General features: G+C 63.3%; 96 protein-coding genes and 4 pseudogenes (2 of these 100 only partly in view). 43 read left to right on the forward strand and 57 right to left on the reverse strand.

Translation table 11 applies throughout. The features are described from left to right. Positions 1–199: the 3' portion of a DUF2889 domain-containing protein gene (locus tag PcP3B5_RS20565; RefSeq protein ID WP_058490395.1), read on the forward strand. 542 nt of this gene lie to the left of the window's left edge; 199 of the gene's 741 nt are visible here — the last part of the coding sequence; its start codon lies beyond the left edge, outside the window; the stop codon is at positions 197–199. Positions 200–453: 254 nt separating this feature from the next. On the opposite strand, the gene PcP3B5_RS20570 is transcribed toward PcP3B5_RS20565, so the two are convergent. The 4 genes from PcP3B5_RS20570 to PcP3B5_RS20585 all read right to left on the reverse strand — a co-directional run bounded on the left by PcP3B5_RS20570 (position 454) and on the right by PcP3B5_RS20585 (position 4,360). Next, positions 454–1,029, reverse strand: a complete 576-nt coding sequence (locus tag PcP3B5_RS20570) for an aromatic-ring-hydroxylating dioxygenase subunit beta (RefSeq protein WP_058490396.1) — start codon at positions 1,027–1,029, stop codon at positions 454–456. Positions 1,030–1,074: 45 nt separating this feature from the next. Further along, complete coding sequence (locus tag PcP3B5_RS20575; RefSeq protein WP_058490397.1) at positions 1,075–2,475, reverse strand: aromatic ring-hydroxylating dioxygenase subunit alpha; 1,401 nt, start codon at positions 2,473–2,475, stop codon at positions 1,075–1,077. Between the two features lie 138 nt (positions 2,476–2,613). After that, complete coding sequence (locus tag PcP3B5_RS20580; RefSeq protein WP_061562287.1) at positions 2,614–3,615, reverse strand: fumarylacetoacetate hydrolase family protein; 1,002 nt, start codon at positions 3,613–3,615, stop codon at positions 2,614–2,616. A 43-nt stretch (positions 3,616–3,658) separates the two neighbouring features. Continuing rightward, positions 3,659–4,360, reverse strand: a complete 702-nt coding sequence (locus PcP3B5_RS20585; protein WP_058490403.1) for an SDR family NAD(P)-dependent oxidoreductase — start codon at positions 4,358–4,360, stop codon at positions 3,659–3,661. Positions 4,361–4,497: 137 nt separating this feature from the next. Between PcP3B5_RS20585 and PcP3B5_RS20590 the strand changes: the two genes are divergently transcribed. Both PcP3B5_RS20590 and PcP3B5_RS20595 read left to right on the forward strand, forming a co-directional pair. Continuing rightward, a complete protein-coding gene (locus PcP3B5_RS20590) occupies positions 4,498–4,896 on the forward strand; it encodes a Zn-ribbon domain-containing OB-fold protein (protein ID WP_058490405.1) in 399 nt (132 codons plus the stop codon). Then, positions 4,893–6,086 (forward strand): thiolase family protein, encoded by a 1,194-nt coding sequence (locus PcP3B5_RS20595; protein ID WP_370686639.1) that lies wholly within the window; start codon positions 4,893–4,895, stop codon positions 6,084–6,086. The genes PcP3B5_RS20590 and PcP3B5_RS20595 overlap by 4 nt, the downstream gene beginning before the upstream one ends. Positions 6,087–6,106: 20 nt before the next feature. On the opposite strand, the gene PcP3B5_RS20600 is transcribed toward PcP3B5_RS20595, so the two are convergent. The 8 genes and pseudogenes from PcP3B5_RS20600 to PcP3B5_RS32655 all read right to left on the reverse strand — a co-directional run. Next, positions 6,107–6,898 carry an IclR family transcriptional regulator gene (locus PcP3B5_RS20600; RefSeq protein ID WP_058490410.1) on the reverse strand — a complete coding sequence of 264 codons (792 nt, stop codon included), beginning with the start codon at positions 6,896–6,898 and terminating at the stop codon, positions 6,107–6,109. A gap of 79 nt (positions 6,899–6,977) precedes the next feature. Then, complete coding sequence (locus tag PcP3B5_RS20605) at positions 6,978–8,600, reverse strand: MFS transporter (RefSeq protein ID WP_058490412.1); 1,623 nt, start codon at positions 8,598–8,600, stop codon at positions 6,978–6,980. Next, positions 8,597–9,481, reverse strand: coding sequence for a fumarylacetoacetate hydrolase family protein (locus tag PcP3B5_RS20610; protein ID WP_058490414.1), 885 nt, complete (start codon positions 9,479–9,481; stop codon positions 8,597–8,599). Before PcP3B5_RS20610 ends, PcP3B5_RS20605 begins: the two co-directional genes overlap by 4 nt. Positions 9,482–9,483: 2 nt before the next feature. Further along, a complete protein-coding gene (locus PcP3B5_RS20615; RefSeq protein WP_058490415.1) occupies positions 9,484–10,428 on the reverse strand; it encodes a VOC family protein in 945 nt (314 codons plus the stop codon). Between the two features lie 48 nt (positions 10,429–10,476). Beyond that, a complete protein-coding gene (locus PcP3B5_RS20620; protein WP_058490417.1) occupies positions 10,477–11,238 on the reverse strand; it encodes an SDR family NAD(P)-dependent oxidoreductase in 762 nt (253 codons plus the stop codon). A gap of 44 nt (positions 11,239–11,282) precedes the next feature. Then, the gene (locus PcP3B5_RS20625) at positions 11,283–11,513 is read right to left on the reverse strand and encodes a ferredoxin (protein WP_058490419.1); all 231 of its coding nucleotides are present in this window, start codon (positions 11,511–11,513) and stop codon (positions 11,283–11,285) included. Positions 11,514–11,716: 203 nt separating this feature from the next. Next, a pseudogene (locus tag PcP3B5_RS32650) lies at positions 11,717–12,232 on the reverse strand (methyl-accepting chemotaxis protein); the annotation flags it as partial. 426 nt (positions 12,233–12,658) lie between these two features. Beyond that, positions 12,659–13,489, reverse strand: a pseudogene (locus PcP3B5_RS32655) (methyl-accepting chemotaxis protein); the annotation flags it as partial. A gap of 68 nt (positions 13,490–13,557) precedes the next feature. On the opposite strand from PcP3B5_RS32655, the gene PcP3B5_RS20635 reads away from it, so the two are divergent. From PcP3B5_RS20635 to PcP3B5_RS20680, 10 genes are all read left to right on the forward strand, one after another. Beyond that, positions 13,558–14,826 (forward strand): MFS transporter, encoded by a 1,269-nt coding sequence (locus tag PcP3B5_RS20635; RefSeq protein WP_058490422.1) that lies wholly within the window; start codon positions 13,558–13,560, stop codon positions 14,824–14,826. Between the two features lie 22 nt (positions 14,827–14,848). Next, a complete protein-coding gene (locus PcP3B5_RS20640; protein WP_058490423.1) occupies positions 14,849–15,169 on the forward strand; it encodes a 2Fe-2S iron-sulfur cluster-binding protein in 321 nt (106 codons plus the stop codon). Between the two features lie 13 nt (positions 15,170–15,182). After that, positions 15,183–16,418: an NAD(P)/FAD-dependent oxidoreductase gene (locus PcP3B5_RS20645; protein ID WP_058490424.1), complete on the forward strand. Its 1,236-nt coding sequence runs from the start codon at positions 15,183–15,185 to the stop codon at positions 16,416–16,418. 111 nt (positions 16,419–16,529) lie between these two features. Further along, the gene (locus PcP3B5_RS20650) at positions 16,530–17,705 is read left to right on the forward strand and encodes an MFS transporter (protein ID WP_058490425.1); all 1,176 of its coding nucleotides are present in this window, start codon (positions 16,530–16,532) and stop codon (positions 17,703–17,705) included. Between the two features lie 312 nt (positions 17,706–18,017). Continuing rightward, positions 18,018–19,415 carry an aromatic ring-hydroxylating dioxygenase subunit alpha gene (locus PcP3B5_RS20655; RefSeq protein WP_058490427.1) on the forward strand — a complete coding sequence of 466 codons (1,398 nt, stop codon included), beginning with the start codon at positions 18,018–18,020 and terminating at the stop codon, positions 19,413–19,415. A gap of 72 nt (positions 19,416–19,487) precedes the next feature. Then, positions 19,488–20,063: an aromatic-ring-hydroxylating dioxygenase subunit beta gene (locus tag PcP3B5_RS20660; protein WP_058490429.1), complete on the forward strand. Its 576-nt coding sequence runs from the start codon at positions 19,488–19,490 to the stop codon at positions 20,061–20,063. A gap of 55 nt (positions 20,064–20,118) precedes the next feature. Next, positions 20,119–21,426, forward strand: coding sequence for an amidohydrolase family protein (locus tag PcP3B5_RS20665; protein WP_058490431.1), 1,308 nt, complete (start codon positions 20,119–20,121; stop codon positions 21,424–21,426). Positions 21,427–21,496: 70 nt separating this feature from the next. Then, on the forward strand, positions 21,497–22,417 hold the full coding sequence (locus PcP3B5_RS20670) for a VOC family protein (protein ID WP_058490433.1): 921 nt from the start codon (positions 21,497–21,499) through the stop codon (positions 22,415–22,417). A 44-nt stretch (positions 22,418–22,461) separates the two neighbouring features. Beyond that, entirely contained in the window at positions 22,462–24,045 is a 1,584-nt protein-coding gene (locus PcP3B5_RS20675) for a phytoene desaturase family protein (RefSeq protein WP_058490435.1), read from the forward strand. Between the two features lie 24 nt (positions 24,046–24,069). Then, entirely contained in the window at positions 24,070–24,312 is a 243-nt protein-coding gene (locus PcP3B5_RS20680) for a hypothetical protein (RefSeq protein ID WP_058490436.1), read from the forward strand. 38 nt (positions 24,313–24,350) lie between these two features. Here the strand turns inward: PcP3B5_RS20680 and PcP3B5_RS20685 are convergent, their stop codons facing one another. The 5 genes from PcP3B5_RS20685 to PcP3B5_RS20705 all read right to left on the reverse strand — a co-directional run bounded on the left by PcP3B5_RS20685 (position 24,351) and on the right by PcP3B5_RS20705 (position 29,311). Beyond that, positions 24,351–24,701 (reverse strand): nuclear transport factor 2-like protein, encoded by a 351-nt coding sequence (locus tag PcP3B5_RS20685; RefSeq protein WP_058490438.1) that lies wholly within the window; start codon positions 24,699–24,701, stop codon positions 24,351–24,353. Further along, the gene (locus PcP3B5_RS20690; RefSeq protein WP_058490441.1) at positions 24,698–26,032 is read right to left on the reverse strand and encodes an MFS transporter; all 1,335 of its coding nucleotides are present in this window, start codon (positions 26,030–26,032) and stop codon (positions 24,698–24,700) included. The genes PcP3B5_RS20685 and PcP3B5_RS20690 overlap by 4 nt, the downstream gene beginning before the upstream one ends. A gap of 49 nt (positions 26,033–26,081) precedes the next feature. Next, a complete protein-coding gene (locus PcP3B5_RS20695; RefSeq protein ID WP_058490443.1) occupies positions 26,082–26,870 on the reverse strand; it encodes an SDR family NAD(P)-dependent oxidoreductase in 789 nt (262 codons plus the stop codon). A 71-nt stretch (positions 26,871–26,941) separates the two neighbouring features. Beyond that, the gene (locus PcP3B5_RS20700) at positions 26,942–27,973 is read right to left on the reverse strand and encodes a hypothetical protein (protein ID WP_058490445.1); all 1,032 of its coding nucleotides are present in this window, start codon (positions 27,971–27,973) and stop codon (positions 26,942–26,944) included. A gap of 57 nt (positions 27,974–28,030) precedes the next feature. Then, a complete protein-coding gene (locus tag PcP3B5_RS20705) occupies positions 28,031–29,311 on the reverse strand; it encodes a cytochrome P450 (RefSeq protein ID WP_058490447.1) in 1,281 nt (426 codons plus the stop codon). A gap of 261 nt (positions 29,312–29,572) precedes the next feature. Here PcP3B5_RS20705 and PcP3B5_RS20710 point away from each other — a divergent pair, with 261 nt between their 5' ends. Then, entirely contained in the window at positions 29,573–30,208 is a 636-nt protein-coding gene (locus tag PcP3B5_RS20710; RefSeq protein ID WP_058490449.1) for a TetR/AcrR family transcriptional regulator, read from the forward strand. A gap of 36 nt (positions 30,209–30,244) precedes the next feature. Here PcP3B5_RS20710 and PcP3B5_RS20715 read toward each other — a convergent pair whose 3' ends face one another. The 8 genes from PcP3B5_RS20715 to PcP3B5_RS20750 form a co-directional block, all read right to left on the reverse strand. Then, complete coding sequence (locus PcP3B5_RS20715) at positions 30,245–31,861, reverse strand: phytoene desaturase family protein (protein WP_058490451.1); 1,617 nt, start codon at positions 31,859–31,861, stop codon at positions 30,245–30,247. A 466-nt stretch (positions 31,862–32,327) separates the two neighbouring features. After that, positions 32,328–33,149 carry an SDR family NAD(P)-dependent oxidoreductase gene (locus PcP3B5_RS20720; protein ID WP_061562288.1) on the reverse strand — a complete coding sequence of 274 codons (822 nt, stop codon included), beginning with the start codon at positions 33,147–33,149 and terminating at the stop codon, positions 32,328–32,330. A gap of 36 nt (positions 33,150–33,185) precedes the next feature. Continuing rightward, positions 33,186–34,004, reverse strand: a complete 819-nt coding sequence (locus PcP3B5_RS20725; protein ID WP_058490455.1) for an enoyl-CoA hydratase/isomerase family protein — start codon at positions 34,002–34,004, stop codon at positions 33,186–33,188. Then, entirely contained in the window at positions 34,001–34,972 is a 972-nt protein-coding gene (locus PcP3B5_RS20730; RefSeq protein ID WP_058490457.1) for a VOC family protein, read from the reverse strand. Before PcP3B5_RS20730 ends, PcP3B5_RS20725 begins: the two co-directional genes overlap by 4 nt. Positions 34,973–35,044: 72 nt before the next feature. Next, positions 35,045–37,540, reverse strand: a complete 2,496-nt coding sequence (locus tag PcP3B5_RS20735) for an efflux RND transporter permease subunit (protein WP_058490463.1) — start codon at positions 37,538–37,540, stop codon at positions 35,045–35,047. Between the two features lie 32 nt (positions 37,541–37,572). After that, positions 37,573–38,730 carry a WD40/YVTN/BNR-like repeat-containing protein gene (locus tag PcP3B5_RS20740; RefSeq protein WP_082816377.1) on the reverse strand — a complete coding sequence of 386 codons (1,158 nt, stop codon included), beginning with the start codon at positions 38,728–38,730 and terminating at the stop codon, positions 37,573–37,575. 103 nt (positions 38,731–38,833) lie between these two features. After that, entirely contained in the window at positions 38,834–40,201 is a 1,368-nt protein-coding gene (locus PcP3B5_RS20745; RefSeq protein WP_058490465.1) for a DUF1329 domain-containing protein, read from the reverse strand. Positions 40,202–40,225: 24 nt separating this feature from the next. After that, on the reverse strand, positions 40,226–41,890 hold the full coding sequence (locus tag PcP3B5_RS20750) for a DUF1302 domain-containing protein (RefSeq protein ID WP_370686640.1): 1,665 nt from the start codon (positions 41,888–41,890) through the stop codon (positions 40,226–40,228). Between the two features lie 435 nt (positions 41,891–42,325). On the opposite strand from PcP3B5_RS20750, the gene PcP3B5_RS20755 reads away from it, so the two are divergent. Then, complete coding sequence (locus PcP3B5_RS20755; RefSeq protein WP_058490467.1) at positions 42,326–43,168, forward strand: SDR family oxidoreductase; 843 nt, start codon at positions 42,326–42,328, stop codon at positions 43,166–43,168. Positions 43,169–43,209: 41 nt separating this feature from the next. Beyond that, positions 43,210–43,758: a glutathione peroxidase gene (locus PcP3B5_RS20760; RefSeq protein WP_058490469.1), complete on the forward strand. Its 549-nt coding sequence runs from the start codon at positions 43,210–43,212 to the stop codon at positions 43,756–43,758. Between the two features lie 70 nt (positions 43,759–43,828). Here PcP3B5_RS20760 and PcP3B5_RS20765 read toward each other — a convergent pair whose 3' ends face one another. Then, positions 43,829–44,740, reverse strand: a complete 912-nt coding sequence (locus tag PcP3B5_RS20765) for a LysR family transcriptional regulator (RefSeq protein ID WP_058490471.1) — start codon at positions 44,738–44,740, stop codon at positions 43,829–43,831. Between the two features lie 161 nt (positions 44,741–44,901). On the opposite strand from PcP3B5_RS20765, the gene PcP3B5_RS20770 reads away from it, so the two are divergent. Further along, a complete protein-coding gene (locus PcP3B5_RS20770; protein ID WP_061562289.1) occupies positions 44,902–45,819 on the forward strand; it encodes a helix-turn-helix domain-containing protein in 918 nt (305 codons plus the stop codon). Between the two features lie 86 nt (positions 45,820–45,905). Here the strand turns inward: PcP3B5_RS20770 and PcP3B5_RS20775 are convergent, their stop codons facing one another. From PcP3B5_RS20775 to PcP3B5_RS32455, 5 genes and pseudogenes are all read right to left on the reverse strand, one after another. Continuing rightward, entirely contained in the window at positions 45,906–46,832 is a 927-nt protein-coding gene (locus tag PcP3B5_RS20775) for a quinone oxidoreductase family protein (RefSeq protein WP_061562290.1), read from the reverse strand. Positions 46,833–47,007: 175 nt separating this feature from the next. Continuing rightward, a pseudogene (locus PcP3B5_RS20780) lies at positions 47,008–47,478 on the reverse strand (MFS transporter); the annotation flags it as partial. Positions 47,479–47,511: 33 nt separating this feature from the next. After that, entirely contained in the window at positions 47,512–47,688 is a 177-nt protein-coding gene (locus tag PcP3B5_RS31855; RefSeq protein WP_158546392.1) for a hypothetical protein, read from the reverse strand. Positions 47,689–47,819: 131 nt separating this feature from the next. Next, positions 47,820–48,215: a DUF1302 family protein gene (locus PcP3B5_RS32450; protein WP_338052379.1), complete on the reverse strand. Its 396-nt coding sequence runs from the start codon at positions 48,213–48,215 to the stop codon at positions 47,820–47,822. A gap of 44 nt (positions 48,216–48,259) precedes the next feature. Beyond that, positions 48,260–48,868: pseudogene (locus PcP3B5_RS32455) on the reverse strand (DUF1302 domain-containing protein); the annotation flags it as partial. A 293-nt stretch (positions 48,869–49,161) separates the two neighbouring features. On the opposite strand from PcP3B5_RS32455, the gene PcP3B5_RS20795 reads away from it, so the two are divergent. Genes PcP3B5_RS20795 through PcP3B5_RS20805 form a run of 3 tightly spaced genes read left to right on the forward strand, consistent with a single transcriptional unit; the run spans position 49,162 to position 54,073 of the window. Beyond that, positions 49,162–52,728, forward strand: a complete 3,567-nt coding sequence (locus PcP3B5_RS20795; protein WP_058490477.1) for an indolepyruvate ferredoxin oxidoreductase family protein — start codon at positions 49,162–49,164, stop codon at positions 52,726–52,728. A gap of 47 nt (positions 52,729–52,775) precedes the next feature. Beyond that, positions 52,776–53,399, forward strand: coding sequence for a thiolase family protein (locus PcP3B5_RS20800; RefSeq protein WP_058490479.1), 624 nt, complete (start codon positions 52,776–52,778; stop codon positions 53,397–53,399). Positions 53,400–53,401: 2 nt separating this feature from the next. Continuing rightward, positions 53,402–54,073: a TetR/AcrR family transcriptional regulator gene (locus PcP3B5_RS20805; RefSeq protein WP_082816378.1), complete on the forward strand. Its 672-nt coding sequence runs from the start codon at positions 53,402–53,404 to the stop codon at positions 54,071–54,073. A 183-nt stretch (positions 54,074–54,256) separates the two neighbouring features. Here PcP3B5_RS20805 and PcP3B5_RS32660 read toward each other — a convergent pair whose 3' ends face one another. Beyond that, on the reverse strand, positions 54,257–54,694 hold the full coding sequence (locus tag PcP3B5_RS32660; RefSeq protein WP_061562292.1) for a MarR family winged helix-turn-helix transcriptional regulator: 438 nt from the start codon (positions 54,692–54,694) through the stop codon (positions 54,257–54,259). 868 nt (positions 54,695–55,562) lie between these two features. Next, entirely contained in the window at positions 55,563–55,934 is a 372-nt protein-coding gene (locus PcP3B5_RS30970; RefSeq protein ID WP_082816379.1) for a histone-like nucleoid-structuring protein, MvaT/MvaU family, read from the reverse strand. Positions 55,935–56,329: 395 nt separating this feature from the next. On the opposite strand from PcP3B5_RS30970, the gene PcP3B5_RS31860 reads away from it, so the two are divergent. Next, positions 56,330–57,256, forward strand: a complete 927-nt coding sequence (locus PcP3B5_RS31860) for a hypothetical protein (protein ID WP_064987638.1) — start codon at positions 56,330–56,332, stop codon at positions 57,254–57,256. Between the two features lie 716 nt (positions 57,257–57,972). Here the strand turns inward: PcP3B5_RS31860 and PcP3B5_RS20820 are convergent. Next, a complete protein-coding gene (locus tag PcP3B5_RS20820) occupies positions 57,973–58,359 on the reverse strand; it encodes a hypothetical protein (protein ID WP_058490487.1) in 387 nt (128 codons plus the stop codon). A 216-nt stretch (positions 58,360–58,575) separates the two neighbouring features. Beyond that, on the reverse strand, positions 58,576–59,502 hold the full coding sequence (locus PcP3B5_RS20825; RefSeq protein ID WP_058490489.1) for a site-specific integrase: 927 nt from the start codon (positions 59,500–59,502) through the stop codon (positions 58,576–58,578). 172 nt (positions 59,503–59,674) lie between these two features. Between PcP3B5_RS20825 and PcP3B5_RS20830 the strand changes: the two genes are divergently transcribed. Next, positions 59,675–60,691 (forward strand): DNA-binding protein, encoded by a 1,017-nt coding sequence (locus PcP3B5_RS20830; RefSeq protein ID WP_061562293.1) that lies wholly within the window; start codon positions 59,675–59,677, stop codon positions 60,689–60,691. A gap of 22 nt (positions 60,692–60,713) precedes the next feature. Here PcP3B5_RS20830 and PcP3B5_RS31570 read toward each other — a convergent pair whose 3' ends face one another. Then, entirely contained in the window at positions 60,714–61,436 is a 723-nt protein-coding gene (locus PcP3B5_RS31570) for a type 2 periplasmic-binding domain-containing protein (protein WP_145923931.1), read from the reverse strand. 405 nt (positions 61,437–61,841) lie between these two features. Between PcP3B5_RS31570 and PcP3B5_RS30980 the strand changes: the two genes are divergently transcribed. From PcP3B5_RS30980 to PcP3B5_RS20855, 6 genes are all read left to right on the forward strand, one after another. Then, positions 61,842–62,471 carry a TnsA endonuclease N-terminal domain-containing protein gene (locus tag PcP3B5_RS30980; RefSeq protein ID WP_082816380.1) on the forward strand — a complete coding sequence of 210 codons (630 nt, stop codon included), beginning with the start codon at positions 61,842–61,844 and terminating at the stop codon, positions 62,469–62,471. After that, on the forward strand, positions 62,468–64,387 hold the full coding sequence (locus PcP3B5_RS20835) for a DDE-type integrase/transposase/recombinase (protein WP_082816381.1): 1,920 nt from the start codon (positions 62,468–62,470) through the stop codon (positions 64,385–64,387). The genes PcP3B5_RS30980 and PcP3B5_RS20835 overlap by 4 nt, the downstream gene beginning before the upstream one ends. Beyond that, positions 64,374–65,315: a TniB family NTP-binding protein gene (locus PcP3B5_RS20840; protein ID WP_082816382.1), complete on the forward strand. Its 942-nt coding sequence runs from the start codon at positions 64,374–64,376 to the stop codon at positions 65,313–65,315. Before PcP3B5_RS20835 ends, PcP3B5_RS20840 begins: the two co-directional genes overlap by 14 nt. A 65-nt stretch (positions 65,316–65,380) precedes the next feature. Continuing rightward, positions 65,381–67,258, forward strand: a complete 1,878-nt coding sequence (locus tag PcP3B5_RS30985; RefSeq protein WP_237143112.1) for a hypothetical protein — start codon at positions 65,381–65,383, stop codon at positions 67,256–67,258. A 623-nt stretch (positions 67,259–67,881) separates the two neighbouring features. Further along, complete coding sequence (locus tag PcP3B5_RS20845; protein WP_061562295.1) at positions 67,882–68,103, forward strand: DUF2188 domain-containing protein; 222 nt, start codon at positions 67,882–67,884, stop codon at positions 68,101–68,103. Positions 68,104–68,729: 626 nt separating this feature from the next. Then, entirely contained in the window at positions 68,730–69,194 is a 465-nt protein-coding gene (locus tag PcP3B5_RS20855; RefSeq protein WP_061562296.1) for a BRO family protein, read from the forward strand. Positions 69,195–69,903: 709 nt separating this feature from the next. Here PcP3B5_RS20855 and PcP3B5_RS20860 read toward each other — a convergent pair. From PcP3B5_RS20860 to PcP3B5_RS20885, 6 genes are read right to left on the reverse strand one after another with little or no spacing between them, the layout of a single operon-like run. Next, positions 69,904–70,725 carry a peptidylprolyl isomerase gene (locus tag PcP3B5_RS20860; protein ID WP_061562297.1) on the reverse strand — a complete coding sequence of 274 codons (822 nt, stop codon included), beginning with the start codon at positions 70,723–70,725 and terminating at the stop codon, positions 69,904–69,906. A gap of 11 nt (positions 70,726–70,736) precedes the next feature. Beyond that, entirely contained in the window at positions 70,737–71,420 is a 684-nt protein-coding gene (gene narI / locus PcP3B5_RS20865; protein ID WP_043270724.1) for a respiratory nitrate reductase subunit gamma, read from the reverse strand. 13 nt (positions 71,421–71,433) lie between these two features. Beyond that, a complete protein-coding gene (gene narJ, locus PcP3B5_RS20870; protein WP_043300132.1) occupies positions 71,434–72,195 on the reverse strand; it encodes a nitrate reductase molybdenum cofactor assembly chaperone in 762 nt (253 codons plus the stop codon). Next, complete coding sequence (gene narH, locus PcP3B5_RS20875) at positions 72,188–73,744, reverse strand: nitrate reductase subunit beta (RefSeq protein ID WP_009621752.1); 1,557 nt, start codon at positions 73,742–73,744, stop codon at positions 72,188–72,190. The genes narJ and narH overlap by 8 nt, the downstream gene beginning before the upstream one ends. Continuing rightward, positions 73,741–77,505, reverse strand: a complete 3,765-nt coding sequence (locus tag PcP3B5_RS20880) for a nitrate reductase subunit alpha (protein ID WP_061562298.1) — start codon at positions 77,503–77,505, stop codon at positions 73,741–73,743. The genes narH and PcP3B5_RS20880 overlap by 4 nt, the downstream gene beginning before the upstream one ends. A 29-nt stretch (positions 77,506–77,534) precedes the next feature. Further along, positions 77,535–80,183 (reverse strand): nitrate/nitrite transporter, encoded by a 2,649-nt coding sequence (locus PcP3B5_RS20885; protein ID WP_061562299.1) that lies wholly within the window; start codon positions 80,181–80,183, stop codon positions 77,535–77,537. Positions 80,184–80,521: 338 nt separating this feature from the next. On the opposite strand from PcP3B5_RS20885, the gene PcP3B5_RS20890 reads away from it, so the two are divergent. The 4 genes from PcP3B5_RS20890 to PcP3B5_RS20905 all read left to right on the forward strand — a co-directional run bounded on the left by PcP3B5_RS20890 (position 80,522) and on the right by PcP3B5_RS20905 (position 84,872). Continuing rightward, a complete protein-coding gene (locus tag PcP3B5_RS20890) occupies positions 80,522–82,216 on the forward strand; it encodes an FAD-dependent monooxygenase (RefSeq protein ID WP_061562300.1) in 1,695 nt (564 codons plus the stop codon). Positions 82,217–82,226: 10 nt separating this feature from the next. Further along, positions 82,227–82,409 carry a hypothetical protein gene (locus PcP3B5_RS20895; protein ID WP_009621747.1) on the forward strand — a complete coding sequence of 61 codons (183 nt, stop codon included), beginning with the start codon at positions 82,227–82,229 and terminating at the stop codon, positions 82,407–82,409. Between the two features lie 90 nt (positions 82,410–82,499). Continuing rightward, on the forward strand, positions 82,500–83,306 hold the full coding sequence (locus PcP3B5_RS20900; protein ID WP_061562301.1) for a helix-turn-helix transcriptional regulator: 807 nt from the start codon (positions 82,500–82,502) through the stop codon (positions 83,304–83,306). 1,032 nt (positions 83,307–84,338) lie between these two features. After that, positions 84,339–84,872: an REP-associated tyrosine transposase gene (locus PcP3B5_RS20905; RefSeq protein ID WP_043270736.1), complete on the forward strand. Its 534-nt coding sequence runs from the start codon at positions 84,339–84,341 to the stop codon at positions 84,870–84,872. Positions 84,873–85,107: 235 nt separating this feature from the next. On the opposite strand, the gene PcP3B5_RS20910 is transcribed toward PcP3B5_RS20905, so the two are convergent. The 4 genes from PcP3B5_RS20910 to PcP3B5_RS20925 form a co-directional block, all read right to left on the reverse strand. Next, positions 85,108–87,519, reverse strand: a complete 2,412-nt coding sequence (locus PcP3B5_RS20910; RefSeq protein WP_061562302.1) for a glucose/quinate/shikimate family membrane-bound PQQ-dependent dehydrogenase — start codon at positions 87,517–87,519, stop codon at positions 85,108–85,110. Between the two features lie 44 nt (positions 87,520–87,563). Next, the gene (locus tag PcP3B5_RS20915; protein ID WP_061562303.1) at positions 87,564–89,690 is read right to left on the reverse strand and encodes a TonB-dependent receptor family protein; all 2,127 of its coding nucleotides are present in this window, start codon (positions 89,688–89,690) and stop codon (positions 87,564–87,566) included. A 59-nt stretch (positions 89,691–89,749) separates the two neighbouring features. Continuing rightward, positions 89,750–91,084 (reverse strand): carbohydrate porin, encoded by a 1,335-nt coding sequence (locus PcP3B5_RS20920; protein ID WP_061562304.1) that lies wholly within the window; start codon positions 91,082–91,084, stop codon positions 89,750–89,752. A gap of 471 nt (positions 91,085–91,555) precedes the next feature. Then, positions 91,556–92,401: a CAP domain-containing protein gene (locus PcP3B5_RS20925; RefSeq protein ID WP_061562305.1), complete on the reverse strand. Its 846-nt coding sequence runs from the start codon at positions 92,399–92,401 to the stop codon at positions 91,556–91,558. Positions 92,402–92,639: 238 nt separating this feature from the next. Here PcP3B5_RS20925 and mdaB point away from each other — a divergent pair, with 238 nt between their 5' ends. After that, positions 92,640–93,227 (forward strand): NADPH:quinone oxidoreductase MdaB, encoded by a 588-nt coding sequence (mdaB, locus tag PcP3B5_RS20930; protein ID WP_061562306.1) that lies wholly within the window; start codon positions 92,640–92,642, stop codon positions 93,225–93,227. A 579-nt stretch (positions 93,228–93,806) separates the two neighbouring features. Further along, on the forward strand, positions 93,807–94,088 hold the full coding sequence (locus PcP3B5_RS20935; RefSeq protein ID WP_009621739.1) for a peptidylprolyl isomerase: 282 nt from the start codon (positions 93,807–93,809) through the stop codon (positions 94,086–94,088). Between the two features lie 45 nt (positions 94,089–94,133). Here the strand turns inward: PcP3B5_RS20935 and PcP3B5_RS31865 are convergent, their stop codons facing one another. The 5 genes from PcP3B5_RS31865 to PcP3B5_RS20960 form a co-directional block, all read right to left on the reverse strand. Next, entirely contained in the window at positions 94,134–95,417 is a 1,284-nt protein-coding gene (locus PcP3B5_RS31865; protein ID WP_043270747.1) for an SLC5/6 family protein, read from the reverse strand. Beyond that, positions 95,414–96,526 (reverse strand): DUF917 domain-containing protein, encoded by a 1,113-nt coding sequence (locus PcP3B5_RS20945; protein WP_043270749.1) that lies wholly within the window; start codon positions 96,524–96,526, stop codon positions 95,414–95,416. The genes PcP3B5_RS31865 and PcP3B5_RS20945 overlap by 4 nt, the downstream gene beginning before the upstream one ends. Before the next feature lie 23 nt (positions 96,527–96,549). Beyond that, positions 96,550–98,136, reverse strand: a complete 1,587-nt coding sequence (locus PcP3B5_RS20950) for a hydantoinase/oxoprolinase N-terminal domain-containing protein (protein WP_061562307.1) — start codon at positions 98,134–98,136, stop codon at positions 96,550–96,552. Positions 98,137–98,147: 11 nt separating this feature from the next. Continuing rightward, positions 98,148–99,092 carry a SphA family protein gene (locus tag PcP3B5_RS20955; protein WP_043270753.1) on the reverse strand — a complete coding sequence of 315 codons (945 nt, stop codon included), beginning with the start codon at positions 99,090–99,092 and terminating at the stop codon, positions 98,148–98,150. 381 nt (positions 99,093–99,473) lie between these two features. After that, the gene (locus PcP3B5_RS20960) at positions 99,474–102,116 is read right to left on the reverse strand and encodes a winged helix-turn-helix domain-containing protein (RefSeq protein ID WP_160336940.1); all 2,643 of its coding nucleotides are present in this window, start codon (positions 102,114–102,116) and stop codon (positions 99,474–99,476) included. Positions 102,117–102,710: 594 nt separating this feature from the next. Between PcP3B5_RS20960 and PcP3B5_RS20965 the strand changes: the two genes are divergently transcribed. After that, entirely contained in the window at positions 102,711–103,835 is a 1,125-nt protein-coding gene (locus PcP3B5_RS20965) for a PilT/PilU family type 4a pilus ATPase (protein ID WP_009621730.1), read from the forward strand. 915 nt (positions 103,836–104,750) lie between these two features. Further along, a complete protein-coding gene (locus tag PcP3B5_RS20970) occupies positions 104,751–105,245 on the forward strand; it encodes a hypothetical protein (RefSeq protein WP_009621720.1) in 495 nt (164 codons plus the stop codon). A 3-nt stretch (positions 105,246–105,248) separates the two neighbouring features. Here PcP3B5_RS20970 and PcP3B5_RS20975 read toward each other — a convergent pair whose 3' ends face one another. Next, positions 105,249–106,157, reverse strand: coding sequence for a YihY/virulence factor BrkB family protein (locus PcP3B5_RS20975; protein WP_009621718.1), 909 nt, complete (start codon positions 106,155–106,157; stop codon positions 105,249–105,251). 194 nt (positions 106,158–106,351) lie between these two features. Here PcP3B5_RS20975 and PcP3B5_RS20980 point away from each other — a divergent pair, with 194 nt between their 5' ends. The 3 genes from PcP3B5_RS20980 to PcP3B5_RS32340 all read left to right on the forward strand — a co-directional run bounded on the left by PcP3B5_RS20980 (position 106,352) and on the right by PcP3B5_RS32340 (position 107,235). After that, the gene (locus PcP3B5_RS20980) at positions 106,352–106,810 is read left to right on the forward strand and encodes a hypothetical protein (RefSeq protein WP_043314753.1); all 459 of its coding nucleotides are present in this window, start codon (positions 106,352–106,354) and stop codon (positions 106,808–106,810) included. Continuing rightward, positions 106,807–106,998, forward strand: coding sequence for a hypothetical protein (locus PcP3B5_RS20985; RefSeq protein WP_061562309.1), 192 nt, complete (start codon positions 106,807–106,809; stop codon positions 106,996–106,998). Before PcP3B5_RS20980 ends, PcP3B5_RS20985 begins: the two co-directional genes overlap by 4 nt. Before the next feature lie 105 nt (positions 106,999–107,103). Continuing rightward, entirely contained in the window at positions 107,104–107,235 is a 132-nt protein-coding gene (locus PcP3B5_RS32340) for a hypothetical protein (protein ID WP_009621712.1), read from the forward strand. Between the two features lie 377 nt (positions 107,236–107,612). On the opposite strand, the gene def is transcribed toward PcP3B5_RS32340, so the two are convergent. Then, the gene (gene def / locus PcP3B5_RS20990; RefSeq protein WP_061562310.1) at positions 107,613–108,152 is read right to left on the reverse strand and encodes a peptide deformylase; all 540 of its coding nucleotides are present in this window, start codon (positions 108,150–108,152) and stop codon (positions 107,613–107,615) included. Positions 108,153–108,366: 214 nt separating this feature from the next. On the opposite strand from def, the gene PcP3B5_RS20995 reads away from it, so the two are divergent. After that, positions 108,367–108,921, forward strand: a complete 555-nt coding sequence (locus PcP3B5_RS20995; RefSeq protein ID WP_061562311.1) for a hypothetical protein — start codon at positions 108,367–108,369, stop codon at positions 108,919–108,921. Positions 108,922–109,005: 84 nt separating this feature from the next. On the opposite strand, the gene PcP3B5_RS21000 is transcribed toward PcP3B5_RS20995, so the two are convergent. Next, positions 109,006–109,842 (reverse strand): CvfB family protein, encoded by an 837-nt coding sequence (locus PcP3B5_RS21000; protein ID WP_009621700.1) that lies wholly within the window; start codon positions 109,840–109,842, stop codon positions 109,006–109,008. 30 nt (positions 109,843–109,872) lie between these two features. After that, positions 109,873–111,642, reverse strand: a complete 1,770-nt coding sequence (locus PcP3B5_RS21005) for an ABC transporter transmembrane domain-containing protein (protein ID WP_043314755.1) — start codon at positions 111,640–111,642, stop codon at positions 109,873–109,875. 157 nt (positions 111,643–111,799) lie between these two features. Between PcP3B5_RS21005 and PcP3B5_RS21010 the strand changes: the two genes are divergently transcribed. The 3 genes from PcP3B5_RS21010 to PcP3B5_RS21020 all read left to right on the forward strand — a co-directional run bounded on the left by PcP3B5_RS21010 (position 111,800) and on the right by PcP3B5_RS21020 (position 114,017). Beyond that, entirely contained in the window at positions 111,800–111,991 is a 192-nt protein-coding gene (locus tag PcP3B5_RS21010; RefSeq protein WP_009621696.1) for a hypothetical protein, read from the forward strand. A gap of 204 nt (positions 111,992–112,195) precedes the next feature. Then, complete coding sequence (locus PcP3B5_RS21015) at positions 112,196–113,254, forward strand: AI-2E family transporter (protein WP_061562312.1); 1,059 nt, start codon at positions 112,196–112,198, stop codon at positions 113,252–113,254. A 52-nt stretch (positions 113,255–113,306) separates the two neighbouring features. Next, on the forward strand, positions 113,307–114,017 hold the full coding sequence (locus PcP3B5_RS21020) for an rRNA pseudouridine synthase (RefSeq protein ID WP_061562313.1): 711 nt from the start codon (positions 113,307–113,309) through the stop codon (positions 114,015–114,017). A gap of 6 nt (positions 114,018–114,023) precedes the next feature. Here PcP3B5_RS21020 and PcP3B5_RS21025 read toward each other — a convergent pair whose 3' ends face one another. Further along, the gene (locus PcP3B5_RS21025) at positions 114,024–114,959 is read right to left on the reverse strand and encodes a p-hydroxyphenylacetate 3-hydroxylase reductase component (RefSeq protein ID WP_061562314.1); all 936 of its coding nucleotides are present in this window, start codon (positions 114,957–114,959) and stop codon (positions 114,024–114,026) included. A gap of 165 nt (positions 114,960–115,124) precedes the next feature. Then, positions 115,125–115,343, reverse strand: the 3' end of a protein-coding gene (locus PcP3B5_RS21030) for a p-hydroxyphenylacetate 3-hydroxylase oxygenase component (protein ID WP_009621689.1). 951 nt of this gene lie beyond the right edge of the window; only the last 219 of its 1,170 coding nucleotides appear in the window; its start codon lies off the right edge, out of view — the gene reads right to left on this strand; it ends in the stop codon at positions 115,125–115,127.

A 115,343-nucleotide genomic window follows, 5' to 3' on the forward strand; every position in this document is an offset into this window, starting at 1 on the left:
ACGCAGGTGCACCCAGATTTCACTGGGCCGCCAGCATCCACTGGACTCCCAGGTCCATGCATCCAGCACCAGTCTCTGCTATAGCCAGCAACCGGCACGGGCTGCGCAAGCCCTACGGATCAAGGGTTCAACTTGGGATTTCAGCGACACGGCAGCACATCTATGCTCGGGCGACCAAGACTGGCTGGCCGGAGAATAACCAGCCAGCCACTGATGCCAACTCACCAGCCCCCTTCCCCTTAGGGGAAGGGGGTGAGCCAAACCGGATGAAACAAAACTCCGACACAACATGACGCTGGCTTCGGCAGATAACGTGCGCTCCGAAAACGTCAGCACGCCCACCAAGAGAGGGCCAACATGAAAAAAACCTGTACCGGTATAACTCGCCCCGGCACCGAGGCCCACAACGGAATTAGGCCTCCCTTCAAAGAAGGGAGCGCCATGGTAGGGTCGTCAGAGGAACACGGCGAGGTTCGGCGTGCCCAACACGGCCTGATCAAGAATGACCTCGCGGCACGCCAGCTTGAAGCCCTCATCAGTCAAACGCAACACATCCCGGCGCTCACCACTTATGATGTCGACATGGTGGTCCTTGAAGCGATTGCGGGTCAACAGCAAGTAACTGGTCACCACGAACTCGTTGGACTTTTCGGTCTCCTCGACGAAGACGTTGGTCACCAGGCGCCGGGTGCGCGAGGGCGGATCCTCCGCCCACGCGCTCTTGCCGGACAGCCGCAGAATTCGCCCCATGATCGAACGGTAGTCGTCATGGTAATGCTGCACGGTACGCACGATGGTGGTGGACAATTCCGACTGCAGGCGGGTGTGGCGAAGCGGTACGGTATAGACGAGGTCTGGAGCCAAGCGTGCACCCCATTCCTGCAGACGGATCTGATCCAACAGGGTCGCCTCCTCATAGAGGAAGGTCACCACCTGGTTGTAGATATCCGAACCTACCGGGACGCGCTTGATACCGACGGGCGACCCCGGCTGGATCTGATCGACGCCGCGCTCTTGTACTTGGGCCATGTGTAACTCCTGAAATGTGTGGTTTTGCCTGGAACGACGCGACGATCAGCTCTCCGCCGTCATCAGTTCATGCCAGTACAACCACCAATGCCACTGGGTGTCGTCCTTGGTGAAGCCCTCGTTGACGATGCCCGGCCCTGGCCAGCCCGCAGGCGCGCCGGTCTCATAGCAGGCTTGGTACTTGAGGGTCATCTGGCGGCCCATCGCCCCCTTGGCAGCCAGGGTCATGTGCGGCCAGGTATCGGAGTCATCCTGCTCGACCATCCCGGAGGTACCGAATAGCTGGATAGTCTGCCTGAGCATCTTCTCGCGCAGTTCTGCTGGTGCGTCCTTCTCGGCGAAGATCCAGTTGACGAACTCGAGCTTGTCGGGCCCCTGAGGCACGTATGCGTGCATGGTCATGGAGCCAACCACCGATCCATCCGGCTGCGGGATATAGACGAACCCGAACAGTATGTTCGGGAACATCCCACCAACCTGCGGTGGCATGCTAGTCAGTACCTCAAGCTGCTCCTCACTGAGATTGCGCGCCAACTGCTCAACCATTTCACGCGTCATCCCGGCCGGCGGCAAGGCGTTCAGCTTCTCCTGCACCGACAGTTCCGCAGGGTCGAGACCGGTAAGGCGTTTGATTTTGCGGGCTAGGTCAATGCAGCGAAGAGCATGGCCGTGCGGCGAACTGACCTCCACACCGATCATCTCCGGACTGAGGTCGGCGCCTTCACCTTCACCGTCGCCTTTCTTCGCATAGTTACCGACCTCGCCCAGCCAGCGGTGCAGTGTCAAGGTATGGAAGCCATCGGCGGCGGACTGCTCACCAGCAGTCTTCCAGTTGGCATTGACAATGAAACGCTGCGGCGGACCGAGCACTTCCATGCCCTTGTCAGAACGGCAGAACAGCATGTCATAGTACCACTTGGCATCGCCGAGGAACTCATCGAAGGAGGGACCATCGACGTTCCAGGTGGCGAAGATCAACCCGCCATAGAGCGTGACCCGAGCCTTCTTCAGGCCAAGCGCCTCCTTGGGTAACATCTTGCCATGCATACATTCGCGCTCCACCGGCGAGCCGATGAAGTCACCGTTGGGACGGAACGCCCAGCCGTGGTAGATGCACTTGTGGATTTGCGTATTGCCGCAGTCGGCGGTGCTGATGCGCATGCCGCGGTGGGGGCAGACGTTGAGGTTTACATAAACCTCGCCATCCTTTCCACGGGCGACGATCACTGAGTCGGAGCCCATGTCGCGCACAACGAAGTCGCCGGAGTTGGGAATCTCGGACTCATGGCCGAGGAACACCCAGATCTTGCCGAAGATCTTCTCCATCTCCAGCTCGTAGATCTCGCGGTCCGACAGCACGCGCATCTGTACTTCGCGGGTATCGGGGAAGATAAGGTCGGAAACCTTGGTTCCGTCGGACAATACAGGGCTTGTTCTTGTTAGCATGATTGCCTCCTGATCAGGGCACTACGGCGAATGAAAGCCTCGGCAGAATATAAGACACTTTTAACCAAAATGTACACATAAAGCGCAAAGCAACGCTCTGGGATATCACGTGCCAACAGAACTGCGGCTTGAGACATATCAGCCCCCCCCTTGCTCCGCGCGCCCCACCCGGGTGCGCAGCACACCAATACCCTCCACCGCCAGTTCGACCAAATCGCCAGACTTCAGATAGCGCAACTGCTCCAGGCCACAGCCGTTGCCGACCGTGCCGGAGCCGAGGAACTCCCCGGGATAGAGCGTTTCCGAACGCGACACATGGGCGATGACGTCCTCGAAGGACCAGCGCATCTCACGAGTGTTGCCACGCCCCCACTCCTCGCCGTTCACCTTCGCGACCATCTCCAGATCGTAGGGGTCGCCCAACTCATCAGCCGTCACCAGGCATGGCCCCATGATGTTCGCCGTGTCGAAGTCCTTGCTCTTGGCAGGGCCGAGCATGCCGGGCATCTCCGCAGCCTGGGCGTCGCGGGCGCTCATGTCGTTGAAGATGGTGTAACCGACGATGTGCGAGCGGGCCGCATCGCGACTGATGTCCTTACCACGCTTGCCGATGTAGCAACCGAACTCCAGCTCGAAGTCCAGCGCCTTGCTGAAGCTCGGCCACTGGAATTCGTCGTCAATACCGATGACCGCGAAGCGGTTGCATTTGTAGTAGATGGGTTGGCGGTTGAAGGTTTCGATGACGCGCTCGTCGGCACGCGTATTCATCGCCTTGAGCGTAGCCTCCGGGTCTGGCGTTCGCAGTGCACGGGCCCGGCGTGCTGCGGCAAAGCTCTGCCGCAGGTGTAGCTCGAAACAGGAGCAATCGCGCATCTGCGGCGGTGGCTGAATCGGTGCGTGCAGCTTCACCGCCGCCCGGGCACGCACGGCTATTGCAGGAACCTGCTCCACCATCGAACGGGCAAGAGCCAAGCCCTCCTCCCCGGCCTCGACCAGCGCCAGCACGCTGACCAACTCGGGACGCTCGCTTCCGTATCGGGCCTGGCAGGCGGCCTGTAGGTCCAGGACGATCTGGTCGTTCTCCAGCAAGGCCCCGGCACGCGCAAACCCGTTGCCGTCGGTAAAGGTTACCAATCTCATGACTTTTGTACTCCAGTCGAAGAGCAGCAGAAGGCCACGGGCGTCATACCCGACCAGCCACGGGCAGGCAGGCTCCCGTAATGGGTGTGGCATCGTCCGAGAGCAGGAATGCAATTACTCTGGCCAAAGCCTCCGGCGTTACCCAGCGACTGGCATCGGAGTCCGGCATGTCTGCGCGATTCGCTGGAGTGTCGATGATGCTTGGCAGTACCGCATTGACGGTGACCCCACGATCTTTGAGCTCTTCAGCCAGTGTTTCAGTGAGGCGTGCCACCCCGGATTTGGAGGCGGCATACGCGCCCATGCCCAGGCCCGCCTTCAGGGACGCCAGAGCGCCAATGTTCACGATGCGTCCGGACTCGGCAGCAAGCAAATAGGGCAGCGCAGCCTGGCTGCTCACCAGAGCCGTACGAAGGTTGATCTGATACAGGCGATCCCACGTATCCAGAGCGCCATCCTCGAAGGATTCCCAGGCGAACCCACCAGCGACGTTGATTAGGCCGTCGAGGTGTCCGAAGCGCTCCACCACCCGGGCCACGGCAAGCCGCGCCGACTCGGTAGAGGTCAGGTCGACGCCGCCCAAGGGCAGAACCCCAGAAACATCGCCCAGACTAGCTGGAATTTCGGCGCGATCGAGCAGAGCAACCTGCGCACCGCGCTCCAGCAGCAGGCGACCAACGGCCCCGCCGAGAGCACCGAACCCGCCGGTGACGATGATTGTCTTGTCTTGCAAAGGCCGGGACATGGCAAAAGGATCCTCTTGTTGTTAGATAGCGAGCTATGTGGTTAGCGTATAACCCGGCATAAATATATGACACTTCTAGAAAATATGTGCAATTATTAGAGCACATACATCCAAGCCAGTGCTCGCAGGTTCCGCGAATGACCAGAAAACTGCCCGCCCTCAACGCCGACAACCGCGCCTTCTGGCAGGGTGGCGAGCACGACCAGCTGTTGATCCACCATTGTCAGGGCTGCGCACACTATTTCCACCCGCCCGGGCCAATCTGCCCCCGCTGCGCGAGCCGGGAGGTCGCACCTCGCGCGGTGTCAGGAAGAGGCAAGGTGCTGAGCTACACCCTCAACTACCAGCCTTGGGTCGCCGACCTGGAAGTACCCTACGTCGTCGCCATTATCGAGCTGGTCGAGCAGCAGGGCCTGCGTTTCGTCAGCAATGTAATTGGGATGGACCCGCTCCAAGTGCGGATCGACATGCTGGTACGGGTCAGCTTCCTCCACATCGAGGATGTCTGGCTCCCTCTGTTTGAGAAGGATCAATGATGCCCCCTCATCGCTACGAAAAAGAGGTCGCCATCACCGGCATCGGCCAGTCCGAGGTGGCCCGGCCGTCTAGCAAGTCAGCTATGCACCTGACCCTCGATGCCTGCCTGGAAGCAATTGCCGATGCAGGCCTTGAGCGCCATGACATCGATGGCGTCGCCTGCTGGCCGGGCGACAACAACAATGGCGATCCCTTCTCGCCAGTCGGCCCCAGCGCCCTGAAAAGCGCCCTAGGGTTGAACGTCAACTGGTTTGGCGCCGGCTACGAGGGGCCTGGCCCTCTGGCCGGGGTGATCAACGGGGCAATGGCCATCGCCGCCGGTCTTTGCCGCCACGTCCTGGTATTCCGAACCATCACCGAGGCCACGGCGCGCCTGCACAACAGGCAGGCAGGAGCGCTGACCAACAAGACCCAAGGGCGCGATAGTAGCTACGCTTGGCAATGGCTGACGCCCTTCAATGTCATGTCCGGCATCAACCTGATGGCACTTTATGCGCAGCGCCATTTCCACGAATACGGCACCCGCCCCGAACAACTCGCGCAGATCGCATTGACCTGCCGACGCAATGCTGCACGTAATCCCAAGGCCATCTACCGCACGCCGATGACGATGGACGATTACCTGCACTCGCGGATGATTTCCACCCCCCTGCGCATGTACGACTGTGATGTGCACTGCGATGCATCCACCGCCATCGTCCTATCGCGCCGCGATGCTGCGCGGGACACGCGCAATGCTCCTATTCGTATAGAGGCCATCGGGGCCGCGCTGAACCAACCGTGGTCCTGGGATCAGATCTCGCTGACTGAGATGGCAGCCTTCGACGTTGCCCGGATGATGTGGGCGCGCACCGACTACACGCCAGCTGATGTCGGCTCGGCTCAACTCTACGACGGCTTTTCGATCCTCACCATGATCTGGCTGGAAGCCCTGGGTCTGTGCCCGGTGGGACAAAGCGGCGCCTTTGTTGAAGGCGGTGCGAGGATCGCCCTGGACGGCGGGCTGCCACTCAATACCAACGGTGGCCAACTGTCCGGTGGACGCACCCACGGCCTGGGCTATGTCCACGAAGCCTGTCTGCAGTTATGGGGACGCGCGGAAGGACGCCAGACTGCACCACATTCCCTCTCTGTGGTGGCCGCCGGCGGCGGCCCATTGGGCGGCAGCCTGCTGCTGGCCTGCGACTGACGCGGTCACCAGCCAAGAGATCAGAACAGAATACCCGCCAGTGAGGTACAGAACTCGATGAGCTCGGCGGCCAGTTCACCAACCCCCTCGTCGTCTCGCTGGCCGCGGAACATCACGGCGGAGACAGTGAAATCGATTGCGCCCTCAGGGGAATACACCGGCGCAGCGACCGCCTGGATGCCAACCGAGAAATACCCATCGTCCACCGCCCAACCCCGTTCCGCGGCTAGGTGAACTTCCTCGCGATAGGTCTCGATTGGCAAGTGGCGCGCCCAGCGTATCCGATGGTAGATATCCTCGAATGCCGGCGTGTCCAGGTCCAGCTGGGTCGAGAACAGCCGACCGCTGGCCCCCATCAGCATCGGAAAGCGCTGCCCCTCAGCCATGTCAATGCGCACATCGGCAGGACTGGCCGCCGAGCTAACGATGACGATGCGATCCTCCCCCATGCGCCGCCAAAGGGTGATAGTTACCTGCATGCGCGCGGCGAACTCCTGCAGCAGCGGCTTAACCAATTGCACACGCTGCCCTTGGGTAACCAGTTGCCCAACTAGGCGGGCCAATCCCAGGCCGGCCGAATAGCGCTTGGACATCGGGTTGAAATCGATCACATCCTCCATGGCCAAGGTACGCAGGATGTTGAAGCAGGTGCTGGGGTTGATCGACAGGCGCCGAGCGATGTCCACCGAACGCTCCGGCGCCCCGCTCTGGCTCAAATGACGGAGTATGCGAATCGCGTTGGCGACCGGTTTCACCGTGACGCTGGAGCCCTTGCGACTATTGCCAACCTCCGTGAGCTCTGGGCTTTCCATAGGCGTGCTCTCTATTATTTTCTATCGATCAATTCTATAACGAGAACACTATTGACTAGCAAATTTAATATAGAGATTTCTAGAAGCCCTCTACCGGTGCTTGATTGACATAGCGCCGGGTCGATCGGCCCTCGCGAAAAGGCGAAAGTGGTACTGCCTGCGCTTCGTCCCCCTGGGTCATGCGTCCGCACTGGCGCAGGTAATCCAGCCACGACTCGACGATGAAGCGCTCGACGTAGCGGTTGGACTCCTCCAGATCACGGTACAGGCACCAATTCCGCGCACCATTACGCCGTCGCGTCTGGCCGACGGCATAGACCACACGCAGAAACGCCTCACGCCCGGCAGCATCCACCCGGTAGCCGACTTCGATGCACACCGGCCCGTCGCCGTGGGCGACGCCCTCAGTGACCAGCATCGGCTTGTCCGTTTGCTGGGCATCGGCGAAGTCAGCTTCGCGGCCCATCTCGATCGCCCCACCACGAGTCAGGAACAAGCCCAGGAAGATGCTCGACGCCGATAGCAGCAGACTTTGCTGCAACCCCAGATATTGCGCGAGAGCCCCCCACAGGGCGCCACCAAGGGCCATTGAGCCCATCAGCACCAGGAGGTAAACCGAGGCGACACGGGCTCGCACCCAGTTCGCAGCATAAGTCTGTACCACGGTGGAAATGGTCGCGTTCACCGCCATCCAGCCCATGCCGGCCAGCAGGAGCGTGGCACAGATCACCACCTGGCTGCGCGACAGCGCCGCCGCCAGGGTCGCCACAGCAAAGGCGAGCGCCCCGGCGTCGATCAACCGCCGCAGGGCAAAACGGCGATAGATGCTGGTCAGACCGAGCGCAGCGAGGACCGCCCCAGCCCCCATAAACGCCATCAGCAGCCCATAGCCACCGGCGTCCATGCGCAGCTCCTCCTTGGCTACCAGCGGCATCAGTGCCCATAACGCGCTGGCGCAACTGGTGAACACGAATACCCGCTTGAGCGCGCTAGACAGAACCGTCGAGTGGCGGATGTAGCGCAGGCCGCTGCGCATGCCGCCGACTAAGGTTTCAGGTGGCAAGCCGTCGGCATGGACGCGAGCCGGCAGACGGAAGATGAATACGAGCACTGCAGCCATGCATAGTGCGATGACCAGGAATACTGCGGCGCTGGTCCACCAGACGATCAGTGCGCCGGCCAGAGCCGGCCCCAGGGCCCGAGTGGCATTAACGGAAATACCATTGAGAGAGACCGCCGCCGGCACCTGCTCACGTGGAATGACTCCGACCACCGTCACCATCCAGGCCGCCATACCCAAGGCGCTACCGACCCCCAGCAGGAACGTGAACAGCAGCAGCGACCAGGCCTCCAGCAGTTCCCCCCAATCCAGCAGGCAGAGCGCTGCGGCCGCCACCAAGATGACCGCCTGGGTGAGAAGCAACAAACGGCGTGGATCCATGCGGTCAGCGAGCACCCCGCCCGGCAAAGCGAACAGGAAGACAGGCAGGGTAATGGCCGTCTGTACCAGGGAAACCATCAGGGGTGATGCTGATAGCTGGGTCATGATCCAGGCTGCCCCCACGGTCTGCATCCAGATCGCCAGGTTGACGACCGCACAGGCCAGCCAAAGGCCGACGAACAGGCCATGACGCAACGGCGCCCAAAACGAGGAGTGTTCCGCCACTGCCAAAGCAGAGTTGGCCTGCCTGTCCATACTCATTCGCCGTCAGGCCTGCCCAGCCGCCCGGCACTTCGCGCAGCAGACAGTATACGCCGGGGACCAACACGGTTGCGCAGCTCGCCGATCCCGTCGATGCGCGCCTCGACCAAATCACCCGGCGCAAGGAAGCGACCATCCTCCATGCCCACACCGTGAGTCGAGCCGGTGAACACCAGGTCGCCCGGCCGCAAGCTAATACGCGCATCAAGATAATCGAGCAATTCGTCCACCGGGAAGATCATCTGCCGAGTATTGTCCCGCTGACGCGGTTCACCGTTGACCTCTAGGCCCATCTCCAACTCAGGCTGTCCGGTGCCGCCCAATTCGTCGAGAGTGACGATCCAGGGACCGATCGGTGTAGTGCGATCCATGGCTTTCTGAGTTAGCAGGTCGAGGCGACCGATACGCCTCCCCGCGTCCCGCGCACTGACGTCATTGCCGACCGTGTAGCCGAGTAGACAAGCACTGGCCAGCGCTTCCTCGCCTAGCGGCCGGGCAACCACAGCGACCAACTCGACCTCATAGTCGAGCTGTCCGGTCAGGGCCGGATAGGCTATTTCGTCGTACGCGCCAACCAGCGCGGAATCCGGCTTCAAGTAGGCCAGCGGATGAGCCGGAGGCGAACTGCCAAGACGCTCAAGATGGCTGCGATAGTTCAAGCCCACGCCAAAAACACGCGCCCCCGGCTCCAAGGGCGGCAGCAAGCGGCACGCCGACAGCGCAAGGCAGTCATCATCGAGTCCCAGGTTGATCATCCCCCCCTGCCCGATCACCTGCGCCCAGGCAGCGAATGGCTCGCGAATGCGGCGAAGGCGCTGCAGATCCGAATCGAGCAATGCCCAGAATACCTCACCGGCTACCTCAACCCTCGCCAGGCGCATGCTCAGCGCTTCTTGCCGGCTAGGTACTCGGCGTCCAGCACTTCCTCGGGGGTACGCACGCTCGGTCCAAGGATCGGACCAACCATCTCATGGCCCCATAAACTCAGGGTCTCGGGGTTGAGCTCATAGGGATCGCCCTGCCACGGCTCAATCTCAGCTATGGTCTCGAAGGCAAAGCCGGACGGTGTGAAGTGGTAGAAGGACAGATGCGGATCCTGGCTGTGCTGGCCAAGGGTCATCATCATCGGCAGTTCGCGCTTGCGCACGATATCGTAGGTTTCACCCACATCACGCACATTGCGCACGAACAGGCCGACATGCTGCACCCCCATGCGCCCTGGACCGTGGCCGTAGGCGATGTCGTGGCTGGTATGGTTGTTCAGCTTGGCGCGGAAGAAGCCGGTTCGGCCCTTGCCGGCGCCGGCTCCGTACCAGTGGAAACCCATCACATCGAGCAGGAAATGCTCCAACTCCGGAGTGTATTCCGGAGTGATCACCACTACGTGCCCAGCACCACGTTCATCGGCCAGGAAGCCGGTATGCGGACGACCGGGAATGAAAGAGCGTGGCGTCCACTTCTGTCCGTAGAACAGTTCGTACTGGTAGCCCACCGGGTCGCGGAAACGTACTACTTCACGCACCCCACGTAGCTCGCAGAACGCCGTATCGCCTCTCACGAACTCCACTCCCGCAGCCTCGAGCTTCCTCAGACCAGCCTCGAAAGCCATACGTCCGACCGCCTCCCAACCGATATAGGCAAGGCGATCCACCTTGCCAGGGTGAAAGGCAAAGCGGTGCCGCCGGTCGTCGATCCTGAAATACAACGACGCCAGATCGCTGTCCGGCGACTTGCCAATGCCGAAACCCATGACCTGCGGGCCATATTCGCGCCAGGCGTCAAGGCTCGCGGTCTCGAACCCCATGTAGCCGATGCCGATGATATCCATGCCTTCACCTTCTTGTTCGAATGTCTTGGGAGGAACGGCTATGCCTAGCTAGATAGCCAGCAGACCGCCATCGATGACGAAATCAGATCCGGTCACGAAGGAGGCCTCGCCGGATGCCAGGAATAGGGCCAGGGCGACCACTTCCTCGGGTTCGCCAGGGCGGTCCATCAGGACACCATCGAGAAGCGCCGCTCGCGCCACCGGATTTTCCAGAAACTCCAAGGTCCCTGGGGTAGCGACGAAGCCAGGGCTGAGACTAACGGCGCGAATCCCCAGGGGAGCCCCTTCGACAGCCAGTTGCCGAGTAAAGGACACAACCGCCCCCTTCGCTGCGGCATGTGCGGAAATTCCCGCGACCTTGGAGCCACCCCAGGCTGCCGTGGAAGAAACATTGATAATGACTCCACGCCGCGCAGCCAGATGGCCCCAGGCGTACTTAGTGGTATAAAACAGCAGGTCGATCTCGTTGCGAATGGTGTAATGCCAATCCTCGACAGACAGTTCATTGACCTTGCCGAAGCGTGCCGCCGATGCGTTGTTGTACAGGATATCAATGCCACCATGCTCAACCACAGCCGCCTCGACCCAGGCCCTGGCCTGCTCATAGTCACCGAGGTCGACGGGCGCTCGACCATGCAGACGAAGTCCCTGGGCGCTCAGCAGAGCGGCGGTTTCCTCGTGTGCTGCACCATTGAGGTCGCAGCCCACGACGATAGCGCCCTCACGGGCGAAGCGCAGCGCCGCCGCCCTACCCTGGCCACCGCCAGTTCCGGTGATCAGCGCGACCTTACCTTCAAGACGCCCAGTCATTGCATTCTCCATTTCTTGTTCTGATTTTCTCAGATCGGATACCGCTATTGCCCCTCAGGCTTGATCTCTTCGAGCCAGATGGCTTCGGCCGGGCAAGCTTCGGCGCCCTCTCGTGCCTCGTCTTCCAGTTCGACGGGAACAGCCTTGTTATCGACGTAAACCAAACCATCGGCATCCAGCTTGTAGATGCTGGGACAGATCGCAGCACAAAGACCGTAGCCACAGCAGCGGCTGCGCTCGACCACAACCTCGAATCGGGCCTTGTCGGAACTCATCTTATTCTCCTTATCCAAGCAGGCGCAAAAATAATGAACACTTTTCTTAAATTTGTAAACAAAAGCCCAGTACGCTTCCAAAAACCAAAGTCATCTCGCCTCGAATAGCTGCGACCTATCCCCCCAGACCGCTCAAAACCGGCTAACTACCGCCGATCCGCCGGTAACAGAAAGGCAAACGCAATCGATGCTCCCGCACAGGATCAGACCAAGGTGCAGTCGGCCGCCTCCGACTCTCCCTGAAAGCGGAAGCGACCTACCGCCAGGGTCAACTCCTCGGAGAGCCCTCGCAACGAAATAACGGCACTGGAGACACTATGAGCAATCGCATCCCCCTCTCCAGCCATGCGCGCAATGCGCTCGACATTCAGAGCCACGTCCCGTCCACCGACATTCTGCACGCGGACCGCATCGGCAATCTGTTCCACGCCACGAGTGGAATCCCCCACCAATTCCGCCGCCTGCTGTAACGTGGACTCCAGGTCAGCCAGCAGCCTGCTGCTGTCCTCCAGCGCCACAGTGCCAGCACGCAAGGCTTCGTCCACCACCTCAGACTGCCCTTCCAACTTCGAGGTCAGCTCGTTGATCGAGTTGGCCGCTAGGGCGGAACGCTGCGCCAGACTGCGCACCTCGTCCGCCACCACGCTGAATCCACGCCCACTTTCGCCGGCGCGCGCGGCTTCGATAGCCGCATTGAGGGCCAGCAGGTTTGTTTGGGCCGACAGGTCCTTGACCTGAGTAATGCTCGCAGTGATGGCCGTGGTGCTTTCCACGAAGTCGCTTACCGATCCCCGTATTTCTGAGAACGCGTGACGCACGCTGTCGATATTCTCGAGCAAGCGTGACAGCGCCAGATGACCATTCTCCGCCCCGTGCAGGCTCGCCTCCGCCGAACTGCGCAAGCTTTCCGCATGACTGGAAATAGTCGCTATACCGTCGCTCATCTGCCCGATAATGAGCGATACCGAGGCCACAGCATCGACCTGCGCAGTGGAGCTCTCAGCCACCTGTGCGGAGGCCTCCACCAACTGTTCCGCTGAAGTGCCAACCGAAATTGCCACATTGGTGACCTGCCACATTGCCTGCTGGAAACTGTCAATCAGCTCGTTGAAAGCCTGCGCAGTATGGGCTATCTCGTCACGCCCCATTACCCGCACACGGAGGGTCAGGTCGCCATCGCGCAACCTAACGGAAGCTTGCTCAATTTCCCGAATGGCTCGAACAATCTGTCGACGCAGCAGCAGACTGACAAACAGAGCTAGAGCGCTAGCCGCAACGAGGACAACAATCAGCATCCTGGACAACTGCCGCTGCAGATCGCCAGCCTCGATGAAGGCATTGGAGGTCAACTCCGCCTGCAACCCCAGCAACCGGTTGAACTGCCCCTGCAAACCGTTGTATTCGGCACGCATTCGCCCCAGCAACGCCGCCGCCTGCAACTGATCGTCAACGGCCGTGCGTTTGAAGTCAGACAAGCCTTCACCGACCACCCCAGCCTGCTCTTCCACGGCTCGATAGAGGGTTTTCTCCTCGCCGCCCAGGCGGGTCTCCTGAGCCAGCTTGCCCATCCCTGTATGCATGTCATCGATACTGTCCTGCATATCCTCGAGATAGGACTCGAGCTCCTCCCTGGAGGCCGAGCCATTCGACTCGAGGATTCGCACTACCACAGCATAGGCGCCCACCATCGCCGCTTGCGAAGCCGAGGAGGTTTCGAGCACCTGGCGATACTGATGGAAACGCAGGTGGTCGATTTCCTCAATCACTGCCTGCTGCTTGAGCAGCCCCCTATAGGCCATCCCCGACACGATCAGTAGTGACAGCACGAACAACCCTGGCAGCACGAGAAGCTTGGCGCCGATCGAAAGCCCTCTCAGAAACATCATGGCACTCACCGTTCTTGTTGTTATGGAAGATAGCTGGACAGGCACGCTGCCCCGCCATACTATTTGCACAGTATTCACGTTTATGTACATAACATCAAATAAGACGCCTTGCCTGCTCGAGACCCCGGCCCTACAAAACCAATAAAGGACGCCAAACCATGCCTACCGCCCGAAACGAAGCGGCTATTGACTTCACCGAGTTCAAACGGGGATGGCGCATCCTGCTACTGTCCGTGGTTGGGGTTGCTGTCAGCATCAATGCTGCCCTGCTCTACGGGTTCGGTACCCTGGTAGTGCCGCTGGAAGCGGCATTCGGGTGGAACAAGAGCGAACTTCAGGCGGCGATCACTTTCCTCTTCGGTGGCGCAGTAATCTCGCTGCAGCTGGTTGGCTGGTTCAACTTGCGCTACGGCATGAAGCAGGTGACAGTCATCTCGCTGATCCTGCTGTCTCTGGGCTACCTAGGCACCACTCAGCTGAACGGGTCGATCTGGTCGCTATACCTAGCTTTCGCTGTCCTGCCTTTGATCGGCATGGGAGCGCTGGCGGTAACCTGGACCCAGTTACTCAGCCTCTGGTACGACCGCAATCGCGGGCTGGCCCTGGCTATCGGCCTGTCCGGTACCGGCTTGACCGCGGCGGTCGTCCCGCGCCTGATGTCCTGGAGCATCGAGCAATGGGACTGGCGCGCAGCCTTCGTTCTTCTCGCCCTGCTCAACTTGCTGCTGCTATTACCGCTGACCCTGCTTTGGTTCAAGCTTTCCGACAGAGCCGGCCAACGCGCGCAGGGCGACACCAGTACCCTGCTAGAACTGCCCGGCCTGAGCTTCCGTGAAGGCATGTACTCGACCAAGTTCTGGACCTGCAACCTGGCCCTGGCGCTTGTGATTTCCTCTATCGTCGGCATGGTCACCAGCACCGTCCCCATGTTGCAGACCAAAGGCCTGCCAGCCGCAGAGGCAAACCTGATCTTCAGTGGCTTCGGCATTGCCCTGATCTTTGGCCGCATGCTCATCGGCTACCTGCTCGACCGCCTCTGGCCACCAATGGTGGCCGCCATCAGCCTGGCGTTGCCGGCCATCGGCTGCCTGGTCTACCTCGGCGGCACCACAGAGTTCGCTCCGCTACTGCTGGCCGCCGTGCTGGTGGGTTTCGGCGCCGGTGCCGAGTTCGACATCGCCGCCTTCCTGGTCGCACGCTACTTCGGCCTGCGCGAGTACGGCCGCCTGTTCGGTGTACACCAGGGTCTGAATACCGTGGCATCAGCCCTCGCGCCACTGTTGTTCGCCTTCCTTCTCAGCCGCACCGGAGGCTATTCGGCAATGCTGGTCTATTCCCTTGCCTGCAGCTTGATCGGCCCCCTGTTGCTACTGACTCTGGGCAGCGCTCCCCGCTTCGTCTCGACGCCGATCGCGTCCCACCCCTGACCCGACACCCAAGGAGAAGACCATGCCCACACTGACCTTCATTGAGCACAACGGCACCGAGCACAAGGTGATCGGGGATATCGGCCAATCGGTAATGCAGGCCGCCACCTTCGCTTCGATACCCGGCATCCCGGCAGATTGCGGTGGTGCCTGTGCCTGCGCCACCTGCCATGCCTATGTCGACGAAGCCTGGCTGGCACGTTTGCCTGCGCCGGAGAGCACCGAAAACGACATGCTCGACTGCGCCTTCGAGCGCCGCGACAACAGCCGCCTGACCTGCCAGGTATTCATCAGCGAAGAACTCGACGGCCTAGTGCTGCACCTGCCTGCATCGCAATTCTGAAGAAGAGGTCCTTATGTCACTTGCCTCAGTAGTCATCGTCGGCGCCGGACAGGCCGGTTTTCAGATCGCGGCCTCGCTGCGCCAAGAAGGATATGACGGCACTATCACTCTGATCGGTGACGAGCCGGGCCTCCCGTACCAGCGGCCACCGCTGTCTAAGGCCTACCTGCTTGGCAAGATCAACGAGAACGCTCTTCTATTCCGTCCAGCCGAGTTTTTCACCACCCAGCGCATCGACCTTCGCCACGACCAAGCTACCGCCATCGACAGGCAGAACCGTCGGGTTCTGCTAGCCTCCGGCGAGGCGGTCTCCTACGATCATCTGGTCCTCGCCACCGGAGCCCATAACCGCCCACTGCCGGTCCCCGGTGCCGAACTGCAGGGCGTATTCGGCGTCAAGACCAAACAGGATGCCGACGCCCTAGCCCCGCTGGTGAAGGAAATCCGCAACGTTGTGGTAGTCGGTGCCGGCTTCATCGGCCTGGAGTTCGCCGCAGTGGCCGCCGAACAGGGTGCCAGCGTGCACGTCTTGGAGCTCGGCGACCGCCCGATGGCACGCGCCGTCTCAGCGGAGATGTCCCAGTTGTTCCGCCAAGCACATGAGGCCTGGGGGGTAAAGTTCGATTTCCGCCAGGGCCTGACCCGGATCGAAGGCAATGCCGGCCGAGTCAGTGGTGTGCAGACTTCGGATGGACGCCTGCTGCCGGCCGACCTGGTGGTCTTCGGTATTGGCGTGATCCCCAACACCCAACTGGCCAGCGAGGCTGGCCTAACCATCGAAAACGGCATCCGCGTTGACGCCAACCTGCTGACCTCCGATCCGCACATCTCCGCCATCGGTGACGTCGCCTGCTTCCCTTGCCTGCAGAACGGCGAACAACCGACCCGCCTGGAATCCGTACAGAACGCCGTCGACCAGGCGCGCAACGTGGCAACGCGACTGCTTGGCAAATCGGCACCCTACGCCGCACTGCCCTGGTTCTGGACCGATCAGGGCAACCTCAAGCTGCAGATCGCCGGGCTTTCCACCGGCTACGACAGCACAGTGACCCTCGGCTCGACGGAAACCCAGCAGCTCTCTGTGCTGTGTTTCCGCGACGACCAATTGATCGCGGTGGAATCCTGCAACCGACCGGGCGACCACATGGCCGCGCGCAAGATTCTCTCCCGCCCGCCGCAGCTGAGCGCCGCCGAGGCCGCCGCCGAAGGCTTCGAGCTCAAGGCCTGGGAAGCCGCCAACCGCGACTGAACGACCGCCGCCGCGCCCACCGCAGGGCGCGGCTTCGGCCAGCGCCACGGCCAATCCCGCTCCCTGCCGAACGAGCCTGCACCGACTGCCGTCCGCTCAAGGCGACACCTGATGAACGCCCGTAGCCAATCGCTTTCCACCGGCCTGTCGATCGTCTCGATCGTCTGCTTCAACTTCGCCTCCTACATCGCCAACGGACTCCCCCTTGCCGTGTTGCCCGGCCATGTCCTGAATACCCTCGGATTCAGCAGCGCCATGGTTGGCCTGGTGATCGGCATGCAGTACCTGACGACCCTGCTGTCGCGCCCACTGGCTGGCCTGCTTGCCGACACCCATGGCGCCAAACGCACGGTGATGACCGGACTAGCCGTGCTGACCGGCAGCGGCCTGCTGACGGCTCTGGCGATCATCCTGCCGCTGCCCCCGGGGGCCGGCCTGGCGCTGCTGCTCACCGGGCGCATCCTCCAGGGCATCTCTTCGGCTCTGATCTCGACACCCTGCTGCACCTGGGCCATTGGCCTGCATGGCACGACACGTACCGCACAGGTGATGTCCTGGAATGGCATCGCCGCCTATGGCGGAACCGCCCTCGGCGCGCCGCTCGGCGTTCTAGTACGGGACCAGCTGGGGCTTGCCGGCATCGGTATCGGCATCACCCTGCTCGGCTTGCTGCCCCTGCTGTTCGCCCGGAGCCGACCGCCGGCCCCGTTGCTGCCGGGCATACGCCTGCCATTCCACTGCGTGTTCCTCGCCGTGCTGCCCAACGGCCTGGCCATCGCCTGCAGCTCGGTGGGCTTCGGCAGCCTGACCGCCTTCGTCGCCCTGTACTTCGACAGCCGGGGCTGGAACAACGCGGCCTATTGCCTGAGCGCCTTCGGCATCGCCTTCATCTGCGCCCGGCTGGCATCGCCCAACGCGCTGCCACGCTTCGGCGGCTACCGGGTGGTCGCGCTCTGCCTGACGGTACAAACCCTTGGGCTGCTGCTCGTTTGGCTGGCACCTACGCCCCTGGTGGCGATCCTCGGCTCGGCGCTGACCGGCCTGGGGGTGTCCTGGGTCTATCCGGGGCTGGGGGTGGAAACCCTGGCGCGCACGCCGGAGAGCAACCGTAATTCGGCCCTGAGCACACTGTCGCTGTTCTTCGACCTGGCCGTAGGGCTGGCCGGCCCACTGATGGGCCTGGTGGCCGCGCATTTCGGTCTGCCATGGATTTTCTTCTGCTCAGCCCTGCTCTCGACCCTCGGCCTTACCCTGGTGCTGTACCTGCGCCAGCGCCCCGGCCAGTGAAGAGTGGGGCGCTGGCGGTCGAAGCATAACTGAACAATTTCAATAATATTGCCCATACAAATCGATACCTGCATTCTGCAACCAGCGCCCCGGCCGCCGGCAAACCCGCCACACCCTACTCCACAAGCCCCATTCCATAGATCTGAAAGGCTGCCCAACGGGAGCAGCAACGTGCCTGACCGGTGGTTTCCGGCCCTGAGCAGCCGTTGACTCAGATCAATTAAAAAGCCCTCCACGGGGCAGATAATCGGCTCGCAAATGAACAAAAAACTATTTTTTGTTCATATTAAACAACAAGAGCGAAGACCGACTATGACCAGCACTACCAACCCGGCGCTGAGCGACGGCACGAGGATTTCGGACCTGATCGACCTGGAAAAACATGAAGTGAAGATGCGGACGCTGTCCGACCCCGAGCTTTATACCCTTGAAATGAAGAAAATCTTCGCCAGGACCTGGGTCTTCCTTGGCCACGAAACCGAGATTCCGAACAAGGGCGACTTCGTCGTCCGCGACATGGGCTCTGACTCGGTGATCGTCGCCCGCTCCAGCGACGAGCAGATCCATGTCTCGCTGAACGTCTGCCCGCACCGAGGCATGAAGATCTCCACCGTCGATGGCGGCAACGCCGCCGCCCATGTGTGCATCTACCATGGCTGGACCTTCCGCCCCAACGGCGACTTCATCGCCGCGCCGGTGGAAAAGGAGTGCATGCACGGCAAGATGCGCACGAAGGCCGAACTCGGCCTGCACAAGGCCCGCGTGTCCGTCTATGGCGGCCTAATCTTCGCCACCTGGAACATCGACGGCCAGTCCTTCGAGGACTTCCTCGGCGATGCCAAATGGTATTTCGACACGCTCTGGTGCCGCACCACCGCCGGCATGGAAGTGCTCGGCCCACCACAGCGCTTCATCATCCGCGCCAACTGGAAGACCGCCTGCGAGCAATCCGCCTCGGACGGTTTCCACACCCTGACCCTGCACCGCTGGCTGGGCGAGGTCGGCCCCTATGCGAAGAAGCCGGATGCCGAAGGCAAGGGCGGCGACCTCAGCCCGGAAATGTACGGCGTCGAAGTCTGGACCGAACACGGCCATACCATGCGCTGCATCGAACTGGACCGCAAGATCCAGCGCCTCACCGGACGCGACCCGTCCACCATGAGCGCCGAGGAAAAACTCACCCTACTGCCACCACCGGGCATCACCCGGGAAATGGTCCCGGAGCTGCTCAAGCGCTTCAGCCCCGAGCAGTTGCACGTCATGAGCTGGCGCCCGCCGCAGGTGGGCAACTTCTTCCCCAATGGCCTGTTCGAGTTCATCTACCTGCCTCAGCCGGACGGCACCGTGCTCGGCGCCATGGCCCTGCACGCCTATATCCCCAAGGGGCCGGACAAGCTGGAATTCGTCAACTGGATCCTCGCCGAGAAGGACACCCCGCCGGAAATCAAGGCGCGCATGCTGCGCCAGTCGATCCAACTGCTCGGCACCTCCGGCATGGTCGAACAGGACGACTCCGACACCTGGCCACACATGACCCTGGCGGCCAAGGGAGCGATGAGCGAGGACATCACCCTCAAGTATCAGGCCTTGTACGAAGACGACACCAAGCCTGCCGACTGGCCCGGCCCCGGTTATGTCGGCGAGGGCTTCACCAAGGACGATACCCAGTGGCAGTGGTGGAAATACTGGCACGCGCTGATGACGGCCTGACCCCCAATCCTCGTACACCCTGCCCGGCTGCGCAGCGCAGCCGATGGCACGCACAGCCTCACGGAGATCGCCATGAACGACCTACAGACCCTGCTCGCCCCCACGCCCCTGCCGCCGACCGATCGCAGCAAGCGCATCTCCAGCGGCAGCCCGCTGCATAGCGAAATCGTCGACTTCCTCTACGACGAAGCGGAGTTGCTGGACACCCTGCAACTCAAACAGTGGAGCGAAACCCTGACCCTGGATATCGAGTACAACGCCCCGGCGCGCCTCACCCGTCCCAACCGCCAGCAACAGCAGACCGTGGTGCGCAACGTCCAGCACCTGCATGAGAGCCATGGCTCGCTGATGGTGCGCATCATGCGCATCACCGACACCCGCAGCGCCTGGGGCGAGGACCCGCCCTCGCGCACCCGGCGCCTGGTCAGCAACGTCCGCGTGTTCGGCACCGACAAGGCCGACGAATACAAGGTACTGAGCTACCTGCTGGTGACCCGCAGCCGCTTCGACTTCGACGACTTCGACCTGATCCCCTGCGAACGCCACGACATCCTGCGCCGCGAGAACGGCCAACTGAAACTGGCGCGGCGCGAAATCCTGCTGGACCAGGCGGTGATCGGCACCCCGAACCTCGGCATTTTCCTTTGATCGACCCGACAGAAGTATAGGCCGCAGCCGCTGCGGCCAACCACGGAGAACGACAATGCAACTCGAAGACATGATCCTCGTCAGCGTGGACGACCACGCCATCGAACCGGCCGGCGCCTTCGACCGCCACATGCCGGCACGCTTCAAGGGCCGCCAGCCGCGCGTCGAGCAGCACGGCGGCCGTGATGTCTGGGTATTCGAAGGCCAGGCCACGGGCTACATGGGCCTCAACTCGGTGGTCGGCCGGCCCAAGGAGGAATACGGTATGGAGCCGCTGGGCTACGAGCACATGCGCCGCGGCACCTGGGACATCAAGGCCCGCGTCGATGACATGAGCGCCAACGGCATCCTCGGCTCGATCTGCTTCCCCACCTTCCCCGGCTTCGCCGGCCAGCGCTTCCAGAACCACCCGGACCGCGCCGTGTCCCTGGCGGCCATCCAGGCCTACAACGACTGGCACCTGCACGACTGGTGCAACGTCGCGCCGGGACGTTTCATCCCGCTGATGCTGGTGCCCTGGTGGGACATGCAGGCCGCCGCCGCCGAAGTCGAGCGTCTGGCCAAACTCGGCGTGCATGCCCTGTCGCTGTCCGACAACCCAGCGCTGCACGGCTTCCCGTCGATCCACAGCGACTACTGGGACCCACTGTGGAAAGCCTGCTCCGACAACAACGTGGTGATCTGCTGCCACATCGGCACCGGCATCAAGGCCGAGCACGCATCCGAGCTGTCGCCGATCGATGCCTGGATCACCTCCATGCCGATCTCCATCGCCAACTCGGCCGCCGACTGGATCTGGGCGCCGATGTGGAAGAAGTTCCCCAACCTGCGCATGGCCCTGTCCGAAGGCGGCATCGGCTGGATCCCCTACCTGCTGGAACGCGCCGACTTCACCCATCGCCACCACCACGCCTGGACCAACGCCGACTTCGGCGGCAAGAAGCCCAGCGACATCTTCCGCAAGCACATAATCACCTGCTTCATCGAGGACGATTTCGGCCTGCGCAACCTGCCGGACGTGGGTGAGAACATGGTCACCTGGGAATGCGACTACCCGCACTCCGACTGCACCTGGCCGAATTCGCCGGAAGTGGCCTGGGAAAGCCTGCGCAAGCTGCCCGAGGCGACCATCCACAAGGTCACCCACCTCAACGCCATGCGTGAGTTCTCCTACGACCCGTTCCCCCTGCTCGGTCGGGAGAATTGCACCGTCGGCGCGCTGCGCGCCCAGGCCACGCACGTCAATATCGAGCCGGCACTGGGCATGGGCGGAGCCGCGCCCAAGCGCGAGAAAGGCCAGCCGGTGACCTCCGGCGACATCAACGCGATGTTCGCCCAGGCGGACGCCCAGACCGCGTTGTAGGAAAGGCCATGGCGCCCCTCCCGGGCAAAGGCCGGGAGGGGACGGTTCAAGACCACGACACGAGGCCAGCATGGACATCATCGGCATTGGCTACCTGGGCTTCGAAAGCCCGAACCTGGACGCCTGGCGCGAGTACGCACCGCAGGTGCTCGGCCTGGGGCTGGGCAACGCCCCGGCGGGCGACCCCGACTCACTGTACCTGCGCAGCGACGACCGCCGTCACCGCATCGCCTTTCACCCCGGCCCCATCGACCACATCGCCTATATCGGCTGGGAAGCCCGCGGACGGCAGGCCTTCGACGCCGCAGTGGCGCGCTTTCGCGCAACCGGGGTGGCCCTGGAAATCGGCGATGACGCCTTGCGCGAGATACGCGGAGTGCGCGAACTGGTGCGCTTCCGCTGCCCGGCGGGCTACCAGCACGAACTCTTCTACGGACAGAAGTGGACGCCGCGCTCGTTCGTTCCCGGTCGCCCCCACGGCGGTTTCGTCGCCGACGAGCGCGGCGTCGGCCATATCGTCCTGATGACGCCGGACTACGGTCCCGAACTGGAAGCCTTCTTCATCGAGCTGATGGGCTTCCACTGGTACGGCGCGGGCGCCGGCAAGGGCCGTACCGGCTTCTTCCGGGCCAAGCTGAACGACAAGACCAGCCACGACATCGCCTTCGGCCATGCCCCCGGCATGAAGGGGGTGCAGCACATCGGCCTGTTCGTCAAGAGCCTGAGCGATCTCGGCAAGACCTACGACATCGTGCGCCAGCGCGAGCTGCCGATGCAGATGACCCTCGGCCAGCACTGTCAGGACCCGCACGTTTCCTTCTACCACTTCAGCCCGTCCGGGTTCGCGGTTGAGTGCATCCATGAATTGGAGCCCTGGCACCACGACGGCTTCGAGCTGAACCCCGAGCATCTGAGCGTTTGGGGCCATGAGCGGGCCGGACCGATCCTTGGCCCCAGCGTCATGCCCGTGGAGCGCTACCCCGACGACTGAGCGCGTGAATCCAACACCAACATCGACAGAAAAAGGACAAGAAGATGAGCAAGACCTACGACATCGTCATCGCCGGCGGCGGCCACAACGGTCTGGTCGCCGCCTGCTACCTGGCCAAGGCCGGGCGCAGCGTGTGCGTGGTGGAGAAGAACGACAAGGTCGGCGGCGGGGTCATGACCCGCGAGCTGACCATTCCCGGCTTCAAGCACGACGTCTGCTCGGTGGCGCACACCCTGCTGCAGGCCAACCCGCTGCTACGCAACGACGAGCTGGAGCTGAAAGCGAAGTTCGGCCTGAAATACATCAACCCCGACAAGATGACCGCGATCTTCTACGACGACGGCAGCACCCTGGAGTTCTACACCGACCTAGAGCGCACCTGCCAGGCCATCGCCAAGTTTTCCGAGCGTGACGCCGACGCCTACCGCCGCTTCAACTACCAGGTGTTCCAGAACCTCGACATGCTGGTCATGGGCATGTTCAACACGCCGCCTAGCGCTTCGCACCAAGCGCTGATGATGGAACAGAGCCAGGTCGGCCAGGAACTGATGCGCACCCAGGCGATGAGCGCCTGGGACTACATCAGCGAATGGTTCGAGAACGACAAGGTCAAGATCGCCCTGGCCCGCTACGCTTCCGAGGCGATGATGAACCCGTTCGACAACGGCACCGGCTTCGGCTTCTACATCATCCTGCCGCTGATGCACCGCTACGGCGTGGGCATCCCGGTCGGCGGTTCCGGAGCCTTCGCCGACGCCCTGCGCGCCTGCCTGGAACACCATGGCGGCGAGGTGCGCACTGAGGCGCCGATCAAACAGTTCAAGATTGACGGCGGCAAGACGACCGGCGTGATCCTCGACAGCGGCGAGGAAATCCTCGCTCGCCAGGGCGTGATCTCCACCCTGCATGCCAAGCAGGTATTCCCCGCCATGGTCCCCGGCTGCGAGTTGCCCGAAGGCTTCGAGCAGCGCATCCGCACCCTCAAGCACAGCAGCTTCCAGCCGTTCAACATGCACGTCGCCCTGCGCGAGGCACCGCGCTATAAGGTCGGCCCGGCGGTGGACGACTTCTTCTGGGTGGAACGCTCGCATTCCGACCCCGAGGAATTCGCCCGCGCCTTCCGCGACCTGGAGTACGGCATCCCGCGCCGCGACTTCATCGCCTACGTGACCCAGGACACCTACGATAAGACCCGCGCCCCTGAAGGCAGTCGCGTGCTCAACATGTACGCCTTCTGCCCCTACCACCTCAAGGGCGGCGCCCAGCGCTGGGACGAGATCGGCAAAGAGGTGGCCCACGCTTTTCTCGATGATCTGCGCAAGCTCACCACCAACATGGACGACGACAACATCCTCGGCTTCTCGTGGATGACCCCGCTGGACATCGAACGCCACAACAACGCCATGATCGGCGCCGACATCCTGCATTTCGGCTCCTACTCCTGGCAGATCGCCGGCAACCGCCCTGCTCCCGGCTACGCCCAGTACAAGTCGCCGGTGGCGGGCCTGTACCTGGCCGGCGCCAGCACCCACCCCGGCGGCGGTGTCACCGCCGCCTCCGGGCGCAACGTGGCGCGGGTGCTGCTGGAGGAATCCGGCCTGGACTTCGACGAACTGGTCGGGGCCTGAGCCCCAGGCAGGAGCAAGCGCAGCATGAAGATGTTCAGCAAGGAAGGCGTGGAGATGGTGGACGTCAAATCCATCACTCGCGAGGGTCAACGACTGGTGATCAAGGGCAAGGTCATGGGTGCCATGAGCACCACCATCCTGGTCCACCCGCAAGACTGCTGGCAGGCCGCCCAGCTGCTCGGCATCGGCGTGATCCTACGCCTGCCGCTGCTCCTGTTCCAGGGCTGGCGGGCAGCGCGCAGGCAGGAGCGGGCCGCTCGCGGCTGAGCGTCAGGGGCGCGCGCCTGCGTGCCCCGTGGCTTCCTTCACGCCTTGATGAAATATCGCACCCACAACCTGCCGTCCTGGAAACGGTACAGCTCGATGGTCTCGATACCGCCATTGCCGTCACGCAACGCATTGCGATGATGGCAGGCGGCTTCCTCGCCGTTGATGATGGTTTCCTTGACCTCCACGCGAAAACGCGGCTGCTGGTTTTCCCACATGCCTTCGAGGATCTGCCATGGGTCGGTCGGCAGAGCACGGCCAACGTACTCGATGTTCAGGCCAGCGGGCGACATCCGCCGGTAATGCTCGAAGAACCCCTCCTTGTCGCCGTTGTTCCAGCAATCGATCTGGCCATGCAGGAAATGCTCGATGGTTTCTTGCGCACTCATTGCTTACTCCTAGTATCCGCAGACGGGCAGGCCCGCCGGACGTTCGCACACCGCTTCAGGCATGCCGTTGCTTGGACCGCGACCACCGCTGCCGGCCGCAGCCAGAGCAGGATCGACGGCCCGATGAGGGAACAGGCCAGGCAGCACAGCAGCACCGCCGAATAGCCCTGGTACGCCTCGTAGAGATAACCGAAGAACACCGGCATCAAGCCGGACATGACTGTGACCAAGGCCAGGTGCAGGCCGAAGATACGCGCGTAGTCGCGCAGCCCGAAATAACGCGCTATGAGGAATGCCGCCAGGTCGAATTCAGCACCGGCGCTGACACCGACGCACAGGGTGGCGAACACCAGCAGCGCGGTACTCTGCACACCAGCGAACAGAAAGACCGCGCAACCGATGGCCGGTAGCGCCAGGCTCGTCACTGCGACCAGGACCGGAGGGTAGCGGTCCAGCAGATAGCCTACCAATAGACGCCCGGCGATGATGGAAATGCCGAAGCTGCTGAAGATCTGGCTCGCTACTTGGGCGGAAAGCCCCTTGCTCTGCAACATGGGCACTATATTGGTGACCATACCGACGGTAAGGCACACCGATAGGATCAGCGCGACATTGAAACTCCAATATACCGGCGAGCGCAGTGCCTGGCGGAAGCTGAAACCGTTCAGTTGTGTAGCCAACGCACGCTCCGTCGAGGACATGGACTCGACCTCCGTTGGCAAACGCATCCATGCCAAGGCCATAGGCAAGGTAAACAGCAAGGGCAGCGCCGCTAGGGCGAAAAAGCCAGCCTGCCAGCCGAACCGGGCGATCAGGCCGGCCAGTAATGGCGGCAGCAGCAGCGCCATCATCCCAGTGCCGCAGAGGATAGCCGCCAAGGCCAAACCACGGTTGCGCTCGAACCACAGGTTGACCAGTTGCGTCCAGGTAATGGCAATAGTGCCTGCACAGACCAACGGCATGGAGAAGAACGCCAGGTACAGCCAACCGATGGAATGCTCGATCCGCGTGATTGCCACATAGCCGACCACCTGCAGCAGGATCGATACGATCGCCACCCGCCGCAGGCCGAAACGGTGATACAGCGGGCCGACCAGTTGGGTGGAAACGGCCACACCGGCAAACAGGAAGGTGATAGACGCTTGTAGCTCGCCCCGGCTCCAACCAAAGGCCTGCTCAAGGGGAATGACCAGGGTGCCGAAGCCATAAAGCAAACCGGCGCTGATACTGGTGCAGATCCCCACGAGACCGAGTAGCAGGATGCGCCAGCCACGCCTGAACTCAGCAATGTCGAAAGCTGAGCGCCAGTATGAATTGGAGGTATCGGACATACAGGGACTCCTGACGCAATCGCCCGTTGGCAGCCTGCGCAATCCGGGCTCAATGCCCCTTGAGGATTTCTTCGACCTTGGGCATGGCCACCATAGTGGCGCCGCCGTCGACCAGCAGGGAGGTACCAGTGATATAGGAAGCGTCGTCGGAGGTCAGGAACAACGCAGCGGCGGCGATATCCGCCGACTGCCCCAAACGGGGCACAGGGAAGCGCTCGGCCAGGCGGTGCGGTAGCTCTTCCCCCAGGGACTCGAACATGTGATCGGTGCCTATCAGCCCCGGCTCGATCACGTTGACCAGAATGTTCAGTGCGCCGAACTCCACCGCCAGCCCACGGGCAAAGGCGTTCATGAACGCCTTGCTGGAACTGTACGGGATCAGCGTTGGCGTGTACTTGCGATTGGCCTCGCCAGAGGAGATGAATACGATCCGGCCCTTGTCCTGCGCCTTAGAAAGATGGGGTGCCGCATCCTTGGCCAGCCAGAACAGCGACTGGATATTGCTGCGCACCAAATGATCGAACGTCTCGTCCGTCATCTCGACGACCAACCCGGATGATGTATCCGCGGCACAATGGACAAGGATGTCCAGTGCGCCAAAATGCTCCACACCACCCTCGATCATGGTCTTGACCGACGAGCGGTCGGCAATGTCACCACCGACCAGGTGAGCCTCGCTGCCCAGTGCCGCGATCTGCGCGACGGTTTCCTCGCCATGGCGTGGCGTACGAGCAGACACTATCACCTTTGCCCCTTCGCTCGCGTACGCCAGCGCGATGGCTCGCCCCATGCCTCGCCCGGCACCGGTGACCAGCACCACCTTGTTCTTGAACCTCATCGGCTGTTTCCCCTGTTCTTGTACGGAACACTCCCGCGGAGCTTGGGCCGCACGGAGCTCGAGCGGCCAGATCAGATATCCCGGCCCGGCATGTTGCGCGCCGAACCGTTGCGCCGGTCGGACTCTCCCCAGCCTAGCCAGTGCGAAGGCTCTCGGGTGTCTCCGACACGGCGCCAGCGCCCCTCCTGCTGTGCGGTGATCGGGAAGCCACCGACAAAGTCGATCATTTCACCCCTGGTGTCGGGAAGAAACTCCCACTCCTCCTCACCTTCGAGCACAATTCGAGCCGACTCAAGGAAGTAGCTACCTTCCTTGTGCCGGGTTTGTCCTTCGATATCGGTGGTCACACGCACCTCACCTTTATCGTTGGTGAAGATCGCATAGCCCAGGTGATCGTGGCCAACCATGAAGGAACCGGCGTCCCAACTGCCGTCCTTGTAGACAGTGACAAACGACCACCAGAGCACGTGCTTGTTGTTATTGACTACAAGGTCCTTCTTGAAGTGGATTGCACCGCCCTCTGCCATGTAGAACTGGTCCAGCGCCATCGCCCCCTTCACCGGCCGTCCTTCGCAGATGCCGGCCAGTTCCCAGAGTTGGGACACATAGAAGGTGCCCCATTCCACTCCCGGCAGATACCACTGCAGGCCCGGGCCGAGCAGCCGTCCTTCCAGTTGGAACAGGCCGTCCTCGCGCCAGCTCAGGCGTTCACTGTTGGCCGTGATTTCCCAACCATTACCGGCCTCGCCGGGTTGGCTGGTCCAGCGCACGGTGTCGCCCTCCAGGGTCTGCACCGGCATCGGCGTCGACGCCTGGCGAGCCATCTTCTCGTGATCCATGCGCAGGTTGATACCGTCGACATGGTTGTTCAGGTAGAAGAACTTGGTCGGGTTCGGCGTACCGCCCGGCGCCATCAGCGAACGCACGAATGAATAGATGTTGCCCTCCTCGTCACGCACCGAGCCGAACGGCGAGGATTTGCTCAACTGCAAGCCGAAATAACCCCGGATACCACCCATCGAGGCACCGCTGACTTGATGCGGGCCGACCAGTTGCTGGAAACCAAAGTCACCACGCACGGGAATCGTCTTGAAAGTTCTCATGGGGATTCTCTCTTGTCGTAATTGTCGAGGGCACGCAAGGCAAAGGGGCAGCGAGGCTCAGTCCCAGATCACCGGGAGCGACGAGGCACCGCGTAACTGTGCACCCTCGATGACCGGCACCGACTTCGACGGATCCAGACGGATATTGGGGAACAGGTCGAGGATGGCGTTGATCGAGCAGTTGATCTCGACCTTGGCAATGAACTGACCAATGCACATATGCGGGCCAAAACCGAAGCCGAAGGAAGGCTTGAGCTTGCGGTCGATGTCAAACACGTCAGGGTTCTCGAAAGCGTCCTCGTCGCGGTTGGCGGAAACCACCATGCATTGAACGAAGGAGCCCTTGGGAATTTTCACCCCATGGAACTCCACGTCCTTTGCTGTCTCACGAACCTTGAAGGTCGCCACCGGCTCAAAGCGCGCGGTTTCGTCCATCAACTTGGGAACGAGTGAGCGATCTGCCTTCACCCGCTCCAGCAAGCCCGGAGTGGTGAGCAACAGGGCCATCACCGAGCTGAACATGCGCGTGGTGGTTTCACCAGCAGCGGGCAATAGCGAACGGGTGAAGGTGACTACCTCATGATCGTCCAGAGTGCGTCCTTCGAATTCGGCACGCAGCAGGCGGCCGACCACATCGTCGCCGTGGCTGCCCTCGGCACGCCGCTGCACCACGACGGCGTGGATAGCGTCGTAAAGTCCCTTTACTGCGATGCCGGCACGCTTACGCGCTTCGTCCATCTTCGCTGGGTCGATCTGATTGCCACCAACCATGGCCAGTGCCCAGGCAGCGTATTGCTTGTATTTCGACGGATCGTCTGTGGGGAACCCCATCAGCGCGTACATGATGCGAATCGGCAGCTCCAGGCCGAACTCCATCAGGTCGGCGCTCTTCTTCGATACCAGCGGCTCAAGAAACTCCCTGCGAATCACCTCGTCGATCTGTCCACGCCACTTGTTCACATTCTCCGGCATGAATGCCGGTTGCAGCAGGGCACGCACCTTTCGGTGCGGCTCGCCGTCCATGGCCAGGATCACCAGGCCGTCGAAGAAGGCGCCCAGGCCTTCGGCGATGAAGCCGTTGGTGAAGGTGCTCCCGTCGCGCAGCACCGCCAGCACGTCCTGATACTTAAACAGCGCGAAAGTTGGCCGGGTACCTTGCTGGATACCCGCATTGGTCGGCACCCCGAACTGAGTGATGAAGTCACCTTCGTAGATCGGTGACTTCAACCGCTGCTCTCGGCAAACGGCATGGATGTCCAGGTCGGTACCACGATAGGTTTCGGAGACTGCGGAGTAGTTTTCCTTGAGATCAAGGGCAGAAGCGCTATTAGTGCTCATGAGATTAAACACTCTAAATTGTTGTTGTCGAAGTCGACCGACGCCGGCACGGTGGCAGGCCATCAGCATCACGGGGTAAGGGTCCCGCTGCGATATTTCATTTGGAAACACCCCGGCTTGCTCGCCAGGCCGCAAGTAGCGGTATCCTTTCGGAATCACCGACTTGGGATACTAACGAGCTGCCTCTTTTCTGCGACTCGATTCGTTTTACCCAAGGTCAAACGAAGTACGTCAGCCCATCGCTGCCATAAGGAGCCCAGGGTGAAAACCGCGGTGCAGAATGAACCCGGAAAACGCAACACGATCCGCCGCCTGATCGAGGTAGCCCGCTTGGAATTCGCGAAGAAGGGTCTCACCGGCGTGCGCATGGAGGAGCTCGCCCGCGAAGCGGGGATCACCAAACAGTTGGTCTACCACTACTACGGCTCCAAGGAAGGTCTGTTCATCGCCGTGCTGGACGAATGCTCCGAGCGCGTCATGTCCGAGCTGGTGGAGTTGGATGTCGACTTACTACCACCGATGCAAGCCATGCAGGGAATGCTCAACCACTTTTTCGACCAGTATCGTCACGATCCGCTGCTCGGCGCACTAGCCCTGGAGGGCATCCACTACCACAACACCCACGAGACACCGCGCAACCGCTTCCTGGAGCTGACGCCAAGGCTGATAGACAAGCTCGACGGCATCCTGCGACGCGGCGCCGAGGCTGGGGACTTCAAGGCCGGGATCAACCCCCGGCTGTTTCTCGCCACCGCCGCGCTGGTTACTACCGGCTGGTTCACCAACCGCTATTCGATGTCGGCGCTGGCCGGCCTGGACACCACCTCAGAGGAAGGCATGACCACCTGGCGCCAACATTCTGCGGACTTCATCCTCGCCAGCATCGCCCTGCACTAGAACGACCGTGCCAGAGGACACCTACACGGCCATCGGCTACTTTCTTCCGACTTGCGCCAAGTAGCGCTTCACCCGGCCGGCCGCCAGCCGCCCGGCCATGCCGTTGACGCCACCGCCTGGGTGGATACCGGCGCTCCCCAAGTACAACCCTTCGACCGGGAGAGTCTCTCCACCGAGGCCATAGGCTGGCCGCATGGCACTGGAGCGCATGGACGTGGTGTCGATATGCACCACGCAACCGTTCACTGTATTCAAGCGTGCAGTGAAATCCGGCGCCGCCTCGATCCAGCGCCCAATTACATGCCCCTGAATACCCTCGACGTATTCGGACAGTTGTTCGACCACTTGGTCAGCCACTCGCTCCCTGAGCGCATCCCACCCTTCAAGAGGAGCGACCGGCATTACCGGCGGGTAGATATAGAGCACGTCCTGTCCCTCCGGCGACTGCGAAGGATCCACCGAGTTGGGAGCTACCATGGTGATGTAGGGCAGGCGCGGCACTTCTCCCCGGGCGCTAGAGGCGAAGTTCTCCAGTACCGCCTCTTCGGTACCTATCATCAGGCAGGCCTTGCGCAGGTCGACACCATCGCCTCTGGCAGCCTCGAAACGAGGTACTGCGATCTGTCCATCAAGTGCCAGGTCCACCTTAAGCGGCCCAGAGCCCCTGGCGTTGGCCGGTGCCATGGCGATACGGGTCAGCAGGTTGCGTGGCATTTCTCCGGCGCTGACCATTTCCAGCGCGACCTTGGGATGGCAGCCGGCAACAACCGCACGGGCCGTGAACTCACGTCCATCAGCTAACCGTACACCCCGAACCTTGCCCCGGCTGGCGAGGATTTCCTCGACACGGGCCAGGGTCAGGACCTGGCCACCAAGCTCCTCCAGGCGCGCGCGCATGGCGTTACTGAGCTGCTGCATGCCACCGATCACCCGACCAACACCGAAGCGATGGAGGAAACCCAGCAGGGCGTAATAGATGCCACCACCATCGGCACTGATGTCGCCGGCCAGGCCAGTGAGCGCACACATGGCAGAGATGGTCACCGGGTGCTCGAAGCGCTCCCGCGCGGCCTGGTGTGCCGAACCGGTCATCAGCGCCATCAGCTCGGGCTTGAGCTTGCGGTGTTTGAGTGCAGTACCTACGACCTTCAGCTTGGTCATGATGTTGGTCCGAGCCGGGTCGATCCGCATCATCGGCAAAGCGATGTCGAGGAACAGGTCGATGACCGCCATGAACTCAAGGAATGCCTCAGCGTCCCTGGTGCTGTAACGGCGGATTTCCGCGGCCGTCTTTTGACGATCACGCCAGAACACCAGCGAGGTGCCATCCGGGTGCAAGTACACGTAGCCCGGCGACAGCTCGATCGACTTGAACCCATGCCGTTCGAGCTGCAGCTCGTGGGGTACGTGGGCATGAACGCGCATGGACATCATATCCATCGCGCAAGGGTGTACGAGGTGTTGCGGCGCCTCGGGAATCAGGTAGCCCGATGAGGCCATTCCGCCAACCTTGTCCAGCGCCTCAAGCACCAACACCTTCTTGCCATCCATCCCTAGGTAGCAACCCGCCGACAGGCCGTTGGTACCACCACCCACGATAATTACATCGAAATCCGTGTTGTCATTTTTCATGGCTTGATTGTTCTTGTTCATCGCTGTTTTGAGTAAGTGCCTGGTGGCTCTGGCAATCTCTCACCAGACCACTACTACCTGCTTGGCAGAAGGCTAGGGTCCTGCCTTTCACCGGGAAGGCAACGCTAGCAACAACCAACCGGCAGTGGTTGGGCATCGTTTTACCGGCGGTCAAACAATTCTCCAGCGACTCTTGCGGCGCAAGGCACAGCCCTCGCCGATATCGACATCGGTGACCACGAATAAAAGTTTTCTAAAGGGAACGGTCGATGCGGGCGCAAGGGCATGACTATCGGCAGCTACAAGGGCTGCTCATCCAGGTGGCCAGCAAATTGCCAAGCTACAGCAGGTAGTGGCCAGTCGGGGGAATGCTTGGCGTCTCCGGGCACTGACGACCACACTTCTCGCCCGGGTCCATTCGGATTGGTGCGGATTGAGCTTCAGCACGCAGGCGTGAGGCCTGACCGCCCCTACCGGCCCGCTTCGCTCACATGCTATTGCGCCCCATCTGGTCGAACAGCTTGCGCACCGCTACCAGTGACGGAGTGTGGCTACTGAAGCCGCCATCGGCCACCACGGTACTGCCGGTGATGAACGAGGACTCGTCGGAGGCCAGGAAAGCCACCACGTCGGCGATCTGCCGAGGGGTGCCCAGCTCCGGCGTGCAGTGGTTGTCACGCATGATGTCCAGCAGGGCGTCAGGCAATGGGTGCTGCGGCGCAAGACCGATCTGTACAGCGTTGCCGCGAACCCCCTGCTTGCCGTACTGCGCAGCAACCAGCTTAGGCAGCATCAGCAGCGCCGCCTTGGAGGTGGCGTAGCCTGTCAGCGACATATCCCCCTGCACACCCAGACCGGAGGTGGCGAAAATAATCGAGCCGCCACCTTGCTCCAGCATCACCGGAACGACGTGTTTGGTGCATAGCACCGCTCCACGTAGGTTGACAGCGATGGCCCGGTCGAAAGCGTCCATGTCGAGATTAGCCAGGTCGCGATCGCGCTGTCGCTGCCCGGCATTGAGCACTGCAGCATTGTTATGCAGCACGTCAATGCGACCGAAATGCTCCTTGACCTGGCCAACCATGGCGTGTACGTCCTCTTCCGACGAGACATCGGTGCGGATGCCCAGCGCCTCGTGACCAGAAGATATCAAGGAGGCCGCCACTTCCGCGGCAGCCTCTCCATTGATGTCGACTACGGCAATGGAGGCCCCATGGGAGGCCAAAACCCGCGCGCATTCGGCCCCCAGTCCGCCACCGGAGCCAGTGACGATCGCAACGCGTCCAGATAGTTTTCCCATACTGGTCATAACCTTGTTCTCCACACTACTTTCAACTCATTCCCGTCATTCACCGGTGAAGCGCGGTACACGCCGCTCGGCAAACGCTAGCGCGGCCTCTCGGCGGTCCTTGGTTGGTGCCAGGAGCGCAAACAGATCTAATTCAAGATCCAGTCCGCGCTTGATGTCCAGCTCCAACGCAGCCCGCGCGGCCTGCTTGACGTAAGCAGAAGCGGCAGGCGGCTTGGTGGCTATCAACCGGGCGAGTGCCGCAACCTCATCAAGCCAGTTGGTCTCGTCGCTCGCCAGGCGGGTGATCAGACCAACCCGGCGGGCTTCATCCGCTCTAATCCGCTCACCAGTCAACAGGAGGTCCATGGCTAGCCCCGGAGCAACGACTCGCGCCAAGCGCTGGGTTCCGCCGCCACCGGGAATGAGGCCGAGCCCGGTTTCCGGTAGGGCAAATACCGCACTTGGCGCGGCGAAGCGGATATCGCAAGCCAGAGCCAGCTCCAGACCTCCCCCCATGCAGTAGCCATGGATGGCGGCTATCACTGGCTTGGAGATGCGGTCCAGGGACTCTATCCAGCGGGAATGCTCCATACGCTGACGAACCTGTATGGCCGACTCATCACCACGTTTTTCCTTGATGTCCGCACCGGCGCAAAAACCTCGGTCACCCTCGCCGCGAATTAGGATGACCCGCACCTGCGGGTCGGTCTCCAGCTGCGCCAAAGCCTTCGGCACGCCGATGCGGATATCGTCATTAATAGCGTTGATCTGTCCGGGCCGGGTCAGCACGATCCAACCCAGGGTGGAATCGCGCTCGATGCGAACAGCTCCATTGATCACCAGCGGATCCAATACCTCCGAACTGGAAGTCATACAAGCACCTCCTCGAACTCGAACACCTGGCCGTCCAGTTCCTTCGGGTCGACCTTGATCAGTGGCCGACCACCAACAGCTTCGCTCGACTCGATCCACTGGAAGGCAGTCCCCCGCGCGCGCAACTCCTCAGCCTTCGCAGCCAAGTCGTTGACACCAATGCGGATGTAGTACGGGCCCGGGCCCCAGTTGTTCAAATAGTGACCGGCATCGGTGTTCCAGTGGGTCGCTTCGAGCACATCGAGAGTCGCGCTGTTGGCCACAGTAAAGCCCATGCGCGCTCGGCGATAACCTTCCTCACGCAGTTGCTCCACCGGACCGCTGGGCTCCCAGTCAAGATTGGCGGACACCTTGCGCAAGGTCTCGTCCAGATCACGCACCAGGAAGCCGCGGGCAGTCACCCGCACCATACCGCCGGGCGCCAGGTCACGGGGCTGCACCGGCGGCAGCGCGTAGGTTTCCGCCGGCATCTGCAGCGGCTCGGTCTCCATGATCTCGATGCATAGGCCTCCGTCGACCGAAGGCTGGTAATACGGCTGCTCCGGCGTGGCACCGAGCCATAGGCGATCAAACGGCATCTCCGGCGTGCGCTGCGCCATGCGGAACGGCAGGCGGCGGCGCATCAACTTATCTACCAGCACAGAGAACTTCTCGCGGTGCAGGGCCAGGACAATGGAGTGGGTCATCATCGGCCGATGATGCCCCTGATAGTCCTTGAGGCTTTCTAGGAAATCGTGGAACAACGGGTCTCCGGGGTTCGGCTTGTCGAGGTGCCACTGCGGCTCGATGCGCGTAGGCGCCACCGCCAAGGATTTGTGCACCCGCAGGAAATGCGCGATGTAGGGGTGGTTATCGAACGCCTGCCGCCAGCGCTCATGCTTATAGACACCGAGCTTGTCCACTAGCTTCTCGGTCATCCCGTCGGGGTCCGGCACCATCATGTCGGCGCTCATCAACAATTCGAACATGCAACTTTCCTCTAGTCGTCGGCCAGGCGCGGAGACATACCACCGAGCATCCGCCCCTGTAGGCCGGGTTGATCAATGGGCGGTAGCAACGTGGACGTTTACGTCCGTGCCTTTCCCGAGAGGGCCGGGCACAGTGTTGCCAGCCATCAAGGGTTCTGCGGGACGAGCTTTCGGGTTGAGCAGGAAATGGGACAGGGCCGGTATGAGCACAAGAGCGCCGAGCATGTTCCAGAGGAACATGAAGGTCAGCAGGATGCCCATGTCGGCCTGGAACTTGATGGGTGACCAGGCCCAGGTAACGACGCCCGCCGCCATAGTCAAACCGATCAGGGCTACCACTCTGCCAGTGAAGTCTAGGGAGCGCCGATAAGCCACAGTCAGGCTGCCACCACGCTCCTGCACCGCCAACTGCACGCTGAGCAGGTACAGGGCATAGTCGACGCCGACGCCGACGCCGACGGCGATGACCGGCAAGGTCGCCACCTTCAAGCCAATACCCAGCCACACCATCAGGGCCTTGCAGATGATGGTTGTCATCAGCAACGGAATCAGCGCTACCAGCGTGGCACGCCAGCTACGGAAAGTGAGCAGGCAAAGTAATGCTGTGGCGCCATACACCGCCAGGTACATGGTGACGATACCCCGCTCCACCTCGATGTTTGTAGCAGCCTCGATACCGGCGTTACCGGCGGCAAGGAGGAACTCGACCGGTTGCTCTCCGGTACTGATGTTGTTCTGCCTGGCGAACTCCTCAGCAACCCGCAGCACGCGGTTGAGCGTGTCGGCCTTGTGATCGGCCAGATAGGCAATCAGCGGTGTGATCGAGCACTTCTGGTTGGTGATCCCCGGCGAGGAGATCATCGCCGAGTCTACCGAGGAATTAGTGATCGCCTGGTCACGACTGATGGTCAGCCACTTGCCGCTGCCTTCGGCCATGCCCGCAGTGAAGAAACGCACAGTCTCGGCCAGCGAACTGGTGGTCTGCACGCCCTCGGTCTGACGCAATTGCCAGGCCAGCCGGTCCATAGTCTGCAACGGCTGATAGAGGCGGCAGTTGTCCTCGTTGGTCTTCATGATCACCACGAACTGGTCGCTGGACAGGCCATAGTTGGCGGTGATGAACGCGTTGTCCTGATTGTAGCGCGAGTCAGCGCGCAACTCCGGCGCCCCAGGGTCAAGGTCACCGACCTTGAGATGAAGCATTACCACACTGCATGCAGCGGTAACGATAACGGACAGGGCGATCACCCCTATCGACCAGGGACGTTCGGTGAAGCGGTCAAGACCGTGCCAGATATGGCCGAGGAAACCGCGGTTGGCTTCCCCGGCGCGATCCTTCTCGATGGCGATCCGCGCGGCCTTCTGACTGACCCCGAGATAGGACAGCGCTACGGGGATCAGCAGCAGTTTGGTGAAGATCAGCACAGCCACACCGATACTGGTGGTCAAGGCCAAGTCGCGGATCACCGGGATATCGATGATCACCAGGACGGCGAAGCCGACGATATTACACAGCAACGCTGTCAACCCGGTCAGGAACAAACGGCGGAAGGTGTAGCGGGCAGCAATGTACTTGTGTGTACCACGCCCGATGTCCTGGAGAATGCCGTTCATCTTCTGCGTGCCATGGGAAATCCCGATGGCGAAGATCAGAAACGGCACCAGGATCGAGTAGGGATCCAGTTCGTAGCCGAGTAGCTCCATCAGGCCGAGCAGCCAGATTACGCCAGCCACGGCGATGCCAACCAACAGCAAAGTGCTGCGCAGGCAGCGGGTATAGAAGTAGACGAAGACTGCGGCGATGATCACCGACGCGCCGAAGAACAGCATTACCGCGTAGAGACCATCGATCAGATCACCGACCAGCTTGCTGAAACCAACGATATGGATACCAACCGAGTCGTTCTCCATCGACCGTAGTTGGGTCTCCAACTGGCGGGAGAACTCGCGGTAGTTCAGCGGCTGGCCAGTCTGGGGATTGGTCTCCAAGAGGGGGGCGACGATCATGCTGGAGCGACTGTCGTTGGCCACCAAACTTCCCAGAATGCCTGCGCGCGCGATATTGCGCCGAAGCTTGTTAATGGACGCCTGGCTACCGTTGTAATCGGCGGGCATCACCGCACCACCGTCGATGCCTTCCTCGGTAACCTCCTTCCAGCGCACGATCGGCATCCACAGAGACTTCATCCAAGAACGATCGACCCCGGGAATCAGGTACAGGGTGTCATTCACCTTCTGCAGCGCGGTCAAGTAGTCATGGTCATAGATGTCTCCCTTCTTGTTCTCCACCACGATCCGCACGCTGTTACCGAGCCCAGGCAACTCGCTCTTGTAGGCAAGATAATTCTTGATATACGGGCTGGCGCTAGGAATCATCTTTTCGAAGCTGGCGTTAACCTGCAATCGAGTCGCATGGAAGCCCAGTACCAGGGTGGCAACAAGGCATGCCAGCAACACCAAGATGCGATTGTTGAAGATCACTCGCTCGAGAAACCCGCCGGAGGTCATGTCGAAGTCCCGAAGGTCAGGGATCACCGGCATTCCACTGTTGTATTTCTGCTCGACCATTTCTACGTTCTCTCTGGAGGGGAGCCGCAGGCTCATTCCGCTGTGGCGATCTGCACGACCCGTGCGCCGGCGTAGGTAGCCACAAGCAAGCGGCCATCTCGGCCAGTTCGGCTCGCCGCATAAACTTCGCTGGAGCGTACCGGCTCAAGGGCCCGTACCAGCAATGAACTCGGGGCCAGTACCGCCAGTTGCCCGCTCTGGCTGACCAGCACCAGCGAACCAGCCTCATCAACCAACCCCACCACACTACTGTCCAACCCGGTTTCGACCTTGCGCCAGTCCCGGCCATCATCCTGGCTCGCATACAAGTTGCCGCGCAGGCCATAGGCAAGCAGAAGACCGTCACGAGCGGCGATACCAAAGAAGGTACCGCCATAGGGCGTCTCAACCTTGACGAAATGCTGCGACTCGGGGTTCAGGCGCAGCAGCAGTCCCTGCTCGCCACAGGCGTAGAACTGACCATGGTCCTGGGCGAGTCCATAGAGGTGCATACGCCGCTCGTTATCCGAGCGCTCAATCCAGGGCTCCCAAGTGGCGCCGGCATCCGTGCTGTGCAGCATCAGGCCGAAAGCGCCCACTACAAAGCCATTACCCTTGTCATCGAAGGCAACATCGAGCAACGGCGTGGGCAAGACATCCGACGTTGCCGAGGTTTTCATTGCCAGGTCGATTTCACGCAACAGGTCGCCAGCCTGCTGATCTCCAGCTTTCTCTGCTCGCGAGTAGTGCTCGCGCAGGAGCACCAGTACCTGCCTTCCATCCAGGCGTATCTGCCAACTCCGGCCGCCATCGCCACTGTGCAATAGCAAAGCGTCGTGGCCGACGATCCAGCCATTCTTCGTATCGGTGAAGCGTACTTGCACCAGATCGCTGGAAACCGGACTGGGAACCTGGCTCCAATTCTGGCCATTGTCTTCCGAGCGTAGGATCACACCATGTGGACCGACACCGAGCAGTGCCTCGCCAGAGTGGGTCACAGCAACAATTGGAGGGCGTATATGAGGACTTACCTTCGGAGCAGGCTTGCTCAGGACGTCATTCCCGACAATCGTCGCCGCGCCAGCGAACAACGGGGCGAACAGCAACAGAGGAGTCGAAGCCACAGCCAACAACACCTGCCGGCGAACTTGCCATCTGCCAGTCAGCAGGCAGTGCATCGAATGGATCAGGTCACGGCAAGGGCTTGTCATTGTTATTTTCCTCAACCACCGGGCGCGTCCGGCCAAAGCAAGCACACCGACGCGCCCATTTCTTGTCATCTGCCCACGCAAGCAATGTCGCGCGGGCTCACAGTCAACGCTGGGTGACGCGGGAGACGATCGCCTCCGGGTTCATCTGACGCTCCGAATAGGGCTCGTCAGTGAAGCGATAACCACCTTTCAGCGCATCGTTCAACAGTGCCCACATCCCCTTGTTGAAGTCGTACACGACGTTCTTCACGTTGTAAGGGATGTTCTTGTCGTAAATCTGCACGCCGCTGAGGAAGATCGCCCGGTACAGCGCACCGCTCTTGTCCCAGGCGTCGTACAGGCCGATGCCGAAGGTGTCTTCATCGAGGTAGTAGGTCCGTTTGCTGTAGACGTGGCGCATGCCAGGCTTGAGAGTTGCCTCGACCACCCAGACACGGTGCAGTTCCCAACGCTCGCAGGCAGGATTGGCGTGGTTCTTGAGGAATTGCTCGTCCTGCTTGCAATCGAAGTAGAACTTGTACGCGTTATAGGGAATGTACATTTCCTTGCGGCCTACCAGCTTGTAGTCGAAGCGGTCCTGGCTGCCGGAAAACATCTGCAGTTCGTCGAACAGAGTTACCCCGCCCTGGCTGGCAACGGGGGTGTCGAAGTTGAACTCAGGAGCCAGCTTGACCCGGCGCTGCCCTGGGGTGTAGCTGAAGGAACGACGTGGCTTGGCTTCCGGGTCGAGGTAATCGTTGAGGACGATCACCTCCCCCGCCCGCCGCGCCGGGAAGTTGTTCAGCGAGAACACCCTGGCGTACATCATCGGATCACGATCGGTCTGGCTGGTCTGGTAGAACGGCGTTTCCTCGAAGGTCGCCTGCTCGGCAGTCTTGGTCACCTGGCCATTGGTATCGATCACCCAACTGTTGGAAGAACTGGTAGTGGAATAGCCCGGACCGATCTTGTAGCGCAGCTGCTGGTTCCACATCACCTCGTTGCCGTTTTTCGGGATAGGGAACGGCAGGCCGCCACGACAGGCGGGGTCGACCGCTAGGCCATCCTTTTGCACCTGGCAACCGGTGGCATTGCGTAGCGTCGCGTTGACCACGGCGTCGGGATAGGCGGTTGTCCGATGACTCGGGTAGACGTCCATGTACCAGGTCTCGGGATTGCGCTTGAGGAGGGCCTTTTGCCCCTCGCTGAGCTTGTCTGCGTATTTGTCGGCATTCGCAGCGGTGATGCGGAACAGGGGCTTCTCATCCTTGAAGGGATCGACCCAGAATCCGCTGTCCGGCTGGAACCCTGGCGGGGCCTTCTTCAGGCCACCCTCATAGGCAGGGATGGTACCATCGGCATTACCAGCTTTGATCGCCCCCCAGGGCGTCAGGTCCTTGCCGAGTTCGGCGGCCTCCTGCTGGCTCACGGCAGCCAGTACCGGCAAAGAGAGTCCACCCAAGGCAAGGGCTAAGGCGAGTCGAAGTTTCATGACCAGTCTCCGTTCTTGGAATTATTAAAAGGAGGTTTTGTAGGTGAAGACCAACCAACCACGGTCGGTACCGCCAACGTTACCGTTGCCATTGACCATCCGCTCTCCATTGGCATTCAGGGAATTCTTCTCCTGCGCGGATACGTCGGCGTAGCGCAGGCTGAATTCGTGTTCCTGACGGTAGGTCATCTTCGCACCGACCGACCAGGAAAGCGCGCCCTCGCTACCACCACCGGCGCTGGCAGCATTACCGTGCAGGCCATAGTTAATGGTCAGCGGCACATCAAGAGTCCATGACGGCAGGATCTCGACATATTGCGGGGTGTAGTTCACCGCCACGGCGTAGTAGTCACGGGTAGAGCAGCCATCGGATTTGTCACCCTTGCCGCCGGTTTGGACATCCACGCAGTTGTAGCCTTCGCCTTTGTAAAGCTCCTTGTGCTCCGTCACCTTGTCCAGATGGCTGTAGGCGAACTCAGTGACCAGCGTTGCGTTATCGGCGATGAAGTTGCGCGGTACGCCGTACACGGCGTTGGCCACGAAGTGGATGGTGTCACCACGTGGCCCCTCATCGTCCAGCAAGCTGACGCCAGTAGCATTGAGCGCCCCATCCTTGCGATAGGACAGTTCTGCACCTACTGCGGCGCTGCCAATGGCCCGGGAAGCGCTGACGCCCACCAGCTTGACGTCACGCGGATAAACCAGTCGGTATTGGCGATGGGCAGCATCAACCTGTGGCGATAGCCAGGGTTGGTAGTCGTCGAATTGGCGATAATAAGCACCAAAGGTAGTTTCGATAGCCTCGACATTTAGCTTGGCCATCACTCCCCAGTTCTCACCATCGCGCCCACGCTTAGAAGACGCATGATTGAGGTTGAAGCCTGGAGCCGCAGGCAACCTATCAGGGCCTTCGAAGAAGGGATCTGCTGCGCCGAAGTAAGTTCCACCATAAGGGAAGCGGGTATTGTCCCACTCGTAGAAGTACTGACCGGCAATGGAAAGGTTGTCGGTGACCTGGGCTTTCGCGGAAATCTGCCCGATCGGCAGGAAGACTTCCTTGGTCTCGATACCGGGGCTAACTACTGCCTTCATACCATCGGTTGGTGCCTGGGAGTAGGACACAGCATGGGCACCGAACAGCAGCCCCTCCCCCCAGTAATTGGTGTGCCGGCCGACCTTTACGTTGATGGGCGTCTGCCCCAGCTGGAAGTTGCTCCACACAAAGGCATCGAGGATTTCACCGGAGGGTCCGAGCGCATAGCGCTTGGTTTCGGAACTGTAGCGATCCCGGTTGTAACTGGTCGAATAGCCCGGGACGTTACTCTTCACATCAGTATCGTGGTAGGCATCGTCGTACCAGGCCGCGGCGCTCAGGCGTGCGCCGTACTGATCGCGGAAGGAGAGGTCAAGTTCACTGAGCAAATCCAGGCGATTGGTGACGACATCGCCCTTGTCGAATTTGCCGTCGGACTCGTCGTAGTTCGGGTTGTTCATGATCTTGTGGTCCTGACCCTCGGTCCGAACCCCGAGGTTGTACCGCACAGTGTTGTCCCATCGCAGCCGTAGGTCGGGATTGCCGACATCGATGTCCATCGCCATCACACCACCGACCTGCCCCATGACAGCCAGGGCCAGACCACTGAGAACGAGGGACTTGCGCCCAGACCTCTTCATTGCCATCGCGTTCATCTCAGATCCTTTTATTTTTATTTTCAAACACTTAGGAGCAGAATCGTACTAATACTCCCATCGGCCTCGCCTGGGGCCCCTTGGCAATTTATGCACACCAATCGCAGAAACGTTCCATCAAACCTATCAGCACCCTAGCCGATCAGCGCAAATAATTCCATATGCAGATTTCAATTCTATATTCAGAATCACGTGCACAGACTGAGGTCCCTGCTTAGAGGCGCCCCACGCTCCCGGAATGCGCGCAGTTTGGCCCCATACGGGACCTTCACAGACACCGGGTCAGGCAGAATGCGAGAGGCGAATCCAAAATAAACACAAACATATTTTTTGTTCAATATTTTCTTTAAAAAACCCGCTCTCTGGGATTTAATGCGGCGCAACAGGCCGGCATCCATCGGATACCCCCGGCCATCGGCCACAGCAGGAGGCTCCATGCACATCGATCTCAGAGGTAAACGAGTCATCATAACCGGCGCGTCACGAGGCATTGGCAAGGCAATCGCCCAGGCATTTGCCAACGAAGGCGCGAAAGTGGCTATTTGCGCCCGTACCCTGGAAGCTGTGACGACCGCTGGCCAGGAACTGGAAAGCACCGCGCAGGCAGTCATTGCTCGTGCCGTCGATGTCACCAATACAACAGGGGTCAAAGCATTTGTCACCGAGGTCGCCGAGACCTGGGGTGGCGTGGACGTCCTGGTCAACAATGCAGGTCAGGGCAAGGGCGGCAACCTGGACACCCTGACACCAGAGGCCATTCTCGAACACGCCAATATCCTGCAGCTGGGTCACTATCGTTTCGTCCAGGCAGTGGTTCCATACATGCGTGCTCAACGCTGGGGACGGATCATAGAAATCAACGCTCTCGCGGGGAGCGTGCCCACCCCGGACGGCATCCCCTCGGTGATCAACCGAGCCTCCTGCATCGCCCTCTCGCGCTCATTAGGCATGTCCCTGGCGCAAGACAACATCCTCGTCAACAGTCTGAACATGGGCTGGATCGACACCGGGCAGTGGGAGCGCCATTACAAAGAGATGCCGCCCGGCGTAAGCCGCGAGGAGTTCAACGAGATGGTGCTCAAGGTGGTTCCACTCGGTCGCTTCGGCAAGCCCGAGGACGTCGCCGGCATGGCTCTGTTCCTGGCCAGCGAGTACGCTTCGTTCATCAGCGCCGCGTCCATTGACATCAGCGGTGGCATGGGTGGGCAGATAGCCTATTTCCCTACCCTCAAACGCGATTTCGTCGAAACAGCCCGGAAGCGCAACGAACAAGCCTGAAAGAGTCGACTCCCCGTCCCAAACGAAAGGAGCAGAACAACATGACCCAGACGATCTACGACATCCCACTCAAGAGCATCGAAGGCGATGCCCTGACGCTCGAGCGCTTCAAGGGCAAGGTACTTCTGGTGGTGAACGTTGCTTCGAAGTGCGGGCTCACCCCCCAGTATGCCGGTCTGGAAAAGCTCTACGAGGACAAGGGGCCGGCCGGGCTCGAGATCCTGGGCTTCCCAGCCAATGACTTCAGGGAACAAGAGCCCGGCAGCGACGAGGAAATCAAGGCATTCTGCGAACTGAACTACGCCGTCCGGTTCCCCCTGTTCTCCAAGATCGCGGTGACCGGCGAATACCGCCATCCCCTGTACCGACTGCTGACGGAGGCGCAACCACACACCGTAGGCGAAGGTCCGATGCGCGAACGCCTCAAAGGCTATGGCATAGAAGCGGGACCGATTCCCGCGGTACTGTGGAACTTCGAGAAGTTCCTGGTCAGCCGTGACGGACAGGTGGTTGGCCGCTTCGCCCCGGATGTGGCGACGGACGATTCGCGTCTACTTCAGGCCATCGAAATCGAACTGGACAAGCACTAGAAACCGCCCCTGATCTCATCGAGCCGGGGTGGGCTGTGCATTCCCTCTCGGCCGATGCCTATCAGCGCGTTTAGGAAGCACATGCCATGATCAGGAACTGCCGGAATGCCTGGGCGGGCTCCGGTAGGTCGGCGTCGGGACGCCAAACCAATCCGAGTTCCATGGGCGGAATGGCATCGGCCAATGGACGTGCCTCGATTTTCTTGCCCTCCAGGGACCAGGCGCGATAAAGCATGTCGGACAGGATGGCGACGCCAAAACCGTGCGCCACCAGACCACGCAGAGCTTCCATCGAAGAGGTACGGAACGCCACCTGTGGCGCTAGCCCCTGCGCCTCCCAGTAACGGTTAGTGGAGACGTCACCCTCGTCCACTGTTGCCAGAATATAGGCGTGCCCGGCGACATCCTCGAGAGTGACCGAGCTCGCCGTCATTAGAGGATGCTGACTAGCAAGCCAGAGCTGGCGCCGAGAACGGATCAGTACATGATGCTCGAAGCGAGACAGGTCCTGACTATTGGAGGTGATCACCAAACCCAGGTCAAGGCAACCGTCGGCCACTGCAGCCTCGATGCTCGAACGGTCCATGTCAATGAGGTCGATTTCCACCTGAGGGTAACTGCGTTTGAAACGCGCCAGAAGCGCCGGTAGGAAGTAGCCGAGCACCGTGTAAGACGCACCGACCCTCACGACTCCCTGCATCGAATGACCGAGTAACAGCGGCTCACTAAGGGCATCCTGCAGGGTATCCAGAATATGTCGGGCATGCAGGGCAAACTTGTGCCCCTCGGCAGTCAGTGCCACTCCATAAGGTAAGCGCTCGAACAGACTAGCCCCCAACGTTTCCTCAAGCTGCAGGACGGCCGCAGTGATTGCCGATTGCGACACATGCACCTTGAGTGCGGCCTGGGAGAACTGGCCGGCGTCAGCTGCCGCTACAAAGTAACGGAGTTGCCGCATGGAAATGTCCTTACCTCTCGCCATCTGCTTTTCCGATACCTGCCTCTTATTTTTATGAATCGCCTTCGTGATCTCCCTGGGTAGACTCGGGCTTAGACGAAAGCACCACCGAGCGAGCCTGCGCTCGGTGCTCCTGCGACCGTTCGCATTTCAGCGCCAATAACAAGAATTGCTGAAGGTTGAAGATGAACGCGATCAATTACTGCGAGTACGAATCCGAGCAATCGGGGGCTTTCGTGACAGAAGCATCGCTTTGCAAGAAAGGCTTTGACGTGCGCCAGGAACATGCCTTCTGGCCTAGCGCCGGAACTGCACTGATCGAGACCCGCAAGGGCTGTCTGATACGCATGCTACTCACCCCTTCGGGCTTCGGGTGCAACGAAAAAGCGCACAACCTCGGTAGCTTCCGCGGCCACATTCAGCACGAACTCAAACCACTCGGCCAACTTCTATTCATTCCCCATGGTACCGAGTTCCATCTCAAACATGACGCCTGCCAGCAAAAAGCCGTGATCTGCCTATTCGATCCGGCAGACCTCGGTGACCTGGCAGCCTACCGTTGGGATTGGGCAGGCCGCACCGACGAGAACATGCTCGACCTACAGAGTCACTACCTGCAAAGCACACTGCAACGCCTGGCCGAAGAAGTTGTCGCACCGGGCTTCGCCAGTGAGCTGCATACCGAATGCTTGCTAACCAGCATCGCCTTGGATCTGCGCCGGGAGTTCCTAGGCAGCCATCGCGACGATGAGGCATGCGGCAAACTAACGCCCCGTCAGCTGAAACTACTACGTGAAATGCTAGAGTATGGATCTGCCGAGGACGCTTCCTTGCATCGCCTAGCAGATGCCTGCTCACTGCCAGTGAGAAAGCTATCGGCGTATTTCAAGCACACCACCGGCAAGACTCTACGCTGTTACGCGGCGGAAATCCGTATCCGCAAAGCCATGGTGCTGCTAGCCGACAGGCATCTGCTGATCAAGCAGGTCGCCCATGGTGCCGGTTTCCAGAATGCTGCTGCTTTCACCGCAGCCTTTCGCAAGGAGGTTGGAATGACACCAGAGGAATTCCGTCATCAGCGCAGCAATTACAGTCCCTCTTAGCGGACCAGCAGTACATTCCGCTCCGCACCCCGGCAAGCATTAGACTTCTTAACCGCCGGGATGCAGGCCGCGGGCTCCCAAGCGACTCAGCGTTTGATGCTTGCAGTGATCTTCGCGTGCGGGCCGGCCACTTGTGCAGCCCAGGCCTCGGTGGCCTGGTCCAGGGTGTAGTCCATATAGTCGATCCAAATATTCTGTTCCTTGGCGATCTTCAGAAGACGCCGCCAGATCTGCTCGCGCTCAGCCGGTGGACGCTGACCGGTGCCGATACAAGACAACGAGCGGAACAGCAGGTCGGCAATGTCCAGGTTGACTTGCCGCCCCGCCCCGGTACCGATAGTCATGATCCGCGCTCCCCAGTTGGTGGCCTTCAGGGCGGTGAGCATCGGTTGGCCACAGACCAGATCGAGGACCACGTCGAACCCACCGTCGGCGGCGTCCTTTAGGGCGGCCACGTCGTCCGCTCCCCCCAAAGTCACCACCTCATCAGCGATACCACGCGTTTTCAGGCCCAACAGGGCTTGCTCCGCGCGTGCGGCACCCACCACCTTACCCGCCCCCATACCACGAGCCAGTTGTAGAGCTATTTGGCCGAGGGTACCAGTGGCACCAAGGATGAGCACCTTCTCGCCCTTCTGGATCTCGGCTTTCTCCAACGGCACTATGGCCCCGGTAGCGGCGATGCCCATACTGATGGCGGTCTTGTCGTCGACGTCATCCGGTACCTCCCACACCTCGGGAGCAGGTACCAGGGTACGCTCGGCCCAGGCACCAAACGGCGCTACCGAGCGCTCACCAAAATACACGCGGCGGCCATCGGTGGTGTGCCCCACACCCTCTCCACGGATCACGCAGGGGTACTCCACCCCTAGGCGATAGGCACCGAGCACATCCCAGCCGCCGAGACCGGCAGTGTCGACGTCGATCAGGACCGCACCGTCCTGCAGCTCGGGTTCACAGAAATCGCCCACCAGCGGCGGAACATTGCGTTCGGAAATCACAGCAGCGCGCATACAGCCTCCTTCTTATTTTTTCTACACGATTTCAGAAGCCAATTAATTGAACACATTTTAATAATTTGTCCAGAAAATTATCCATGCACTACCGCCGACTCCTGCCTGAAGCGCGGATACACCCCCAGCGTCAGCAGCAATAACGGGCCGACCAGAAAGCAGACGAAGCAGAAGCCAAACCGATTGCGGCAAGACCGGAGCCGCTGAGGATGATTGCCAGGGCAAGCCCGCGATTTTCTTCGAACCATAGATTGACCAGATGCGACCAAGTGATCTGCAAGGTACCCAGCCCGGCTAGCGGCACTAGGAAGAACCCCAAGTAGAGCGTCCAGATAAAACCACCGATGCGCGCTAGCGTGCAGACACTCAGGGCTAGCGCGACCAGCGAAACCAGCGTGACGGCGCGCAGGTCATAGCGCAGGTTGAGCCAGCCGGCCAGTTGCACGCCGACGATGGTGCCCAGTGACAGGGCAGTGATCGCCGCCTGCAGGTCAGTGCGCGCCCACCCCATGGCCCGTTCCAGCGGTATAACCATGGCGCCAAAGCTGTACAGCAGCAGCGAACTAGAGCTTGTCGCCACTCCGACGACTACCAGAATTATCACGTGCCAGCCCCGCTTTAATTCCGCGTTGTTGAAACCTTTCATGAGCAGGCCTCGTTCACTCTCGTGGTAAGTGTGTCAGTCGTTGCCGATGAAAACCGCGGCCTCGGCACTCTTGGCGATCACGTGCTCGCGTCGCACCCGGCCCGGCGCCTGCCCGGAGCCAGTAATGTCGACGTATTGGGGATGGACCAGGGTCGGACCGTTAGGCAGCTCCTGCAGAGCCAAGGCGACAATGTCTTCGGCCTGGGGCAAGGGCATGTCCAGTGCATTGGGGATGTTCAGGTGTCACCACGGCCTCCCGCGTTGTCGGCCATACTGAAGTTGCTCGATACCAGCGGGGCGTTTTGCCGATAGGAAAGGTCGACACCAACCGACCCGCCACCTTATACCGGTCCCACCGACCACCCCAGGCCGTAAAGTCGAACGTCCCTGGCGTAGACGTAGCGTGCGAAGTCACTGCCGACCTGCAGCCCCCACGGGTTGTAGTCGTCGAACCGGCGGTAGAACAGACTGAGGTCCGAGTGCAGGAAATCCAGGCTATAGGTGCCCATCTCCCCCCAGTTGCTGCGGTTTCGCGGCGTCACCGGATCGTTGATCGGTCGGGCGACGCCGGTGAACAACGGCATCCGGTCAGGGCCCTCAAGAGCGACGCCGGCAGAAGCGAGATAGGTGCCACTCTCCGGCGCGCGGGTCGACTCCCACTCGAGGAAATACTGGGCGGCGACGGACAGGTTCTCGGTGAGCTGGGCCTGGGCGGATAACTGCCCAGGGGCAGAAATATCTCGCGTGTCTCGGTCCCCGGGCTGCTAACCGCCTTGCGTCCATCCAACGGGGCCTGCGAATAGGACACTGCATGGCCGGCGATCAGCACCCCATTGCCCCAATACACCGTATGACGACCTGCACGTACGCTGATCGGTACGTCGCCGAGGTTGAAGCGGGTGAAGGCAAAAGCATCAAGCAGCTCGCCGCTCAAGCCTCGGTGATAGCGCTTTGTGAATCCGGAGCAGTGCCTGCCGCTGTAACTGGAGGTACTCGAGCCAGCCCCCGCGCCGGCGTAGTAGACGTTACCGGAGGCCGTCTCGACATCCGTATCGGCATAGGCCTGGTCATACCAGGCTGCACCGCTGACGCGGAAGCCATGGTACTCCCGGCAGGTCAGTTCGAATTCGCTCATCAGGTCAACGCGGTTGGTCACCACGCCCCCACGATCAAACTTCGAATCGGACTCATCGTAGGTGGCGTTATTGGCCAGGGCACTATCACGCCCTTCAGTCCGGACCCCAAGGTTGTAGCGCAGAGTATTGTCCCTGCGCAGCTTCAGGTCCGGGTTGGCAGTTTCGAACTCCTGCGCCTGGACCATGCCCCCACACGCCAGAGCCGCCAGCATACCCAGCAGCAAATGGCCCCAGATCAGGTTGGCACTCGACATCAGCAGTCTCCGTCTTGCTCGTTGTTATTTTCAGCCGGTGCTGACGGTCTCTCGGCACGACCGCAGTACTAGTAGACGGGAAGGGCGGGGCCGGAAACAACGAATCGGGGTATCGCCGAAACACAGAAATCTATTGCCGAAAAGCACAGGCGAAAACCAAGGCATTAGATTTTCAGATACCTATAAGTAATTTTTATCACTCAACAAAAAATGAACACTAACCAATAATTCGTTCAACAAAATGCGAGACGTCCTGGCGCGGTCGCAACGACAAGAACAATTGGAGGTTAGCCGTGAGCACACCACTCTCCTTGGAAGACAAGTACGTCCAGCAGACCGGAAAGGCCCTGATGACAGGGATCCAGGCACTGGTCCGGCTACCATTGATGCAACGCCAGCGCGACCTCGACAGCGGCCTCGACACCGCAGGCTTTATCTCCGGCTATCGCGGCTCCCCCCTCGGCGGCTTCGACCAGGCGCTGTGGAAAGCCCGCGACCACCTCAAGCAGCACCAGGTGTTGTTCCAGCCGGGGGTCAATGAAGACCTCGCGGCCACCTCGTTGTGGGGTACCCAGCAGGTCAACCTGTTCCCCGGCGCCAAGCACGACGGCGTGTTTGGTATCTGGTACGGCAAGGGCCCCGGCGTGGACCGCTGCGGCGATGTATTCCGTCACGCCAATGCCGCCGGTACCTCACGCTTCGGCGGCGTGCTGGCCATTGCCGGCGATGACCACGGTGCTCGCTCCTCCTCGCTTCCGCACCAGACCGAACACATCTTCAAGGCCGTGATGATGCCGGTGCTGGCACCATCCGGCGTGCAGGAGTACCTTGACTATGGTCTGCACGGATTCGCCATGTCGCGTTACTCCGGGTGCTGGGTAGCGCTCAAGGCGGTAGCCGATACCGTAGAAAGCGCGGCCATCGTCGACCTTGACATCAATCGCGTGCAGCCGGTCACTCCCGATTTCGCTCTGCCCGAAGGCGGACTCAACATCCGCTGGCCGGACCCACCGCTGGCCCAGGAACAGCGATTGCTGGAGCACAAACTCTACGCAGCCGCCGCCTATGCCCGGGCCAACGGCCTCAACCGAGTGACTCTGGACTCGAGTCGGGCACGCATCGGCATCATCACCTCCGGCAAGTCCTATCTGGATGTGTGCCAGGCGCTGGAGATTCTCGGAATCGACCAGGAGCAGGCCGAGCGGATAGGCCTGCGAGTCTACAAGGTCGGCATGGTCTGGCCGCTAGAGGCCGAGGGAGTGCGCCAGTTCGCCGAAGGGCTGGAAGAGATCGTGGTGGTCGAGGAAAAGCGCCACATGATCGAGTACCAGCTCAAGGAGGAGCTGTACAACTGGCGCGAGGATGTGCGCCCGCGCATCGTCGGCAAGTTCGACGACAAGGGCGAGTGGAGCCTGCCGCACACCGATTGGCTGCTGCCGGCAATCAACGACTTGACGCCGGCGCAGATCGCCCGAGCCCTGGCCAAGCGCATCTTGCGCATGCACCCGCACGGTCCGTTACAGATGCACCTGGCGGTGCTAGACGCCCAGTTCGGTTGCAAGCAGCAATTCAGCAACCTGATGGAGCGGGTACCGCACTACTGCTCCGGATGTCCTCACAACTCCTCAACCAAAGTACCGGAGGGCAGCCGAGCTCTGGCAGGCATCGGCTGCCACTACATGGCGGCCTGGATCTATCCGCGCACCGAGACCTTCAGCCAGATGGGCGGCGAAGGCGTGGCCTGGGTCGGCCAGGCGCCATTCACAGAAACCCGCCACGTGTTCGCCAATCTCGGCGATGGCACCTATTTCCACTCTGGCCTGCTAGCCATCCGCGCGGCCGTGGCGGCCAAGGTGCCGATCACCTACAAGATCCTCTACAACGATGCTGTGGCGATGACCGGAGGGCAACCGGTGGACGGCAGCCTGAGCGTGGCGCAGATCTCCCGACAACTCGCCGCCGAAGGCGTTCAGCGTATCGTGGTAGTCAGCGACGATCCGGACAGATACCAGGAGGTACACGACCTGGCAGCCGGGGTACCGGTCCGGCATCGCGACCTGATGGAAGAAGTGCAGAAGCAGCTGCGTGAATTTCCCGGTGTATCCGCGATCATCTATGACCAAACCTGTGCTGCCGAGAAACGCCGCCGTCGCAAGCGCGGCAAATTTCCCGATCCAGCGCGACGGGTAGTGATCAACGAGGCGGTTTGCGAAGGCTGCGGCGATTGCAGTAATAAGTCCAACTGCATGTCGGTAGTCGCAGTGGAGACCGAGTTCGGTAGCAAGCGAGAGATTGACCAGTCGTCCTGCAACAAGGACTTCACCTGCCTCTCTGGATTCTGCCCAAGCTTTGTCACCGTCGAAGGCGGCCGGCTGCGCAAGCCCAAAGCGCTGGTGCAGAGCGCCGGGGATGTCTGGGAGCTTCCCGAGCCGTTGCTGCCCGACCTCGGGCAGCCCTACAGCATCCTAGTCACCGGCGTCGGTGGCACCGGAGTGGTCACCATCGGCGCCCTCCTGGGTATGGCAGCTTTCCTTGAGGGCAAGGGCGTGCTGAACCTGGACATGGCCGGGATGGCGCAGAAAGGTGGCGCGGTTTGGTCACACATCCGCATCGCCGCTCGCCAGGAACAACTGTTCGCCCCCCGCATCGCAGAGGGCGAGGCCAGCCTGTTGCTGGGCTGCGACCTGGTGGTGAGTGCCAACACAGAGACCCTGGCCAAGCTGCGCCAGGGCGTCAGTCAAGCCCTGATCAACAGCGAAGAAAGCATCACCAGCGCCTTCGTCCGCACCTTCGCCCGCCAGGCGGAAACCGGTGACCTGCTGGAAAACCCCGACCCTCGCTTCCGCAGTCACGAAATGGCCGCACAAATCAACGAAGCAGTCGGCGCGGAGCGGGCGGAATTTGTCGATGCCAGCGCGATCGCTACCGCTCTGATGGGCGACTCCATCGCCACTAATACCCTCATGCTCGGCTATGCCTACCAGAAAGGTTGGTTGCCGATAGGCGAGACGGCCCTGCTGGAGGCCATCGAACTTAACGGCACGGCGGTTGAGTTCAATCGCACTGCCTTCGTCTGGGGCCGCCGCTACGCAGTTGACTCGCAACGAGTACGCCAGTTGCTCGCAGCGGGCAGGGTCGAGAGCCGCGACCGGCAGTTGTCGCAGAACCTGGACGAGATCGTTGCCCGGCGCACCAAGTTCCTGACCGACTATCAGGACGCTGCCTACGCCGAGCGCTATCGTAAGCGCGTCGAACGCTTCAGCGTCGCGGAAAGCACCCTCAATGGCCAGCCCGGCGCCCTCACCGAGGCAGTGGCGCGCTATTACTTCAAGGCACTGGCGATCAAGGACGAGTATGAAGTAGCCCGTCTTTTCGCCAACGACGAGTTCATTCGTAAGATCGAGGCAACCTTCGAGGGCAATTACCACCTGAACTTCCATCTGGCCCCACCACTGCTCAACAAGACTGCACCGGGTGTAGAACCGGCCAAGCGCAGCTTCGGTCCATGGATGCTCAAGGGCTTCCGCCTGCTCGCCCGTTTCCGGCGCCTGCGTAACACCTGGCTCGACCCCTTCGCTCGCACCCATGAGCGCAAGGTCGAGCGCGCATGGCTGGAAAGCTACGAGGCGATCCTCGACGAAGTGCTGGCCCGCTTCACTACCGACAACTTTGCCGCTGCGGTGGAGCTAGCTCGATTGCCGGATGCCGTACGCGGCTATGGCCAGGTCAAGGAGCGCTATCTAGCCCACGCCGAAGAGCGCAAGACACGATTGCTAGCCCGGTTGCGTGGTGAAGCACAGTTCCACGACGCCACTCAGACAACTGGCATGAGTGCACACATCCAGGTCACCCAGTTGTGACCACGACGAGAGCTCGGGCCGAAGACAGTTTTATTCGGAGAGGTAGCATGCAAGACGTCGTCGCCGCCGACCGTACCGCCATCGGTGTCTTCCAGGACAGCCTGGCCGACTTCAGTGCCGTCGAATTAGGCAGCGCCGTAATCCGCACCCTGCTAGACAAAACAGGCTTGGCTACAACCTACGTAGATGAAGTGATTCTCTGCCAGGTGCTTATCGAGGGCTGCGGACAGAATCCGGCACGCCGGGCGGCAATCACTGCCGGGCTGCCTTATGTCGTGCCCGCCCATGAGCAAGCTGTGCGGGTCGGGTCTGAGACAGTCGCCATGGCGGCCCAGACGATCCGCTGCCGCGATGGGAATCATGGGTGTTGGCCGGTCCCAGCCAGCCGCAAATACCTGGAAAAGGCCGGCTGGGCACTGGCCGATCTCGACCTGATAGAAGCCAACGAAACCTTCGCCGCGCAGGCTCTGTCAGTTGGCGGGGAGCAGGGTTGGGACATCGACAAAGTCAATGGTGGTGCCATCGCTCTTGACCACCCGATCGACCCTTCCGGCTGCCAGGTACTGGTTCCCCTCCTGTACGAAATGATCCGCCGCGATGCCAGGAAGGGCCTTGTCACGCTGTGCATCGGCGGAGGCCAGGGGCTTGCCTTGACGCTGCATCGAGATTAATCGTGAAACAAACCATATCGACTGCCGAGTCCGACTGCCCAGCCGCCGAATCGATGCTATATCGGCACGAGGAATACACAAAGCCGCAATTGGTCAAACAGCCTTGCGCTCACGAAAGACTTCGTCGGGTGGCACTCCAGCTGTTCGTCGAGCAAGGCTTCCAGAGCGTCAGCCTGCGCCAGCTCGCCAATGCTCTCGGCATGCAGGCCGGATCGCTATACAACCACATGGACAGCAAGCAGGCATTGCTGTTCGAGCTAATCGAAGAGCATGAGTCAGATCTGCTGGACACACTCCGGGCAGAAGATCCGAGTAATGCCAGCGGCTTGCAGCGCCTACGGCAATATATCCATTCACATGTGCACTTCAGTCTTGCTAATCACGGCAGGCAGGTATTATCTCGCCTAGAACTCCGCCAGCTCACCAACGAGCAAAAGAACGCGATAATGGTAATTCGACTGGCTCAGATTGAGCATATGCGGGGAATCATCAAGCAAATATCGAGCAAGTATGTTAGGGATGAGGGAAAACTGACGTTGGTCGTTCGTAGTGTAATGACTATCCTTGACGATTATCCGGAATGGCGCCTACCAAGCCGCCGGCTCGACGCGTTGGTCGAATTTCTGACACAACTTGCAGTAGTGGGTATTACATATCAGAAATTTCAAAAATGAGTACTGCCGGCGCATGGTGAACCTAGCCCCCAAGACGGATGTACCACGTGCAGTCTACATAGGGGGCTAAGCAAAGAAAATTGGCCGATTCAGCTTCATCCTGGCAAACCACCTCGCTTGAAAGAAGCCCACGAATTCGCATTCACATCTGCATCGTAAGCACACAGCCTATTTCTCTAATGATCAGTCAGATAGAAACATCTGAAGAAAGCGGAAAAATTCGGAGAACTCTTCCTCACTGAACCTCGATAGCCGAGAATTCAGCAAAGGGACTATGAACTCAGTCCCCCTGTCAGCTATTCGCTCCCCCTCCGGAGTCAGGCGCAGGACGATCACTCGACGGTCCTCGGTACTCCGGATGCGACGAACGAGTCCTTTGCTCTCAAGCCGGTCAAGCATGCGTGAGACCGAACCAGTGTCGATACAGAAGAGTTTGGATAGCGCCACCGAGGTAATCGCCTCACCTCGGCGTAGAGTTAACAGCACGCCCATTTGCTGCCCAGTAACCCCCAGTTCCTTCAGGGCAGCATCCGCCTCACACGAGACAATGTTCCGCGCCTTGACCAACATGAAACCTATATTCTGGCCAGGCACGAAGTTTTTATTTGAATAATGCACCATCAGTTTGCCACCCTATCTAACAAATCCATCTGATCGAAAAGACTGGAAGCTGTCATTTCTCGCTATGGGTCATTGCTGGCAGACAGCATTAGGAGCCCCAAATCATGAACGAAATACAAAATACTGTTCAAGTGTATCGTAATAAACAATCGATGACATCATGCGTAACGCTGCCCATATAGGTATCTTCTGGACTCTCGCCGGCCGCTTCGAAACCTTCTGCTCGCTGGTAGCGATGTGCCAGCCAAGGCTCCTCCCCCCCGATCAGCGCATGGCAGGTGGTAGGAAACACCATGGCCAACGGGCACGCACAGATACTACTGCACCCCGAACAGCTTCACTCGAGCCACAGAGCGATGCTCCCGAAAAGCACGGATGACAGCTGCGGGAGTGATGGTTGGCGGTGACTTTGGTGGGGCTAAATGCACGGCGAGGGCTAAGCTCGAAGCAACTGTCTGCAGCAGTTGCCACCTCAGACGATTTGACGACTCCTAACAGGGTGCCAGCAATGGACTGCCCCCGACATAGGAGCAAGTGTTCACATCTTTTTTCAGCGGAGCTGCTCACCTCTTCTTAGCTGGCATACTGGCATAACGATCAGCCTACTCTGACCACCACCATACATATGCTTGAAACCATTGAGGCTGGCTTCGCGGTTTGACTGTGTTTGGTGGCGCGACTCAAGGGGATCAGCGAAAACCAGATTGCCATGCCAATACAAAAGAGTAACAAGCAAGTCATTAGGATGCAGCGGAAGATGAAGTACAGCTCCGGAGTCAATACTGCGACAGGAGTGGTCGTTTCTATACTGCCTCCTCAACTTCCTGTCGCAGCCCCTCACGCTGCAAAAGCGTAGCGAGCCAGCGGATCAGCTTTGTAACCAGGACTCAACGACATCGTTGCCATACTCCGCTTTCCAGGCTTTCAATACCTTGTGGTTACCACCTTTGGTTTCTACCATCTCACTAGTATGCGGATTCCTATACACCTTGACAGCACGCGCACGTCGCGTCGATTGAGATATGCGAGCGCCACGCACACCGGCTTCACGTACCGTCTCCGGATCGAGAATCGAAACTATATCTCGTAGCGATTTTCCATAGGCCGCCATCAGTTCCTTGATTTTCGTTTCGAACTCGATTTCTGCCTTGAGCGCGGCATCGTTTTTCAGTGACTCCAAGTGTGCCAGCTGTTCAGCCAGCGCCTTCTCTGCGGCTCGGAACTCGACAAGCTTTGACATTTAACTATCCCTACCCAAGGGATTAACTCAGCGTTCAGACTATACCGTAGAAGTAATCTACGCACCAAAGGGAGATCATCGCCAAGTATTTCTCTTCTCTGTCCAGTGCGCTGCCAACCAACGTCTCTACAAAAAGACACGCCACAACAAGCGCCAACTTCACAAGCAGTACGACCGCACAGCCACACCAGCATATGGGATGACCTCTACGGTAGTCGAATCGAGTATTGCTGCTACGATTCGTAGCAGTGATGCAAAAGTTACCCTCACAGTTAGCTCTCTTCGGAAACAAACACAACGAATGTCTAATCCCTAGCAGGGTAGCGGAGGCTTGCATTCCTCCGCAAAACACAGGAGTGTATTCAGTAGAGATACAGTCATAGCAAGGAGATCCTGTGGGGAGCAAGATACCTCGAGCACTCATCCAAGGGTTGGGCGGCATCACTGCGCTACAGTATGAAGCGCTCAGCACAAGCCCCCAACCCTACTGCGACTCCCATGTGTGCAATGCAGAAATAAGCTTTGTCAAACGACACCTTCGAAAATGCGCCGACCAGACGATAGAGGTTCTCCCTTGCTATCGCCTGAAGAAGAGCTCAGAGCATCACCAGAACTGTAAATACAACTTGAAAGGTGCGCTTTCGGTTGTTGCAAGAGAATCTGATTCCGACTTATTTGGCGCGATCGAAAACGCACGCTACGAATTGCGTCTCCACATTCTGCAAAATGCATATTGGGAGTCTACAAAGGCGGCTTTCGAACGAAAAGCTAGACCACCGCGCCCAGACACCCCAGAGAAGAGCTACTCCAGCCATGGGAAGCTCAGCACCTATTTAAAAACACTCAAACAGATACTTGAGCTTCGCAATCTTTGCGCAAACAATGAAGAACTAAAGGAACTCATCACCCTAGATCACAAAGGAATGAAAGTCCCGTGGTCAAGATTTTTCTTTGACCATGAGAATCTCCATACTTTTCTCAAGTACTACCCCAAAGACCAATACACCATTCCCCTAGCTATTAACGGCCACATTGACAGAATCGAGCAGCCTTCGACCCAACGGAAATATCATACACTCAAGCTCGTCCCCCCATTTGTCAGCCCAAACGCCCAGAACGTCATCAAGAAACCTCAACCCCAGATCGTTGTCACCACTCCCGATCTCGCCACACATTTCAACCCAGGGGAGGAGTACATCTTTTTCGGTATCTGGAAACCATCCATTTCATACAAGAAAACAGAAAAATATCATTGGGAAAACCAACGAATAGAAATGTACATCAAGAACAGCGAGCACTTTATACGCTGCGAAGAGAACTAAAAACAGCGAGAACAGACAACTATGGCCCAATATAAATATTCGCAAATCTTGCAGCAGAACAATCATCCCGCCTTTGATGAAACACACGCGCCCGGCGCAACGGCAACCAATCCGGGAATTTACCGATGCACCGCCTGCGGAGATGAAATCGCAATTGCCAAGGGGCACACACTGCCGCCACAAAACCATCACCAACACGCACCAGGGGCCGGTAAGATTCAATGGCAGTTGGTCGTCTTCGCCCAACAGCGGTCATAACCTCACCTCGGGAAAGACTAAGCGCACTCTCCTCGCCACATGCAAGTATGGCGCGCTCCCATGCCCGAGTCATCGAACAACGAGACGGTTGCAGCCTTCAAGACGGCGCAACCGCTTCCTCCAGGAGATTCAACAGACCACGCCCCCCAAGACTGGTAGACGTTAATCAGCGCCTGTAGAACTAACGCTCACTATTCGGTTCGGCCCCAGCAGTCCCATGGCCCCATAGAGTAGCCAAGTTGCCATGCGCTCCAGATAATCAAGGGCCTCATCTTGGACAAACTCCCGGTAACAGCATCGTCTTGCCGGTGGCAGCCGGCCATGATTCGCGAGGCATAGCAGCACCATGTCATGCAGTAGATAGCCACGAACGTCATAACGGCGATCCACTGCCCTGAGGAGTGTTCGATAACACGCCACATAGACATAGGCAGAGGGGCCAAGGGAAGCCTTGCGACTCATCCTTGAGCCCCTGCTAGCCAAGACTCGATGAACTGGAGTACGTGGTCGGTCTTGCCCGCACTGACCAACTCTTCTGCCGTTCGATAATCGAAGGCCGGCAGCGGCTCGTTACGGAAACAGAAAATCACGCGGTCGAGCGAGGAACCACTCTCCGCTAACATCAGTACCACCCGCAGCGCATCCCGGATAAACGCCTGCACTGGCGCCGACTCCGGCGTATGCGAGAGCTCCCTGCACGTCACGCCCGCCCGAGCCGCCAAGGTTTCCGGGTGCATGGCGAACACCTGAAGGTAGCGCTCCAGCGAAACGCTTACTCCATCCGCAGCGCGCAGGTACTCCATCAGCGCTGGTACCGACATCCTCGGTAAATCCACGGCGTCCATAACACCCCTCGTTGTCCGCCCCTTTGAATGCAGCATGCGCGCAAATGGCCAACCTGAGTAGTACGACTACTCGCGCAATGCTTGTCGGCAGTCCTCTTGCCGCAAGGAAATCTTCACGGCCGCCGCCCGCCTGAAAGTTTTCCTCACTCCCCGCAGAAAATCTTCACTTCGGGGGTTCTGGTCGATTTTTTCTTCAGCCACCTTCCCCCTGGCGCGTCACGACCGGGAGGGCTGGCGCAGCAATTCGCCGAAGGGCATCTCCGGCTCGATATAGCGCAAGGCCGAACGCCCATCACGCCAGCCGACATACTCCATCAGGGCCTTCTGACTCCAGCGATTGTCGCTGGCCCAGGTCGCAAAACCACGACGCAGCGAGTGGCTGCTATAACGCTCAGCCGCCAAACCACTGTGCAGCAGCGCCTGGCGCAAGATGCGTGACACGCTGTTCGGGTGCAGCGCCTCCTCGGCCAGATGCCCCCAGCGATCCAGCGCCCGAAACACCGGCCCCTGCTGCAGGCCAGAAACGGCCAGCCAGGTCTCATAGGCCTGCACCGGGCACAAACGCTGCAAGGCCGGTACGCTGAAGTGTTGCCCGCGGTTCTCGCGATCCCCCTTGCTGCGCGGGACGAAGACCACGAGCTTTCGCGACGGCTGCACGTGGATGTGTTCCACCTGCAGTCGGCACAGCTCGTCGCTGCGAAAGGCCCGCCAGAAGCCCAATAGGATCAGCGCGCGATCACGGTGAGCGCGCAGTCGTTCAGCGGCATCCTCCGACTGCTCGCACTGCTCCAACCATTCCACACATTGGTTCAACGCCTGCAGTTGCAACGGTTCTGCCTGCCGCTCCACCTGCGGATGTTCGGCTCGGATACCACGAAACACCTCGCGCACCCGCAACGATTTGGTGGGATCGACAAAGCCATTGCGCGTATGCCATTTCGCCAACGCCGCCAAACGCCCGCGCAGCGTGCTGCTCGACAACTCACCGGCGTAGTCCGCCAGGTAGGCCGCAACAGACTCGGCAGTCGCCGGCAGGAAACCACCCCAGACCACCTCGAAATGCTCCAGGGCCTGGCGATAGCGGCGCAGCGTACTGTCACGCGTGCCGGCCTGGATATAGTGCGTCACCCGGTCAGTCGCCATGAGCCACCTCCCGCGTACCGAATAACCGCCTATAACGGTGCTTTTCACGCCTCACGTTAGAGAAATCCCAATTCTCTAACGTCAGTTCGTCAGCTGTTGATGCCAAAATTCGGCGGCAGTACACCTGTAATTCCATACTCCATGACACGCTACGAAATTGTCGGAGGTCGCCATGGCCAATGCCGGAGTCAACAAAGCCTTGGTCAAACAGGCTCGCGATGCGCTGCTTGCGCGAGGCTTGCGCCCTACCATCGACAACGTCCGTATCGAGCTAGGTAACACCGGATCCAAAAGCACCATTCAACGCTATCTGAAGGAACTCATTAATCAGCCTAGACCTGATCCAACGCCCTCGTTGATTCGGGAGCTCGAGCATCTCTTGCTACCCGTGGCGGAACGTCTGCAGGCCGCGGCCGAGGACGCGATCATCACGCAACGCGAAGCCCTGGCGAGAGAGAAGGAGGAGTTTCGCCATCAACGACAACTTCAGGTCGAGCGGATCCAGCAGTTGCAGGAGCAAGTCAGCCAGCTGAAGCAACTGGCGCAAGAGCAACGTGAGCGTGAACACCTGTTGCTGAATCAACAGCAACACGGGGAAGTCGAGATTCGCCGCCTACTGCAAGCCGACACCAATGCTCAACTGTTGCTGGAGGAGCGTGCGGCACAGCTGCGATCGCTAGAAGAGAAGCTTCGACATGCGCGCGACTCCCTCGAACATTATCGGCAACACCAACAGGAGCTAAGAACCCAAGAACTGAGCCGCCATGAAGCGCAACTCCAACAGTTAAAGAAGGAGCTTCGCATCGTGCGAGACCAGTTGATGAGCCAGCAAAACGATGTCGTCGCCCTCAATCGCGCCAATGAACGACTCATCGCCGAAGCTCAAATGCTGACTCAGCGGGAGTTTGAGAAGGAGCGGGAACTGCGCGAACTGCACGCGCAAATCGAACAGAGCCAAGCGGCATGGAACACCGAACAGGCACATCTGCAACGCGCGCGGTTGGATGCAGAGGAAGAAGCATCATCGCTGAAAAAGCGCCTCCGTCCGCACCTAACAGCGCTACGCGTGCAACAACACCAGTTGCGTGACCAGCGCCGTCAAATCGAACAGTTGCAGACGGTACTGCAACACACGCTTCCTGAACGAATTGCTCAGGCCAGTACCCTCGCCAGACAAGAGACCCGGTAAGAGTGACGCCTTGGTGTGCACCCTACGCGACAAACTGCAGTTGAGTTCGCCGCTGGTAGTCTAGTGCCCGTCTCGCACTTTGCAGCAACGCAGTGGAACAGGGCCTTCTACTCCCCTGCGTACTGTCAATCAGCAGCACCTTGAGTTCGCAAGCCCAATGACGATCCATTAGCTTCCAGAGTAGTTCATAGCCTCGATCATCCGCGTCTTTTGCCCACTGCATTTCACGCATCAGGCAAAACAAATAATTCCTGAATTTGATGGATTGATGAAGTGCTTCGGCGGTTTCTGGCCAATTATTTATGACGATATCCTGACGCTTAGCGAGCAGAGAACTCAGCACTTCATACAGTTCCGTCGAAACGAAGCAAAGTGGTTCGCGCAAACAAGCTATCTCAAAGTAATTCGAAAAATTCTTCTGCAACCATAGACTGTGCAGCTGCCACTTCAAAGAGAATGAGAAAAGCATCGCCAATAGCAATCCAAAGCGCTGCCAGCTCGGCACGCCGCAAAGGCGTTCCATGTCTGGATTGGAGAAGCCGGCAATATCATGACCGTTCAGTTTAAAGTGTTCCACAAGGCTATCGGTAGGTTGTTGAGTGGCCAGCACCCTTAGAACATCCCAGAGTGGATTATTATAGACCTCGGACAACATCTGAAACTCCGCGCACAAGCGAATACGCACTTCATCTCGGATTTTTCCGCCCCGAAAACAGACCCGCCAGTCTTGATAAGGATTGTCCATCAGTCCGTTCAGTACTTGACGATCAGCCCACATATTCCCTGCGGTCATTAGGGCATAGGGTTTATGCGCACAACCAAACACCTGAGGCAACGAGTGCCCCATGAAGAGCGAACGCAAACGCGTGACATGCCGCGTTGGCTGCCTGCCTAGCTCCATCGACCCGTACCGTACCAAGCAGAACACCCCCTCACCATACGCCTAGCAAATGCTAAAGCAACACCCCTATCTAAGCCCCGGTTTAGACGCATTTAGCCTCAAGAAAAAATTCGAAATTCCGTATTACACCGGGCCGTAAAGAGGAGGACTCTCGACCTTGAGTGTCGACACATGGCGAGGATGCGAATTGCTCTCGTCGCGTACTGAGTACGGCACCTGGTTAGGCCCATCCAGCCCAGGGGACTCATCATGGCTGCAGCTAATGAAACAGCACGAAACGTGACTCGCTGTCACTATGGAAAAAATGTTGTTTTTTTCCCGTCCCGTAAGAATAACTGTCAAGTAATCTGCGAAAGCGTGCTGGAAGCAGATTACTGCCTCCTACTTGAGTTCGATAAGCAAGTCTTGGACTATCGGAGCCAACCTGAAACCTTGACGCTTCTCGATGACGGCGAAACTTTTATCTACACACCGGACTTCTGCGTAAACAGTAGTGAAGAGCTATTTTATGTAGAGGTAAAACCAGATCGAAATCGATTACCCTCAAAATATCTTCGAAAATTAACGGCTGCAAAAAAATTACTCAACGAGCGCGGTAGCGAACTTCAACTTTTAGACACCAGTGATATCCGCCCACACCATCTATTGAGAAATCTAAAACTGCTGTACTCACGCTCGTTCAATACCCGCCCCGAAGAATACGCCTACCTCATTAGCCAAATACCTCTTTTGCCGAGACATCTGACACTCGACGCCTTGCTACGAGAACTACCAGCCATCAGCTGTTCGGCCAAATACTTGGCCATTTTCAACGAGGTCTTCGGCGTTGATCTGGACCGTTTATTAACAACAAGCACGACGCTGGAGGTATTATCATGAGCCATTCAAGCCCCCCAATGGTCGGTGCCCAGTACGATCTGGAACACGACACCTATGTCGTCACCTGCGTCTTGGATGACCAGATCTCTCTGTGCTCACTTACTGGATTCCAGCGACGCTACCTCTCACGCGCGGAGTTTGCCGTGTTGGAACATCAGGGCAGCATCACTAAAAAGGTGGCCGCCCCTGGCGAGCTCAGCGACGCTTCTCGGTTGCTCCGCTCGGCAGCCGACCGGCAGAAATATGACTATCGCCGTGCCTATGTAGAAGCCTATCTGGAACAGAAAGAACTTACGGGCTGCACGAGAAGCCGTCTGCGCAAACTGATTGACGTGACCGCCGCCTCTCTCGGCGATCAGCGCAAACCCTCCCCCGTCACAGTGTACTGCTGGACCATGCGCTATCTGCGCAACAATCGTAATCCGTTGGCATTGCTACCCAACTATCCCACACATCGGTCACGCGCGATCAAACTAGCCGTAATCGAAATGATGAAACATTACATCAACACGGTCTATTTGACTCGCGAACGCCCGACCATTCAATACACCTACCGTTTGCTGAAAGGACATATTCAGGCGGAAAACGTTAAGCGTGCGAAGGCGGACATGCCGCTACTAAAACCGCCCTCCTATGCCACGTTCTGGCGGCAAGTGGTGAGCACCGACCGCTACCTCGCCGTACGTATGCGCGAAGGAAACAAGGCGGCACAAAGGACCTTTAAACACGGCCGAGCTCTCTATGTGGAGGACGACCTGTACGCCACAGTGCAATTTGATACAAAAACCATGGATGTGGTGGTTGTCGACGAAACCGGCCAACCCTTGGGACGGCCAGTCCTGGTCGCAGGACTCAACCCTAGCACGCGAGAATGCACGGGCTGGCACATGTCGCTTGGCGCCGTCTGCGCAGAACACGTGGTTTTAGCTCTCATTAATGCCATTCAAGGAGACGAGGATGATCCTGACAGCGGGGGAAAGATGCGTAACGCTGATCTGGATAATGGTTCAGAAAACGCCAACGACTGGCTTCAGAACATTGCCAATACCCTGGGCATCTCGCTGCGCTACGTCCCTCCAGGACAACCGGACGCGAAAGCCTTTATTGAGCGCTTCTTCCGAACCGTTGATCAGGGGTTGGTGCATATGCTGCCCGGTACGACCAAGGAGTCGCCCGCCAAGCTGGGTGATTACAAGTCAAAAGAGCATGCCTGCCTCACACTCCAGGAACTTCGCACCGCATTTATCAAGTGGCTGAAGATTTACCATAACAGTTACCACGATGAACTGTACATGTCGCCTCACCAAAAGCGCCTGGAACTCCTTCAGAAATCACCACCGCCAGAACGCTACAGTTCATCCGACCTCAAGCAACTGACACGTAGCATCTGTTATCGCAGACTGTCCAATGGCCGTGTGAGAATGTTCAATCTCTTATGGACCGGGCCTGGAATTGCAGAAACTGCCGCACGCTTGGGAAAAAAACAAACCGCTATCGTCTATTACGACCCATGTGACCTCTCTGAGGTCTGGGTTGCTCATCGCAATTCGCCTAAAGAGATGATTCCGGCATTTGCAACCCGACCAGCATATCAGCATGAATTGACCTTAAGCGAACACCTCAACGTCATGCGAGAGATCAATGAGAGCCGGACAAACTTCAATGAGAGCTTGGCATTGAAAGTGCGCAAGGAACTCTTCGAGGACATCCAAGAGATCAAAAGGAAGGCTGCTCAACGCTCTGCCAAGCAACGAGGCAAAAAGAGTTGTCCCTCCGGGAAAAACAAATCGCTGGAACGCCCTTACGTACACTCTGAGGAGGCCAATTTCCGCCCAATTTCAGTTTCCTTGAGCATCATCGAGACCGAGAAGTTCGAAACATTTAACGTCGAGGATATTCAGCATGAAGAGTCCTGACACAACAGACATTCTTACCAGATTTTCCTCATTTACCGTGGTCCACCCGTATTTCAAGAATGCGATGGACACCATCAATGAGGCAATCGAAATGACCCGTGACCGCCACGAGCCAAGTTCGGTGCTATTGCTCGGCGATGCCGGCACCGGCAAAACGCGAATTTGTCAAATCCTCACCGCCCGGGTCGGTGACTCCCGAGTTACCCGCAGCAAGGACGGCGTCACGATCCTGCGGCCGGTTATCAGCTGTGTAGTCCCACCTCATGCAACGATCAAAGGCCTCGTCGATCGTATTCTTAAGGAGCTGGGCTCACACAAGAACAATCAATCTCTCAGTAACCTGGAGAGTCGATTGTTTACCTTGCTAGCTACTTGCTGCACGAAAATCATCATTTTGGATGAGTGGCAACATCTAATATCACGAGGAGCCGAGCCCACACGCAACGGAGTATGCGACTGGGTTAAGGTATTGATCAATACGTTCAAAGGCACTGTCATTCTCTCCGGCACTCGAAAAAGTGAGGAGATCGTGGATGAAGATGAGCAACTGGCGGGCAGATTTCCGTTCAGGGCTTACCTGTACAACTTCTCGCTGGGCACACCAGAGGAACAGGACGTTTACGCCACACTCGTGGCGGCCTTTGCCCGAGAAATCAGCAATGCCATGCCGTTTGATGAAGTGTTGGTTCTTTGCGACGAAAAACTTCTGTTGGCACTTTTTATTTTCACTGCTGGAAACCTGCGCATCCTCAGGCTATTGCTACACTCCGCCTTGAAACAGGCACTGGAAAGAAACGACCGAAAGTTTATCCGTGAAGACCTGGCTTATGCCGCGACACGAATTCATTATGCGCGACGCCTGACGAAGAAGAACCCCTTTGAACTTTCGCTAGCAGAGCTGCAGGGAATTCTTTTTGGTAAGCGATAATGATGAGAATCCCTTATGTCGCCCTTCCACTGGATGAGGAAAGCTTTGCAAGCACCATCCTGCGAATGGCTCAAAGAAATGGTTATCTCTGCGTGGACCAATTCCTTAAGTCTTTTGGCCTGGGGAATAGTGGGATCCCCGCTAATCAATGGGTAGGATCGAATCTATATAGATTGATATTGGGGCAACCCACACTGAGAAACGAAGATCGAGAACTACTTAAATCTATATTTAACACCAAGCCCATGCGCTATCGCACCGACGTATTCACGATTAACGGGATACGGTTACCGACTCACATGCTGCGCCAAGATCTGGCCATATGTCCAGACTGCCTGAGAGAGGGCTACTTACACCATATGCATGCTTATGAGTTCTGTGATATCTGCCCCAAACACAGCCAATATTACTATCTGACGTGCCCTAGCTGTAACGTCCCTATTAGCTGGCGCAACCTAAAAGGCTGGATTTGCGCCTGCGGCCAAGACTTACGCCAACTCACGACTCAACCCGCCAATAGTTACTCCACGATGCTAGTTGCGCAGGCACTCCAAGAGGCTGACCATATTTATATGAAAAACCTCTGCACAGCGATAAAATGCACACGCTATCTAGAAAGCCCAATACGCAGCCATGACTTGCTAGCCGATTGCCAAAACGTCGCCACCGGTGATAAAGACTACTTCTTCAGCCATATCAGAAAGCAACAATCTCTTTACCCTTGCCTACATCGGCGGGCAATTCTGGCACCATGGCTACTGACAGACAACACCCAATTGCGCACTTATGCCATCGAGTACTTTTTTGCCGCATCGCAGCAGAAACCCTCATCCCGAGCTCACGCCTGTGAGTGTAGCCAACTATTATTCAATCCAGCAGAGCTCAGATTTACCTTCAAGATTGAAAGATCCCAGAAGAGCAAGATCCCAAATCAGAGCAGGCCTACCGGAACCACTATCAAACTATTCCAAGTACAGGATCTCTGCCGCTTACTGATGGAGTGTCCCAAAATCAGTTGGGATGACTTCGATCATCAGCCCTATCCGTGCAACGCCAATAGGCTTATGAATGCAACGGAAGCAGCATACGCATTGACCACGAGTAAGCAGACGATAAAGCGTCTTCACTACTTTGGCTTACTTAAGGGAGAGCGGTTTCAGAGGAAAGTTGGGGTGCTATTCCCTTGCAGTGAGGTCGAAAGGTTCCACCAGACCTATGTACTCAACCGTGAAATCTCCAAGAATCTAGGAATCAAACCCAAGACTGTACAGAAACTATTGACTTCGGCGGGTATCCAGGAGGTACGTAACAGGGCTTTCGGCTCATCACTCGTCGCCTATCGAAAGGACGAAATCTCCGCAGAGCTTCTCTCATTTCTTACCACTCCTAGGCCTCCTACAGCCCCCAGACTCCAGACCTCCTCCTGCTCAGGAATATTATTTAGCGAAGCAGCCAGCAAACTACGATTGGGCGTCAAGGATATCCCGACCCTCATCAAGATGGGCATTTTGGAGACTGCTCCGGCCATTCGGAGCACAGGACTTCCTGGCAGGGATCTATGTACCCGCAAAAGCCTGTATCAGGCCCTACGCTGGAGAAGTCGGCTTCTCACGTTTTTGGAGGTTGAGAAGCTCTCAGGCTGCTCAACAATCATGATCCATGCCCGATTTGTTTCTGCAAGCTTCATTAAAGAAATCAAGCTAACAACTACATCACTGATGAGTTCTCTAGACGCCGAGAAGGTGAAAAATCACTTCAAAACCTACACTACTGAAAAGACGGCGAGAACTGAGTACCGACTAAGTCCAAAAAGAATTCAGCAGCAAATAGCGAAAAATAGAATTCATCCTCTTCCTCCCTCCCACAAGGACTTTCTCAAAGGTCAAAATACAATTTTAAGAGCAGAGCTTGACGCTATCTATAGAGCATCCCCTGAGTATTAATCCACTTCCCTCTTAGTTTCTCCTCTCCGTCACACGCTCTTCCCCTACCAGCACGCAGCGTGCCCCAATGATCCGCCACAACCGTCATTCACCCTCGTGGCCAATTCCGACTCCCTATCAGTCCAGTACTTAGCGCAAAAGAAAGCACATATTCCAGGAATTGGTGAAACGGAGCAAATCCAGCCGGTTGGTAACCTATTGATAATATTCGACACCTGGGATAAATCCATCTGAAAAGGTACGCAAGACCATAAAAGCCCATGGAAGGGCATTAGGAGTGTTCTGTAGAAAGACCTTTAGCAATGTGTGGCGCAAGGACGCGCCAGCTGTCTAGCGACAGTGAAATGATGGGCTGAAAGTAAAAAACCCTCGACAACCGCTGCAACGGATGCCGAGGGCCTTTACCGTGATGGTGAACAAAGCCCACCTACACGGACCGTGATCAAGGTAGCCACAATCACGTAAGCATTTGGGGAAATGCGGGGCGTGATTATGGACCACCCTGATGCGGTGTCAACGGCTAGCCGTCGGAGCCAACACCTCAGCACCTGAGAAAGCTCCTAGGCACGCGGCAGAGCCTAGCCAATAGGCTCAATCCATAATCTCGTTTTGAGGTAAAACTCATGAGCAAGAACCAACACGTCGTCCCTCACGGTGACAATTGGGCTGTAAAAGGTGAAGGCAACTCCAAGGCGACAAAGGAGTTCGACACCCAGGCCGAAGCGATAGAGCACGCACGCAGCATTGCGATCAACCAAAAGAGCGAGCTCTTCATCCACAACGAAAAAGGTCAGATCCGCGAGCGCAATAGCTACGGAAATGATCCGTACCCGCCCAAGGGATGAGCTAGCTGTGCCCGGCTCAAGGACGAGCCCCTGCCTACTCACTGCACAGGAGTTATCGCTATGTTTTTTGGGATATTCATCCTCATGTCTGGCGTTTTGTATTTGTGCGAAGTCTTCGGGCTCATCAGTGCAGATATCAAATGGGGGCTGCCACTTGCACTGATCTGCTTCGGCGCATCGGAGGCTTGGAAGGCGTATAGCTCTCGCCAACCCTCGACCAACCAATCTCCAACCTCCTAACGGAAGCTTTAACCAGCGCATAACCGCTTGACGGTTATGCGCTGTTCAGTTGACCCAACGCCGCCGACACCATACCCTCGCACCTGGCGCCTAAGAAACGCCTAAACCAGAGCGGTCCACCGCACCCGATAGCTTTTGCGGCTTTTTTGCGCCCGAAGGTCTAACCACGTCCGCAAGAAAGGTCACTCGCGTTGTCGGGAGTGGGCTAATACAAGACCCGCAAGGGGAATACGTCCGGCCCGTCTCTGGTGGGTTTCTTAGCTCCCGACTCCAATCACGCCCTAAGAAGCGACCAGAGGTAATGGATATGCCTATCACCCCCAGCCTTCAGCCCGAAGGCGCTTCGCCGTACCTGCCCTCTTCCCCCTCCACCCCGGAGGTGCACCATGTCTGAAGAGGTCCTGATCCCCACCCTGTTCACCCGCCACAAGCGCCAGCTGCGCGCCCTGCTGCTGGAAGACCAATGCTGGTTCAGCACCCGCGACCTCGGCCGGCTGATGGGCGTGCCGATGCTGGAAGAGCGCGTGCAGCGCAACCTGGACGACGACCAGCACCGCCGCGCCTGGCTGCGCGGCGGCAATGGCGACTACGAGGACGAACTGCTGCTCAGCGAATCCGCCGTATACGCCACGCTGATCCACTACTTCCACCCGGGAAACCGCTGCATCCGCCAATGGATCACCCAAGAGGTGGTCCCGGCCCTGCGCGACAGCTACCGCCACGACACCCGCCAACCCCGCCGCGAAACCCTCCACGGCCCCACCCAGGCCCTGACGGTGCTGCACTGGCAAGGCATGCTCTGGGTGCCCTACCGGCAATGGCCACAGGTGGACACCACACCCAACCGCTGAACACCGGACCTGTTCGTAGGATGGCGTTGAGCGCAGCGATACCCATCAATGGCGCGGCAGCATGGGTATCGCTTCGCTCCACCCATCCTACGGGGGCTGGCGCTTCGGGTTCGGCCATGGTGTTGGCGGCAACGGTGATCACCGCGTACAACCGCGAACGGTACGCCCTACGGGTGGGCCTGGCGTAGGGCGAATAACGCTCCGCGTTATCCGCCGTTTGACCTCGGCCCAATCCCGCTCGCCGCCGAGCACGGAGCCGCCCTCGAAACCGCGCCAGGCTCAACCACGGCGTTGCCGGCAAGGAAGGTGTAGCGGCGGATAACCGCGAACGGTTATTCGCCCTACGGGTGGGCCTGGCGTAGGGCGAATAACGCTCCGCGTTATCCGCCGTTTGACCTCGGCCCAATCCCGCTCGCTGCCGGGCACGGAGCCGCCCTCGAAACGGCGCCAAGTTCAACCACGGCGTTGCCGGCAAGGAAGGTGTAGCGGCGGATAACCGCGAACGGTTATTCGCCCTACGGGCGGTGTGGATGTCCCTTTGGAAATCCGTAGGGCGCATAACGCCCACGGCGTTATCCGCCTGATCGCGGACGGAGTCCGCTCCTACGGGGAAGCTTCGTGCCTCATTGCAGACTGTAGGAGCGGGCCCTGCCCGCGAATCGCGCGCAGGGCGCGCTCCTACAGGTGAATGGTGCGGGTGGCACTCACGTCACGACCGAGCACCATGCTCGGGACTGTCGTCCAGGCTAATGCCCTGCACCCCAATTTCCTTCTCCAGCGCCAGCAGGTATTGGCGCAGGGCCTGGCGGGTGGATTCTTCGCGCAGGCTGTGGCGGACGCGGGTGCTGACTTGTTCGTAGGGCAGCGGGCGGCTTTCCTGGCGTTGGTCGATGCTGACCAGGTGCCAGCCGTAGCGCGAGGCCAGGGGGCGGTCGTGCAGGCCCAGGGGCAGGCGGTGCAGGGCCTGGTCGAGTTCGGCGACGGTCTGCCCGGCGCGCAGCCAGCCCAGGTCGCCGCCTTCCTCCTTCGACGGGCAGGCCGAGTGACGTTGGGCGAGTTCGGTGAAGCGCTGCGGGTCGCGGTGCAGTTCGCGCAATAGTTTTTCGCCCAGGTGGTAGTGGGCGTCGCGGGCGCTGGCGTCGTCCGGGGCGGCGGGCAGGAGGATGTGGCGGACCTTGATCCTGGCCGGCTCGGCGAAGCGTTCGCGGTGGGCTTCGAAGTAGCGCCGGCAGGCGTCCTCGTCGGGCTCGGGGACTTGCAGTTCGCGCTCCAGCAGCGCCGCCACGGCCTGGTCGGCGCCCTCCTCCGCCAGTTCGCCCGCGGGCAGCAGGCCGAGGCTGGCGGCCCTTTGCCCGAGCAGTTCGCGCACCACCAGGGCGCGGGCGGCCTGCAGTTGCGCCTCGGCCAGGGAGGCGGCCGGGTGGAAGGGGGTTTCCCGGGCGATGTCGGCTTCGCTGAGCCGGGCGCTGCCGACGCGGATCACCGCGACGGGTTCGGCCGGCAGGTTCTCGACGGCGATCATTTGGGCCATGGCTTCGCTCCTCAGCCGCGCCGGCGGACGATCTGGTAGTTACGCCCGAAGTAGCCCAGGGGGATGCTCCAGACGTGCACCAGGCGGGTGAAGGGGAACAGCAGGATGATGGTCAGGCCGATGAAGATGTGGATCTTGAAGATCAGCGGCGTGCCGATCAGGAAGCTGGCCGCGTCGCCGCGGAAGAACACGATGGACTGCGCCCAGCCGGCCAGGGCCAACATCATTTCGCCGTCCAGGTGGTGCAGCGAGAAGAAGATGGTGATCAGCCCCAGGCACGCCTGCAACAACAGCAGGGCGATGATCAGGTTGTCCATGAAGCTGGACGAGGCGCGCACCCTGGGGTTGAACAGCCGGCGCCAGAGCAGCATGCCGCCGCCGATCACGCAGAGCACCCCGGCCGCGCCGCCGAAGAGGATGGCCATAAGCTGCTTGTGGCCGGCGGAAAGAAACGGCTCGTAGACCCAGTGCGGCGTCAGCAGGCCGACCAGGTGGCCGAAGAAGATCGCCAGGATGCCGATGTGGAACAGGTTGCTGGCCAGGCGCATGTGGCGGCTGGAGAGCAGCTGGCTGGAGCCGGTCTTCCAGGTGTACTGGCCGTAGTCGTAGCGCAGCAGGCTACCGAGCAGGAACACGGTGCCGGCCAGGTAGGGGTAGTAACCGTAGAGCAGATGCAGAACGTAGTCTTCTAACATGATGAGCCTCCGTTCATTGGCCGTCCGCCAGGGGCGACGGGGTGGCGGGCAGGACCTGGACGACCTGGGGCAGCGCCTGGTATTTGCGCTCGGCCAGGCGCCGGCCCTCGGCGGACTGCAGGCTGCAGTCCTGGTCGGTCTCGGCGTTGAAGCGGACGATTTCCTCTTCCCACACCGCGTCCAGAGCCTGCGGGGTGTGGTCCGGCGCCTCTCCCTCGACCGCCGGACGCTGCTGCTGGATCAGCTCGCTGCGGCCGATCAGCGCCAGCAGCGCGTGGGGCACCAGCGCGTGGTCGGCGCCGCGCTCTTCCAGGCGCGCGGCGAGCAGCGCGAGGATGTGCTGGATGTCGCCCAGCCACTGGCCGATCTCGGCGTGGCTGCGGGTGGAGAGGTATTCGAGGAACAGCGGCAGGTGGTCGGGCAACTCGCGGGCGTCGAGCTGGAAGCCGGCGGCCTCGTACTCGGCCAGCAGGTCGACCATGGCCTGGCCGCGGTCGCGGGATTCGCCGTGGACGTGCTCGAACAGCAGCAGCGAGACCGAGCGGCCGCGGTCGAAGAGTTCGACGTAGGCTTCCTGCAGGTCCAGCAGGTCGCTCTGCGCCAGGCGTTGGCACCACTGGCCCAGGCGCTTGCGCAGGGGCTCGGGCAGGCGCGTCTCGTCGTCGAGGATGGCGGCCAGCTCGCCGGCCGCCGCCTGCAGCTCGGCGCAGGGGTAGTCGAGCAGCCGGGCCAGCACGCGCAGGCTCAGCAGGCCCTGGGGCTGGCGCTCATCCATGGCGGCTGTCCTCCACCGGGTCGAAGGTCTGCACCGGCTTGACCAGGGTGGTGGTCTGCTTGCTGCCGCCGAACAGGCTGACCTCGCTGTTGCCGCCGTGGCAGCCGTTGCCGAAGGTGAAGCCGCAGCCGCTGCGCTCGGCGTAGGCGTCGGGCAGGGCCTCGCGGTGGCCGGTGGGGATGACGAAGCGGTCCTCGTAGTTGGCGATGGCCAGGTAGCGGTACATCTCTTCCACCTGGCGCTGGCTCAGGCCGACCTGCTGCAGCACTTCGCTGTTGAGGGTGCCGTCCACGTGCTTGGCGCGCATGTACACGCGCATGGCCATCAGCCGCTTGAGGGCCAGCACCACCGGCGCCTCTTCGCCGGCGGTGAGCATGTTGGCCAGGTAGCGCACCGGGATGCGCAGCGATTCGATCTTCGGCAGCACGCCGTCGAATTCCACGTGGCCGGCCTCGGCGGCGGACTGGATGGGCGACAGCGGCGGCACGTACCAGACCATCGGCAGCGTGCGGTATTCCGGGTGCAGCGGCAGCGCCAGTTGCCAGTCGATGGCCAGCTTGTACACCGGCGAGGCCTGGGCCGCGGCGATGACGCTGTCGGGCACGCCGTCCTTGCGCGCCTGCTCGATCACTTGCGGGTCGTGGGGGTCGAGGAAGATTTCGCACTGGCGGTGGTAGAGGTCGCGGTCGTCCGCCGAGGCGGCCACTTCCTCGATGCGGTCGGCGTCATACAGCAGCACGCCGAGGTAGCGGATGCGCCCCACGCAGGTCTCGGAGCAGACCGTCGGCTGGCCGGTCTCGATGCGCGGGTAGCAGAAGATGCACTTCTCGGATTTGCCGCTCTTCCAGTTGTAGTAAATCTTCTTGTACGGGCAGCCGCTGATGCACATGCGCCAGCCGCGGCACTTGTCCTGGTCGATGAGGACGATGCCATCTTCCTCGCGCTTGTAGATGGCGCCGCTGGGGCACGAGGCCACGCACGCGGGGTTCAGGCAGTGCTCGCACAGGCGCGGCAGGTACATCATGAAGGTGTTTTCGAACTGCCCGTAGATGTCGGCCTGGACCTGCTCGAAGTTGATGTCCTTGCGCCGCTTGGCGAACTCGGTGCCCAGCAGTTCCTCCCAGTTCGGCCCCCACTCCACCTTGTCCATGCGCAGCCCGCTGATCAGCGAGCGCGGCCGCGCCACCGGCTGGTGCTCGCCCTGGGCGGCGCTGTGCAGGTGCTGGTAGTCGAAGGTGAAGGGTTCGTAGTAGTCGTCGATCTGCGGCAGGTCGGGGTTGGCGAAGATGTTCGCCAGCACCCGCCATTTGCCGCCGATGCGCGGGTTGATGGAGCCGTCGGCGTTGCGCACCCAGCCGCCGTTCCATTTCTTCTGGTTCTCCCATTCCTTGGGGTAGCCGATGCCGGGCTTGGTCTCGACGTTGTTGTACCAGGCGTATTCGATGCCTTCGCGGCTGGTCCAGACGTTCTTGCAGGTGACCGAGCAGGTGTGGCAGCCGATGCACTTGTCGAGGTTGAGGACCATGCCGACCTGGGAACGGATCTTCATTTCACCGCCTCCTGCTGGTAGTCGTTGCCTTCGCCGTCGAGCCAGTCGATGCGCTTCATCTTGCGCACGATGACGAACTCGTCGCGGTTGGAGCCGACGGTGCCGTAGTAGTTGAAGCCGTAGGACAGCTGCGCGTAGCCGCCGATCATGTGGGTCGGCTTGGGGCAGACCCGGGTGACCGAGTTGTGGATGCCGCCGCGCGTACCCGTCACTTCGGAGCCGGGGATATTCAGGATGCGTTCCTGGGCGTGGTACATCATCGCCATGCCCGGGCGCACCCGCTGGCTGACCACCGCCCGCGCGGCGATGGCGCCGTTGGCGTTGTAGAGCTCGATCCAGTCGTTGTCGACCACGCCGATGGCGCGCGCGTCGTCCTCGCTGATCCAGACGATGGGCCCGCCGCGCGACAGCGTCTGCATCAGCAGGTTGTCGCTGTAGGTGGAGTGGATGCCCCACTTCTGGTGCGGCGTCAGCCAGTTCAGGGCGATTTCCGGGTTGCCGTTGCTGCGCGGCTCGGCGACGCTGGCCGCGGCCTTGGTGTCGATGGGCGGGCGGTAGACCATCAGGCTCTCGCCGAAGGCGCGCATCCAGGGGTGGTCCTGGTAGAACTGCTGGCGGCCGCTGAGGGTGCGCCAGGGGATCAGCTCGTGGACGTTGGTGTAGCAGGCGTTGTAGCTCACGTGCTCGTCCTCCAGGCCCGACCAGGTGGGGCTGGAGATGATCTTGCGCGGCTGCGCCACCAGGTCGCGGAAGCGGATTTTCTCTTCCTGCTTGGGCCGCGCCAGGTGGGTGTGGTCGCGCCCGGTGATCTTCGACAGCGCGGCCCAGGCCTTGACCGCCACCTGACCGTTGGTTTCCGGGGCCAGGGTGAGGATCATCTCCGCCGCGTCCACCGCCGAGGCCAGCCGTGGCCGCCCTTCGGCGGAACCGTCGAGCTTGCGGTAGTTGAGCTTGCCGAGCAGGTCGACCTCTTCCTGGGTCTGCCAGGCGATGCCCTTGCCGCCGTTGCCCAGGGTGTCCAGCAGCGGGCCGACGGAGCTGAAGCGCTCGTAGGTTTCCGGGTAGTTGCGCTTGACCTCGATCAGCGAAGGCATGGTCTTGCCGGGGATGGGCTCGCACTCGCCCTTCTTCCAGTCGCGCACTTCGGGCTGGGCCAGCTCGCCGGGGCTGTCGTGCTGCAGCGGCAGGGTCACCAGGTCGGTTTCCTCGCCCAGGTGGCCGACGCACAGGCGCGAGAAGGCGCGGGCGATGCCGTCGTAGATCTGCCAGTCGCTGCGCGCTTCCCAGGCCGGGTCGGTGGCGGCGGTGAGCGGGTGGATGAAGGGGTGCATGTCCGAGGTGTTGAGGTCGTCCTTCTCGTACCAGGTGGCGGTCGGCAGCACCACGTCGGAGTACAGGCAGGTGGTGGACATGCGGAAGTCGAGGGTCACCAGCAGGTCGAGCTTGCCCTCGATGGGCTCGTCCTTCCACAGCACTTCCTCGGGCTTCTGCTTGCCGGCCTCGCCCAGGTCCTTGCCGAGCACGCCGTTCTTGGTGCCCAGCAGGTACTTGAGCATGTATTCGTGGCCCTTGCCCGAGCTGCCCAGCAGGTTGGAGCGCCAGACGAACAGGTTGCGCGGGTGGTTCTGCGGGTTGTCCGGGTCTTCGCTGGCGAAGCGCAGCTGGCCGCTCTTGAGCTGCTCCACCACGTAGTCGGCGGTGCTCTTGCCGGCGGCCTGGGCCGCGGCGGCCAGGCGCAGCGGGTTGGTGCCCAGTTGCGGCGCCGAGGGCAGCCAGCCCATGCGCTCGGCGCGCACGTTGAAGTCCACCAGGCTGCCGCTGAAGTCCTGCGGCCGGGCCAGGGGCGAGAGCAGTTCCTTCACCTCCAGCTTCTCGTAGCGCCACTGGCTGGAGTGGTTGTAGAAGAACGAGGTGCCGTTCATGTGCCGCGGCGGGCGGTGCCAGTCCAGGGCGAAGGCCAGGGGCGTCCAGCCGGTCTGCGGGCGCAGCTTCTCCTGGCCGACGTAGTGCGACCAGCCGCCGCCGCTCTGGCCGATGCAGCCGCAGAGGATCAGCATGTTGATCAGCCCGCGGTAGTTCATGTCCATGTGGTACCAGTGGTTCATCCCGGCGCCGACGATGATCATGGAGCGGCCGTGGGTCTTGTCGGCGTTCTCGGCGAACTCGCGGGCGATGCGGATCATCTGCGCCGCCGGCACCCCGGTGATCGCCTGCTGCCAGGCCGGGGTGTAGGGCTTGAGCTGGCCGTAGTCGCTGGCGCCGTCGTCCTCGCCGGCGCCGCCCACGGTGGGCTGCAGGCCGCGATCGATGCCGTAGTTGGCGGCCATCAGGTCGAACACGCTGGCCACCAGCGCCTCGCGGCCGTCGGCCAGTTGCAGGCGCTTGGCCGGCACGTGGTGGTAGAGCACGTCGCGCACCGGCACGTTGGGGAAGTGCTTGCGCTCGATGCCGCCGAAGTACGGGAAGGCCACCCGCGCCACTTCGTCGTGGCGGCCCAGCAGCGACAGCGCCAGGCGCACCTCGCGGCCCTCGGCGTCCACCGGCTCCAGGTTCCAGTGGCCGGACTCGCCCCAGCGGAAGCCGATGGAGCCGCGCGGCACCACCAGGCGCTCGCCCGCCTCGTCCCAGGCCACGGTCTTCCACTCGGGGTTGTTGGCCTGCGCCAGGTTGCCGGCGAAGTCCGCGGCGCGCAGTTGCTTGCCGGGGACCAGGCCGCCTTCGGCGCGCGGTTCCAGCTCCACCAGGATCGGCAGGTCGGTGTAGCGGCGCGCGTAGTCGGTGAAATAGCTCCGCGGGTTCTCCAGGTGGAATTCCTTGAAGATCACATGGCCCATGGCGATGGCCAGGGCCGAGTCGGTGCCCTGCTTGGCGCTCATCCACTCGTCGCAGAGCTTGGAGATTTCCGCGTAGTCCGGGGTGATGGCCACGGTCTTGGTGCCCTTGTAGCGCACCTCGGTGAAGAAGTGCGCGTCGGGGGTGCGCGTCTGCGGCACGTTGCTGCCCCAGGCGATGAGGTAGCCGGAGTTGTACCAGTCGGCGGACTCGGGCACGTCGGTCTGCTCGCCCCATACTTGTGGCGAGGCGGGCGGCAGGTCGCAGTACCAGTCGTAGAAGCTCAGGCACACCCCGCCGATCAGCGACAGGTAGCGGGTGCCCGAGGCGTAGCTGACCATGGACATGGCCGGGATCGGCGAGAAGCCGGCGACGCGGTCCGGGCCGTAGGTCTTCACGGTGTAGACGTTGGCCGCGGCGACCAGCGTCTGCAGTTCGTCCCAGTCGCTGCGCACGAAGCCGCCGCGGCCGCGGATGGACTTGTACTGCTTCGCCTTCTGCGGATCCTCGACGATGCTCGCCCAGGCCAGCACCGGGTCCTTGTGCGCGGCCAGCGCCTCGCGCCACAGCTGGATCAGCGCCTTGCGCACCAGCGGGTATTTCAGCCGGTTGGCGCTGTACAGGTACCAGGAGTAGCTGGCCCCGCGCGGGCAGCCGCGCGGCTCGTGGTTGGGCAGGTCCGGGCGGGTGCGCGGGTAGTCGGTCTGCTGGGTTTCCCAGGTCACCAGGCCGTTCTTCACGTAGATCTTCCAGCTGCACGAGCCGGTGCAGTTCACCCCGTGGGTGGAGCGGGCGATCTTGTCGAACTGCCAGCGCTGGCGGTAGCCGTCCTCCCAGGCGCGGCTCTCGTCGCGGGTCTCGCCGTGGCCGCCGGCGAATTCCGGCGGGCGTTTGACCAGGTAGCGCAGGCGGTCGATGAAGTAACTCATTTCTCTCCTCCTCGGCGCGGGCCGGATGGCTAGCAGCTCACCTCGGCGTTACGGCGGGTGTAGTAGAACCAGGTCACGACGATGCACAGGGCGTAGAAGACGATGAAGCCGTAGAGCGCCCACTCCGGCCCACCGGTCAGGTCGAACGAGCTGCCGAACGACTTCGGGATGAAGAAGCCGCCATAGGCCGCCACCGCCGAGATGAAGCCCACCGCGGCGGCGGACTCCTTCTCGCTCTGCAGCGCCTGCTGCTCGGCGGGCAGGCCGGGGAACAGGCGCGGCGTCTGGATGCGGAAGATCGCCGGGATCATCTGTGTGGTGCTGGCGTTGCCGACCCCGGAGAAGAAGAACAGCAGCAGGAACATGGCCAGGAAGCCCCAGTAGGCCCCCGGCTGGTCCTTGATGCCGATGAAGAACAGCACGCCGCCCACGCACACGGCCATGGCGACGAACACCCAGAGGCTGATGCGGGCGCCGCCGAAACGGTCGGCCAGGCCGCCGGAGAAGGCGCGGCTCAAGGCGCCGATCAGCGGGCCGAGGAAGGCGAAGCGCAGCACGTCGACCTGCGGGAACAGGTGCCCGGCCAGCAGCGGGAAGCCGGCGGAGAAGCCGATGAAGCTGCCGAAGGTGCCGGTGTAGAGCACGCTCATCAGCCAGGTGTGCTTGCGCTTGAAGATCGCCATCTGGTCGCTGAACGAGGACTTGGCGCTGGCGATGTCGTTCATCCCGAACCAGGCGGCGAGGGTCGCGGCGATGATGAACGGCACCCAGATGAAGCCGGCGTTCTGCAGCCACAGCGGGGTGCCGGCGGCGGTCGTCTGCGGCTCGCCGCCCAGGCTGCCGAACACCGCCAGGGTGATCGCCAGCGGCACCAGGAACTGCATGACGCTCACGCCCAGGTTGCCCAGCCCGGCGTTCAGGCCCATGGCCGCGCCCTTGGCCTGTTTGGGGAAGAAGAACGAGATGTTGGCCATGCTCGAGGAGAAGTTGCCGCCGCCCAGGCCGCACAGCAGGGCGAGGATCAGCATGATCAGGTAGGGCGTGTTCGGGTTCTGCACGGCAAAGCCGATCCACAGCGCCGGCAGCAGCAGCGAGGCGGTGGACAGCGCGGTCCAGCGCCGGCCGCCGAAGATCGGCACCATGAAGCTGTAGAAGATGCGCAGGGTGGCGCCCGACAACCCGGGCAGCGCCGCCAGCCAGAACAGCTGGTTGGCGCTGTAGCTGAAGCCGGCCAGCGGCAGCTTGGCCACCACCACCGACCAGACCATCCAGATGGCGAAGGCCAGCAGCAGGTTGGGGATGGAGATCCACAGGTTGCGCGTGGCGATGCGCTTGCCCTTGGCCTCCCAGAACGCGGCGTCCTCCGGGTGCCAGTCCAGCAGCACAAAGCTGCTGGGGGTGGACAACTCCGGCAGGTCGCGGCCCTCGCGCTGCTCGGCCCATTCCACGCGCTCGGCCATGCGGATCGCGTAGTGCATCCAGGCCAGGGCGCCTGCGGCGATCAGGAACAGCAGCATGAAGCAGCTCTGCCAGACGCCGATGACGTCGTTGAGCATGCCGAAGGTCAGCGGCAGCAGGAAGCCGCCCAGCCCGCCGATCATGCCCACCAAGCCGCCGACCACGCCGACATGCTGTGGGTAGTAGCTGGGGATGTGCTTGAACACCGCCGCCTTGCCCAGCGACATGAAGAAGCCCAGCACCACGATGACCGGGATGAAGCCGGCCAGGCCCAGGTGCAGGGAGAACTCCAGGTCCCCGCGCACGCCGCTGACGATGTAGCGCGTCGGCGGGTAGCTGAGCAGGAAGGTGCACAGCACCGACACGCCGAGGGTCCAGTACATCACCCGGCGCGCGCCGTAGCGGTCGGACAGCCAGCCGCCGAGGATGCGGAACAGCGACGCCGGCACCGTGTACAGCGCGGCGATCACCCCGGCGCTGGCCAGGCTGACGCCGAACACCTGCATCAGGTAGTGCGGCAGCCACAGGGCCAGGGCGACGAAGGCGCCGAAGACGAAGAAGTAGTACAGCGAGAAGCGCCAGACGCGCAGCTCCGCCAGCGGCGCCAGCTGCTCCGCCAGGGGAATGGGCTGCTGCTTGCGCGCCTGGCTCTGCGGGTCGGACTTGGCCAGCAGCATGAAGGCCACGCCCATGGCCGCCAGCACCGCGGCATACACCAGCGCGGCGCCGCGCCAGCCCAGGGCCAGCAGCAGGAAGGGCGCGGCGAAGTTGGTGATGCCGGCGCCGACGTTGCCGGCGCCGAAGATGCCCAGCGCGGTGCCCTGGCGCCCCGGCTCGAACCAGGCCGAGGTGTAGGCGGTGCCGACGATGAAGCCGCCGCCGGCCAGGCCCACGCCCAGGGCCGCCAGCAGCAGGCTGTAGAAGTCCGTGGCGAAGGTCAGCAGGTAGACGCACAGCGCCGAGGCCAGCATCACCAGGCCGAACACCCAGCGCCCGCCGTAGCGGTCGGTCCACAGGCCGAGGAAGATCCGCGAGATGGAGCCGGTCAGCACCGGCGTGGCCATCAGCAGGCCGAGCTGGGTGTCGGTCAACCCGAACTCGTCCTTGATCTGCAGACCGAGGATGGAGAACAGCGTCCACACGGCGAAGCAAAGGGTGAACGCCAACGTCGACAAGCCGAGGGCCCGGTATTGGTCCCGGGCGGGAACGGTCGTAACCATGCGCACGCAGTCCCTGGCGAGCGCCTCGAACGGCGCTTGCTCTACAGGCCCGGGGGCGAGTCCCGATACCGGCGGCTACCGGTCCACAGCGAATAACGTCGCACTCAGGCCAATCACGGTTGATGTTGCTGCTTTCGTTATCGTGGCACCGCTTTGGTGCAAGAACTGAGCGTAGACAGGTTCCGCGAGAATTCCAGAACGCCCGTGCAAGAGCGCTGCGAAGGCTGCGGCGCAAGTTGTCCCCTTGCGGGGACATCGCGGTCGCGCGTGGGGGGTAGAGTCGGGGCGATCCGACCGGCATCCGCCCACAAGCACAATAATCCCGGAGACGCACCGCGATGCACTGCCCTTCCACCGAGCCCCGGCGCTCGCTGTATTTCGACTACCAGGTCCACCCCGCCTTCACCGCCGCCGTGGGCGCCGCGCAGGCCGAGCGGCATGCGGTGGTCATCGTCGGCGCCGGGCCCATCGGCCTGACCACCGCGCTGGACCTGGCCCGCTACGGCATCCCTTCGGTGCTGCTCGAAGCCGAGCAGCAGGTCAGCGAGGGCAGCCGCGCCATCGTCTTCACCCGCCGTTCGCTGGAAATCCTCCAGCAGGTCGGCGTGGCCGACCGGGTGACCGCGGCCGGGCTGGGCTGGCGCTTCGGCAACTCCTTCTACCGCAACCAGCGGGTGTTCCGCATGGAAGCGCCGCAGGACGCCGACGACCGCTTCGCGCCCATGACCAACCTGCAGCAGCCGTGCCTGGAGCAGTACCTGGTGGAGGCCGCCCGGGCCAACCCGCTGATCGAGCTGCGCTGGGGCAACAAGGTGACCGCCGTGGCCCAGGCCGCTGACCATGCGCGCCTGGAAGTGGACACGCCCGCCGGCCCCTACGCCCTGGAAGCCCAGTGGGTGATCGCCGCCGACGGCGCGCGTTCGGCCCTGCGCTCGCTGCTCGGGCTGAAGCTGGAAGGCGCGGCCTACGAGGGCCGCTTCGTGATCGCCGACATCCGCATCCGCCTCGACCTGCCCACCGAACGCCTGGCCTTCTTCGACCCGCCGTGGAACCCCGGCAACACCGTGCTGATGCACCGCGAGCCCGGCGACATCTGGCGCATCGACTACCAGCTGCCGGCCGACGAGACGCCGGAGCAGGCCCTGGCGCCCGAGTCCCTGCGCGCACGCATCGACGCGCAGCTGGCCCTGGTGGGCGTGCAGGACCCGCAGTGGGAGCTGGACTGGTGCTCGGTGTACTCCGCCCGCGCGCTGACCCTGCCGGACTACATCCACCGGCGGGTGATCTTCACCGGCGATGCCGCGCACCTGCTGCCGATCTTCGGCGTGCGCGGGGCCAACACCGGCTTCCAGGACTGCAACGGCCTAGCCTGGAAACTGGCCCTGGCGCTCAAGGGCCTGGCCGGCCCGGCGCTGCTGCCCTCCTACAGCCACGAGCGCGTCGGCGCGGCGCGGGAAATCATCGCCGAGGCCGGCAAGAGCACCCGCTTCATGACCCCGCCCACGCCCGGCCAGCGCCTGGTGCGCGATGCCGTGCTGTCGCTGTCGCTGAGCCAGGCCTTCGTCCGCCCGCTGTACCACTGGCGCACCTCGCGGCCCCACGACTACACCGACTCGCCGCTGAACTGCCGCGACGACGACGATGCGGCGTTCCCCGCCGGCCCGCGCCAGGGCGCGCCGCTGCCGAACGTCCGCCTGGGCGAGGACGACTACCTGTTCGACCACCTGGGCGCCGCCTTCCACCTGCTGTACTTCAGCGAAGCCGGCGAACTGCCCGCAGACCTGCGGGCCCAGGCCGCGGCCCTGCGCGAGCGCGGCATCCCGCTGCGCATCCTGGCCATAGGCGCGGCCGATGCGGTGGACGGCGCCGACCTCAGCCTCGCCGACGCCGACGGCCACCTGCGCCGCAAGTACGCCGCGCAGCCGGGCGGCGCCTACCTGGCGCGCCCCGACCAGCACGTCTGCGCGCGCTGGCGGCAACTGGACGGCGCCGCGCTGGGCCGGGCCATCCACACCGCACTGGGCAACACCTGAGGGAACCGCCATGCAAACACTGACCATCGCCGGACTGGAAAGCGTCTACGAACAACTGGCCGAAGCCCTGGACCGCGCGCCCCAGGCGCAGCGCGAGCTGTTCCTGGTCAAGCTGGCGCTGCTCGCCGCCGAGGCCCTGGGCGAGCCCGAACGCTTCGCCGAGCTGACCGAGGCCGCCCTGCTGGACCTCTGAGCCCGGCCGATCCCCGGTCCGCCATGGCGGCGGCCGGGGTGCTACAGTGGCCGGCGCCCGCAACCCGCAGAACCCCGGAGGGACGTCGCGATGCAGTACTGGCCCCTGCGCGCCGGCAGCGTCGAGCACAGCCTGAACCTCGGCCACGCCGCCAACCTGTTCGCCCGCGTCGGCGGCAACCGCAGCCGCACCCTGGCCGCCGACCTGCTGCAGCTGATCGGCCCCGGCGTGCCCCTGGCGCAGTGCACCATCTTCGCCTATGCGCCGCGGCGCAACCCGCAGGTGTTCTCCTTCGCCGACCGCGCCCGCGAAGTGGCGCTGCCGCGCATCTCGCACAACTACGCCGAACGCTTCTACAGCCAGGACGGCAACCAGCAGGCCATGGCCCGCCGCGGCCCGGCCGAGCGCATCCTGGTGCAGCGCCAAGGCATCGACGACATCGCCCATCCCGAGTACCGCCGGGTGTGCTACGAGCAGCCGCGCATCAGCGAGCGCGTGGCCCTGCTGGCCCACGGCGAGAACGAGCGCTGGCTGTCGCTGAACCTCTACCGTGGCCACGAGCACGGGTACTTCTGCGCCCGCGAGATGGACTACCTGGAAACCCTGGCGCCGCTGCTGATCCAGGCCGTGCGCCTGCACTACCAGGCCTGGCTGCAGGCCAACGAACTGCCGCTGCTGCTGGCCGAACGCATAGCCGCCCGCCAGCCGGGCCTGACCCTGCGCGAGCAGACGCTGCTGCGCCTGATGCTGACCGGCGCCGACAACGACGCCATCGCCGCCCAGTTGGGCGTGCGCCCCTCCAGCGCCGCCACCTACGTCAAGCGCCTGTACCGCAAGCTGGGCATCGGCGGGCTGCGCGAGCTGATCGGCCTGGCGACCCAGGCGCAATGGGCCTAGCGCAGACGCCAGGCGGGCGCCGCGGAAAACCCCGGAAACGCTTTGGCGTAGGGCGCATAACGCCTCCGGCGTTATCCGCCGTTTGGCCTTGGCCATGCCCCGCTCGGTGACGAGCACGGAGCCGCCGTCAAAGCCGCGCCAGGTTCAACCATGCAGTGGCCGGCAAGAAAGGTGAGGCGGCGGATAACCGCGAACGGTTATTCGCCCTACGTTCATGGTGGGCTTGGCGTAGGGCGCATAACGCCTACGGCGTTATCCGCCGCTTGACCTTGGCCACACACCGCTCGGTGACGAGCATGGAGCCGCCGTCAAAGCCGCGCCAGGTTCAACCATGCAGTGGCCGGCAAGAAAGGTGAGGCGGCGGATAACCGCGAACGGTTATTCGCCCTACGCCCATGGCGGGCTTGGCGTAGGGCGCATAACGCCTACGGCGTTATCCGCCGTTTGACCTTGGCCATAATCCCGCTCGCTGCCGAGCACGGAGCCGCCGTCAAAGCCACGCCAGGTTCAACCATGCAGGGGTTGGCGAGGAAGGTGTAGCGGCGGATAACCGCGAACGGTTATTCGCCCTACGCCCATGGCGGGCTTGGCGTAGGGCGCATAACGCCTACGGCGTTATCCGCCGCTTGACCTTGGCCACACACCGCTCGGTGACGAGCCCGGAGCCGCCGTCAAAGCCGCGCCAGGTTCAATCATGCAGTGGCCGGCAAGAAAGGTGAAACGGCGGATAACCGCGAACGGTTATTCGCCCTACGCCCATGACGGGCTTGGCGTAGGGCGCATAACGCCTACGGCGTTATCCGCCGTTTGGCCTTGGCCATGCCCCGCTCGGTGACGAGCATGGAGCCGCTGTCCAAGCCGCGCCAAGTTCAACCACGGAGTTGCCGGCAAGAAAGGTGAAGCGGCGGATAACCGCGAACGGTTATTCGCCCTACGCCAGGTCCGAGTTTCGTGTAGGGCGAATAACGCGAAGCGTTATCCGCCGCCTCCCCGGGTACCCTGCCACATGGCAGAGCCCAGGGAGGAGCACCGATGCCGAATTACCGACGCGCCCGGATTGGCGGCGGCACCTACTTCTTCACCGTCACACTCCGCGACCGCCATTCGGACCTGCTGGTGCGGGAGATAGCCCTGCTTCGCCAGGTCGTCGCCAGGACCAGACGCCGCCATCCGTTCCGGATAGATGCGTGGGTAGTACTGCCGGAACACATGCACTGCCTATGGACGCTTCCACCGGGCGACACCGATTACGCCACCCGCTGGAAAGTCATCAAGACCGGCTTCGCCCGCCACATCCCACCGGGGGAATGGCTTTCCATCGCACAGCGCCTGCGCGGCCAGCGGGGAATCTGGCAGGCTCGCTACTGGGAACACCTGATCCGTGACGACAGCGACTACCAGCGGCACTTCGACTACATCCATATCAACCCGTTGAAACATGGGTTGGTCACGGCGTTGAAGGATTGGCCATTCTCGACCTTTCATCGAGCTGTCGCCGAAGGTATCTACCCCGCGGATTGGGTCGGGGACCTTTCGCTGGAGGTACAGGCGGCGGAGCGGTATTGAAGCCCCGCCAAGTTCAACCACGGAGTGGCCGGCAAGGAAGGTGAAACGGCGGATAACCGCGAACGGTTATTCGCCCTACGCCCATGGCGGGCTTGACGTAGGGCGCATAACGCCCCCGGCGTTATCCGCCGCTTGACCTTGGCCACACACCGCTCGCTGCCGGGCACGGAGTTACCGAATGAAAAACGCCCGCGGATCACTCCGCGGGCGTTCTTTCATTCCAGCGCCGCCGCCTTCAATCCGGCAACGCAAACGCCATCACATAGTCCCCCTGGCGGGTGCCCAGGGAGCCATGCCCGCCCGCCATGACCAGCACGTACTGCTTGCCGTCCTTGCCGGTGTAGGTCATCGGCGTGGTCTGGGCGCCGGCCGGCAGGCGGCCTTCCCAGAGGACCTTGCCGTCGCGCATGTCGTAGGCCCGCAGGTACTGGTCCAGGGTGCCGCTGAGGAAGCCCAGGCCGCTGGCGGTGGTGATCGGCCCGCCCATGCTGGGCACGCCCATGGTCAGCGGCAGCGGGAGGGGCGAGTTGTCGCGCACGGTACCGTTCTTGTGCTTCCAGATCACTTTGTGGGTGGTCAGGTCCACCGCCGCCACGTAGCCCCAGGCCGGGGCCTGGCAGGGCAGGCCGATGGGCGACAGGAAGGGCGCCATGATCACGCCGTAGGGCGCGCCGGCGTTGGGTTGCACGCCTTCGGTCTCGCTCTTGCGGGCCGGGCCGCCGGCGACTTCCTCGCGGGGCACCAGCTTGGACTTGAAGGCCATGTAGTCGGGGTTGACGAACATGATCTGGCGCACCGGGTCGACCGACACGCCGCCCCAGTCGAACACCCCGAAGTTGCCCGGGAACACCAGCGAGCCCTGCAGCGACGGCGGGGTGTAGATGCCCTCGTAGCGCAGCGACCTGAAGTCCAGGCGGCAGAGCATCTGGTCGAACGGCGTCACGCCCCACATGTCCTTCTCGCGCACGGTGGGCGGCATGAAGTTCAGCTCGGACATCGGCTGCGTCGGCGAGGTGTGGTCGCCTTCCACCGCGCCCTGCGGCACAGGGGTTTCGTTGATCGGCACGATGGCCTCGCCGTTGCGCCGGTCGAGCACGTAGATGCTGCCCTGCTTGGTCGAGGCCAGCAGCGCCGGCCTGATGCCGTCGGCGGTCTTCAGGTCGACCAGGGTCGGCTGGCCGCCCACGTCCATGTCCCACAGGTCGTGGTGGGTGAACTGGTGGGTCCAGCGCACCTTGCCGGTGGCCAGGTCCAGCGCGGTGACGCCGGCGCTGAACTTCTCCGCCTCGGGGGTGCGGTTGCCGCCCCACTGGTCGGGCATCTGGTTGCCCATGGGCAGGTAGACCAGGCCGAGCTTCTCGTCGACGCTGGCCACCGACCACATGTTCGGCGAGTTGCGGGTGTAGGTCTGGTCGGCGGCGATGGGCGCGGTGGCGTCCGGGTTGCCGCTGTCCCAGTTCCACACCAGATGGCCGTCGCGCACGTCGTAGGCGCGGATCACCCCGGAAGGCTCGTCGGTGGAGACGTTGTCGGTGACGTGGCCGCCGATGATCACCAGGTCGCGGGTCACCGCCGGCGGCGAGGTGGAGTAGTAGCCGCCGGCGGTGAAGCTGCCGATGTTGGCGCGCAGGTCGATCTCGCCCTTGTTGCCGAAGCCTTCGCAGACCTTGCCGGTGTCGGCGTCGAGGGCGATCAGGCGGGTGTCGGCGGTGGGCACGAACAGGCGTTTCGGGCAGCTGCCGGCGGCCGGCGCCGGGCTGGCGACGGTAGTGCCGTCGGCGGCCTTGGCGGCGTAGGCGGCCTCGTCATGGTAGGCCACGCCGCGGCAGGTCATGTGCGCCCAGCCCTTGAAGTTGGCCGCGTTCTGCGTGCTCAGCTTGGGATCGAAGCGCCAGAGTTCCTTGCCGGTGTCCGGGTCCAGGGCGATCACCTGGCTGTGCGGGGTGCACACGTAGAGCTTGCCGTTGACCTTCAGCGGGGTGTTTTCCGCGGTGGTCTCGCCCGGGTCGTTCGGGCCGGGCAGGTCGCCGGTGCGGAAGGTCCAGGCCAGCTTCAACTGGTGGACGTTGTCCGGGTTGATCTGCGTGAGCGGCGAGTAACGGTCGCCGAAGGCGGTGCGCCCATAGGCCTGCCAGTCACCCTCGGGCTGCGCCGGGGCGGCGTTGGGCACGCCGGCGCTGGCGCGGTCGATGCGCCCTTCGATGCGGCCCGGGTTGGTGAACTGCGAGGCGATGGCGGTGGCGCCGGCCAGCACCACGGCCAGGCCCAGCAGCGCGGTGGCCTTGGGCGCCGGGCCCGCGCTCAGCAGCGGGCGGCGCAGCCAGGGCAGCAGCAGGACGATGCCGAGCGCGAACCACAGCGCCAGGCGCGGCACCAGTTGCCACCAGTCCAGGCCCACTTCGTACCAGGCCCACAGGGTACTGCCCAGCAGGAACAGCGCGTACAGGCCGATGGCGGCGGCGCGGCCGAGCACCAGCAGCACGCCGGTCACGACCAGCACCACGCCGGCCACCAGGTAGTAGAGCGAGCCGCCCAGGCTCAGCAGCTTGACGCCGCCGGCCAGCAGGGCCAGGCCCATCAGCAGCAGCAATAGTCCGAGCAGGCTCGGCAGCAGGCGTGACCTGCCAAACGCACCGTCAGTGCTCATGCGTGTTCTCCTTCGGTCTTTCAGTGAGCGGGTACTGCTTGGGTTCAGAACTGGTATTGGAGACCGGCGCCGGCGTACCAGGAACGCCCCGGGGCGGCCTCGTAGTAGCGGCCGTTGCTGTCGCCGACGATGACCGAGCCGACGTACTGGCGGTCCAGCAGGTTGTCCAGGCGCAGCAACTGGTGGAAGGTCCAGGGGCCGTAGCGCTGTTCGAAGCGCGTGCGCCAGTTGAACACCGCGTAGCTGGGCGCCGGCTTGTCCTCGTTGCTGTCTTCAACATAGACCTTGCTGCGGTACTGCCCTTCGAAGCCCATGCTGATGTCCTGGCGCGGCTTCCACACCAGCTCGCCGTAGAGGCTGCTGCCGGGCACGCCGGGCAGGTGGTTGCCCTTCTCGATGAGGTTGCCGCCCTCGACGAAGTCCTGGTCGTAGGTGGCCTCCAGGCGGGTGTAGGCGAGGGTCGCGTCCCACTGTTCGCTGAGCTGGCTCTGCACACCCAGCTCGAAGCCGCGGCGCAGGGTCTTGCCGGCGTTCTGGTAGCTGGTGCGGCCGCCACTGGAGCTGGCGACGACAATCTCGTCGTCGGTGCGGATCTCGAAGATCGACGCGTTGATCCGCGTGTTGCCGCCGACCTTGGCCTTCAGGCCCAGTTCGTACTGGGTGCTGGTGGCCGGGTCGAGGCCGAAGTTGAAGCTTTCCACCAGGCCCGGGGCGTAGGCCATCTCGGCCTGGGTCGGCGTCTCGAAGCCCTTGCCGGCGCTGACGTAGCCGTGCAGCTCGGGGGTGAAGGCGTACATCACCGACAGCGACGGGGTGTTCTTCTGGTACTTCTTCGAACCGCTGGAGTCGCCGTTGGCCAGGTAGTGGTCGTCCACCTCCATCTTCATGGTGCTGTGGCGCAGGCCGGCGTCGAAGGTCCAGTCGCCCAGTTCCCAGCGCGCCTGCACGTAGGGGTCGAGGCTGGTGGCGATGTCGTCCTCGTCGCGACGCAGCTCGCCCTTCACCCCCAGCAGGTCGCCGCTGTAGTTCTGGTAGCCGTGGCGGTCGTCGCGGCTGCGGTCGTAGTCCACCCCGGTGGTGACGGTCAGCTCGCCGGGCACGCCTTGCACCGGCTGGATCCAGCGCAGGGTGCCGCCGTGGAATTCGCGGTCGAAGTCCACCACGCCGCCGCCGCGCTGGGTGTTGGAGACCACGCCCCTGGGGATCGACAGGTACTGGATGACGCTGCGCTGCCCGGCGTAGAGGTTGAACTGCAGGGTGGCGTCGCCGAAGTAGCGCTCGTAGTTCATGCCCACCTGCTGGTGGTCGATGCTCTTGCGCGTGTCGTAGGTCTCGGCCACCGACGCCACCGAGCGCGGGTCGTGCTGGTAGGCGGCCCAGGTCTGGCCCAGCGGGTCCTGGGTGCCGTTCTGCTCCAGGCTGCTGTAGATCAGCGCCAGGCGGCTGTCGTCGTCGGGGCGGAAGTTGAGCTTGGCGAAGGTCTGGTCGCGGCGCGCGGCGCTGTGGTCGCGGTAGCCGTCGGTGTCCATGCGCGAGGCATCGAGGAGGAAGCCGGCCTTGTCGTTGCCGCCCTCGGCGTAAAGGTGGTTCTTGTTGAAGCCGTCGCTGCCGAAGGTGGTTTCGGCGCCCACCTTCGGCGGGCCGGAGCCGTCGCGGCTGAACATCTGGATGACCCCGCCGGTGTTGCTGCCGTAGATAGTCGAGGCCGGGCCACGCAGCACCTCGATACGGTCGGCCACATCGAGGTTCAGCGTCGCTGCCTGGCCCTGGCCATCCGGCGTGCTGGCCGGGATGCCATCACTGAGCAGCTTCAGCCCGCGGATGCCGAAGGCCGAGCGGGCGCCATAGCCGCGTGAGGAAATCTGCAGGTCCTGGGCGTAGTTCTGGCGGTTCTGCACCACCAGGCCGGGCACCCGCGGCAACACCTCGGAAAGGTTGACGCCGAGCTGGCCGTCGCCGATCTGCGGCTGCTGCACGGTGTCGATGGAGAACGGCAGGTCGAAGCTGGAAACCGGCGCGTAGGTGCCGGTGACGACCATCGGGGCGAACACCTCGTCGGCGGGCACGGCGCTGTCCGCGGCAAGGGCGAAGGTGCCGGTGCTCAGGCCCCAGAGCAGCAGCGGCGGCTGCAGGGTCATGGCGAGGCTGAGCGGGCGAAAACGCAAGGGCATGCTGGGGTTCCTGCTCCCTGCCCCGGCGCTGGCCGGGGCCTTGGTGATGACTGGGCGGCTCAGAAGCTGGACTGGATCTTCAGGCCGGCGACCAGGGCGTTGTCCACCTCGTAGACGCCGCCGGGATGCTTGATGTACTGCAGGTTCGGCCGCACCGTCAGCCAGTTGGTGACGTGCACGCCGTAGTACAGCTCGGCGTCGTATTCACTGTGCTGCACCGGCTGGAACAGCGGGTTGTCGTAGTCGTCGAGGCCGGCGACCTGGTTGATCTGCTTCTGGTGCTTGGTCACGTCATCGTTGATGTGGATGCGCGCCACCGCCAGGCCGATGTCGTCCTTCGGCCGCGTATCGAACAGGCCTTTGTAGACCGCGCCCACCTGCTGGTAGTTGTCGATGCTGTTGGTCGCCTGGTCATGCACGGTGAAGTTGGCGAACAGGCTCAGCCCGCGCGAAGCGTCGCCGTCGTGCGCGGTGACCTGCTGCTGTGCCACCACCCACCAGCCGTGCTTGCTGCCGTGGGACTTGAAGGCGTTGCCGGTCAGCGCCTGGGGCTGGCCGTTGACATCCTCGTAGACGTCGTCGGCCTTGGCGGTGCTGGAGTAGTAGCCCAGGCGGTACTCGCCCGGCAGCCCGCCGACCTTCGGCGACCACACCAGCTCCACCGGCAGGATGGCGCCCTTGGTGCCGCTGCCGCTGAGCTTGAAGCCGTTGCCGGTCTCCAGGTTCGAGGGGTTCTGCTCGTAGGCGCCGACCTGCACGAAGAACTCCGGGCTCAAGTTGTACTTCACCCGCAGCGCCCACTGCGCCACCGGCCAGTTGTACCAGATGCCGCCCACCCAGTTGCCCACCTGCGAGCCGCAGAAGGCCAGGTTCTGGAAGTCGCAGGGGAAGCTGTTGAAGTCCTCGCCCTCGCCGAACTGGCCGACCTTGATGTCCAGGGCGTCGTCGAGGAAGGTCTGCTTGTACCACATCTGCGTCAGCCGCCAGGTCTGGCCGCGGCCCCAGACTTCCTGCACCGAGCTGAGCTGGCCGGCGCGCGGGTCGCTGATGCGGTCGTTGGAGAGGTTGTTGCCGCTGCGCTCGGTCACCGTCAGCTGGAACTCCGCGCCGTGCCAGCCGAGGATCTTCTGCAGGTCCAGGTGGGTGCCCAGCGCCCACTGGTCGGTGTAGCGCGCGGTCTTGTCGTCGTTGTAGCCGCCGTGCAGGTTGCCCGCGGCCTCGCCGACGTAGTCCAGCTTGAAGTCGTAGCCCTTCTCCAGCAGCTCGCTGCGGGTGCCGCCCCAGTCCCCCAGGCCCCACTTCGAATCGGCGGAAAAAGCCTCGTCGCCATGGGCGCCGCCGGCCAGCAGGGCGAGCAGCCCCAGCCCCGGGGCGAGATTGCGGGCGGTGATCATGGGGGCTATTCCTCCTGGCAGCCTGAAGCGAAAAGCGCCACCCGGCCCGCTCCCCAACGGGGCGCGAGCCGCATGGCCAAACGAAAACTGTAGAACAGGGGCCGACGCAGCGCTCTGGCGCGGCCATTCCCCCTGCCCCGGAAAACCTGCGCAGCCTTGAGACAGCGCTATCTTTTGCAGGTAAAAAAACGCCCGGTCAAAGGCGACGCGCACGTTACTGCCCGCGCGGGCTAATGGCCAGACGCAGGGCTGGCAATATTATTTTTCATATCCCGTAATAATCCAGCCGCTTGACGAAATTTTCTTGCGCATTCCCACAGAAAAAGTCAGGGATGATGGGTTTCGCTTCGCTCAACGCCATCCTACGCATTCGCCGGATGCCACGTCGGGGGCGGGGATGCAAAGGTCTGGAGCGCCGGAAAGCACTATGGACAGCGCTGTCCAGGCACTTCGGTCTCGCCTGAGGCGCGCTCAGGGCGCGCCGAACATCGCCGTCCAGTAGATGCCGGCGTCGCTCTTCGGGTCCACCGCGTAGGCCGCGCCCAGCTCGCGGTACTGCGGGCTCATCAGGTTGGCGCAGTGCCCGGGGCTGGCCAGCCAGGCCTGCACCACGGCGTTCGCGGTGCCCTGCCCGGCGGCGATGTTCTCGCCCACGGCGCCGGCGCTGTAGCCGCCCAGCTCGGCGCGGTCGCCGGGGGTGCGGCCGTCGCGGTCCAGGTGGGAGAAGTAGTTGCCGTTGGCCATGGAGCGGCTGTGCTCCTCGGCCACGCTGCCCAGCACCGCGTTCCAGCCCAGCGGCGCGGCCTTGGCGAAGGATTGCCCGCCGCACTGGCGCGCCTGCCCGCGCGCGGCATTGACCGCCTGCAGCAGCTTCTGTCCCTCGGCCTGCCAGTCGCCCAGCTTGCCCTGCAGCAGCGGCCGCGCCAGCACCACGCGCCAGTTGTTGCCCTGGCGGCTGACGCCGACCTCGATGAACTGCGGGTCGAGCAGCACCTGGCAGAAACTCTCCTGCAACGCCGCCATGGCCGCCTGCTCGTCCTTCGGCCCGCTGAGGCTGAGCATGCGCGCGCTGCTCATGGGGTAGCCGGTGGCCTTGAGCGCCGACTGCCAGTCGGAAACGCCCGGCGCCAGCACCAGGCGCGCATCCTGCCCCAGCGGCGGCAGCGCCTCGCTGGCCCGGCCGGCGCAGGCCTGCGGCTGGCTGCGATAGAGGTTGATGGCTTCGAGCAGCGGCTCGGCCGCCACGGCATGGCCGGCGCCGGCCAGCAGCGCCAGGGACGGCAGGAGGCATCGCAGAACGGACGGCAAGACGCGCATGAAAGGCTCCCTTGGTGGACTGCCGGACATGATGCGCGATCCGGCGGGATTTCGCTGCCCCCTGGCGCGGGGTCGAAGTCGACAGTGCGCGCCGGGTTATCTGCCGATTGCATAACCTGGAGCAACTCCCGGCGCCGATTCGTGAGCTAGAAACACAAATCAATTGCCGCGGGGCCGGTTTTTCCGCTTCCGCAGCCTGGCTATCCTGCCGGCCACTCACAGCTTTCGGAGCCTTTCCATGCAAAACATCCTCCTGCTCAACGGCGGCAAGCAGTTCGCCCATTCCAACGGCCAGTACAACGCCACCCTGCACGAAGCGGCGCTGGCCCACCTCGACCACGCCGGCTTCGACGTGAAGCAAACCTTCATCGACGGCGGCTACGACATCGACGAAGAGGTGCGGAAATTCCTCTGGGCCGACGTGGTGATCTACCAGATGCCCGGCTGGTGGATGGGCGCGCCCTGGACCGTGAAGAAGTACGTCGACGAGGTGTTCACCGCCGGCCATGGCAGCCTCTACGCCAACGACGGCCGCACCCGCTCCGACGCCTCGCAGAAGTACGGCAGCGGCGGCCTGATCCACGGCAAGCGCTACATGCTCTCGCTGACCTGGAACGCCCCGCAGCAGGCCTTCGACGACCCCAGCGACTTCTTCGAGGGCAAGGGCGTGGATGCGGTCTACTTCCCCTTCCACAAGGCCAACCAGTTCCTCGGCATGCAGGCGCTGCCGACCTTCCTCTGCGTGGACGTGATGAAGCGGCCGAACATCGAGGCGGATGTGGAGCGTTATCGCAAGCATCTGGACGAGGTGTTCGGCAGGCAGTGAGGTTCGGCGTCGCCCCGTAGGAGCGGACTCCGTCCGCGATAGCCGGAACCACCGGCGCGATTCGCGGATGATCTCCTACGCTGCCCCACCCACGCCATTCCCCCTGTAGGAGCGCGCCCTGCGCGCGAATCGCGGGCAGGGCCCGCTCCTACAGTTCCGGGGAAGCACGGGCGTAGCGGACCTTGTCCGCGATGGCGGGATGAGCGCCGGCACTGCCAGCGGAATCGCGGATAAATCCGCTACGCCACCGGCACCAAGGCCCCGTAGGATGGTGTTGAGCGAAGCGATACCCATCGCCAGGGTCCGATGGGTATCGCAGGCTCAACCCATCCTACGAAAAGCGCCCCGGTGCGCTGGGCAAGACAGTTGCTCCTACAGCTCCAGGGAAGCACGGGCGTAGGCGGACTTTGTCCGCGATTGGATTCACCGGCCACGCCGGACGCCCCGGGGGGCACGGACAGCCCCCTCTCCCTCAGGGAGAGGGTTGGGGTGAGGGCGCCCCGACGGAAACCCTCCGCACCGTACCGGCAAATGCGCTAGTCTCTGCCTCCCTCCCCTCTGCCTTTCAGGAGCATCACCATGGCCCGCGCTTCCGCCCGTCACATCCTGGTTTCCAGCGAAGCCAAGTGCAATGAACTCAAGGCCGCCATCGAAGGTGGCGCCGACTTCGCCGCCCTGGCCCGCGAGCATTCCACCTGCCCGTCCGGCCGCAGCGGCGGCGACCTGGGTTCCTTCCGCCCGGGCCAGATGGTCCGCGAGTTCGACCAGGTGGTGTTCAGCGCGCCGCTGAACCAGGTCCAGGGCCCGGTGAAGACCCAGTTCGGCTACCACCTGGTGGAAGTCACCAGCCGCGAAGACTGATCCCTCCACGCCGGGCGCGCCTCAAGGCAACAGCGCCCGGCTGCCTTACCGGGCCACGCCCGGCTTCCGCACTCCGCGGCGCGTGGCGATGGCGCGCAGCAGCAGATAGCAGCCAGCCGCCAGCAGCAGCGAATCCAGCGCCGGCACCCAGGTCAGGGTGAACGGCCAGAGCACCTGCAATGCCGCCGCCCCTACCCCGCAGGCCCAGGCTCCGAAGGCTTCCGGCCGCCAGCGGCGAGGGCTGCGCACGGCGCCCCGCAGATTCAGGTAGTAGTTGCACAGGTAGACCCCGCCCACCGGCGGCAGAGCCACGGCCAGCAGCGCCAGGTAATGCTGCAGGGCGTCGCCCAGGCCGGCCAGCCCCAATGTCGCGCCGACCAGCCCGGTGAACAGCGCCAGGCGCCGGCGCTGCACCTGCGGCGCCACGCTGGCGCACACCAGGGTCGCCGCGTAGAGGTTGTAGGCGTTGGTCGACCAGGCCGAGAGCAGGATGATCAGCATCGCCGGCAGGCCCAGGCCGAGGGCGAGCATAATCGCCACCAGTTGCCGCTCCCCGGTGGCCAGGCTGGGCAGCCCGGCCAGCGCCAGCACCAGCGGGAAGCCCAGGCCGAAGGCACAGAACACCGCCGCCAGCGCGCGGCCGGGCGACAGGGCGTGGCGGCAGATGTCCGGCAGCAGGATGCAGCCGATGACCACCCCGCCCACCACCAGCGACATGCCCTGCAGCACCGAGTAATCCCCGGCGCCACCGCCCGCGGGCGGCATGCCGTGGCCTTTCAGCGCCACCCAGCAGGCCCACAGCACCAGGCCCAGCTTCAGCGGCGTGGCCAGTTGCGACAGCCGGTCCAGGGCGCGGAAGCCGACCAGGTTGGTGAGCAGCATCAACAGACAGCCGACCAGGCTCCAGCCCTGCGCCGGCACCCCCGCCAGGAAGGCCGGCGCGGCCGCCGCCATGGCCTGGCCGAACAGGCCGGCGACCACGCCGAACCAGCCCAGCAGCGCCAGCGACAGCACCAGGTTGACGCAGCGCCCGCCCACGGCGCCGAAGGCGTCGAGGATCAGCATGTAGGTGCTCAGCCGCGAGCGCGCCCCGGCGTAGGCGGCGGGCAGCGCCAGCAGCAGGAGCACCGCGCCGCCGCCCAGGCAGGCCAGCAGCGCCTGCTGCCGGCCCAGGGCGTGGGCCAGTTCGGCGCCGGTGACGAAGCACGGCAGGGCGATCAGCGCGCCCATCAGGATCAGGCCGAGGCGCCAGGCGCCCAGGCCTTCGCCGTGTGGCAGGGCGCAGGTGGCAGGGTCGCCGTCGGGCTGCGCGCCAGGTAGGTCGTTCATGCCGGCGCCCTCCCCTGGTCATCGGCCAGGAAGGAGCGCCACGGCGAGTCCAGGCCGAAGCGCGCCGGGCCCACCACCGCCAGCGCCGCCTCGCTGAGCAGGCACGGCGGCGCGGCGTAGGCCAGCAGGCGCACGCGCATGCCGTAGCGCAGGTTCTCGGCGGTCAGCGGTTCGGCGCTCTCGCTGTCCAGCAGGCACAGCAGGTCGGGCACCACCGCCAGCACGCGCTCGCCCTGGCGGGCGCGGAGGAACTCGTTCTGGATGTCGATGACCACCGCTTCGCCGCTGCCACTGGCCGGCTCCAGCAACACCTGGCCCCAGTGGAAGCCGTCGCGGGTCTCGTGGCGCACGTCGGCGACCTTGCCGTCGAACAGCTCGCAGGCGCGGCGCCCCGGCTCCAGGCCGTCGAGGAAGCGCACCAGCCCGGCCACCGGGTCGGCGCTGCCGGCGCGCGCCTCGCGGATGTGGCGGCCGATGCGCAGGGCCTGGGTGATGCTGCCCGCTACCGCGAAGCGCTTCGCCTGGGCCCCGCTCAGCGGATAGAGCACGCCGTACAGGCTGCCGCCCAGGCTCGCGGCCAGGGCCCGGACCATGTGTTCCAGGCTCGGGTTGTCGACCGCGCTCAGGCGCGCCAGGTTGCCCAGGTCGTCGCTGAACAGAGCCGGCGAAGCGTTGCAGCCGTGGATGCCGAAGGTGGTCATGTCGATGTGCGGGAAGGCCCGGCCGATGCCGTCGGCATCCACCAGCGGCAAGCCGCTCAGGGCCGCGGCGGCCAGCGGCAGCATGGCATTGGCGCCGCCGACCTCGGCGCAGATCAGCGCGTCTATCGGCCGCGCGTAGAACGCCTCGGCCTGCTGCAGCAGGTGCTGCAGGGCGGCCTCGCTGAGCAGGTGTTCGACCAGCACGGTGGGCGCGCCTATCCCGGCGACGCTGACCACGAAGGCCTCGTCGGCGAGCTCGGCCAGCGGCAGCAGGCGCGGCTGCAGGCCACGCTGCAGTTGGCGACGCAGGAACAGCTCGCCGACATGGGGGTCGCCCCCGCCGCCGGTGCCCAGCAGCACGGCGCCGCGCGCCAGGTCCTGGCTGGAAATGGTATCGAAGCAAGGCATGCTCGGGTCCTCTTCGGGAGGGGTCAATGGGTGGCGGCCAGGGCCAGGTCGCCGACGGCGCGGACCTGCACGCGGGTGGCGCCGGCGCGCAGGTGCGTCATGGGCAGTTCGTTCAGTTCCACGACGCCGACGCTGGCGGGCTCGGCGCCAGCCTCCACGGCGGCGTCGATGGCCTCCTGGCGGGCCTGGCGCAGCATGCTTTCGCGGTTGCCCGGGTGCATCTGGAACAAGCGGTCGACACGCCCGCTGACCTGGGCGATGGCCGCGCCGATGGCGTTGGCCACCTCCGCGCGGGCCGGGCGCAGCACCTGCGCGGCGCCCTGCAGGTGCATGGGCAGGAGGATGCTGCCGCCACCCACCAGCACCACCGGCAAGGGCGCGCTGCTGGTGCGCATGCGTTCCAGGGCGTGCTCCAGTGTCCCGCGGATGGCGGCCATGGCCTGCTCCACCTGGGCCGGTTCGAGATCGGCGAGGCGCCGCGGGTCGCCGATGCCCTGCAGGCCGTGGGCGGCCACGGCGATGTCGGTCGCGCACAGCGCGTCGCCGCCGAACACCCTGGCCCGCTGGCGCAAGCGCAGGCCCAGGGACTCGGGGCCGAGCACCGGCCGGCCACCTTCCAGGCGCACCAGGGTGCCGCCGCCGAGGGCGACGGACAGGGTGTCGGGCATGCGCAGGTTGCAACGCACCCCGCCCAGTTCCAGGGGGCCGGCGGTCTGCCGTGGGAAGCCCTGGACCAGGGCGCCGATGTCGCTGGTGGTGCCGCCGATGTCCAGCACCAGGGCGTCCTCCACACCGGTGAGGAAGGCCGCGCCGCGCAGGCTGTTGGTCGGCCCCGCGGCGCAGGTGAGGATCGGGAAGCGCGTGGCCATCGACGGGGTGATCAGGGTGCCGTCGTTCTGGCTGATGAACAGCGGCGCGTTCAGTTGCAGGCGGCGGAAGGCCCGCATCAGGTCGCCGACCACCCGCTGCGCCAGCGGCTGCAGGCTGGCGTTGACGATGGCCGCGTTCTCCCGCTCCAGCAGGCCGATGCCGCCGACATCCGAGGACAGCGTCAGATGCACCGCGTCACCCAGGACCTTCCGCAGCACCGCCGCCGCTTCCTGCTCGATGTCCGGGCGCAGCGGAGCGAAGGTGGTGGACAGCACCAGCGCCTCGGCACCCCGCTGGCGGATCGATGCGCCGATCCGTTCGAGCTGGCGCACATCCAGCGCGCTGTAGGTGCGGCCGTTGAACAGCGCGCCGCCGTCGGCCAGGAAGACCTGCCCATCGATCGCCTCGCACAGCTCCGCCGGCCAACCCAGCAGCGGCGGCACGCCGTCGCCGCGCGGCAGGGCCAGGCGCACCACCGCGACCCGCGCCAGGTGCCGGCGTTCGAGGAAGGCGTTGAGCAGCTGGGTGGTGCCCAGCATCACCGCGGCCACCGCCGCCGGTTCCACCGCCGCCTCGCGCAGCAGTTCGTCGACCGCCGCCGCCACGCCGTCGCCGACCGCCGCGGTGGTGGGGCGCTTCAGGGCGCAGAGCACTTCGCGGCCGCGCATCAGCACGGCGTCGGTATTGGTGCCGCCGACATCGATGCCGATGCGCAGCGCAGGGGTGTCCTTGAGGACCATGGGCTCTCTCCTCAAAGCGAACGTGACCAGACGACGTAGGCGGTATTGGCAGCCAGCGAATTGCGCGTGCTCAGCGGCGCCAGCGCCTTGAACTTCAGCGAGCCGGCGGCGCGCGGCAGGTCGTAGGCCAGCACCGGCCCCAGCGCGGTGGCGCGGTAGCGCCGGCCGTCCGGCTCGACGCGCGCGCCGTGCTGGCGGTCATCGTCGAGCTGGCGCGCGTGGTAGCCGGCCAGGCCCAGCTGCCAGCGGCCGATGCGCTGGCCGACGGCGAAGTTGAGGTTGGCCACGGTGCCGCTTTCGTAGTCGGTGGCGCGGTTCCGGGAGGCGACGTTGACGAAGGCGTGCAGGCTCAGCTCCAGGCCCTCGCCCAGGGCGTTCGGCCCGCCGAGGTAGGTGAGCGCGGCGTTGGGCACGAAGAAGTAGACGTTGCGCCCGGAGGTGTAGAGGTCCGAGGTGTTGTAGCGGCCGCTGGGGAACACCATCGAGTACGCCAGCTTGAGCGTCGCCCCGGTGGGCCGCTGGCCGGGGGCGGCGTCGCCCAGGTAGCGGCTCCACATCAGCAGGTCCGCGTAGAGGTCGCCGAAGCCCTGGTAGTGCTGGGCCTCGCCGTTCAGCTCCATGCGCCCGCCGTTGACGCTGCCCTGCAGGCTGGAGGCCAGGGTGCCGCCGAAGACCTGCCCGGGGTAGACGTAGAGCAGGCCCAGGGCGGCCACCTGGGACGCCATGCGGCCTTCCAGCGCCGGGTCGCGCCCGCCGTCGTTGCCATGGAAGCGGTCGCCGCTGGCGTAGCCGAGCACCAGCCCGCCGTACAGACCGGAGGTGGCCGGCAGCAGCGCCGCTCCCAGGTCGGTGCCGCCCACCGGCCCGCCGTAGCTGGCCCCCTCGGCGGCGAATGCGCAGGCCAGGGGCAGCGCCGCCTGGCCGAGGAGTACCGCGGTCGTTCTTCGAAGATTCATTGCACGCCTCCTGCGCCCTGCCGGCTGAGCCGTCGCGGCTCACGGCCTGGCGAAGCCTGCGGCCTCGTGGGCCGCGGATTGTTGTTGTCATGGGCTGGCCGCGCGGCGCAGTGCCGCCGCTGCCTGCCGGGCGCAGTATGCGAAGACTCGGACGGCGCGAGCCGTCCCGGGATGAGGGAAGGTGGCGGGTAAATCGGGGGAGCGCTGCCCCCCGTCGCTACGGCGCTGGCGGGAGTGGCCTGGATGGCGTCCTGGCGTTCGGCCGCGCGGGATATGCGGACGCAGCCCACGGAAAAACCTGGGGGAAGCAGCCGATCCCCCGGCGAAGAATCGAGGCCGCGCCCCGGTTTCCGTTCCGGCAGGCCGGAACGGCGCCCTGGCTCAGGGCAGGATGGCCCGGCGCCGCGCCATGGCCAGCGCCTCCCGGCGCCGGTGCACGCCCAGCTTGGCGTAGACCGATTTCAGGTGCTGCTTGACCGTCTCCGGGGAAATCCCCAGTTCGCGGGCGATGACCTTGGTGGTGCGGCCGCCGGCCAGGCCCATCAGCGCATCCAGTTCGCGCCGGGTGAACAGGGCCTGGGCATCCAGGCGCGCGCGGAAGTGCCTTTCCCAGAGTTCGATGCAGCGCGCGATCAACTGCGCCTGGGCGTGGCCCTGGCGCCGCGACATCTCGCGCAGGTGGGTGATCACCTCGGCGCCCGCTTCGATGAAGCTCTGCACCGCGCCGCCCTGGCCGAGCAATTCCAGCGCCTCGTCGAGCACCGCCGTGGGCTGGCCGGGCAGCTCGCCGGCCAGCAGCGCGTGGGCCTTGAGCGCCAGGGCGCGGCCGACGCAGGAGCGGTTGCGCCTATCGCGGGCCAGGCGCTCGAAGGCCTCCGCCGTCAGCAGCGCCGCCGCCATCTGCCCCTGGGCGGCCTGCAGCCAGTAGTGGGCCTGGGCGATGGCGACCAGCTCGGCCCAGAACAGCGGGCGCCCGTCCAGGATCTCCTGCCAGAGCTTCGCCAGGTTGATCTCCAGCGCCAGTTCCAGGCCTGCCTCCACCTCGCCCTGGCGCAGGCGCAGCTCCACCAGGGTCGCGGCCACCGCGCGGCGCAGCGGGTACTCCAGGGCCCGCCCGGCCCAGGCCGCCTCCAGGCTGGCCATGGCCTGGGCGCTGTCGCCGAGGAAGTAGGCCGCCCGCGCCGCGCCGATCAGGCCGCGCTCCCAGGCCTCGGCCATGGCGTTGCCCAAGCGCGAGGCGCAGTGCGCGAACGCCTGCCGCGCCTGCTCCAGCTCGCCACGCACGTAGTGGACATGGCCGAGCAGCGCATGCACCAGGTGGAAGAGCACCCGCGCCTGTGGCGAGGCCAGCGGCCCGTCCTTGGCCAGCAGGAAGGTCACCGTCTGCAGCACCTCGTCGAAGCGCGCCTGGGCGCTGTCGCTCAGGGCCCGGTAGACCAGCGACCAGGGCTGGTTCTCGCGGAAGCCCTCGCTGCGGTTGACCTCGATGAACTCCTCCAGGCGCAGGCGCGCCTCGTCGATGTTGCCGTAGCGCAGCAGCAGCATGATTTCGCTCGGCAGCACCAGGCACAGGTAGCGCGGGTCCTCGAAGAAGCGCGCGCGGGCATCGGCCACGGCCCGCACCACCACCTCGCGGGAGGCGCCGTCGCCGGCCCGCTGCACGCAGCCGATGAGCATCATCGCGCGCACGTAGAGCAGGTCGGTGCGCGTCTCCGCGTCTTCCGCCGATGAGGTCACGCCGCCGTAGGCGGCCTCCAGCCGCGACAGGTCGAGGCTGTCCTGCAGCGTCTCGCCGCTGAGCATGTGCAGGCAGATGAGCATCAGGCGCAGACGCGGCTCGCGGCGCACCAGGGTCAGCGGCAACAGTTCGAGCAGCGCCCGCGTGCGCGCCGCCCCCTCGCTGACCAGCAGGCGCACCGCGCCGGCTTCCAGGATGATCGACACGGCCTGGTAGTAGAGCCCCCCTTGCGAGGCGTGCTCGACGGCGCGGAACACCTGCTGGCGCTGGGCGTGGAAGTCGGCCGCGCGCCCCTGCAGCAGGGCGAAGCGGTCCGGCTCGCGGCTTTCCAGGCGGCCGAGGAGGAATTCGCGCAGCAGCGGATGCAGGCGCACCCGCAGCGGTTGCTCGGGCACCACGATGGGCGCCAGGCGCGCGGCCTCGCGCAGCCAGCGCTCGGCGTCGTCGCGCCCGCGCAGGGCATTGGCGCTGGGCACGTCCACGCTGTCCAGGATGCTGCAGTCGAGCAGGAACCCGCTCAGCTCCACAGGCAGGCTGGCGAACACCTCCTCGGCGAGGTAATCGAAGATGCCGCCCAGCGAGGCGTACGGGTCGGTCTCCGGCGGTGCCTGGCCGTCGAGGTTGCCGTTGCAGCGCAGGCGCAGCAGTTGCAGGGCGAAGGGCCAGCCCTCGGTATAGTTCGCCCAGTAGCGGGCGCGCGTCTCGCCCAGCTGCGCGCCGAGCAGTTGCTGCGTCTCCTCCTCGGTGAACCGCAGGTTGTCGGCCTCGACGACGCGCAGCAGCCCGGCCAGTTGCAGTTGCGTGAGCGGCAGCGCCGGTTGCCGCCGGCTGCCCAGCAGCAGGCGGCACCCCGAAGGCAGGCGCCGGGCCAGGTCCTCCAGCAGCCGCTCGACTTCGAGGTCCAGGGCCAGGTCCAACTGGTCGACGAACAGGTTGCAATTGCGCGGGCAGGCTTCGAGCAGGCCGAGCAGCGCGCCGAGGCCGGCATCCGGCGCCGGGCCCAGCCCACCCTGGTGCAGGCACTGCAGCAGGCTTTCGAGGAACAGTTCCGGCCGGCAGTCGCTCTCGCCGCAGTTCACCCAGAAGGTGTACTCGCCCCGCTCGGCCAGCAGCCGCTCGACCTGCGCCAGCAGGGTCGTCTTGCCGAAGCCCGCCGGGGCGCAGACCAGCACCAGGCGGGCGTCCCTCGGGGCGGCGCCGAGCAGCGCGTCGAACAGGCGCTGGCGGAGGAGTGAATCACTGATGTCGACGATCGGGGCGAAACGGCCATCGGCCAACGTACTCATGCTTGCAGTTCCCATACGTTCTCCAGGTGGCGCCGGCGCCCCGGGCATGGCGCGGATCGCCGGCGGTGGTGCGGGCGGCCGGAAAAGGGTTGTCTCCGTTGGTCGAGTGGGTATTGCGTATCTTTCGCATCCAGGCCCGGACCAGGATGCGCTACGCACAGATGGACCCGGCCGGCCGCCGGGGGATCGAGCCCTGTCGCGTGTCTGCACGAACCTGGCGGCCTTCCTGCCGCCTTCCGGCACGGCAGTATGGGAAGCTGCCGGCTACGGACAGCGGTAAAAACGGGGGAGTGCCTAACCGCAAATGGGGGATGGCGACGGTCATTGGCAGCACCAAGACGAAGCATTGAGAAATGCCCGCGCAAGTCAGCCATCCACGTCCGCAAGCAACGAAGGATTTGGCTTTGTATTGCGTAGGAAATCGGCCAATCTGGCGCAGCCCCATCGACATCGCCGGGACGACCCAGGTCAAGAAATCGGCGCCGCCGGCACGCTAGGCTGCGCGCCACCCAACAGGCCACCGTCCACCAGGCCGGCTAGGCTGAGAACATGCGCCCGTCCCACCCCAGGCGCCCGCCCTTGCGAGGATTCCCCATGAGCGATGCCAGCGACAGCGCCCTGCCCGACGTCTTCAGCCTGCTGCACCAGTTGGCGCAGCACGCCGGTTCCGACATGTTCTTCAGCGTCGGCGCGGCGCCGCACATCAAGGTCGAGGGCGTCAGCCGCCCGGCCGGCGAGCGCCGCCTGCGCAGCGGCGAGGTCAAGCAGCTGGCCTACCAGTTGATGTCGCAGCAGCAGATCGCCGACTTCGAGCGCGACCTGGAGATGAACCTGGCGGTGGCGGTGCCCGGCAGCGGGCGCTTCCGCGTCAACGTCTACCTGCAGCGCGGCGAGGTGGCCATGGTGGTGCGGCTGATCAGGCAGGTCATCCCCGACGCCGCCAGCCTCGGCCTGCCGTCGATCCTGGAGAAGCTGGCGGTGCAGGACCGCGGCCTGATCCTGGTGGTGGGCGCGGCCGGCGCCGGCAAGTCCACCACCCTGGCGGCGATGCTCGACTTCCGCAACCGCCACCGCTCGGGGCACATCGTCTGCATCGAGGACCCCATCGAGTTCCTCCACAGCCACCAGCGCTCGATCATCGACCAGCGCGAAGTCGGCCTGGACACCCACAGCTTCGAGGACGCCCTGCGCAACGTGCTGCGCGAGGCGCCGGACGTGATCATGCTCGGCGAAATCCGCGACGCCGCGACCATGCAGCACGCCCTGCACTACGCCGAGACCGGCCACCTGTGCATGGCCACCCTGCACGGCACCAGCGCCCGCCACGCCATCGAGCGCATCGCCCGCTTCTTCCCCGACGAGGCCCGCCCGCAGGTGCTGGCCGACCTGTCGCAGAACCTCCTGGCGCTGGTCGGCCAGCGCCTGGTGCCGGGCACCACCCAGCGCCGCGTGGCGGCGGTGGAACTGGTGCTGGGCACGCCGCACATCCGCGGGCTGATCCAGCGCGACGAACTGCCGGAACTGCGCGGCGCCATCGAACGCGCCCTGGAGCAGGGCATGCAGAGCTTCGACCAGAGCCTGTACCAGCTGCTGGAAGCCGGCCGCATCAGCGTCGCCGACGCCCTGAAGTTCGCCGACTCGCGCACCGACCTGAGCCTGAAGATCAAGCTGGAACGCGGCTTCGATGGCGACGACGGCGGGAGTGCCTTCGGTATCTGAGCCCTGCCCCGCTGCATGCGCAATCGCGGATGAGATCCGCCCTACGCCAAGCCCGCCATGGGCGTAGGGCGAATAACCGTTCGCGGTTATCCGCCGCCTCACCTTTCTTGCCGGCAACTCCGTGGTTGAACCTGGCGCGGCTTTGACGGCGGCTCCGGGCTCGGCAGCGAGCGGGGGCATGGCCCAGGTCAAACGGCGGATAACGCCGGAGGCGTTATGCGCCCTACGCCAAGCCCACCATGGACGTAGGGCGTATAACCGTTCGCGGTTATCCGCCGCTTCACCTTTCTTGCCGGCAACTCTGTGGTTGAACCTGGCGCGGCTTCGAGGGCGGCTCCGTGCTTGGCAGCGAGCGGGGGCATGGCCCAGGTCAAACGGCGGATAACGCCGGAGGCGTTATGCGCCCTACGCCAAGCCCACCATGGACGTAGGGCGAATAACCGTTCGCGGTTATCCGCCGCTTCACCTTTCTTGCCGGCAACTCCGTGGTTGAACCTGGCGCCGCTTCGACAGCGGCTCCGTGCTCGTCACCGAGCGGGAGCATGGCCCAGGTCAAACGGCGGATAACGCCGGAGGCGTTATCCGCCCTACGCCAAGCCCACCATGAACGTAGGGCGAATAACCGTTCGCGGTTATCCGCCGCTACACCTTTCTTGCCGGCCACTGCATGGCTGAACCTGGCGCGGCTTTGACGGCGGCTCCCTGTCCAGCAGCGAGTCACGTAGGATGGGTTGAGCTTGCGATACCCATCACCATGGCCCGATGGGTATCGCTTCGCTCAACCCATCCTACGAAGGGCACCTCGGCACGAGAGCGCGCGCCCGGTTCCTGAACGGCACGCCGGCCGTCTATGCTTGCCCACGCGGAGACGGCAAAATCGTCGGCTCCGCGCCCGTTCGCCATCGAGGGACCTTCATGGGCATGCGCCACCCGTTCTCCCGCCTCGCCGTCATCGGTCTGCCGCTGTGCCTGGCCGGCTGCGCCAGCCACGACGCCGAGCAGCAGCACCTGCTGTACCGCAACGACATGCTCGAGGCGAAGCTGCTGATCGCCTCCGCCGACCCGGGCAACTACGCCCGCGCCAACGACCTGCTCGAACGCGCCCGCGAGGCCGACCAGCGCGGCGAGGTGGCCTTCTACGAGGCGCTGCTGAAGATTCGCCAGCAGGCCCCGGCGGACCAGGCCCTGCCCCTGCTGGAGCGCGCCGCCAAGGCCGGCCAGCCCTACGCCATCGCCCTGCTCTACCGCGTCTACAACCAGCCCATGCTCGGCCAGGAGGCCGACGCGCTGAAGGCCGAGGAATACCGCAAGGCCTATGCCGAGCTGGACGTGGCCAAGAGCGGCTACCCGAACTTCGAGCGCGCCGGGCAGATCGTCGACCAGCTGCTCAGCCAGCAGCCGGCGCAGTGAGCCTCAGCCCTCCTCGGGGCTGCGCGTCTCGGCCTGTTCGAAGGTGCGCTCGCCGGGGTTCTTGCCGTGGGGCAGGTGGTGTTCGATCACCGCGTTGAGCTCGGCGCCCAGCAGCAGCACCGCGGCGGAGATGTAGAAGTACAGCAGCAGCACGATGATGGCGCCGACGCTGCCGTACATGGCGTTGTAGTCGGCGAAGTTCTTCACGTAGAAGCCGAAGGCCAGGGACGCCGCCACCCAGGCCACCACCGCCAGCACCGAGCCGGGGGTGATGAAGCGGAACTTCTGCTTGACGTTGGGGGTGGCGTAGTAGATCACCGCCACCGCCATCATCATCAGCAGGACCATCACCGGCCAGCGCAGCAGCGACCAGAGCACCACCACGTAATCCTGCAGGCCGATGCGCTCGGCGATCCAGCCCATCACCTGCGGCCCGAGGATCATCAGCGCGGTCACCAGCATCAGCATCACCGCCAGGCCCAGGGTGTAGAGCAGCGACAGCGGCACGCGCTTCCACACCGGGCGCGCCTCGCGCACGTCGTAGGCGGCGTTGAGCGCGTTCATCAGCGAGCGCACCGCCGCCGAGGACGACCAGAGCGCGACCACGATCCCCACCGAGAGCAGCCCGCCCTGGCGCTGCTGCAGCTGGTCGATGATCGGGTTGACCTGCTCCAGGGCCTGGCCCGGCAGCACGTAGGCGGCCTGCTCGCGCAGCCAGTCGAAGAATTCCGGCAGGTGCAGGAAGCCCAGCAAGGCGATGAGGAACAGCAGGAACGGGAACAGCGAGAACAACCCCTGGTAGGCCAGCGCCGCCGCGTAGGTGGGCATCTCGTCGTCGAGGAATTCCTTGACGGTCAGTTTCAGCAGTTGCCAGGGGCCCAGGCGCAGGCCCCGAAAATCCATGAATCGCATGCCTGGTTTCCTTCCTCCGCAGTCCGGCCGCGGCGCGGCCCCGTGTCGACGGTTGACCCGCCGGCACGGCTCAAGTTCGGTCCTTGCGGGCAAGCCTAGCCACTGGGCGCGGCCAGGGGAAGTTGCGCAGGCGGCGGGCAGGTGTGGGAAATGGCCTATACACTTCAGCGCAACCACAGCCGGAGGAACCCCGCATGCCCATCCCGATGCTCCGCCCCGCCCGCCGCCTCGGCGCCACCCTGCTGCTCGCCGGCGCGGCCTTCGCCAGCCTGCAACCCCAGGCCCGGGCGGAGGACGAAGCCACTTTCCTCAAGGAGTCGGCCGCCTTCTTCGAGCAGCAGAGCAAGCAGCTGCCGCTGCAGGTGGACCAGGTGACGCGCCTGGAGAACGTGCGCCTGGACACCGACAGCAAGGTGCTGCACTACCGCTACGGCATTTCCAGCATGAAGGCCGAGGGCATGCAGGCCGATGCCCTGGACAAGTTCAAGGGCGAACAGCGCACCCGCCTGGAGCGCGCCACCTGCCAGCAGCCGGCGCTGTTGCAGCGCATCCGCGAGCACGGCATCCGCGTCGCCCACGACTACGACGGCAGCGACGGCAAGCCGCTGGCGAGCATCGAGATCGATCCGCAGAAACTCCAGTGCCAGGGATGAGCCGCGTCGACTATCACCGCGAACACGCCGCCCGGGCCGAAGCCGAGGCCCGCCGGCTACTGGCCGAGCGCCAGGCCCTGGGCGGGCGCTGGCTGGCCTGGGTGGCCGGCGAACTCTACCGCCTGGGCCCGCCGCAGTACGCGGCCATGGTCCGCCGCGAGCTGGAGCGGCTCAGCGGCCAAGCCTGAAGCGCCCGGCGGGTCTATGCTGAAGAGGCACCGGCCCGCGCCCGCGGGCCGACGGAGCGCTGACCGCAGGGATGCCTGTCCTTCCCAGTCCACGAGGTTACGGTCATGAGCAAAGGTCTGAACGCCCACAAGGAAGGCAAGAAGAAGCCCCTGAAGACGGCCCACGAGAAACGCATGGCGAAGAAGCAGAAGAAATCCGGCAATGCGCTGCTCGGCAGTCACGGGCAAACGTCCTGAGAGTGCAGCTGCGGACGGCCGCTTGGGGGCGGTTGTCCGCGAATTATTCAGGGGCTCGGTTCTTCGTAGGATGGGTTGAGCGTGCGAAACCCATGCGGTTGCGCCGATGGGTATCGCTTCGCTCAACGCCATCCTACGAAAAGCCGTGCTCGCTCATGCGGTAGGAGCGGACCTTGTCCGCGATAGCCGGAGGTATCGGCGCGATTCGCGGATGAGATCCTACGCAACCCCACCCGCGCCATTCCTCTGTAGGAGCGCGCTCTGCGCGCGAATCGCGGGCAGGGCCCGCTCCTACAATTCCAGGGAGCACGGGCGTAGGAGCGGACTTTGTCCGCGATTGGACTCACCGGCCACGCCAATGCCCAGGAGGCGGCCCCTCAATCATCCGCCTTCGGATCCAACCCTGGGAACAGCACCTCGGTAAAACCGAACTTGCCGAAATCCGTGATCCGCGACGGATAAAGCCGGCCAATCAGGTGGTCGCACTCATGCTGCACCACCCTGGCATGGAAGCCTTCCACCGTGCGATCGACAGGTTGCCCCTGCGGATCCACCCCCTGGTAGCGAATACGCTTGTAGCGACTCACCGCCCCACGCAGGCCGGGCACCGAGAGGCAGCCCTCCCAGCCCTCCTCCATTTCCTCGCCCAAGGGCGTGATCACCGGATTGAGCAGAATGGTCGGCGGCACCGCCGGCGCATCCGGATATCGCTCGCTGCGCTCGAAACCGAAGATCACCAGTTGCAGGTCCACGCCTATCTGCGGCGCGGCCAGGCCTACGCCGCCGGCGTGGTGCATGGTGTCGAACATGTCGTCGATCAGTCGTTGCAGTTCGGCGCTGCCGATCATCTGCGCCGGCACCGGCGGGGCGACGCGCAGCAAGCGTTCGTCGCCCATCTTGAGAATCTCGCGGATCATGCCCCTGGGCCCCTGGCTGGCGGTTGTGCGTGAGCTGGCATCCTCGCCCCTTGCCCGGCGCCTGGCAAGGCCCGCTACGCCCGTCGCCCCGGGGGGCCGGGAGCGTCCAGGGGGGTAAAATTCAAAAAGTGACACGTGGCGATCCGCGTGGAACTGCCGCGAACGCCGGAGCGTTCGCCGAGGGGGAGCCGGGGGACTGACCTGGAGGTGCTCCATGAACAGGCACTACTACATCAGCAACGACCTGGACGAGCTGGAGAACGTCGAGAGCGAGCTGAAGGCCAACGGCATCGCCGAGGAGCAGATGCACGTGCTCAGCGAGCAGGACGCGCAGCTCGACCAGCGCCACCTGCACGAAGTGCCGGACGTGATGCGCAAGGACCTGGTGCGCGGCGGCAAGTACGGGCTGGGCATCGGCATCGCCCTGGCGGTCCTGGTGCTGGCGCTGGGCTACTTCGCCGGCTGGAGCGAAAGCGCCGCCGGCTGGATTCCGGTGCTGTTCCTGGCGGCCGTGCTGCTGGGCTTCAGCCTGTGGGAAGGCAGCTTCTTCGGCCTGCAACGGCCCAGCGGCGACGTGCGGCGCTTCGCGCCTTCGCTACACGCCGGCCGGCATGTGTTCTTCGTCGACGTGCGGGCCGACCAGGAGCCGCTGCTGGACATGGTCGTCGGCCACCACCCGCGCCTGGAAGTGGCCGGTTTCGGCGCGCCCATGCCGCGCTGGGTGCTGGCCTGGGAACAGGCCTGGCACCGCTTCAAACGCATGATGTAACGACCGCGGCGGCCGGACCTGCCGCTGGATGATCGCGCCGAGGGCGGCCGCGGGGCTGCCGGGGGTAGTTGCGGCCCGGTGGAATCAGCGCAGCTCGATGCGGTCGTCGAGGATGGTGATCAGCCCCTGCTTGAACAGCCCGCCGATGGCCTTCTTGAAATTACCCTTGCTCACGCCGAACTCGCGGCTGATCGCCTCCGGCGGGCTCTTGTCGGACAGCGCCAGGCTGCCGCCGGCCTCGCGCAGGGCGGCGAGGATGCGCTCGCCGAGGTCGTCGCGGGCGGCCTGGCCGACCGGCTGCAGGCTCAGGCTGATCTTGCCGTCGGCGCGCACTTCCTTGATGTAGCCCTTCTCGCGCATGCCGCTGCGGACGAACTTGAACAGCTCGTTCTTGTGGATGAGCCCCCAGTGCCTGCCGTCGATGATGGCCTTGAAGCCGAGGTCGGTGCGCTCCACCACCAGCAGGTCCACTTCCTGGCCAGCCTGGTAGTGCGCCGCGGTGTCGTCCAGGTAGCGGTCCAGGCGCGCGGTGGCGGTGATGCGGCGGGTGCGCTCGTCGATGTAGCAGTACACCACGCAGTAGTCGCCGACCTGCAGCGGGCGCTTCTCTTCCGAGTGCGGCAGCAGCAGGTCCTTGGGCAGGCCCCAGTCGAGGAACAGGCCGACGCGGCTGACTTCCACCACCTTCAGGCTGGCGAAGCCGCCGACCTGCACCTTGGGCTTCAGGGTGGTGGCGATGATGCGGTCTTCGCTGTCGAGGTAGATGAAGACGTTCAGCCACTCGCCCGGCTCGGTGGGCTCGTCCTTGGGGATGTAGCGCTTGGGCAGGAGGATTTCGCCGTGGGGGCCGCCATCGAGGAACAGGCCGATCTCGGTGTGCTTGACCACCTGCAGGGAATTGAAACGGCCGATGGCTGCCATGTGCGGGACTCCGGGGAAAAGGCGCGCATTCTACACGCTCTGCGCCTGGCCGAACTGCAATTCCGCCAGGCGTGCGTACAGCGGGTTGCCGGCCACCAGTTCGGCGTGGGTGCCCAGGGCCAGCAGGCGGCCCTGGTCGATCACGGCGATGCGGTCGGCATTGAGCACCGTGGCCAGGCGGTGGGCGATGACCAGGGTGGTGCGCCCGCTCATCAGCTGCGGCAGGGCCTGCTGGATCAGGTGCTCGCTCTCGGCGTCCAGGGCGCTGGTGGCTTCGTCGAGCAGCAGGATGGGCGCGTCCACCAGCAGCGCGCGGGCGATCGCCAGGCGCTGGCGCTGGCCGCCGGACAGGCCCACGCCGCCCTCGCCCAGGTGGGTGCGGTAGCCCTCGGGCAGGCGCTGGATGAAGTCGTCGGCGTGGGCCGCGCGGGCCGCGGCGCGCAGCGCTTCGTCGCTGGCGTCGGGGCGGCCGTAGCGCAGGTTGTCGTCCACCGTGCCGTAGAACAGCGCCGGGTTCTGCGACACCAGGGCGAAGCAGCGGCGCAGGTCGGCGGGGTCGAGGCGGGTGATGGGCGTGCCGTCGATGCGGATCTCGCCCTGCTGCGGGTCGAAGAAGCGCAGCAGCAGGTCGAACAGGGTGGACTTGCCGGCGCCGGAAGGGCCGACCAGCGCCAGGGTCTCGCCGGGGCGCACGTCCAGGTCGATGCCGTCGATGGCCCAGTGCTCCGGGCGCGACGGGTAGGCGAAGCGCAGGCCGCGCAGCTCGATGCGCCCCTCGACGCGTTCGGGCAGGCGCAGCAACCCTTCCTGCGGCGCGACTATCTGGTTGCGCGCGCGCAGCAGCTCGGCGATGCGCTCGGCCGCCCCGGCGGCGCGCTGCAGCTCGCCCAGCACCTCGCTGAGGGTGCCGAAGGCCATGCCGACGATCAGGCTGTAGAACACGAAGGCCGCCAGCTCGCCGGGGCTGATGCGCCCGGCGATCACGTCCATGCCGCCGACCCACAGCATCACCCCCACCGCGCCCAGCACCAGCAGGATGACCACGCTGACCAGCCAGGACCGCTGCAGGATGCGCTTGCGCGCGGTGCCGAAGGCGGCCTCCACCGTGCGGCCGAAGCGCGCGCGGTCCTGGGCCTGGTGGTTGTAGGCCTGCACCGTCTTGATCTGCCCGAGGGTCTCGCCGACGTAGCTGCCGACGTCGGCCACGCGGTCCTGGCTCTGCCGCGACAGCTCGCGCACGCGGCGGCCGAACAGGAGGATGGGCGCGATCACCAGCGGTAGCGAGGCCACCACTATGCTGGTCAGCTTGGCGTTGGTGACGAACATCAGGATCACCCCGCCGGCCAGGGTCAGCGCATTGCGCAGGGCCATGGACAGCGAGGAGCCGATCACCGTCTGCAGCAGCGTGGTGTCGGCGGTCAGCCGCGACTGGATTTCCAGCGCGCGGTTGCTTTCGTAGAAGCCCGGGTGCAGTTCGATCAGGTGATCGAAGACGCGCTGGCGGATGTCGGCGACGAAGCGCTCGCCGATCCACGACACCAGGTAGAAACGCACGAAGGTGCCCAGCGCCAGGCCCAGCACCAGCAGGAAGAAGATGCCGATGGAGCGGTTGAGCAGGTGCTCGGACTGGGTGACGAAGCCCTGGTCCACCAGCAGGCGGATGCCCTGCCCCAGGGACAGGGTGATGGCCGCGGTGAACAGCAGCGCCAGCAGGGCGCCAAGGGCGCGCCAGCGGTAGGGGCCGAGGAAGGCCCGGGCCAGGCGCAGGGCATTGCGCTGGCGGGACGACAGCAGAGGCATGGAGGGCTCGCGGCGACCGGGAATCGACCGAGGTTAACACCCCGCCGCGGGCCCGGCGATGGCGCTGCAATGGCCCTTCGGTCGATTTTCACCCCGAAGGACGGTCATTTCCTGTACAATGGGCGGCCATTTCGCGAATGAACAGGTAATGGCAAGCATGTCCAGCAAAACCATCTCCCGCCAGAAGTCCGCCCCGAAACCCGCTGCGGCCGTGACCAGCCGCGAGGCCCTGGAAGCCCAGGTGGCCGCCTTCCTCAAGTCCGGCGGCGAGATCCAGCAAGTCGCCAAGGGCGTGACCGGCCAGCCCAACGGCGCCGCCAGCCGCCACATCAGCCTCGGCAAGAAGTAATCCCCCCGCTCCTCCCGTAGGCGCGAGCTTGCTCGCGGACCCCGCCATCCCTGGCCCGGCGTTCGCGAGCAAGAGCCCTGCGCACCCTCCCCCGCTACTCCTACTTTCGCTCGACATCCGGCGATTTCTCCCGCCCGACTTGCATTCCGCCGCGCACGGCCAATGCTCTGAGGAACCCCACGAGGCTTTCCAAGGAGAGATGCCATGCTGCCATCGGCGGACCGGGTGCTGTCGCGCAACCTGCTGGACGTGTTGATACGCGCCGGGCTCATCCTGTTCCTGGCGGTGTTCTGCTTCCGCATTTTCCACCCCTTTCTCGACCTGATGCTCTGGGCGCTGATCCTCGCCGTCACCCTCTACCCGCTGCAGGGCATGCTGCAGCGCGCCCTGGGCCAGCGGCCGGCCCTGGCGGCGACGCTGCTGGCGCTGGTCGGCCTGGCCCTGCTGCTGGTGCCGGTGGTGCTGATCGGTTTCTCCATCGCCGACTCGGTGGCCGACCTTGCGCACCGCTTCCAGGCCGGCGGCCTGCGCATCCCGGCGCCGCCCGAGGCGGTGGCCGGCTGGCCGCTGGTGGGGCCCTACATCTACAACGCCTGGCAGCGGCTGGCCGAGGACTTCCTCGGCGCCGCCCAGCAGGCCGCGCCGCACCTGCAGGGCGTGGCCCGCACGGTGCTGGCCAAGGCCGCTGGCGTGGGCATGGAGCTGCTGCAGTTCCTCGGCGCCTTCCTGGTGGCCTGCGTGATCATGGCCTACGGCCCGCTGGGCGCGCGCACCGCCGAGGACATCGCGGTGCGCATCTCCGGCCCCGAGCGCGGCCCGGAACTGGCGCGGCTGAGCACCGCGACCATCCGCGCGGTGGCCCAGGGCGTGGTCGGCGTGGCCTTCATCCAGACCCTGCTGCTGGGCCTGGGCTTCATCGTCATGGGCATCCCCGCCGCCGGCCTGCTGTCCCTCGGCGTGCTGCTGCTGGGCATCGTCCAGTTGCCGGTGGCGGTGATCTCGCTGCCGGCCATCGTCTACGTGTTCTGGAGCGGCGACTACGGCACCGTCAGCGCAGTGGTGTTCACCGTCTGGACGGTGCTGGCCGGACTTTCCGACAACGTGCTCAAGCCGCTGATGCTCGGCCGCGGCGTCGCCGTGCCGATGCCGGTGATCCTCCTCGGCGCCCTGGGCGGGATGCTCACCGGCGGCATCATCGGCCTGTTCATGACCTGGGTGCGCGAGGGCGCCCGGCCGCCGGAAGCCGAGGACGTCTCGCCCTGAACCCGCGGCCGGGGAGTACAATGGCGGCCTTTCCCGCCGCCGACTCCCTGCCATGACCGAAACCACCCGCCTGTCCAAGCGCCTCGCCGAACTGCTGCCCTGCTCCCGCCGCGAGGCCGAGCTGTACATCGAGGGAGGCTGGGTCACGGTGGATGGCCAACCCGTCGACGAGCCGCACTTCCGCGTCGCCGGGCAGCGCGTCGAGCTGCTGCCCGGGGCCATCCCGGCGCCGATCCCGCCGGCCACCCTGCTGCTGTACAAGCCGGCCGGCCACTCCGCCGAGCAGGCCCTGGGCCTGCTGGTGGCGGCCAATCGCTGGGAAGCCGACAGCGCCGAACAACGTCCGCTGAGCAAGCACTTCGCCCGCCAGCAGAGCACCACGCCGCTGGACGACCAGGCCAGCGGGCTGCTGGTGTTCACCCAGAACTACGGCGTGCTGCACCGCCTGCAAGACGACGCGGCGACCATCGAGCACGAGTACCTGGTGGAAGTCGCCGGCAGCCTCGACGACGCCGGCCTGGCGCGCCTGCGCCACGGCCTGCTGTACCAGGGCCGGCCGCTGCCGGCGCTGAAGGTCAGCTGGCAGAACGAGACGCGCCTGCGCTTCGCCGGCAAGGGCTTCCGCCCCGGGCAGATCGCCGACATGTGCCGCCAGGTCGGCCTGAAGGTCGTGGGCATCCGCCGCCTGCGCCTGGGCGGCGTGTCCATGGGCAAGATGGAACCGGGGCAGTGGCGCTACCTGCTGCCCAACGAGCGCTTCTGACAGCTTCTACAGCGGCTGGGCCAGGCCCCGCAGCACCGTCTTGAAGGTCTCTACCTGCTCGTCGCTGAAGCGCGAGAAGACCTTGGCCTGCTGTTCCTCGGCGATGCTCCACAGCGTCTCGGCCTGGTCGATGCCGGCGGCGGTCAGCGCGCAGCCGCCCTCGCCCACCTGCAGCAGGCCCTTGCGTTCGAGGTTGGCGCGGGCCTCCTCGATCTCCCGCAGCGGCATCGCCACCAGTTGCTGCAGCGCCGTGGTGTCCAGGGCGGCGTCCTTCTCCATCACCATCAGCATGCGCGCCTCGCTAGTGCGCAGGCCGCTGGCCAGCTGCCGCGGCTGGTAGTCGGCCTGGTAGCAGCGCAGCGCCTGGGTCATCAGGTAGTAGAGGTTGTGGTTCAGGCGGCCCTGGAAGGCGGTGCGCGGCACCCCGGCCTGGGCCTCGCGCAGGCGCGGGTGCGGCAGCACGCTGGAGTACACGCCCTGGTGGTAGAGCAGCGGCGCGCGGCCCAGGTCGTCGAAGGCCAGCACGCGGCCGATGAGAATCCAGTGGTCGCCGCCGTCGAGCTTCTGCTGCAGCTCGCACTGGAAGCGCGCCGCGCAGTCCGGCAGCAGCGGCGCGCCGCCGGCGCCCTGCTCGCAGGCCACGCCGGCGAACTTGTCGGCGCTGGGCCGGGCGAACTGGTTGGACAGGTCGATCTGGTCGGCGGCCAGCACGTTCACCGCGTAGTGGCTGGCCTTGTCGAACACCGCCAGGCTGGTGGCGCGCTTGTCGATGCTCCAGAGCACCAGCGGCGGGTCGAGGGATACCGAGTTGAAGCTGTTGGCGGTCATGCCGACGCGTTCGCCGTCGGCGGCCGCGGTCATCACGGTGACGCCGGTGGCGAAGTTGCCCAGGGCACGGCGGAAGGCACGCGGGTCCAGGCCCGCTTCATCGTTCTGGTTCATGGCGGTTCCTCCGCGCCGGCGCGGGGCCGGCGGGATTGAAGAAAGTCGTTGCGATACCTTGCAGGAGCGAGGGGGACGCCTGGTTCTGGCTCGCGAACGGATTCCGCAGCGGGGTCGGTTCGCGAGCAAGCTCGCTCCTACGAAGAGCAGGCTGGGCGTGGTGGCTCAGACCATGCTCGGGTCCGGCTCCAGGCCCATCAGCTCGCGGCCGAGGATCTGCGCGCAGACGTCGTAGTCGGTGTAGGCGTGGGCGCCGGTCATGTGCGAGTCGCGGAACAACCGCTGCATCTCGTTGCTCTCGAACCAGGCGGTGCCGCCGGCGGCCTCGAACAGGCGGTCCACGGCCTGGATGCACATCTTCACCGCGTAGGCCTGGTTGGTGCG

Origin of the sequence: Pseudomonas citronellolis (genome assembly GCF_001586155.1) — a bacterium.
Lineage (GTDB): Bacteria > Pseudomonadota > Gammaproteobacteria > Pseudomonadales > Pseudomonadaceae > Pseudomonas > Pseudomonas citronellolis.

Coding starts and splice junctions, on each gene's coding strand:
- PcP3B5_RS20570 (WP_058490396.1), bottom strand. CDS start 1,029: ATGGCCCAAGTACAAGAGCGCGGCGTCGATCAGATCCAGCCGGGGTCG.
- PcP3B5_RS20575 (WP_058490397.1), bottom strand. CDS start 2,475: ATGCTAACAAGAACAAGCCCTGTATTGTCCGACGGAACCAAGGTTTCC.
- PcP3B5_RS20580 (WP_061562287.1), bottom strand. CDS start 3,615: ATGAGATTGGTAACCTTTACCGACGGCAACGGGTTTGCGCGTGCCGGG.
- PcP3B5_RS20585 (WP_058490403.1), bottom strand. CDS start 4,360: ATGTCCCGGCCTTTGCAAGACAAGACAATCATCGTCACCGGCGGGTTC.
- PcP3B5_RS20590 (WP_058490405.1), top strand. CDS start 4,498: ATGACCAGAAAACTGCCCGCCCTCAACGCCGACAACCGCGCCTTCTGG.
- PcP3B5_RS20595 (WP_370686639.1), top strand. CDS start 4,893: ATGATGCCCCCTCATCGCTACGAAAAAGAGGTCGCCATCACCGGCATC.
- PcP3B5_RS20600 (WP_058490410.1), bottom strand. CDS start 6,898: ATGGAAAGCCCAGAGCTCACGGAGGTTGGCAATAGTCGCAAGGGCTCC.
- PcP3B5_RS20605 (WP_058490412.1), bottom strand. CDS start 8,600: ATGAGTATGGACAGGCAGGCCAACTCTGCTTTGGCAGTGGCGGAACAC.
- PcP3B5_RS20610 (WP_058490414.1), bottom strand. CDS start 9,481: ATGCGCCTGGCGAGGGTTGAGGTAGCCGGTGAGGTATTCTGGGCATTG.
- PcP3B5_RS20615 (WP_058490415.1), bottom strand. CDS start 10,428: ATGGATATCATCGGCATCGGCTACATGGGGTTCGAGACCGCGAGCCTT.
- PcP3B5_RS20620 (WP_058490417.1), bottom strand. CDS start 11,238: ATGACTGGGCGTCTTGAAGGTAAGGTCGCGCTGATCACCGGAACTGGC.
- PcP3B5_RS20625 (WP_058490419.1), bottom strand. CDS start 11,513: ATGAGTTCCGACAAGGCCCGATTCGAGGTTGTGGTCGAGCGCAGCCGC.
- PcP3B5_RS20635 (WP_058490422.1), top strand. CDS start 13,558: ATGCCTACCGCCCGAAACGAAGCGGCTATTGACTTCACCGAGTTCAAA.
- PcP3B5_RS20640 (WP_058490423.1), top strand. CDS start 14,849: ATGCCCACACTGACCTTCATTGAGCACAACGGCACCGAGCACAAGGTG.
- PcP3B5_RS20645 (WP_058490424.1), top strand. CDS start 15,183: ATGTCACTTGCCTCAGTAGTCATCGTCGGCGCCGGACAGGCCGGTTTT.
- PcP3B5_RS20650 (WP_058490425.1), top strand. CDS start 16,530: ATGAACGCCCGTAGCCAATCGCTTTCCACCGGCCTGTCGATCGTCTCG.
- PcP3B5_RS20655 (WP_058490427.1), top strand. CDS start 18,018: ATGACCAGCACTACCAACCCGGCGCTGAGCGACGGCACGAGGATTTCG.
- PcP3B5_RS20660 (WP_058490429.1), top strand. CDS start 19,488: ATGAACGACCTACAGACCCTGCTCGCCCCCACGCCCCTGCCGCCGACC.
- PcP3B5_RS20665 (WP_058490431.1), top strand. CDS start 20,119: ATGCAACTCGAAGACATGATCCTCGTCAGCGTGGACGACCACGCCATC.
- PcP3B5_RS20670 (WP_058490433.1), top strand. CDS start 21,497: ATGGACATCATCGGCATTGGCTACCTGGGCTTCGAAAGCCCGAACCTG.
- PcP3B5_RS20675 (WP_058490435.1), top strand. CDS start 22,462: ATGAGCAAGACCTACGACATCGTCATCGCCGGCGGCGGCCACAACGGT.
- PcP3B5_RS20680 (WP_058490436.1), top strand. CDS start 24,070: ATGAAGATGTTCAGCAAGGAAGGCGTGGAGATGGTGGACGTCAAATCC.
- PcP3B5_RS20685 (WP_058490438.1), bottom strand. CDS start 24,701: ATGAGTGCGCAAGAAACCATCGAGCATTTCCTGCATGGCCAGATCGAT.
- PcP3B5_RS20690 (WP_058490441.1), bottom strand. CDS start 26,032: ATGTCCGATACCTCCAATTCATACTGGCGCTCAGCTTTCGACATTGCT.
- PcP3B5_RS20695 (WP_058490443.1), bottom strand. CDS start 26,870: ATGAGGTTCAAGAACAAGGTGGTGCTGGTCACCGGTGCCGGGCGAGGC.
- PcP3B5_RS20700 (WP_058490445.1), bottom strand. CDS start 27,973: ATGAGAACTTTCAAGACGATTCCCGTGCGTGGTGACTTTGGTTTCCAG.
- PcP3B5_RS20705 (WP_058490447.1), bottom strand. CDS start 29,311: ATGAGCACTAATAGCGCTTCTGCCCTTGATCTCAAGGAAAACTACTCC.
- PcP3B5_RS20715 (WP_058490451.1), bottom strand. CDS start 31,861: ATGAACAAGAACAATCAAGCCATGAAAAATGACAACACGGATTTCGAT.
- PcP3B5_RS20720 (WP_061562288.1), bottom strand. CDS start 33,149: ATGACCAGTATGGGAAAACTATCTGGACGCGTTGCGATCGTCACTGGC.
- PcP3B5_RS20725 (WP_058490455.1), bottom strand. CDS start 34,004: ATGACTTCCAGTTCGGAGGTATTGGATCCGCTGGTGATCAATGGAGCT.
- PcP3B5_RS20730 (WP_058490457.1), bottom strand. CDS start 34,972: ATGTTCGAATTGTTGATGAGCGCCGACATGATGGTGCCGGACCCCGAC.
- PcP3B5_RS20735 (WP_058490463.1), bottom strand. CDS start 37,540: ATGGTCGAGCAGAAATACAACAGTGGAATGCCGGTGATCCCTGACCTT.
- PcP3B5_RS20740 (WP_082816377.1), bottom strand. CDS start 38,730: ATGACAAGCCCTTGCCGTGACCTGATCCATTCGATGCACTGCCTGCTG.
- PcP3B5_RS20745 (WP_058490465.1), bottom strand. CDS start 40,201: ATGAAACTTCGACTCGCCTTAGCCCTTGCCTTGGGTGGACTCTCTTTG.
- PcP3B5_RS20750 (WP_370686640.1), bottom strand. CDS start 41,890: ATGAACGCGATGGCAATGAAGAGGTCTGGGCGCAAGTCCCTCGTTCTC.
- PcP3B5_RS20755 (WP_058490467.1), top strand. CDS start 42,326: ATGCACATCGATCTCAGAGGTAAACGAGTCATCATAACCGGCGCGTCA.
- PcP3B5_RS20760 (WP_058490469.1), top strand. CDS start 43,210: ATGACCCAGACGATCTACGACATCCCACTCAAGAGCATCGAAGGCGAT.
- PcP3B5_RS20765 (WP_058490471.1), bottom strand. CDS start 44,740: ATGGCGAGAGGTAAGGACATTTCCATGCGGCAACTCCGTTACTTTGTA.
- PcP3B5_RS20770 (WP_061562289.1), top strand. CDS start 44,902: ATGAACGCGATCAATTACTGCGAGTACGAATCCGAGCAATCGGGGGCT.
- PcP3B5_RS20775 (WP_061562290.1), bottom strand. CDS start 46,832: ATGCGCGCTGCTGTGATTTCCGAACGCAATGTTCCGCCGCTGGTGGGC.
- PcP3B5_RS20800 (WP_058490479.1), top strand. CDS start 52,776: ATGCAAGACGTCGTCGCCGCCGACCGTACCGCCATCGGTGTCTTCCAG.
- PcP3B5_RS32660 (WP_061562292.1), bottom strand. CDS start 54,694: ATGGTGCATTATTCAAATAAAAACTTCGTGCCTGGCCAGAATATAGGT.
- PcP3B5_RS30970 (WP_082816379.1), bottom strand. CDS start 55,934: ATGTCAAAGCTTGTCGAGTTCCGAGCCGCAGAGAAGGCGCTGGCTGAA.
- PcP3B5_RS20820 (WP_058490487.1), bottom strand. CDS start 58,359: ATGGACGCCGTGGATTTACCGAGGATGTCGGTACCAGCGCTGATGGAG.
- PcP3B5_RS20825 (WP_058490489.1), bottom strand. CDS start 59,502: ATGGCGACTGACCGGGTGACGCACTATATCCAGGCCGGCACGCGTGAC.
- PcP3B5_RS20830 (WP_061562293.1), top strand. CDS start 59,675: ATGGCCAATGCCGGAGTCAACAAAGCCTTGGTCAAACAGGCTCGCGAT.
- PcP3B5_RS31570 (WP_145923931.1), bottom strand. CDS start 61,436: ATGGACAATCCTTATCAAGACTGGCGGGTCTGTTTTCGGGGCGGAAAA.
- PcP3B5_RS30980 (WP_082816380.1), top strand. CDS start 61,842: ATGGCTGCAGCTAATGAAACAGCACGAAACGTGACTCGCTGTCACTAT.
- PcP3B5_RS20835 (WP_082816381.1), top strand. CDS start 62,468: ATGAGCCATTCAAGCCCCCCAATGGTCGGTGCCCAGTACGATCTGGAA.
- PcP3B5_RS20840 (WP_082816382.1), top strand. CDS start 64,374: ATGAAGAGTCCTGACACAACAGACATTCTTACCAGATTTTCCTCATTT.
- PcP3B5_RS30985 (WP_237143112.1), top strand. CDS start 65,381: ATGGCTCAAAGAAATGGTTATCTCTGCGTGGACCAATTCCTTAAGTCT.
- PcP3B5_RS20845 (WP_061562295.1), top strand. CDS start 67,882: ATGAGCAAGAACCAACACGTCGTCCCTCACGGTGACAATTGGGCTGTA.
- PcP3B5_RS20855 (WP_061562296.1), top strand. CDS start 68,730: ATGTCTGAAGAGGTCCTGATCCCCACCCTGTTCACCCGCCACAAGCGC.
- PcP3B5_RS20860 (WP_061562297.1), bottom strand. CDS start 70,725: ATGGCCCAAATGATCGCCGTCGAGAACCTGCCGGCCGAACCCGTCGCG.
- narI (WP_043270724.1), bottom strand. CDS start 71,420: ATGTTAGAAGACTACGTTCTGCATCTGCTCTACGGTTACTACCCCTAC.
- narJ (WP_043300132.1), bottom strand. CDS start 72,195: ATGGATGAGCGCCAGCCCCAGGGCCTGCTGAGCCTGCGCGTGCTGGCC.
- narH (WP_009621752.1), bottom strand. CDS start 73,744: ATGAAGATCCGTTCCCAGGTCGGCATGGTCCTCAACCTCGACAAGTGC.
- PcP3B5_RS20880 (WP_061562298.1), bottom strand. CDS start 77,505: ATGAGTTACTTCATCGACCGCCTGCGCTACCTGGTCAAACGCCCGCCG.
- PcP3B5_RS20885 (WP_061562299.1), bottom strand. CDS start 80,183: ATGGTTACGACCGTTCCCGCCCGGGACCAATACCGGGCCCTCGGCTTG.
- PcP3B5_RS20890 (WP_061562300.1), top strand. CDS start 80,522: ATGCACTGCCCTTCCACCGAGCCCCGGCGCTCGCTGTATTTCGACTAC.
- PcP3B5_RS20895 (WP_009621747.1), top strand. CDS start 82,227: ATGCAAACACTGACCATCGCCGGACTGGAAAGCGTCTACGAACAACTG.
- PcP3B5_RS20900 (WP_061562301.1), top strand. CDS start 82,500: ATGCAGTACTGGCCCCTGCGCGCCGGCAGCGTCGAGCACAGCCTGAAC.
- PcP3B5_RS20905 (WP_043270736.1), top strand. CDS start 84,339: ATGCCGAATTACCGACGCGCCCGGATTGGCGGCGGCACCTACTTCTTC.
- PcP3B5_RS20910 (WP_061562302.1), bottom strand. CDS start 87,519: ATGAGCACTGACGGTGCGTTTGGCAGGTCACGCCTGCTGCCGAGCCTG.
- PcP3B5_RS20915 (WP_061562303.1), bottom strand. CDS start 89,690: ATGCCCTTGCGTTTTCGCCCGCTCAGCCTCGCCATGACCCTGCAGCCG.
- PcP3B5_RS20920 (WP_061562304.1), bottom strand. CDS start 91,084: ATGATCACCGCCCGCAATCTCGCCCCGGGGCTGGGGCTGCTCGCCCTG.
- PcP3B5_RS20925 (WP_061562305.1), bottom strand. CDS start 92,401: ATGCGCGTCTTGCCGTCCGTTCTGCGATGCCTCCTGCCGTCCCTGGCG.
- mdaB (WP_061562306.1), top strand. CDS start 92,640: ATGCAAAACATCCTCCTGCTCAACGGCGGCAAGCAGTTCGCCCATTCC.
- PcP3B5_RS20935 (WP_009621739.1), top strand. CDS start 93,807: ATGGCCCGCGCTTCCGCCCGTCACATCCTGGTTTCCAGCGAAGCCAAG.
- PcP3B5_RS31865 (WP_043270747.1), bottom strand. CDS start 95,417: ATGAACGACCTACCTGGCGCGCAGCCCGACGGCGACCCTGCCACCTGC.
- PcP3B5_RS20945 (WP_043270749.1), bottom strand. CDS start 96,526: ATGCCTTGCTTCGATACCATTTCCAGCCAGGACCTGGCGCGCGGCGCC.
- PcP3B5_RS20950 (WP_061562307.1), bottom strand. CDS start 98,136: ATGGTCCTCAAGGACACCCCTGCGCTGCGCATCGGCATCGATGTCGGC.
- PcP3B5_RS20955 (WP_043270753.1), bottom strand. CDS start 99,092: ATGAATCTTCGAAGAACGACCGCGGTACTCCTCGGCCAGGCGGCGCTG.
- PcP3B5_RS20960 (WP_160336940.1), bottom strand. CDS start 102,116: ATGAGTACGTTGGCCGATGGCCGTTTCGCCCCGATCGTCGACATCAGT.
- PcP3B5_RS20965 (WP_009621730.1), top strand. CDS start 102,711: ATGAGCGATGCCAGCGACAGCGCCCTGCCCGACGTCTTCAGCCTGCTG.
- PcP3B5_RS20970 (WP_009621720.1), top strand. CDS start 104,751: ATGGGCATGCGCCACCCGTTCTCCCGCCTCGCCGTCATCGGTCTGCCG.
- PcP3B5_RS20975 (WP_009621718.1), bottom strand. CDS start 106,157: ATGCGATTCATGGATTTTCGGGGCCTGCGCCTGGGCCCCTGGCAACTG.
- PcP3B5_RS20980 (WP_043314753.1), top strand. CDS start 106,352: ATGCCCATCCCGATGCTCCGCCCCGCCCGCCGCCTCGGCGCCACCCTG.
- PcP3B5_RS20985 (WP_061562309.1), top strand. CDS start 106,807: ATGAGCCGCGTCGACTATCACCGCGAACACGCCGCCCGGGCCGAAGCC.
- PcP3B5_RS32340 (WP_009621712.1), top strand. CDS start 107,104: ATGAGCAAAGGTCTGAACGCCCACAAGGAAGGCAAGAAGAAGCCCCTG.
- def (WP_061562310.1), bottom strand. CDS start 108,152: ATGATCCGCGAGATTCTCAAGATGGGCGACGAACGCTTGCTGCGCGTC.
- PcP3B5_RS20995 (WP_061562311.1), top strand. CDS start 108,367: ATGAACAGGCACTACTACATCAGCAACGACCTGGACGAGCTGGAGAAC.
- PcP3B5_RS21000 (WP_009621700.1), bottom strand. CDS start 109,842: ATGGCAGCCATCGGCCGTTTCAATTCCCTGCAGGTGGTCAAGCACACC.
- PcP3B5_RS21005 (WP_043314755.1), bottom strand. CDS start 111,642: ATGCCTCTGCTGTCGTCCCGCCAGCGCAATGCCCTGCGCCTGGCCCGG.
- PcP3B5_RS21010 (WP_009621696.1), top strand. CDS start 111,800: ATGTCCAGCAAAACCATCTCCCGCCAGAAGTCCGCCCCGAAACCCGCT.
- PcP3B5_RS21015 (WP_061562312.1), top strand. CDS start 112,196: ATGCTGCCATCGGCGGACCGGGTGCTGTCGCGCAACCTGCTGGACGTG.
- PcP3B5_RS21020 (WP_061562313.1), top strand. CDS start 113,307: ATGACCGAAACCACCCGCCTGTCCAAGCGCCTCGCCGAACTGCTGCCC.
- PcP3B5_RS21025 (WP_061562314.1), bottom strand. CDS start 114,959: ATGAACCAGAACGATGAAGCGGGCCTGGACCCGCGTGCCTTCCGCCGT.